Below are 115,343 nucleotides of genomic sequence, written 5' to 3'. Positions count from 1 at the left end.
ACGAAAGCGGAAATGGCAGAGCGGTTGTACGAGGAGTTGGGCCTGAACAAACGCGAAGCCAAGGAGATGGTGGAAGCTTTTTTCGATGAGATCAGAGGCGCACTCAGCCATAATGAGCAAGTGAAGTTGTCGGGTTTCGGTAACTTCGATCTGCGCGACAAGAAACAGCGGCCGGGACGGAACCCGAAAACCGGGGAAGAAATCCCGATCAGTGCACGCCGCGTTGTTACGTTTCGCCCGGGGCAAAAACTCAAGCAGAAAGTAGAAGCGTATGCTGGAACCCAGTCATAATAACGAGCTTCCCGCCATTCCGGGAAAACGCTATTTTACGATAGGTGAGGTGGCGGATCTGTGCGCGGTAAAAGCACACGTCCTGCGCTATTGGGAGCAGGAATTTCCTCAGTTGTCGCCGGTCAAGCGCCGGGGCAACCGCCGTTATTATCAGCGGGCAGACGTGATCACCATCCGCCAGATTCGCAGCCTGCTCTATGATCAGGGATACACCATCGGTGGCGCCAAGCAGAAGCTGAGCAGTCACGAGGTAAAAGACGACACCTCCCAGTACAAACAACTGATCCGCCAGATGATCACCGAGCTGGAAGAGGTGCTCGAAGTTCTGAATGCGCCGGTGAAATAGAGTTCGGTCGGGCCTGAAAAACCGGGACGGTGTTCGTTGCCCCGGTTTTTTTATGTCCGCAGGGTTACTGTTTCTTGCAGGTCTTGATGCCCGGCAGTGAGTATTGGTCTGCTACCTGAGACTTGCCGGGAGCAGTTCTGTCAGCTTTACTGGCCAGGGAGCAGGGGTTAAATCCACGCCGGGGCCGGGCAATCCCGGAGGGCGGGGAGGGCCTCCAGGGCGCGGGCGTGCTGGTTTTCGTCTGCCCGGGGAATTCGGTTACGGGTCAGAAAGCCAGCATCTGAATCCAGTCGTGATTTCCATGGAATGTGTCTGTGAATTTGATCGGGATCAACGAATGTGAATGAGTGGCCTGTTAATTCAGTTCCGTTTCAGGCTGGGCGGATAGGGTAATGGTTCAGGACAGGAGGGGGTATGCCGGACACGGTCAATAACTTGCTGGTCAACTATTGGGCTACTGGTTTTTTTGTGATCACTGCCTTGGGTTTGTGTGCCTTTATGGCAGGCGTTTCCCACCTGCTTGGCGGGCGCAGCCATGGCGTCAGTAAAACCATCCCGTTCGAGTCCGGTATTGTCGGTGTCGGTGACGCCCGCCAGCGGTTTTCGGTCAAGTTTTATCTGGTCGCGATGCTCTTTGTGATCTTTGATATTGAGGCGGTGTTTCTGTTTGCCTGGGCGGTTGTGATTCCGGAAACGGGCTGGAGCGGATTCTGGGGCGCGGCGGTTTTCATACTGATACTGCTTGCCGGCCTGCTCTACGACAGCCGCTCAGGGGCTCTGGAGTGGGCTCCCGAGGGTTCTCAGGGGTACAGGGAGGACTGAATCAGATTGGTTCCCGGACGTTGATCACCGCCAGCAAACCTTTATGGAGACCCGCCATGCCTTACAGATTGACACGAGTCGACGAAGAGCCGGAATCCAGCGGCCGTTATCCGCTGGGGCGCCAGTCATCGGAGGAATACGTCAAAAGCCAGCTGGAACGCAACGTGTTCACCGGCAAACTGAGTGACGTCCTCAACTCGGCGGTGAACTGGGGGCGCAAGAACTCCTTGTGGCCCTATAACTTCGGCCTGTCCTGCTGCTACGTGGAAATGACCACCGCATTTACCTCGCCCCATGACATTGCACGCTTCGGATCGGAGGTGATTCGTGCCTCACCGAGGCAGGCCGACTTCATGGTGATCGCGGGGACCTGTTTCATCAAAATGGCGCCGGTCATCCAGCAGCTTTACGACCAGATGCTGGAGCCCAAGTGGGTCATTTCCATGGGTTCCTGTGCCAACTCCGGTGGTATGTATGACATCTATTCGGTGGTTCAGGGGGTCGACAAGTTCCTGCCCGTGGATGTCTATGTGGCGGGCTGTCCGCCTCGGCCCGAGGCTTTCCTGCAGGCACTTCGCCTGCTGCAGGACTCGATTCAGGAGGAGCGGCGGCCGCTGTCCTGGGTTGTGGGAGATCAAGGAGTTTACAAGGCCGAGATGGGGTCCCAGCGGGCGCAGAAACGGGACCGGCGAATCCAGGCCACCGAACTGAGGACGCCGGACAAACTCTGAGCGTCGATTACCGATTCGTCCGACCGTGACAGGAGATTAGTCAGCATCATGACCACAGACGCTCTCGATACCAACGCACTGGCCCAGTCCGGCATTGATCGCGCCCTCGGGCTGCTGGACGGATTCCGGGAGCACATCGAGCACGTTCAGCCCACCCTGACCGGGATGCCGGTGCTGTGGGTGCGGCGTGAGCGGGTGGTGGAGATACTGCGCCACCTGAAGGCACCGCCGGCGTCTTTTTCCATGCTCTACGATCTCTCGGCCGTGGACGAACGGCTTCGTGCACACCGGGACGGGTTGCCGGCCGCGGATTTTACTGTCTTCTATCATCTGCTGTCGGTGGATCGCAATGAAGACCTGATCATCAAGGTGGCGCTGACCAGTGGCGACCTGAACCTGCCCACCGTGACCCCGGTGTTCGCCAATGCCAACTGGTATGAGCGGGAAATCTGGGATTTGTTCGGCATTACCGCTACCGGGCATCCCCATCTGCAACGGCTGCTCATGCCTCCCACCTGGCATGGCCACCCATTACGCAAGGACTACCCCGCGCGGGCTACGGAATTCGATCCCTACACCCTGACGGTGGACGGGCAGCAGGCGGAGCAGGAGGCGCTGAAATTTGAACCGGAAGCCTGGGGTATGCAGCGTGAGCGGGATGGCAGCGAGTTTATGTTCCTCAACCTGGGCCCTAATCATCCCTCTGCCCACGGTGCATTCCGGATAGTCCTTCAACTGGACGGCGAAGAGATCATCGACTGCGTGCCGGATATTGGCTATCACCACCGGGGCGCGGAAAAGATGGCTGAGCGCCAGACCTGGCACAGCTTCATTCCCTATACCGACCGCATCGACTACACCGGCGGTGTGATGAACAACCTTCCCTATGTACTGGCGGTTGAGAAGCTGGCGGGTATCGAGGTGCCTGACCGGGTCAAGACGGTCCGGGTGATGATGGCGGAGATATTCCGCATCACCAGCCATCTGCTGTTCCTGGGTACCTACCTGCAGGACCTGGGCGCCATGTCGCCGGTGTTCTACAGCTTCACCGACCGCCAGCGGGCCTATAAGGTGATCGAGGGCATTACCGGTTTTCGCATGCATCCGGCCTGGTACCGGATCGGCGGCCTTGCGCAGGACCTGCCCGGGGGCTGGCAGCAACTGGTGCAGGAGTTCCTTGACTGGATGCCGCCGCGGCTGCGGGAGTATGAGCTGGCCATGATGAAAAATGCCCTGGTGCGGGATCGGACCCGGCATGTGGCTGCTTTCACCACCACCGAGGCCCTGGAATGGGGCGTGACCGGTCCCAACCTGCGGGCCACCGGCTGCAACTTCGATCTGCGCAAGCAGCGGCCCTATTCCGGCTATGAGAACTTCGACTTCGAGGTGCCCCTGGGGCAGAACGGAGACGTTTTCGACCGTGGCCAACTGCGCATTGAGGAAATGCGGCAGAGCCTGCGCATTATTCAGCAATGCGTGGACCATATGCCCGCGGGCGACTACAAGGCGGATCATCCATTGACCACCCCGCCACCCAGGGAGCGGATGTTGCAGCACATCGAAACGCTGATCACCCACTTTCTGCAGGTGTCCTGGGGCCCGGTTCTGAAACCCGGTGAATCCCTGCAAATGGTGGAGGCCACCAAGGGCATTAACAGTTATTACCTGACCAGTGACGGCAATAACATGAGCTACCGAACCCGCATCCGGACGCCGAGCTTTCCGCACCTGCAGCAGATACCGTCCCTGATGCGTGGGGGCTTTGTGCCGGACCTGATCGCCCACCTGGGCAGTATCGATTTCGTAATGGCAGACGTGGATCGCTGATGATGGCAACAACTCCGCACACAACCGACCTGATCGGCAGTGACCGTTTTGAACTGCACCCGGATGACGAAGCCGAGATTCTCCGGGAAAAGCAACACTATGAACAGCCCCAGGCCGCGTGTATCGAGGCGCTGAAAATTGTCCAGCGTCGACATGGCTGGGTTCCTGACGGTGCCATATTGGCCATCGGGCGGCTGCTGGGCCTGGGGTTTGCTTCGGTGGAGGGGGTGGCTACCTTCTACAGTCTTATTTTCCGCCAGCCGGTCGGGCGTCATGTGATTTTGGTCTGCGACAGCAGTTCCTGCTTCCTGGACGGGTATGAAACGCTGAAACAGGCCCTGGTGGAGCAACTGGGGGTGGACTATGGCGCCACCACCGCCGATGGCCGCTTCACGCTGTTGCCCGTGTGTTGTCTCGGCGCCTGTGACGGTGCTCCGGCGCTGATGATTGACGGCGAAACCTTCGGGCCGGTCACACCGGAGGATCTGCCCGACCTTCTGGAGGGCTACCAATGAGCCGATCCATCTCAGGTCGAGGCTACTCGCTGCGCTATCACAGCCGGATACGGCAACCCAATGCGGAGCGTCAACCCGAAACCCACCCGCTGACCTGGAGGCTGAGGGACGACGGCGAGGTGGTCTGGCTTGGCGAATACCTGGATAAGGATGGTTATCAGTCGGTCCGCCGGGCATTGGCCGAGAGCGATCCCCAGGGCATCATCGCCCTTGTCAAAGACGCCAATGTGCGTGGCCGGGGCGGCGCCGGTTTTTCCGCCGGTGTCAAGTGGAGCCTGACGCTGCAGGGGGGTGACATGCCCCGGGGCTACCTGATCTGTAATGCTGATGAAATGGAGCCGGGCACCTTCAAGGACCGGTTGCTGATGGAGCAGCAACCCCATCTGCTGATTGAGGGGATGATCCTCGGAGCCCGGGCCAATAATGCCCGGCAAGGCTATATTTTTCTGCGGGGTGAATACGTGGAGGCCGCCCGGGTGCTGAACCGGGCCATTGACGAGGCCCGCGAAGCCGGCTGGCTGGGGCCGGATATCGATGGCAGCGGGTTCGATTTCGACATCGCGGTGCATACGGGGGCGGGGCGCTACATCTGCGGCGAAGAAACGGCTCTGATCAATGCGCTGGAGGGGAAACGCGCCAACCCCAGGGCGAAGCCGCCGTTCCCCGGCCAGTCCGGAGCCTGGGGCAGGCCCACGGTGGTCAACAACGTCGAGACCCTGTGCAACATACCCGCCGTGATTCTCCATGGCGCTGACTGGTATCGGAACCTGTCCGGTAGCCGTACCGGCGACGGCGGCACCAAGCTTTATGGCGTGTCGGGGCCGGTTGCGGAGCCGGGCCTTTGGGAGTTGCCCATGGGCGTCACCGGAGCCGAGCTCCTCGACCGGGCCGGGGGGCTGCGGGAAGACCGCCGGCTCAAGGCGTGGCTGCCCGGGGGCACCAGTACCGGCTTTCTGTTGCCAGAGCACCTGGAACTGCCCCTGGACTTTGACACCATCGCCAATGTCGGCAGCCGGCTGGGCACCGGCCTGATGACGGTGGTCCCCGAGGACCGGAGCATGGTGTCGCTGATGCGCAACCTGGAGGAGTTCTTCGCCCGGGAATCCTGCGGCTGGTGCACTCCGTGCCGTGATGGTCTGCCCTGGGTGGTGAAGCTGCTCCGGGACCTGGAAAAGGGGCAGGGGCAGGCCGGCGACATCGAAATGCTCGACAAGTTGGCGGCGGATTGTGGTCCGGGGCTGACCTTCTGCGCTCTTGCCCCTGGTGCCGCCATGCCGCTGGAAACGGCGTTGCAGCACTTCCGACAGGAGTTTGAGCAGGGCATTGGCAAGGTAAGCGGCGACACCCGAGGCGATCCGGACTGGGTCGCAGCGAGCACGCCGGCAAGCAGCCGTTAGTTTCAACAGTCACTTTTAACAAACACTGATCGCACTTTCTAGGTGAAGGCAGAAGCAAGCATGGCGACGATTCACGTGGACGGAAAAACCTACGAGGTCAAAGGGGCGCACAACCTGCTCCAGGCCTGCCTGTCACTGGGCCTGGATATTCCCTATTTCTGCTGGCATCCGGCCATGGGAAGTGTGGGCGCCTGTCGGCAGTGTGCCGTGCGCCAGTACAAGGACAAGGACGACAACAAGGGCGTGCTGGTCATGTCCTGCATGACCCCGGCGGCAGACCAGACCCGAATCGATATTGATGACGAGGAAGCCCGGGCTTTCCGTGCCAGTGTGGTGGAGTGGCTGATGATCAATCACCCCCACGACTGCCCGGTATGCGAGGAGGGCGGCCATTGTCACCTGCAGGACATGACCGTAATGACCGGCCATGACCGCCGCCGCTACCGGTTCAACAAGCGTACTCGCCGCAACCAGTACCTGGGGCCGTTCATTGCCCACGAAATGAACCGTTGCATTACCTGCTACCGTTGCGTGCGCTTTTACAATGACTACGCCGGTGGCACCGATCTGGGCGCCTTTGGTTCCCGGGACAACATCTACTTCGGACGTTACGCCGAAGGCACACTGGAAAGCCCGTTCTCCGGCAATCTCACCGAAGTCTGCCCTACTGGCGTGTTCACCGACCAGAGTCATTCTGATCATTACACCCGAAAGTGGGATTTGCAGTATGCACCCGGCATCTGCCACCAGTGCGCGGTCGGTTGCAACACCAGCCCCGGAGAACGCTACGGTGAGATTCGCCGCATCGAAAACCGCTACCATGGTGAGGTTAACAGCTACTTCCTCTGTGACCGCGGTCGGTTTGGTTACGGTTACGTCAACCGCTCTGACCGCCCACGGGTTCCGGAATGGATCGAACGGCCGGGGCAGGAGGCAGTGGCGCTGGGCGTGGACTCGGCCCTGGAGCGTATTACCGGCGCCCTTCGTCAGGCCCGGCGCATTATCGGCATCGGATCGCCCCGGGCCAGCCTGGAAAGCAATCATCAACTGTTGGCCATGGTGGGGCCGGAAAACTTTTCCACCGGGATAGAGTCCCGGGAGCAGGCCTGCCTGGCCATAATGAACCGGCTGCAGGAAACGTCGGGACTGCCCACCCCGACACCCCGGGAAATAGAACGCCACGATGCCATTCTGGTGTTGGGTGAGGACCCGGTCCAGAGTGCCGCGCGCCTGGGGCTGAGTCTGCGTCAGGCGGTGCTGTCACGGCGGGAAGAACTGGCTGAAAAGATCGGCGTGCCTGTCTGGAATGCGGAGGCCGTTAAGACCCTGGGGCAGGATCGGTACTACCCGCTGCACATTGTCTGGCCTGCGCCCACGGAACTGGACAGCGTCGCTGTCGCGCGCCATGCCCTGGCGCCGGACGATATCGCCCGGCTCGGTTTTGCGGTGGCTCATGCCATCGACCCGTCGGCGCCCCCGGTGCACGGTCTAGACCCGGCCAGCCAGGAGCGGGCCGGCGAAATTGCCGCCAGTCTGATAAAAGCAGAGCGACCGCTGGTTGTCAGTGGTGGCTCCCTCGTCAGCGAGGCCATCCTGGAAGCCGCCGGTGCGGTCGCCCGGGCCCTGTCCAGCCGGGCAGCGCAGGGTGGGCTGGTGTTGATCCGGCGGGAGGCCAACAGTACTGGGCTATCGCTCATGGGTGGCCAGACCCTGGACTGGGCATTGGATGAACTGAGTGAGGGCCAGGCCGATGCGGTAGTGGTTCTGGAGAACGACCTGTATCAACGTCTGCCCGCCGACCGGGTGGAACAGGCCCTGGCCCGTGCGAACACCCGCGTGGTGCTGGATCACCAGCGGACGAGAACCTCGGAGGGGGCGGGCTTCATACTGCCTGCCGCCAGTTTCGCGGAGGCGAGCGGAACCCTGGTAAACCTGGAGGGGCGCGCCCAGCGTTTCTTCCGGGTGTTCGAACCGGCCTACCTGCGCCCGGAGACACGAATTCACGAGAGTTGGCGCTGGTTGCATGCCCTGTCCGCCGGACTGCGGGGGGAAGCCCCCGGAGACATCAGCCTGGATATGGCCATCCGGGCCTGTGCCGAGGCCCATCCAGGCCTGGCCGGGATTGTGGAGGCTGCGCCCGGCTCCGATTATCGTATAGAGGGCCTGCGGCTGGCCCGTGAGCCCCAGCGTTACAGCGGCCGCACCGCCATGCGAGCCAACCTCGATGTAAATGAGCCCCGCCCTCCACAGGATACCGATACGCCCTTCGCGTACTCCATGGAAGGCTACAGCGGATCTGACCGGCCCCGGCAGCAGATACCTTTCGCCTGGGCGCCGGGCTGGAATTCCCCTCAGGCCTGGAACAAGTTCACCGATGAAGTCGGCGGCCACCTGCGCGGGGGGGACCCGGGCGTGAGACTGATTCGGCCTCAGCCCGGCCATCGCGAATACCCCGCCCCGGTCTCTAATGATGGTGCCACTGATAGTAGCGGGCTGCGGGCCCTGGTGTTGCCGCGCGTGTTCGGGGGGGAGGAGACGTCTGCCCTGGCTGAACCTATCCGGCAGCGCATGACCGCGCCGGTGGTCATGCTGGCCCACCCGGACGCCGAGGCGCTGGGCGTACGTGACGGCGACAGCCTGACGCTGCTTGGTGTGCGCGAGGGCGACAGCCTGATGCTGTTTGGTGGCCCGGTCGTCACGGTATCAGAGCGGGAAGACTGGCCCCCCGGCTGGGCTGGCCTGCCCGCGGGACTGTTGCCCGGCCTGGGGCAGGGCGCGACACTCACTTTAGGAAAACCCTCGGGAGGTGAGTCATGAGCTGGTGGACTCCGCAACTGGCAGCCACTCTCTGGGCCATGTTCCAGGCGCTGGTGATCCTGCTTGTCGTGGTCGTGGTGGGAGGGGCACTGACCGTGGTGGAACGTCGGCTGCTTGGCCTCTGGCAGGATCGTTATGGTCCTAACCGGGTGGGGCCATTCGGCACTCTTCAACTGATTGCCGATATGCTGAAGATTTTTTTCAAGGAAGACTGGACTCCACCCTTTGCCAGCCGCGGCCTGTTTATGCTGGCACCCAACATTGCCTTCGCGTCCCTGCTGCTGGCTTTCGTGATTATCCCCATAACACCCGGGTGGGGGGTGGCGGACATGCACATCGGACTGCTGTTCTTTCTGGCGCTGGCCGGCGTCAATGTCTACGCGGTGTTAATCGGTGGCTGGGCCAGTGGCAATAAGTATGCCTTGCTGGGCGCATTGCGGGCCTCGGCGCAGACCCTGTCCTACGAAGTGTTCATGGGACTGTCGCTCATGGGTGTCGTGGCCATGGCCGGCTCCTTCAACCTGCGTGATATCGTTGCGGCCCAGGAAGGCCTGTGGTTCGTGATCCCCCAGTTCCTGGGTTTCGTCACTTTTCTGATCGCCGGCATCGCCGTGACACACCGCCATCCCTTCGACCAGCCGGAGGCGGAACAGGAACTGGCGGATGGTTACCATGTCGAGTACTCCGGTATGAAGTTCGGCATGTTTTTCATTGGTGAATACGTGGGCATGGTGCTGGTTTCGGCGCTGATCGTGACGCTGTTTTTCGGTGGCTGGCAGGGCCCCTGGCTGCCACCTGTGGTGTGGTTTGCCCTCAAGACCAGCTTCTTCCTGATGCTGTTCATTCTGCTCCGGGCATCGCTGCCACGACCCAGGTATGACCGGGTAATGAGCTTTGGCTGGCGGGTGTGTCTGCCGCTGACCCTGGTCAACCTGCTGGCGACCGGGGCGGTATTACTGCTGACCGGCTCATAGGGAGGAAAGATGCGTAAAAACAAAGTGTTGTCCGTGTTCTGGCTGATACCGGCCAGTTGGTCACTGCTGCGTACCATGGGCATGGTATTCATGCACGGCTTCCGCAAGCGCGAAACCGTGAATTATCCGGAAGAGGAGGTCTATCTGCCTCCCCGGTACCGGGGCCGCATCATACTCACCCGGGATCCGGACGGCGAAGAACGATGCGTGGCGTGCAACCTGTGCGCGGTGGCCTGCCCGGTGGCCTGTATTTCCCTGCAGAAAGGTGAAAAAGACGACGGCCGCTGGTACCCGGAGTTCTTCCGTATCAACTTTTCGCGCTGCATTTTCTGTGGCATGTGTGAAGAGGCCTGCCCCACCTCCGCCATCCAACTGACACCGGATTTCGAGATGGGTGAATACCAGCGCCAGCAACTGGTATACGAGAAGGAAGACCTGCTGATCAATGGCCCCGGCAAGGACCACGACTACCACTTTTACAAGGTTGCCGGCATGGCTATCGCCGGCAAGGACAAAGGCGAGGCGCTGAATGAGGATGCCCCGGAAGATGTCCGTACGCTTTTACCCTGACCCAAAAAGGAAGCACTGATGGAACTGGGATTCTACCTTAGCGGCCTCGTGGCGGTGTTGGCCACGGTTGGTCTCATCACCGGCTCCAGTCCGGTGCATGCGGTGGTGTACCTGATTGTTTCGCTGATCGCGGTCGCCCTGGTGTTCTTCGCCCTGGGCGCGCCCTTTGCGGGTGCGCTTGAGATTATCGTCTATGCCGGCGCCATCATGGTGCTGTTCGTGTTCGTGATAATGATGCTCAATCTGCGTCCAGAGGCGAAACGGGATTCCCCGTGGCGACGTCCGGGTTACTGGCTTGGGCCGTCGCTGCTGGCCCTGGTATTGCTGGTGGCAGTGGTGGCGCTCATCGACGGCGGACACGCAGGCATGACCATTGACGGTGAGCTGATAACCGCCCGGGACATCGGTCTCACCTTGTTCGGCCCCTGGCTGATCGTGGTGGAACTGGCGGCCATTCTGCTGCTGGCGGCGCTGGTAACGGCTTCCCACGTGGGCCGGCGCATCAAACCCCGAGGCAATCGCAACCGTGGAGGCACGCAATGACTGGTATCCCGATGGAGCATGGCCTGATCCTGGCCGCCATTCTGTTCAGCCTGGGACTGGCCGGGTTGATGCTGAGGCGCAGTATGCTGTTCGTCCTGATGAGCCTGGAAGTAATGCTCAATGCCGCCGCGCTGGCCTTTGTGGTGGGCAGCACCGCCTGGAATCAGTCGGACGGGCAGGCCATGTTCCTGCTGGTGATCACCCTGGCAGCCGCCGAGGCCAGCATCGGCCTGGCGCTGATGATACAGATGTACCAGCGCTTCCGTTCACTTGAGCTGCATGAAGTCAGCAGGATGCGTGGATGATGATGGCTGCAACGTTACTCTCATTTCTGTTGCCCCTGGCCGGTGCGGTTGTTCTTGCCTTTTCCGGCGGCCGGCTGGGGCCGCGAGCCAGCACGGCCATTGGTGTGGGCAGTGTGGGGCTGGCCGCGCTGGCCACCGGCTGGGCGCTGCTGGCGTTCTCCGGCGATAGCCAGGGCTTCACGCTCTGGACCTGGGTTTCCGTGGGAGAGTTTCAGCCAACCGTGGGGCTGGCGGTTGACGGTCTCTCGCTGGTCATGATGTCGATCATCACCGGCGTGGGTTTCCTGATTCACCTGTTCGCTGCCTGGTACATGGTGGGCGAGGCTGGCGTAACCCGCTTCTATGCCTGGATGAATCTGTTTGTGTTCAGCATGCTGGTGTTGGTGCTGGCCGATAACCTGCTGTTGCTGTTCCTCGGCTGGGAAGGCGTCGGTCTCTGCAGCTACGGGCTTATCGGCTACTACTACCAGAATGAGACCAGTGGGCGGGCGGCGTTCAAGGCGTTTATCGTCACCCGCATAGGCGACGTGTTCCTCGCCCTGGGGCTGTTCCTGATTTTCGTGGAACTGGGCACCCTTGATATTGGATTGGTGCTGGAGCAGGCTCCACGGGTCTGGGCTGAGGGCAGTGTCACGGCCAATCTTGCGGCCTTGCTGGTCCTTGGCGGCGCCCTCGGCAAGTCTGCGCAGGTACCGCTGCACACCTGGCTGCCGGACGCCATGGCAGGCCCCACCCCGGTGTCGGCCCTGATCCACGCGGCGACCATGGTGACCGCCGGGGTTTATCTGATCGCCCGCCTGAACGGGCTGTTCCTGCAGGCACCGGCTGTCATGTTGCTGGTGGGCATCATCGGTGCAGTGTCGCTACTGCTGGCGGCCTTCGCGGCCCTGGCCCAGACCGACATCAAGCGTGTGCTGGCCTACTCCACCATGAGTCAGATTGGCTATATGTTCCTGGCCCTGGGGGTTGGGGCCTTTGACGCCGCGATTTTTCACCTGATGATTCATGCCTTCTTCAAGGCGTTGCTGTTCCTTTCAGCCGGAGCTGTCATCATCAGTTGTCACCATGAGCAGGATATGGGCCGATTGGGGGGGCTCTGGCGTAAACTGCCGGTCGCCTACGGAGGTTTTCTGGTGGGGGGCGCCGCGCTGGTGGCGTTGCCTTGGGTAACCGCTGGCTTCTTCAGCAAGGACGAGATTCTTTGGCAGGCCATGGCCTCGGGCCATTCCGGATTGTTCGCAGCGGGCCTGATCGGAGCAGTGCTTACTGGCCTTTACACAGTGCGGCTTATCCTGGGTATTTTTCATGGCGAGCCCGGGAGTGATCATGCACGCCATCCCCGGCCCGGCACCAGCCCTCTCACTCATCACCTGCCTTTGGCCACTCTGGCCGTGCTCTCAACCTTCATCGGTGCCTGGCTGTATCCGGGGCTTGATGAGCTGTTTCCGGCGCCGCCCGGTGACGCCACAACTGCCGGCTACACCCTGTTTCAGTTCCTGGCCATCGGAGCGGCACTCTCTGGCCTCGCTCTGGCCGGCTGGCTGTTCCTGGCGCGGCGCCGGTGGCTTGACGAACAGGTCCGTCGCGGCCTGGGGGCGCAACTCTGGACCCTGTTCAACCGGGCATGGGGCTTCGATGCCCTGTTCGACCGGACACTGGTCCGGCCCTGGCAGGGGCTGGTACGTGTGCTGCGTTTCGACTTCATTAACCTGGGTATGAACCTGCCGGCCCTGCTTGCCCGCGTTGGCAACGCCGGCCTGGTAAAGACCCAGAACGGCCAGATACGGACCTACGCCAGAATGATGGTGTTCGGTGCCACGATCATACTGGTTGGCCTGGCACTGACTCAGGGAGGTGGCGCATGATTCTGTTCTGGCTGATTCTGATTCCCTTCCTCGGTGGCTTACTATGCTGGCAGGCGGAGCGCTGGGGCGAACAGGCGCCGCGCTGGATTGCCCTGGGCACCATGCTGTTCGTGCTGGTGGCCAGCATAGTGCTTTGGTCAGGCGGCGATTTCAGCGCCCTCGGCGCCGGAGAAAGGCCGTGGCTGCTGGAGTGGCGGATACCCTGGATTCCTCGTTTTGGTATTGAGGTTCATCTGGCCCTGGACGGCTTGTCGCTGATTTTGATTGGCTTGACCGGCTTTCTCGGAACGCTGGCGGTACTTTGCTCATGGAAAGAAATAGTCGAGCGGGTCGGCTTTTTTCATCTGAACCTGCTGTTTGTCCTGGGCGGCGTGGTGGGTGTTTTTCTGGCGCTGGATCTGTTCCTGTTTTTCCTGTTCTGGGAGTTGATGCTGGTGCCCATGTATTTTCTGATCGCCCTCTGGGGGCACAGTGGCTCGCCGGGGCAAACCCGGATTCGAGCGGCCATCCGCTTCTTCATCTACACCCAGGCCAGCGGTCTGCTGATGCTGGTGGCGATCCTTGCGCTGGTTTTCCTGCACTATGCCAGCTCCGGAGAGATAACCTTCAGCTATGAAGCACTGCTGAACGCGGATTTGCCCGATAACGTGTCCTTCTGGATTATGCTCGGGTTTTTTGTCGCCTTTGCGGTGAAGCTTCCCGTGGTGCCTTTTCATGGCTGGCTGCCGGATGCGCACGCCCAGGCGCCCACCGCCGGCAGCGTGGACCTTGCCGGCATTCTGCTGAAAACGGCCGCCTACGGCATACTGCGCTTTGCAATTCCGCTGTTCCCGGAGCAGTCACAGGCCTTTGCGCCGGTGGCCATGGCTTTGGGGGTTGTTGGCATCATCTACGGCGCGGTGCTGGCCTGCGGCCAGCAGGACATAAAGCGGCTGATTGCCTACGCCAGTATATCCCATATGGGGTTCATACTGATTGCGCTTTACTCCGGTTCGGAGCTGGCGATTCAGGGGGCGATCATTATTATGGTGGCCCACGCGTTCTCAAGCTCCGCTCTCTTTATCCTCAGCGGCCAGGTCTATGAACGTATTCACACCCGGGATATGCGTCGCATGGGCGGGTTGTGGGGCCGGATACCGACATTGCCCGGATTTACTCTGTTTTTCATGGCGGCCTCCCTGGGGATGCCCGCCACAGCCAATTTCATAGGAGAGTTCATGGTGCTGTTCGGTACTTTCCGCAGTGCTCCGGTCGTAGTGGTCATCGCCAGCGCCGGGCTGGTGCTGGCGGCGATCTATTCGCTGCTGATGATGCAGCGGGTGCATTTCGGGCCCGAACAGCATCCGGGGCGGCTCGCCGGCCCGGATGTGCGGGAATACAGCATGATGCTGGCCTTGCTTGGACTCACTCTGGCGGTGGGCCTTAACCCGCAACCCCTGCTTGAGATGACCGTCTCAATGGTGCAGCCGGTGGCGGAGTTGTTTGTGGCCGGCCCGGCCCGGGCAGGAGGGATGAACTGATGCTGACCCTGAGCGATCTCGTAGGGCTGTTGCCTCTGCTTATCGTTGCCACTACAGCCCTGTTGGTGATGCTGGGAGTCGCCTGGCAGCGTCATCACGGTGGTACGGCGGCCGTAACCGTCACTGGCCTGGTCCTGGCCCTGGCGAGCCTGCCGCTGGCCTCGGCTGCCTCCTCGACGCCGCCGCTGATGGCCCTGGACGGCCTTGCCCTCATGGGCAGCGTGCTTGTGCTGGTGAGCGGCCTGTTTGTCGCCGCTCTGAGTCAGGGGTACCTGGCCGGCTACCAGGGGCCGAAGGAAGAGTTTTACCTGCTGTTGCTTTGCGCGGTGACGGGTGCCCTGGGCCTGGTGGCCAGCAACCATCTGGCGATTCTGTTCATCAGCCTGGAGTTGCTGTCAATGCCTTTGTACGGCATGGTGGCATACAGTTTCCGGACAGAAAGGTCCCTGGAGGCGGGGATCAAATATCTCATATTGTCCGCCGCCGCCACCGCTTTTTTGCTGTTCGGCATGGCGCTGATCTATGCCCGCACCGGCCAACTTGAGCTGGCTGCTCTTGCCGCGGGGCTGGCCGGCAGTCCGGACCCCTGGATGCTGGGCGGTGCCGTTCTGATCCTTGTGGGTCTGGGGTTCAAGTTATCCGTCATGCCCTTTCATCAGTGGACACCGGACGTATATCAGGGAGGTCTGGCCCCGGCGGCCACCGTGCTGGCCACGGTGAGTAAGCTGGCGGTGTTTCTGGTACTGCTGCGGCTGGTGCTGGTGGCGCCGGTGTTCAAGAGTGAGTGGCTCCTTATCCTGATCAGTCTGCTGGCCCTCCTTAGTATGTTGGGTGGCAACCTGCTGGCCCTCTTCCAGTCTAACCTGAAGCGACTGCTGGGCTATTCCTCCATAGCCCACATGGGTTACCTGCTGGTGGCCGTTATAGTGGGCGGTCCCCTGGCGGTGGAAACCACCGGTGTTTACCTGTTCACCTACCTTGTTGCCACAATGGGGGCGTTTGGCGTGATTATGCACGTCTCCAGCCCCTTCAGTGGCGAGGATGCCGCCGGGCTGCACCATTACAGGGGGCTGTTCTGGCACAGTCCCTGGCTGGCGGCACTAATGACTCTGAGCATGTTGTCCCTGGCCGGTATTCCGCTGACCGCCGGGTTCATTGGCAAGTTCTATATCATTGCCCTGGGTGTGGAGGGCAGCCGGTGGTGGCTCGTTGGGGGGATCGTTATTGGTAGTGTTGTCGGGCTGTTCTACTACCTGCGGGTGATCGTCACTCTGTATCTGCGTGAACCTGGCATACAGAAAAACGTTACCGAGGTCGGCCATGGGCGGATGGGCGAGCTTGCCCTTCTGATTATTGCCGCCTCCATACTTCTGCTGGGCATTTACCCGGCGCCGGTGATTGACTGGGTGGCCGGTCTTACCTGGGCGGCCTGAGCGCCCGAAACAGAGCTTCCTCCGGAGAATTGTCCCGCGCCCGGTGAGAGGTGACGGGGCTTTGTTGCTCCGGGAGTCTGCGTGATTTCTGCCGCGCAGACTCCCAGGGCAGGAGGATAGCACCGGATTTTTCAGGTTGATTCTTATTTTCAGTGTCAGTTCAGTTTTGGGTGGTTAACTGTGGCCGCAAGGTTGAAGAATCGGAGAGATCCTTCTTCAGCTCACTGACGAGGAGGTGAAATGAATACGAATTTTTGCAAAGTGACTGCGATCTTCTCCAGTCTGGACCTGAAGAAAGTAGAGGAGGCCCTGATCGAGGCAGGTTTTTCCGCCATGACGGTGTCCAGAACGCATGGCCGTGGCAGATATAAAAACTACTACGCAAAAGACACCATGGCTGACTCTGTTCGCGTGGAGGTATTCGTGAAAGCGGAGCAGGCGGACAACGTCGTTAACACCATCGCCCGAACGGTACACAAGGGGCTCGACAGCGACGGAATCATAGCTGTTCTACCGGTGGAAGACCTGCTGCACATCCGTGACTTTAAGGAGGCCGAGTGATCGGGCGCCACGGTGTTGTATGTCCTTGCGGCAAGGTGATGAGAAGGCGAGAGCGGACATGATGGATGGCAATGAGACTGAGACTGGGGCTGGCGCCGGAACCGGAGCCACCATGTTATCTGGCCGAAATGGCACGGTTGAAATTGCCGGTGCCGGGCCGGCCGGGCTGGCGGCCGCCATCACACTGGCGCGCGCCGGACGCGCGGTGGTTGTGCATGAGGCCCGGGCCGAGGTGGGGCACCGCTTCAAACGGGACCTGCAGGGTCTGGAGAACTGGACCACGCAGCAGGATGCCCTGATGGTGTTGCAGGAGCTTGGAATTACTACCGACTTCAAACGAGTTGCATGCCGCCGGGGTACCGCCTTCGATGCCTGGGATTCCCCGTACGCCATTGAGAGCGTTGAGCCGCTGTTCTATCTGGTGGAGCGTGGCTCCGGGCCAGACACATTGGACACGGCGTTGTTGAGACAGGCCAGGGATCTTGGCGTGCAGGTGCATTTCAAAAGCCGGCTGCGGCATGCCCGGGGCCCGGCCATCCTGGCGACCGGACCAAAGGCCGCCGATGCCATCGCGGTCGGCTATCATTTCGATACAACCATGCCGGACGGTTTCTGGGCAATTTGTGATGACAACCTTGCCCCGAAAGGGTATGCCTATCTGTTGGTAATGGGTGGCAAGGGAACGGTAAAAAGTTGCATGTTTACTGGTTTCAGGGATGAAGCAAAGTATGTGGAGCGTACCGTCAGTGCGTTCCAGAGGCTGGCCGGCATGGAGATGATGAATCCCCGGCCCCACGGCGGTGTTGGGAACTTCCGGATTCCTGCAACCGCACTGTCCGGGGCGCACCCGGTAGCGGGCGAGCAGGCCGGCTTCCAGGATACGTTGTGGGGCTTCGGGATGCGTGCGGCCATCACCTCCGGTGTGCTGGCAGCGCGCAGTCTGCTGCATGGTGACGACTACAACCGGCTCTGGCGAGAATCCCTGAAGCGTCCGATGGCGGCGGCGTTGGTGAACCGCGCATTTTATGGGCTGCTGGGTAACCGCGGTTATCGCTGGTGCATGCGCCGCCAGGAAAACCATCTGGATGCGCGCGAGTTCTTGCGCCGTCTCTACCGGCCCACACTTGCCAGACGTTTGCTGGCGCCGTTGGCGGGTTTGCATTTGCGGAGCCAGCGCGAGGATATAGGCTGCAATCATGTCGATTGCAGCTGTGTCTGGTGTCGCCATGGCCGGGAGCCGCATACATAATGACAACCGTCGGCAAGGGCTCCGGAGTTGAGTAATGAATGAGTCGATCAGTCATAGTGGAGCATGGGGCATCGCGATTATTGTGATCGTACTGATATCCTGGTTCTTCTACCGCTATTTTGCACCGAAGAACTGGCGCGAGTGGGCGGGCGCCGGGGCAGTCCAGGCCTTTATTATCGCCCTCTATGCCGAGATGTACGGTTTTCCGCTCACCATTTATCTGTTGGTGCGTTTTTTCGGGCTCGACAGTGAGTACGTCAGTGCAAGTCTCTGGTCCACACTGGTCGGGCTGGGTGAGACCGGCATGTTCGTCTCGATGCTGCTTGGCTACGCAATTGCATTTCTCGGCGTGGGCCTGTTCATCCAGGGGTGGCGCCAGGTGTACCGGGCGCGCAAGGAAGACAGGCTGGTCACCGATGGCCTTTATGCCTACGTTCGACACCCTCAGTACACTGGCTTGTTCATCGCCTTGTTCGGCGAGGGTGTGGTGCACTGGCCAACATTGTTCTCGATCAGCTTGTTTCCGGTAATCGTGCTCGTCTACGTCTGGCTGGCGTATCGCGAGGAAGAACAGGTGGTCGCCAGGTTCGGCGATGCTTATCGGACCTATCAACGCCAAGTGCCCATGTTTATCCCCCGCTGGGGGCAGTGGCGGCGGCTTGCGAATGCGTCGCAGGACCGCTCAGATCGCGGCGATTTGAAATGACGGTTTCTGGCAGCGCTCCTTGCATGCAAGGCACGGATTTTGCGAGACTGTTTTCGGTATTGCCTGTTTGTTACGGTCGCCGGGGAGGTTGTCGGCGAGAGCTATCCTGGCTTCAGCACCACCCCCGAAACGCATGGTTGCGTGAAATGGAGAATACAGCATGAGTGCTCTGGAGCAATACAGCCTGCTGCTGGGTCTGGTGATTGGCACCGGTGGCGTCGTCCTGAGCCTGTACGGCCTTGCCCGCGCGATGGGTCCGACACGTCGGGAGCCGGGTAAAGATGTGCCGGCAAGCTCTGGTGTGCTGTCGCGGAATCCGGTGTGGGGGCGCTATCACGCCCGCTACTACGGTTACGCATTGCTGTTTCTGGCCTTTGATATGGAGATGGCGTTCATGTACCCCTGGGCAGTCGCGTACAAAGAGGTAGGTCTGGTTGCCCTGCTTGATATGGGCGTGTTTCTTGCCATTCTCTTTCTCGGCTTGCTCTACGGATGGAGCCAGGGGGCTCTGAGGCGTCAATGACTTCTGATTCGGTAATGGCCATCACGGGTGCGCGGCAGCGACAGGAACGGTCCGCAATACTGCAGAAGTGGGTCTCCCGGGCCCTCGCGCGTAACCTGAGTTGTCTGGTTGTGCCGGGTCCGGAAGTGGCCCTGGCGCACGGTCTGGATGTGATAGCGGCAGGCCTGCGCATCACCGCCACGCCCCGCGATGCAGGTGTGCTGCTGATTGTCGGGCAGTTATCAGGGAAAATGAGCGAGGCTGCGGCGGTGCTCTACGCGCAGATGCCCCGGCCACGCGCCATTCTCGTGATGGGCGGGCAGGCACCGTCATCTTTGCCGAACGCCGATGTTTCCGCAGGTCTTTCTCAAGAGGAACTGACCAGCGCGGTTGACTGGCTGAAGCGCGCAGTGGCTGAGGGCGCCTTTGCAGCCTCACCCGAGGATTTCGACGCCTCTGTCCTGCATGCCAGGATCGAGTATGTCTGCCCCATGCATCCGGAAGTTGTCCAGGACGAGCCGGGCAGTTGCCCCAAGTGCGGCATGGATCTGGTCGCCCGCGAGGCCGGGGAGTCAACGCCTGAGCACGGGCACGATCATGAACACCATCACGATCAGGAGCGCCAGCACCATGATCACGAACAGATCCATGATCACAGGCATCATCAGGACCATAGGCACGATCACAGTCACCAACACCAACACCAACACCAACACCAACAGGGTCAGCCTCAGGAGCGGGCCGGTACTGAATATACCTGCCCCATGCACCCGGAAGTTGTCCGGGATGAGCCGGGCAGTTGTCCCAGGTGCGGCATGGATCTGGTAGCCCGTGAGAGTGTGGAACCGGCCCCCGCGCACGGCCATGATCACGAGCACCAGCATCACGAACACCATCACGAACACCACCACGAACACCACCACGGTGGAGCCGACGGCCACTCAGCGCACGATCACTCCGGACACGATCATGCCGGACACGATCACTCCGGACATGATCATGCAGGTCAGGGCCACGCGGGGCACGATCATGGTGCCATGGGGTTCATGTCCATGATCGAAGTGACCAAGGACCTTCCGCGTAGCGCCGACGGCCTGGCGATGGACTGGCTCGAGGTACCCTTCGGTCCAGTCTTCCCTGGCTTGCCAGGTGGTCTGAAGTTGACGCTGACGCTGGACGGTGATGGGGTGACTGAGGGGCAGGCGACATCCCTGGTGGGCATAGCCACCGAAGGTGAAGAGATGGATGTCGATACCTTCATCGAGCACCTGTCGGCTTCAACGCCACTGGCACCCGTGAGCTACCGTCTGTTAGCCTGCCTGGCCATCGAACAGGCGACCGGCCTGGAAGAGAATGCAGCGATCACCCGGGCCCGGGCCAGCGCTCTTGAGCGTGAGCGCATTGCCAGTCATCTGGGTTGGCTGGCCCAACTGGGGCGTCAGCTCGGCTTCGCCTGGCTGACGCACCGTGCTTCGACCCTGCAACTTAAAATCCAGTACGCCAGTCAGGAACGGCTGGCTGAGCTGGAGCCGGCGCTGCGGGCATTGGCTACCCGTCTCGGGAGAACACCCCTGCTCAAGTCGCGACTGAAAGGCACCGGGGTACTGCCAGCGGGTTCTTCTGGCCTGCGTGGTCCCGTGGCGCGCGCTGCTGACGAAGCCAGGGATGCCTGGGCGCGCCTGTGGCAGCGCCTGGCCGAAATCACGGCGAGCCTTGATGTCATCAAGGCGGGCGGGGAGCCGGAGCTACCCTCCCTGCGAACCGTCGGCCATGCATCCGGGGCCGGTGAGGCAGCCGTGGAAACCCCGCGCGGCGTGGCTCAGCTGAGTCTGGCACTGGAACACGGCCAGGTGAAATCCTACAGGCTGGACACCGCCTGCAGTCACCATATCGGCCTGGTCGCAAAGCTTGTCGAGGGTCGGGAGCTGGGCGACGCGCTGTTGGCGGTCGGATCACTTGACCTGTCGCCCTGGGAGGTGATCTCGTGAACATCGCCATCGTGCTGCTTGCGTTGCTTGGCAGCGTCTGGCTGCTCGCCGTGATCGAGAGCTGGGCGACAACTGGCCGTCTGCGTCCGACCGCGCCCCTGCTCAGCGGCCTGGCGCACCTCGGCCGTGAATCCATGGTACCCCGTACGCCGGACCGGGTCTTTTTCGAGACCGCTCCGGTGCTGCTCCTGGTTGTCGCGGTGCTTGGCGCGGCGGTGCTGCCGCTGGCGCCGACTCTGGTGATTGCGAATCTGGCCACCGGTGCGCTGTTCATCAACGCGGCGCTTGCCTATGTGCTGGTCGCGCTGATCATGGGCGGTTGGGGCCCGAATGGCGCCTACGCCATGATCGGTGGCTGGCGCTTCCTTGGCCAGCTCATCGCCTACGCCATGCTCATCGTCATGCCCCTCACAGCGGTGGCCATGCGCGCCGAGTCCCTGGTGACCACCGTGATTGTTGACTCCCAGGACGGCTTGTGGAACATGGTCTATCAACCCCTTGGTTTCGTGCTGTTTTTCATTGCCGCCATGGCGCTGGCGTTCCGTGCGCCTTTCGACCTGCCCACCGCAGAGGGGGAATTGGGCGGGGGCGTGGATGCGGAATACACCGGCGTGCGCCTGGCGGTACTGCGCCTGGCCCGGCTGACGCTGCTGGTCACGCTGGCTTCCGCGATCACGGTGTTCTACCTCGGCGGCTGGCACGGGCCGCTGCTGCCGCCCTGGGCCTGGAGCCTGATCAAGACGTTGGCCGTAGCCGTGTCGATGCTCCTGGCCGGTCGCTATCTGCCGCGCATCCGTGAGGCGGATTTGATGAGGTGGTGCTGGACCCTGGGGATTCCGCTGGCACTGCTCAATATCGTTGTTGTCGGTTTACTGGTTCTGGTGGTTCCATAATGTATGCTCAGGCTTTTTTTGTTGCCGTTTTCGGCCTGGCCGCCATTGGTTTCGGCGTGGTGGTGTTTCGTACATCCTCCATGGTTCGTTCCGCGCTGGCGCTGTTGTTTTCGCAAACTGCCGTCGGCTGCATGTTCCTGGCCATGCAGACTGAATTCCTGGGCGTGCTGCAGATCATGATGATGGCCACGGAGATGAGCATCATGGCTATCTTCATGGTGATGTTCATGATGGATCCAGGCGGGCTTGGCGGGATGGAAATGACCCACCAGAAGCGCTTTTCGATGGGCGCCGGGGCGGTTGCGGCCGGCGCCGCGATTGCGGTTGCACTTCTGGCCGACTGGGGGCCGGTGACGGTCCAGGCGCCGGGCGCGGCGGAGCAGACACGGGCCCTGGGCATCGAGTTGCTGGGGCGTTCCATGCTGATCTTCGAAACCGCCGGCGTCACGATCCTGACCTCAATGATCGCGGCCACGGCGGTGGCGATACGGGTACACAACTTGTCCGGTAACGACGACAAGGAAACCAAGGAGGCTTCGGAATGATGACAGTCCTGATCCTGGCGCTTGTGACCGGTGCAATCCTGTTCGGCGTTGGTGTCTATGGTGCACTGTCCCAGACCAATCTGGTCATGATCATGATGGGAGTGGAACTGATTCTTTCCGGGGCGCTGGTGAATCTGGTGGCCTTCTGGCGTTTTCTGCACCCCGAGAGCTACTCCGGCCAGATGTTTGGGTTGGTGGTGATGACGGTCATGGCGGTTGAAATGGCGGTCGGTTTCGGCGTTGCGGTTGCACGTTTCCGGGCCAAGGGCTCGGTAGAAATGGAGGAAGCCGGGGACCTGAAAGGATGAGTGCTGTGCTTATGCCGATATTGCCGCCGCTGATCGCCGCCCTGGCTGTGTTGGTACTGCGCCGGGGCGGGCCTGCGCTGGCCCTGGCCGGCGCAGCGCTCAGCCTGGCAGGAAGTCTCTGGCTCCTGGCCCGGGTCGCCGGCGGTCAGGCCGAAACCCTGCTTCTGCCCGGCCTGCCGGGAATGCCGCTTCGACTGGTCGCCGAGCCCCTGACGGCGCTGCTGGCGGTGGCAGTGGCTACCGTGGGTACGTTCGTGCTGGCCCATGCCGTCGGTTATATGAAGCGGGAGTCCGGCCTGTGCCGCTTCTACGCCCTGATGTCCCTGTTCCTGGCCGCCATGCAGGCGCTGGTGCTGGCCGGCGACTGGGTTCTGCTGCTGGCGGCCTGGGAATTGATCGGTGTGTGCAGTTATCTGCTGATTGGCTTCTGGTTCCAGCGGCCCGAGGCCGCGGACGCCGCTGGTCGCGCCTTCCTCTGTACCCGTAGCGCCGATCTGGGTCTGTATGCGGCGGTATTCATACTTATCGGGTGGGCAGGTACCAGCGAGATCGCCGCCTCCCTGGAGGCCGGTGGCAGTGCATCGACCGTCGCCGGGCTTTTGTTGCTGCTGGCGGCCATGGGCAAGTCTGCCCAGGTCCCCTTGCAGGACTGGCTTATGCGTGCCATGGCGGGACCAACACCGGTTTCGGCGCTGCTGCACTCGGCTACTCTGGTGGCGGCGGGCGCTATCCTGCTGATCCGTTCGGCCCCGCTGCTGAGCCCCGAGGTGTTGCTCGCCGTCGGACTTGTCGGCGGCGTTACCACGGTGGCAGCCGGGGTTATTGCACTTGCCGAGCGTGATCTCAAACGCCTGCTCGCGGCGTCCACGGCCAGTCAATATGGCCTGATGCTGGTCGCGGTCGGCGCCGGGGTTCCGCTGGCTGCCCTGTTGCATTTGCTCGCCCATGCCGCCATTAAAAGTACCCTGTTTCTTGCCGCTGGCGACTTCCAGCATGCCCGCGAGGGTACCGGTTTCGATCAGTTGAAGGGCGTTGGCCGCGCCAGGCCCTGGACGTTTGCCGGCTTTGCGCTGGCGGCGCTGGCGCTGGCCGGTATCCCGCCACTGAGCGGATTTTTCTCCAAGGATGCGATAATCGCCGCTGCCTTGTCCACGCCGGGCGCCGCCTGGCTCGGTTCTCTGGCGCTGGCGGGCACCCTGCTGACCGGTGCCTACATGGCGCGGTCGTTGCGTCTGCTGTGGCAAGGCTCGGGTGAAACCCGGGCGGTTTCTGGCAGTGCCTGGATGCGTGCGGGCATTTGGGGGTTGGTGGTCCCGGCCACCACCCTTGGCCTGGCCTTCGGCCCCATCGAGGTAATGCTTGGTCTGCCTGGCCCTGAAGCTGAAGGCGCTGTGGTCGTGGTGCTTGGGCTCATTGCGGCGGTAATCGGCCTGGCGTTGGGCTGGCTGGTGCCGGCTCCCCGCCTGCTTGGACCGGTCTATCCATGGGCAGGGCGTGGACTTGCCATTGGCGGCGGGCTTACGGTCTGGGTCGGGAGACCTGCAATGGCCGTTGCGCGAGGCTGTGAGTGGCTGGAGGGTCGCCTGTATACCGCCGTCCTCAATGTCGGCCGGGCCGGGCTCGCCCTGGCGCGGCTGGCGCGTGCCAGCGACGAGCGCCGTATCGATGGCCTGATCTTCGCCCTGGTGGCGGGCATGCGGGCCTTGGGGGGGCACGCCCGCGCACTGCAAAGTGGTCTGATCCATCGTGAGCTGGCCGTCAGTGTCGCGGTTACGGCCGCGGGGCTGGTCGTGCTGTTTGTGATCTTGTTTCGTTTCTAGTTTCTAGCTGCGTTTCCAGTTGCTACCAGTCTCTAAAGGGAATCCGATATTCATGCTACCATTCGTATCCATCACCTTGTTCCTGCCCCTGGCCGGCGCCGCCCTGATCCTGGCCCTGCCACGACCGACCGCAAGGACTGTGCACGGCATTGGCATCGCCACCGCCTCCCTGACACTGGCTTTCGCCGTTGCCATGTGGTTGCGGGGTGTCGACGGCCAGGGCTTTTCACAGGTCGAGGAGCTGCAGTGGATTCCGGCAATTGGTGCCGCTTACCGGGTGGGGGTTGACGGCATAAGCCTGCCGCTGGTGTTGCTGAGCGCCGTGCTTTTCCTGGTCGCGTTTATCTACGCTTCGTCGCTTCGCGAGCGACCGCGCGCCTATGTGGCCCTGGCGCTGCTTCTGGAGACCGCGGCAATCGGTACCTTTACCGCTCTCGATGGGATTTTGTTCTACGTCTTCTTCGAAGTTTCCCTGGTGTCGATGTACTTCATGATCGCCGACTGGGGACACGAGGACCGGCAGCGTGCAGCCGTGATGTTCTTTATTTATACGCTGCTGGGCAGCCTGCCGCTGTTGCTCGCGATCCTGGGGCTTTACCTGGGCAGTCCTGAACCGACCTTCGACATGCGGGCCTGGATCGAGAATCCGCCACTGGAAGGGGCGGCGGCCATGTGGGCATTGGTCGCTATGCTGATCACCTTTGCGGTAAAGATCCCCGCAGTGCCGCTGCATACCTGGTTGCCTGCCGCTCACGTCCAGGCGCCGACCGTTGGCAGTGTCATCCTGGCGGGCATCATGCTGAAGTTCGGCACCTATGGGCTGGTGCGCTTCGCCCTGCAAATGACCCCCGAGGCTTTTCGTGAAGCCGGAGTCGTTGTTCTGATCCTGGGTGTTGTCAGCGCGCTCTACGGGGCTTTTGCCGCCCTGGCACAGACGGATCTTAAGCGCCTGGTTGCCTATACCTCAATCAACCATATGGGCTATGTGATCGTCGGCGTTGCGGTGGCCGCACTGACTTTGGACCCAACGATACGTGCCGTCGCGCTGGATGGGGCCGTGTTGCAGATGTTCAGTCACGGTCTGGTCACCGGCGCCCTGTTCTTGTTGGTGGGTATGATTCAGGACCGCGCCCATACCCGCGAAATGGGCGAGTTTGGCGGCCTGCTCAAGACGGTCCCGATGCTTGGCTGGTCATTTATATTGGCAGCTTTTGCGTCCCTGGGCCTGCCCGGGCTGGCGCACTTTCCGGCAGAGTTCCAGATATTTCTCGCCACTTTGAGTGACGCGCCGGTAGCGATTATTGTGATTCTGGGTATTGCCATTATCGCCGGCGTCTTCCTCAAGGCATTGCGCGAAACCTTTCTGGGCGAGCCCCGGCAACGCTGGCAGGCTATGCCGGACCTGAGTACGCGGGAATGGCTCGCCGTGGCGCCACTGCTGGTGCTCACCGTGGCCACCGGCGTGGCGCCGTCCTGGGTGCTGGACATTATTCACCGGACCACATCGGCACTGGTGCTGTAATGGGGCGTGATCTTGCGTTATTAACTCCGGAAATTGTCGCGCTGTTGACGGCGGTCGGCGCGCTGGTCGCGGAAATGCTGCGCAGGCCGCGAATTGCGCTAATGGTTGCCGTCATCGGCCTGCTCGCGGCCACGGGACTGACCTTGCGCCTGATTGGCACGGACACAACGGTGTTCGGCGGCAGCTTCCGGATCGACGAACTCAGTGTCTGGGCCAAGCTCATTCTGCTGCCGGCCACCGTGCTCTCCATGCTGCTGGCGCAAGTGGATGTGCGAGGTACCGCGCGCGAGGGTACGGTCTACAGCCTGCTGTGCTTTGCCACCCTCGGCGCCCTGGTTCTGGCCGGCGCGGGCGATACGATGTTCCTGGTATTGGGCACATTGTTGACCGGCCTGGCCACCTTTGCCCTGGTTGCCTATCCGGACACCGACCCGGCCACCGAAGCCGCCATGAAATTCTTCGTGTTCGCCTCGGTCACCGGTGCAATCATGATTTTCGGCCTGAGCTACTGGTTCGGCGCGGCCGGCTCCACCTTGCTTGCTGATCTGCCGGGCATGGATACCATGCCGATGGCCGTCATCATCGGTTTTGTGGCGGTCGTTATTGGCCTTGGCTACAAGGCATCTCTGGTTCCGTTTCATTTCTGGGCACCAGACGCTTACGAGGGCGGGCCGCTCTCGGTAGCGGCCTATCTGTCCGTAGTGCCCAAGATCGGCGCCCTGTTCGCACTCGCCCAGGTAGTTCGCGACCTGCCCCCGGAAAGCGGTTGGGCTGCCGCTATCGCGGGTCTGGCCGTTCTGACCATGACCTATGGCTATCTCGCGGCGCTGGTGCAGGATAATGTCATCCGGTTGCTGGCCTATTCTTCGATTGCCCAGTCCGGCTACTTTCTGCTGGGCATCGTCGCGGTGGGCTCAAGCAAACTCGCGCTGACATCCGTTATCCTGTTCGCCGCCGCCTACGCCGCCATGAATCTGGGCGCTTTTGCCGTTACCGGGGCAGCCGGCCGTGTGCTGGACGCTTTCCGTGGGCTGGGCCGGGCAAAGCCAGTGACTGGAATCGCGATGGTGATTTTCCTGCTGTCGCTGATCGGTATTCCGCCACTTGCCGGCTTCGTTGGGAAGTTCCTGCTTTTCGCCGCCGCCATTGATGTCCAGTTCACCTGGCTGGCGGTGGTGGCGATTGCCAACAGTGTGCTTTCACTGGCGGTATATCTGCGCATCGTCATACCCATGTACCAGCAGGCGGAGACGGAATTCTCCCCGCTGGGCGGAGGTCTTGGCACGGTGGTAATGACAACCCTTGCCGCCACACTGTTCATTGGCCTGGCGGCCCAGTTCTTTCTCGCGGGACTGGTGGGGTGGCCATCCTAGTGCCCCCCACGGCGACGCTGGCAATCGTGCCGGCCATGAGCACTCCGCTGGCCTCCATTTTCGGCAGTGGCTTTTTGGTCATCATACCGGTACTGGCCAGCAGTGTGGGGCCGTATTCCTTGTGGGCGATGCTGGCGGTGGCTTTTGTCGCTTTTCACACCGGTGCCGTTGTGCGCCATAACATTCTGTGTGCCGAACCGGTGCTGGCGGCGGGCAGTAAACGTGTGACACTCACTCTCGAACGGCTGTCGGATGTGGCGCTGGTGTTGGCCTATATCGTGTCCGTGTGCCTGTATATTCATATCCTGAGCGCCTTCGTGCTCGGGGCCTTGGATCTGGATTCGGGCTTCAACAAGAGCCTGCTTACCACACTGGTGATCGGCGTGATCACCGCAATTGGCATCATGGGTGGCTTGAGGCCGTTGGAGCGGATGGAGCGGTGGGCTCTGTATGTGACCATCCTGGTGCTCGCGGTGCTGCTGGTCGCCTTCGCCCTGCGTGATGTCAGCGACTTTCTGGACACCGGGCGTTTGGCACTGCCATCCTTGCCGCAACGTTCCGGCTGGGAAATGGTGACCATGGTGGCCGGTACCCTGATCGTGGTGCAGGGCTTCGAAACGCCACGTTATCTCGGCCGGAGTTTTGATACCTGGACGCGGATCCACGCCTCGCGCTGGTCGCAATACGTATCTCTCACGGTCTACGTGGTGTTCGTTGCCGTGGTCTTGCCCTTGGTGACAATTCTGGACGGGCAATACGCAGACAACAGCCTGATCCAGCTGGCTGCCTCGGTCTCGGTACTGCTTTCGGTGCCGCTTATCCTCGCCGCCGGCCTGTCACAGTTTTCCGCTGCCGTGGCGGACACCCTGGCCGCCGCGGCAAACCTGGAAGAAGTGACGCGGCGGCGTCTCACCCAGCGTTGGGGTTACCTGCTGGTAGGCGGTGCGGCCATGGCGCTGGCCTGGTCGGGTTCCACCTTTACGGTGATCGCGCTGGCATCACGCGCCTTCGCTCTCTACTACCTGTTGCAATGTCTGGTGGCCCTGACGGTGTGCCGCAACCGGCGTGAGCGAGTACGTTTCTTCCTGGTTGCACTGGCACTCATTTTTGTCCTCCTTTTTGCGGTGCCGGCCGGTTGATTCAATCATCAGAAAAATGAAGAGGTCGGGGCCTTCGGCCCGTAGGCACAGGAGAGATGGGGAATCAGGTTTCGAGTACTCGCTCAAGTTCCAGCACGGCTTGGGTATGACTTGCTACGCTCATTCTGGAAAGGTTTTGCAGTTTCCAGCGCACGGCTGGCAAGTGTTCGATGTCTGTGACATCGAGTAGAGACCAATCGGGAGTGCCGTGCTTGAATGTGAGTAGGAACTTTCGGTCCCTCTCTGTCAGTGAGGAGTTAATCAGTTCGATAAGGTTACCCCGAGTTTCTTCTAAATCACGGAGGGAAACTTCTTCTTGCGCCATGCTTCGAAATTCGCCCTCATACAATCCGGAAATGTCCTTGAGCCGCGGACGCAGCAACTCTGATATAGGCCGGTTGTGGCTAATCAGGTAGACCAGTAGGGCTTGCCTCAGGTTATGATCAAATCCTTCAGTATCCAGTAATAGTTTGACGTCAAACAAATCCCTGGGATGTTGCCGGTCAAGAGCTGCGCATATCTTTCCAGCGAAGAGATCTGCGAAATGGACGACTTGAATTTCGGCGTATCCGAAATCCTCTTCCACGCCTTCATTGACGGCCATTACAGCTGATGGATAAACCGTTCCTCGCAATACTGGTGAAAGCTCGATTTTAATCTGGGCATTGCCGGTGCTTACAGTGAGGCGCAATGCATCCTGTTTTACTTGAAACGACTCCACAACTTTGGCGCCCCCTATTCCTGACCGAATGGAGTCGGCTAGTTCTGAAAGGGTCTGACGGATCGTGTCCAGCGCCTCCTTGCGTTCCATCATAGGAAGGAAGACCAGATCAATGTCCACGGAGAGTCGGGGGAAATTTCGAACAAACAAGTTGATGGCAGTGCCACCCTTGAGAGCGAAGCATTGGTACTCGGCCACGAAGGGTATGAGTCGCAGTAATAATTTAACCTGTTGGGTGTATTGCTCTCGTTTATCCATGTTCATCGTCCTCGTGCATCCCTTTTGGGACTGTTATAGCCCATCGAGTGCTAAGCCTGCCTTGCTCGGCTAAGACCCTCTTGCCGGATCCGAGGTCATATGCGCTGGGGTCAAGGCGTTTAAACCAGGCATGGTCGTTTCGCTCAGCCAGCCAAAGAAATAGTCTTTTTACTTTGATGCTTCGGCAGGATCGCAGGAGAACATCGATCTTTCGTGGTGATAGATTCGATAGTCCCTGCATTAGCGCATCAGCATGCTCAAAGCTGACTGCTGAGGGCACGTTGACCAGAACCTCCAAAAAGGCTTTCTCTGGACATGAATACGTTACTGGAGGGAGCTTATCCAGCCAGTGATATTCCCGAGTAAACCTGGCATCTGTCATTACTGATTCGCACCAGAGTCGGACTGTGCTGTGATGCTCAAGGTGGACGTCGATAGGGATTCTCCCAAGCCATCCGGGTAGCGGAGATCCGGAATAGAGTTGGATCCGAGTCTCTGCGCTCACTGACAAAAAATGAGTTAAGCCGGCGAGGTCCAAAGCAGCTAATCCGCCAACATGGATGGGCTTCTCTGACATTCTTTGGAGCGATGCGACAATTCCCGGCCAGTTTATGGATTGGCCATATAGGGTGTACACACCTGTTGCCAAGGGGATCAATGTCTGGCTACGTATTGCATTGTCCAGGAAATGCAGACTTAGTCCCTGGTGGCGCAACCACTGCTTGGTGGCCACCATGGAAAGGGGGAGCAGATCTTGAAGTTTCTTGCGGGCTTCTTTGTTGAGCATGGTTTACTAATTCCCGATTGCACGGCAATTATTGACGTAAATTTCATGCTACCGAAACTATTTTAATATTCAATGTTTATTGAAAAAGAAATCCACGCCGATTATTGACGTGAAATATTGAATAGGTAAACCGCATGGTGATACCTGGTCTCATCATAGGGTCTGGACACCGGCGCTAAATGAAGGCGTCTCAGATTCGCCTTAATCAGAAGATATGAATGGATAGGTCTGGTGACGGGGTCCAGTTTCGGTGTAGCAACTGGAAGGGTTGTTTTCCAGAAACAACAAAGCCCGGATCTTTCGATGCCGGGCCAAGTTTCTGATAAATCTGGTCGGGACGGTAGGATTTGAACCTACGACCCCTTGCACCCCATGCAAGTGCGCTACCAAGCTGCGCTACGCCCCGATTCGCTGTTGGCCAGAGAAGAAAACTTAAGAGTATTCTCAGTGGCTTAGCGAGAGCGAAGTCTACACGAGCCCATGGGAAAAATAAACAGCCCCGGGCGATTTTGATGTTCAATTATTAGCGCAGCTTGGTTTCCCGGAGTTTCAGGATGAAGTCGGGTGGTTCAAAGGTATCGGGGCGGGCGAATTCCCAGTACTTGTCGAACACGGTCAGGCCGGTTTTGCCTTCCAGCAGGGCTCCGGGTTCGAGGAAAGGGAAGAGATCCAAATAGGAACTAACCTCGGTTTTGGAGACCCGCCGTACGATGTGTTCGGGACCAAGTTCTGAGGGGTGCCGGAGGCCGGACGCTTCCAGCAGGTTCTGGAGGGCATCCAGGGTATTCTTGTGGTAGTTGTAGACCCGCTGGCTCTTGTGCTTCACATCAAGCTTGTTGCTGCGCCTGGGGTCCTGGGTGGCAACGCCGCTGGGGCAGCGCCCGGTGTGGCAATTGAGTGCCTGGATACAGCCCAGGGAAAACATGTAGCCCCGTGCCGCGTTGCACCAGTCGGCGCCGAGGGCGAGGGTGCGGGCAATATTGAACGCGGAGGTGATTTTGCCCGCCGCACCAATGGCAATGTCGTCCCGAAGGTTTGTGCCCACAAGGGTGTTGTGGACCAGCAGCAGGGCCTCTGTCATGGGCGTTCCCAGCCGGTTAATGAACTCCAGAGGCGCTGCGCCGGTTCCACCTTCGCCGCCATCGACCACGATAAAATCCGGCTTTCGGCCGGTCTCCAGCATGGCTTTGACGATGGCGAACCATTCCCACGGGTGCCCGATGGCCAGCTTGAATCCCACGGGTTTTCCGCCCGACAACTCCCGCAAGTGGTCAATGAATTCCAGCAACCCCACGGGCGTTGAGAAGGCGGAGTGGCTGGCCGGGGATACACAGTCTTCGCCGACCGCCACGCCGCGGGCTTCCGCAATTTCCGGAGTTACCTTGGCGCCGGGAAGAATGCCTCCGTGACCGGGTTTCGCGCCCTGAGATAGTTTGACCTCTATCATTTTAACCTGTTCCAGGGAGGCACTTTCCCGAAACATATCCTCATTGAATGAGCCGTCTTTGTGGCGACATCCGAAATAGCTGGAGCCGATCTCCCAGACCAGATCGCCGCCGGGTTGCCGGTGGTATCGGGAAATGGAGCCTTCGCCGGTATCGTGGTAGAAGCCTCCCATTCTGGCGCCGGTGTTCAGGCTGAGGATGGCGTTGGCCGAAAGTGAGCCGAAACTCATGGCAGAGATGTTGAACACGCTGGCGCTGTAGGGTTTCTCACAGTTTTTTCCGATCAGGATCCGGAAGTCGCTGTCGGCCAGGCGGGTTGGGGCGAGGGAATGGTTCATCCATTCAAAGCCCTCGTTGTACATGCCCAATTGTGATCCGAAGGGGCGTTTATCGAGAACGTTTTTGGCCCGCTGGTAGACTACCGAGCGCTGTTCCCGGGAGAAGGGGCGTTCTTCGGTATCCGACTGAATAAAATATTGCCGGATTTCCGGGCCAGCGGCCTCAAGCAGGTACCTGAAGTTAGCCATGATCGGGTAGTTCCGGCTGACCGTGTGTTTGCGCTGCAATAGATCGTAAGTTCCAAGAGTGGCGAAAGCTCCGAATACAATTGGGAATATGTAACCGGCATCAAGAATCAAAGCCACAACCAGGGAGCCGACCAGGCCGGCAATGCTCAGGGCATAGACGGTATAGCGAAGCGGGAAGGTTTTGGTTTTTTCCATGTATTCCTCAGTAAATCCGCGAAATTCGGGCTTTAGAATCGGTACTAGAGTATACCGGTACGTTCACTGATCTCGAATCGATTGAAGTGAGGTCTCGCTGGCTGGGCCACTACGTTGGTCTATGCTTAAGGCCGATGCGGCATCATTCCGCTGCTTTGATGTTTTGAGTTCAAAGCATTACCATGACACGCTTGTTACGTTTGAATTCCGATTCTGAATAAAAGACTTATCAACTCAGGAGGCGCCAAAACGTGGGCGACGTAGTTAAAGACGAATATCAGACGGATTACGTGGCTGGCCAGGACAATATCACTCCGTTCGGGCTGGATCTCCACGCGCCGGTATTCCCGATCACGGCGATACTGGTCGTTGTGTTTGTGATAGGTACCCTGATGTTCCCCGGCCAGGCCAAAGAACTTCTGGACGGTGCAAAATGGGACATTATCGCGACTTTTGACTGGTTTTTCCTGATCAGCGCCAACATTTTTGTGGTGGTGTGCCTGGCGTTGATCGTGATGCCCGTTGGAAAGATCCGCCTGGGTGGCATGGATGCAAAGCCAGAGTTCTCCACGCTGTCCTGGTTTTCCATGCTGTTTGCCGCGGGTATGGGTATCGGTCTGATGTTCTGGGCGGTGGCCGAGCCTGTGGCCTACTACACGGGCTGGTATGAGACCCCGTTCAACGTTGAAGCCAACTCCCCGGAAGCCGCGAATCTGGCCATGGGGGCTACCATGTACCACTGGGGGCTTCACCCTTGGGCTATTTACGCCGTTGTAGCGCTTTCCCTGGCGTTCTTTTCGTTCAACAAGAACATGCCTCTGACCATTCGTTCGGCTTTCTTCCCTCTTCTTAAAGACAGGGTCTGGGGCTGGCCGGGACACATCATTGATATCCTGGCCGTTGTTGCGACTATCTTTGGCCTGGCCACATCCCTTGGTTTCGGTGCCCAGCAAGCCGCTGCAGGGTTCGACTATCTGTTCGATACCGGAGGCGGCATCAACGTTCAGATGGCAATCATCGTCGGTGTCACGGCTCTTGCCCTGATTTCCGTGCTTCGTGGTCTTGACGGCGGCGTGAAGGTACTGAGTAACATCAACATGGGCCTTGCGGGCATTCTGCTGTTCTTCATCATCTTCGCCGGCCCGACCATGACCGTGCTGGAAACCCTGTGGGTAACCTCCTCAAGCTACGTTGGCAATGTGCTGCCGCTGAGCAACCCGTTCGGCCGTGAAGACGAAGCCTGGTTCCAGGGCTGGACCGTCTTCTACTGGGCATGGTGGATTTCCTGGTCACCGTTCGTGGGTATGTTCATTGCCCGGGTGTCCAGAGGGCGCACGGTGCGTGAGTTTGTAACTGCGGTTCTGATCGTACCGACGGTGATTACCGCAGTCTGGATGAGCGCCTTCGGTGGTTCCGCCCTGGAGCAGATCCAGCAGGGAATTGGTGCCCTGGCCGAGAATGGCCTGACCGATGTATCACTGGCCATGTTCCAGATGTTCGCCAATCTGCCGCTGACCGGAATTATCTCGTTCGTGGGTATCGTTCTGGTACTGGTGTTTTTCGTGACATCGTCTGACTCCGGTTCGCTGGTCATCGACAGCATCACCGCCGGTGGCAAGACTGACGCTCCTACTGCCCAGCGTGTCTTTTGGGTTGTGGCGGAAGGCGCCATTGCGGCCGCTCTGATCTTCGGAGGCGGTGAAGATGCGCTTGGCGCCATTCAGGCAACCGCGATCAGTGCGGGCCTGCCATTCACCGCGATCCTGCTGGTCATGACCTGGGGTCTGCTGAAGGGTCTGAGCCATGAGCGCAAGCTTCTGATTGCCAGAGGCGAGCTCACCTGAGCATGCTCTGAAACTGAAAAGACCGGGGTTTCGGCCCCGGTTTTTTTCGCCTGGATGAAGGGTTCAGAGACTGGCAAAGCTCTCCATGGCGTGACTGGCCCGCTCTCTGGGAGTAAAATGTGGCCGCTTGAGGCCCTCAATTGCCCGAAGGCGAGGCAACAGGCCACGGCCGTTCGCCATCTGAATTGCCAATCCCGGCCGGGCGTTGAGTTCGAGTAACAACGGGCCCTTATTGGCATCGACAACCAGATCAACACCCATGTAGCCCAGCCCTGTTGCTTCGTAGCAACGAGAGGCCATTTCGAGCATCTCGTCCCAGGCCTCAATGTTGATATTTTCCAGCGCCAGGCCCGTGTCCGGGTGGAGGGTAATCGGGCGGTTGAACTGAACGGCATTCAGGCTTCTTCCGGACCCAATATCAAGGCCAACGCCCACAGCGCCCTGGTGCAGGTTGGCCTTGCCGTCTGATGCGGTCGTGGCCAGTCTGAGCATGGCCATCACCGGATAACCCTGGAAAACGATAATCCGGATATCCGGCACACCCTGGTGAGAATATTTGGCGAGAGAGGGCGCTGATTCCACCAGGCTTTCGACAATGGCAACATCCGGTGTGCCGGCGAGGGAATAGAGGCCGGCGAGGATATTGGTGAGATGGCGCTCGAGAAAGCGAGAGTCCACCCGGGAGCCGGAGGCCTTGATGTATTCCTCGCCGTCGCGCCCGGTGATGACAGTGATGCCTTTGCCGCCAGACCCTTTCGCCGGTTTGATGGCAAAGCCTGCAAGCCCCTGGGCCATTTCCCGGAACCGGGAGATTTCATGTTGCTGGCGAACAACCTGCAACAGTGTGGGGGTTTTGACGCCGTACTCGGCAACCACCAACTTGGTTTTCAGTTTGTTGTCTACCAAAGGATAGGAGTTGCGCTCATTGTACCGGGCTATGTAATCCACATTGCGCCGGTTCATGTTAAGCATACCCAGCCGTTTAAGCGCTCGAGGTGAAATCCAGTCCATGTCAGTCGTAAATCTTCATTGGCGTGAAGCGTTTGAGCTCGCTCAGCTTGTAACCGGTGTACTGGCCCATCAGCAGGATCAGCCCGAGGATAACCAGGTGCAATTCCGGAAAGTTGAAGGTGAGGTGGCCGGCAAGAGGGGCGCTCATAAGCAGGTAGGCGACGATGGCCACGAACAGGCTGCCGGCACCCTGAATGATGACTTCATGGGCACCCTCCTCCTCCCAGAGGATAGACATGCGTTCAATGGTCCAGGCAATAATCACCATCGGGAAAAAAGTGACTGTCATCCCGGTGTTGAAACCCATCTGATAGCCGATGATGCTCAGCCCGGCGGTTATGAAAATCACCAGGATGATCAGTGCGGATATCCGGGAGACCAGCAGCAGGTTCAGGCTGGACAGGTAGCCCCGCATTAACAGGCCAATGGCGACCACGGACAAAAATGCAATCAGGCCGGGGATGAGCGTCGTCTGTACGAAGGCCACGGCAATCAGAACGGGCATAAAGGTGCCAGACGTGCGAATGCCAATCACAATCCGCATGAAGGCCACCGTGAGCGCTCCCAGGGGTAACAGCAGAAGCATCCGGAACATGCTCTGTTCTTCAATGGGCAGTTCGTAAAAACTCAGGAATCCCAGGCCATTGGATGCCGACTGCATGCTGGCGAGTTGCAGGGCCGGGACGGTTTGGCGGAGCATGGAGAAGCTCACTTCAGAGTTTTCTCCGCCCACAACGTCAAGCAGCGAGGCTGAACCCTGGCGCCACAGCAGCAGGTCCTCAGGCACACCCTGTTCGGCGGTTTTTGGGTTGAGGGTGAGCCATTGCTTACCGTTGTAGATCTGCAGGTATGGCATCAGCTGTTGCCGGCGCCGGGCGTCTTCAAGCCTTAACCCGTCGGCAATTCTGGCCGCGATGCCGGCGTGGTTGAGCATGTCGACCAGTAGGTCCAGATAGTTTTCTTCCGCGATCAGCAGTGTGGTGTTCTGTGTACGGGTGTCCGGTTGCATCAGCCGGATGAGCTCCCGGGTCATGCTTTCCGGCGTGCTGGAGCGGGCCTTTGCCTGGTCCAGAATTTCCTCCACCGCTGTTGCCTGGGGTTCCTCCCAGAATACTTTTCCGGCCTTGGGCTCCCGGCCGGGAAACTCCGGCTGAGCCGTGGGGTCCGGGAAAAACTGCGCTTTGAAATACAGAGTCTGCGGCCCGGATGCTTCGCGCTTGCTCCACTCCGCACGGCGGCTGCCGGAGCTGTCGATGATGGAGAAGCCATAGCCAGGCGACGCTGCCTGTTCGGTCAGAATCCGGAAACCCGGTGGTTGCTCCGGAATATTGAGGCTCGCAAGCACGGGGCCATTACCGGCATCGAAATCGATTCTTGCCTCAACCATCCAGACCGGTCGCTGTTCGCCGGTGAGCCATGGGATACCAAGTTCCATGTGCCTCCAGACGGCAAGCGAAACGCCAGCGGCGATCAGCAGAAAGACGGCGATGTAAAATGGCAGGCGCGAGCGGGCGGTCACGATCCGCTCCCGTTGCTGTTGCGGAGTGATTCGGGTAATTCGGTCGCATACTCCTTGCCGACGTCGATCAGCATGACGTCGCGCAGGATATTCCGCCCGATAAGAACTTCGTAGGTCAGATTCGTTCGGTCCGCGAGGGTGAACTCGGCCACCTGCTGGTGGTCGCCAATAGAGAACTGCAGCTCAACCACAACTCTTCGTTCTGCCTCTTCCGCGCTGGCCTGTATGACACGGACCCGGCGGGAAATCTCTTTCTCGAGGGTGACGAATTCCTCGGTACCCGGAACCGGAATATCAAAGCGTACCCAGTTGCTGCCATCACGTTCAAAGCGCGTGATGTTCCTGGCGTCAATGGACGAGGTTTCCGCCCCACTGTCGATGCGGGCCTTGTAGATCAGTCCTGGCCCCGCGAGATAGAAGTTTTCTACTTCACCAACAATGACTTTACCCTTGAGGCGGTCCGTGCGGCTCTTCGAAATGTCTGCAGCCGGGCACGCCGTCTGCGCGGGTACGGGAGGGCATTCGGGCCTTTCCACCTGGGTGGCGATGGCATTCAGAAGGGTGTCGGTAGCCGCGCGGTTCTGTTCAATCACCTGCTGGTGTCGGACGGCAGCATTGTTCTCCATGGTAATCAGGGTTGCACGCTGGATTTTAACGGACCCCCCGAGCTCATCCAGATCGGTCTTGGGCACCATGAAATAACGGTCTGCCGAGCAGCCCGTGAGCAGGAGGAGCCCTGCAAGAGCAGTAATGGGAAGTTTCGGCAGACCAGCCCGGAAATGTTTGAAAGCCATGAAAAACCCCTGAGCCGGCAGCCTGCCACGCCCGGAACCAGGCAGCTGTGACGGTCTGTGCATGTAAATCCAAGTAAAGACGGAGGGGGAGTATACAACATCCGGACTGTGTGGTTGATTTACAGATGGTTAAGGGCGAGCGGTGTTCACCGCCACAGCAGATGTCCCTCACCCAGCACCGTCTCCGACCGGAGATATTCCTGAATGACCGGCGAACAATTCAGATAGAAAAGCAGCAGCTCCCGTTGCACGTCCTGATCCTGAATCCGCGCGGCAAAGCTGACCAGTTCCCGGATTCCCTCATCGCTGTCATTTTGGTTTGAGGGCATTCCAAAACTCTTGCCATAGCGGGATTCTAGTACACTGGTCAGGCGTTCGAGGTGAAACTCACCGGTGTGAGTGATGTGGGGCAGGATTCCGGGCTCATCCACGCTGCCAGAAGGGCCGTTGCCAGAAAAACTCCCGCGGCTCTCTTGCGTGGAGCAGTCCGCCTGCAGAAAATCCGCCCCCAGTTTTCGCCACCATTCTTTCAGCATGATCGGTTGTCCGTTTCTGATCTGGTTCCTGTCTCCAGTTCCTCTCCGGTGTGCGATTAATAAAAGGAAATAACCGCGCAGGCAGAGACTGTTTTACCCTTTTAGACGATATTACGATGGGCGTCCAGAGATGGATCCCAGAGCTTCGCAATATTGCTAAACCGTCGTGGTCCTCTTTTGGGCAGCCATTCCGGGTGGCGGCGTCTCGGGCAAAAGGTTCCTGTCCTGAGGTAGACTGTCTTGCAGTTTCGACACCGGTGGTCGTTTGATCGACCCGTGATTTTCAAGGGGAGTGCTGTGCAGTGCCTGAAGCCATCACGGAATTGATGTTGTCCCGGACTGATCTGATGGCCGGGTTGATGGTTGTGTTTTTCATTTCAGCAATTGTGCTGGCAGGCTTGCTGGCGAAATCCACAGCCGCAAGGCGGGAGGTTGCCCGGGACGCCGGTGAACTGAAAGCGGTCAAAGCTGTTCTCGAAAAGCAATTGAATGCGACCGAACACGATCAGGCCCTGGGTGCTCAGCGCGCCGAACAGCTTGAATATGCTGTGGCTGAACAGCGAGAAAAGAATGCACGCATGGAGCGCGATATGGAGCGTTGGCGGCAGCGGGCCACGGGCCTTGAAAACCGGGTGGCGGCGCTGGAATCGGACCTGGAAGGGCGAAAGCAGAGAATCGGGCAGTTGGAAGGTGAGCGCCAGAGCTTGCACACCAAGGCAGATAATCTGACCCGGGAACTAGGAGAGGCCCGTGTTGCCCTTCGGGAGCAGGAGGTAACGCTCGACAAGGAACGCCGGTCAACCACCGAGAAACTTGAACTGCTGGAGCGTAACCGCGACGCTTTGAAGCAGGAGTTCGAAAACCTCGCCAACAAGATTTTCGAGCAAAAAAGCGAACGGTTCAGCCAGCAGACCCGCACCAGTCTCGACACCTTGCTGAATCCGTTCCGGGACCAGCTTCAGGACTTCCGGAAGCGAGTGGAGGATGTTTACACCACGGAAACCCGGGACCGCCAGGCCCTGCGCAGTGAGATCAAATCACTGCAGGACCTGAACCGCCAGATTACCGAGGAAGCATCCAACCTTACCCGGGCCCTCAAAGGCGACAAAAAAATCCAGGGCAACTGGGGTGAGTTGATCCTGGAGCGGGTACTGGAAAAGTCCGGTTTGAGGAAGGGTGTTGAATACGATACCCAGGGCAGCTACCGGGACAGTGATAATCAGCTCTACCGGCCGGATGTCATCGTTCACCTGCCGGACAGCCGGAACCTGATCATCGATTCCAAGGTCTCGCTGGTGGCCTATCAACAGTGGGTGACGGAGGATGAGGATTCCGAGGTGAAGGAACAGGCACTCAAACAGCATGTTGAGGCCGTGAGAAATCACATCCGTACCCTCAGTGAAAAAGACTACAGTCAGCTCCACGGCCTGCATTCGCCGGATTTCGTGCTGCTGTTCATGCCCATTGAACCGGCGTTTGTGGCAGCATTCCAGCAGGACGAGAACCTTTTCGCAGAAGCCTTTGAGCGAAAGATTATTGTGGTAACACCCACCACATTACTGGCAACACTGAGAACCATTGAAAACATCTGGCGGTACGAGCGCCAGAGCCAGAATGCCAGGCGCATTGCCGAGCGGGCCGGCGCGGTGTATGACAAACTACGGGTGTTTGTGGAGGCAATGGAGCGGCTGGGCAGCCAACTGCATACCGCCCAGGGAACCTACGATTCGGCCATGAATAACCTGACCCGGGGCCGTGGTAATCTGATTTCCCAGGCGAATCGCTTTGTTGAGCTTGGCGTTCGGGTTAAAAAGGAATTGCCGAAAGCGATCATGGACCAGGCCGAAGTGGACGGCGGAGAGGAATCCGAAATCGCTGATGACAATGATCTGCCTGGTACTGAAGAGCAGACGATTGGTGCAGACAACCAGCAGGAGTAAATGCCATGGCAGTATCGTTTGGAACAGGTCGCCGGTTGGCGTGTGGAGCCATCCTTGCCTCTGTGCTTCTGGCCGGACAGGCGCTGGCGCTGGCGCCAGAGCACGAAACCCGCAGGCTCATGCTGGCAACGGAAGAAGCCGTGGTGGCGGAGAAATGGGGTGAGGCCGCCGAGTACCTGAACCGGTTGCAGCAACTGGAAGGGGAAAAACCGGTCGATTATTACTTTTTCCGTGGCCGGGTGATGTTGCAGTCATTCCATCTCAACGAGGCCCAGTCGGCCCTGGAGACCTATGTGACCCGCGCCGGTGCCAAGGGTGCCCATTATCAGGAGTCCCTGAAGCTGATTACCGATATTGAAAAGGCGAGAAAGGAAAGTGCCCTTGCACCTCAGGGCGCCGGTGAGCCGGAGAGGGTTGCGGTAATCGAGCCGGCAGGGGACAGCCGGGTAGCATCCCTGCGAAAGCTCTACCTTGCGGATTCGGACCGGGAGGCGCTCACCCTGCACATCAACAGCCTGCTGGAGCTTTCCGGCTGGCGGCGTGATCAGACGGTGGTCAGGCTTGACCGGCCGGCTGAGGTGGAATATCGCCTGAGCAGCCAGGGTAGCGAAATCCAGATTCAGGAAATCAGGCGTGGTGACGACGGGCGGGTCAGGCGAAGCACCGAGCCGATGTCGGTTTTTGGCATAAATCCGAGAGTGGAATGGCGCTGTGAACCAGCGACCTCAACCTGCTGGGTATACGACCCCAGGGATGGTTCCCGGCTGTTCCAGCTTGCCTTGAACCGGGATCAGGCTCAGGAGATTGCAGACACTCTGGGGCACCTTATCCGTACCGTTCAGGCACCATCGGATTCCTGATTCAGCCCGACAGGTTACCGCGCTCACCCTCCCGGTAGGCGCCCGGCGTTACCCCGGTCCACTTCTTGAAGGCCCGGTGGAAGGTTGAGGGCTCGGTGAATCCGACCTTGGCGGCGATGTCGTTAATGGGCGGCTCCTGCCGGCTCAGGTAGTAAATCGCCATGTCCCGGCGCAACAGATCCTTGATCTCCTGGAACGAGGTATTTTCCTGCTTCAGCCGGCGCCGGAGCGTCTGCGGGCTGGTGTGCAGCTCTGCGGCGATCCACTCAAAGTCCGGCAGCGGTTTTGCGAAATCCCGGCCAATAAGCGCCCGGATTCGTCCGGTAAAGGTGTTGCTCTCATCCGGCCGGGACAACAGATCCGCCGGAGAGGTTTTCAGGAACTGCTGCATCTCCGGCTTGTCCCGGATCACCGGAGCGGACAGGAAGCGCTTGTCAAAGGTGAGGGCGGTCTTGTCGGAGTCGAACGCCAGGGGGCAGTGGAAAATGTGCCGGTACTCGTCCCCATGCGCCGGCCGCGGATAATCAAACTCGGCCTTCTCCAGCTCAATCGGTTGCCCGATCAGCCAGCTGCCGAGCCGATGCCAGATCACCAGGATGCTCTCCCGCAGAAAAAAACTGGGATCGTGGATTTCGCCCTCCATCCGGGTAACCAACTGCGCATTGTCCTCACCGATTTCCAGTTCCATCGCTACCATGGGCTCAAACAGACGGGAAAACCGGAAGGCTTGCCGGTACACCGATTTCAGGTTGAGGCAATCAATTACCAGTGCGCACATGGTGGCAAAGGTGCCTGTTCGGGCACGCCTTGGGCCAAGCCCCATGAATTCGTCGCCCATCCGGTTCCAGAGCACCTGCATCAGATGGCTGAACTGATCGCTGCTTACCCTGGCCATCTCAATGCGCAGCAGATCCGGTGAGATACCGGCTTCCCGGAGCATTTCACGGGTATCAAAACCAAGCGTTTCGGCTCCCACCAGGGCGGCCTGAACAAAGTGCCTTGAAACCGTCAGATCGGACATCACGCTCGCCATTCCATGAAAACGAGACCCATCATAAAACCCCCGTGGAACAATGCAACCGAAGCCGGATCAACCGGATGGAAGAAACCGCCAATTGGAATGACCGAAGCAGTAGTTGGCCTCACCGGCAAAACCGGGCAGCATGATGGGGATAACAACGGGTGGAGAAACCACTCTCACAACAAAAGGAGATCATCATGGCCGGTCCACTGACCTCACTCAAAGTCCTCGACTTCAGCACTTTATTGCCTGGCCCCTATGCCACCATGTTGCTGGCGGATATGGGCGCGGATGTGTTGCGTGTCGAGGCGCCGGACAGGGTGGACCTGATCCGGGTAATGCCTCCCCATGATGCTGGCGTGAGCACCGCCCACGGCTTTTTGAACCGTGGCAAGAACTCACTGGCGCTTAACCTGAAGGAAGAGGGCAGTGCAGACAAGGTGTTGGCGCTGGTAAAAGACTATGACATCGTTATCGAGCAATTCCGGCCAGGGGTGATGGACCGCCTTGGCATCGGTTACGAAGCGCTCAAAGCCGTCAACCCGAGCCTCATTTACTGCTCTATCACCGGCTATGGCCAGACCGGCCCGTACAAGGACCGCGCGGGCCATGACATCAATTATCTTTCCCTGGCCGGTGTCAGCAGCCACTGTGGCCGAGCAGACAGCGGTCCGCCCCCAATGGGAATACAGATTGCCGATGTTGCCGGCGGCTCTCACCACGCGGTGATGGGCATTCTGGCGGCGGTGATACATCGGCAGCAAACCGGAGAGGGGCAGTTCGTTGATGTCAGCATGACCGATGCCGCCTTTGCCCTGAATGCCATGTCCGGCGCCGCCTGCCTGGCGGGTGGACAAGAGCAGAAACCGGAGAGCTCACTGCTCAATGGTGGCTCCTTCTACGATTATTACCAAACCAGTGACGGCCGCTGGCTATCGGTCGGCAGCCTGGAACCCCAGTTCTCCGCACGCCTGTGCGACACCCTGGGGATCCCGGACATGAAAAGCGATGCCCTGAGCCAGAAACCCGAACATCGGCAACGGCTCAAAGCCGCCCTGAAAGAAAGGATTGCCTCAAAAACCCTGGCCGAGTGGCAGGAGGTTTTTGCCGGTCAGGATGCCTGCGTGGAGCCGGTTCTGACAATCTCCGAGGCCGCTGAGCATCCGCAGCTTAAGGCCAGGGAGATGGTGATTGGTGTGGACCGGGGTGACGGCACCCAACAGAGGCAGATCGGGTTTCCCATCAAGTTTGAGAAAACGCCTTCTACAACGTCCCGGATTGGGAAAATGCTTGGGGCTGATAACGATGAGTTTCTTTAGAAGAAAATAGCGTGAATTAGTGTTCAGTTTTATCTGCTTGAATAAGGAGAGCTCTGCTAGTTTTATAAATGTCACCGGTGACGGTGAAACCGTAGTGAACAAATATAAGGAAGACACTATGAACCTCAGGAAAACCCCGAGTGGCAGATATGCCCTAAGTCTCACGGTGGCGCTGCTTGGCAGCACCTTGCTGGCGGGCTGTTTTGATAGTGACAACGATTCGTCTGGCCCCTCACAGGCTAAGGTGGATCCCAATCTTTTTCCGTCGGGTGGTCAGCTAGAGGCGACCATTCGTCGAACTACGGGCGGCGTTCCTCACATCGTCGCTGACGACCTGAAATCCGCGGCTTTCGGACATGGCTATGCGCAAGCGCAGGACAACGTTTGTATGCTGGCTGAGGCGGTTGTAAAGGCCCGAAGCGAGAGAGCGAAGTATTTTGGGCCGGGGCCGGACGTTCAGTTTGCGCCTGGAGCCAGCGTTGGGCTAAACATCATTAATGACTTTAGTTACAAGGCTCAACAAATATACGCTGGCGCTGAGGCCGAGTTCCCCAATCTGAGCCCGGAGAGCCGTGCGCTGATTGAAGGCTTTACAGAGGGTTATAACCGCTACGTAAATGAAACTGATGTCTCTCAGTTCCCTGCAGAATGTGCAAATCAGGACTGGGTTAAACCGATAACGCCGGTTGATCTGCTGGCTCATTATCGCATTGTTGGTCAGTACGCTAGCGGTGCGCTGTTCGCCACAGGGGCGGTTTTCCTCGCAGTTCCTCCTGGGGAGAGTCCGGCACCGACACCGGTAAGTTCGGTGACCAATGTTGACGAGGTCAATCAGCTTCTCAAGAACGTTGTGGCAACTGCAGAGGCTGGCGCAAAATCACAGACCAATTTCGCGGATATGGGTCTCGCCAGTAACGCGTGGGGTATTGGTAGTGAGTTGACCGAGCAGGGCCGTGGCGCACTCTTGGCAAACCCACACTTTCCTTACACAGGGCATCGTCGGCTGTATGAAGTTCAGATGACCGTTCCGGGATACCTTAACGTCCACGGCGCTGGGCTGCTCGGGACCGCGATTCCTTTGATCAATTTCAATGAGAATCTTGCCTGGTCTCACACAGTTACGACCAGTCGTCGCTTTACTTGGTATGAGCTGGTTTTGAAGGATGGAGATAACCTGACCTACGTGAAAGACGGGGTTGAAAAGCCAATTACCACAGAGACTTACCAGATTGAGGTCAACATGGGGCCTCAGACGGTAACGCTTGAAAGAACTTTTTACTTCTCTGAATACGGTCCCATGATTGCGGCCAACGCCGTAAGCAATCAGCTGCCAGCATGGGGACAAAATGGGGCTCTGAACAGTTCTTCACTGGTCGCGCACACCTATCGCGACGCCAATGCCAACACGGGCGGTCTTTTGGATACCTGGTTGAGCATGAGCCGGGCCAGTAATCTCGAGGAATTCCAGGCTGTCTTCCAGAACTGCGGCTCAACCCTATGGACCAACACCACCTATGCGGATGACCAGGGTAACGCTTTCTACATCGACAGCAGTTCGGTCCCGAACCTCTCCGAGAAAGCCATTGCGCTCGTGAATTTCAGGCGGGCAGGCAGCGCGGCATATGCTGGTCTCTTTGACCAGGGCGTTACCTTGCTCGATGGCAGACTCTCCCAGGAGGACTGGGTGGAGACCGCCTGTGGTCCTTTGGTGCCTTATGACCAGAAGCCAAAACTGGTTAGATCGGATTGGGTGCAGAACTCCAATAGCAGCTACTGGTCAACCAATCCTGATGAGTTCCTGACTGGGTTCTCACCTTTATTCGGCGAGGAAAAGGCGCCCATCAATCCCCGTACCCGCCTGGGTATCAAAATGCTGCAGAATATTATGGATCCGGGTTTCCCAGATGCGCCGCTGCCAGCGGGGCAGGACGGCAAATTCAATGCTGAGGAGCTCATCGGTGTGATCTGGAACAATCGCGCCTGGTATGCAGAGCAGTTCCTGCCGGAGCTTCTACAGCGCTGCACTGTGATCGGTAGCACCCCTGTGAACAGCATTGATCTCTCAACCTGGTGCCAGACTTTGAGCAACTGGGATGGTCTCTATAACCGGGATAGCGTCGGTGCCCATATCTTCCGCGTATTCATGGCTAATTATCGCAACGATCTGGACTCAGATCTGACGACGCCTTTCAGCCCGGCTGATCCCGTAGGCACACCGGCTGATCCATCCGAAGAGAACGCCGGAACAGAGACCGATACCATGCTTCTCGCACTTGCCAATGGTGTGTCCGCTTTGCAATCTCAAGGAATTCAGCCGACTGATGCTTTGGGCGCTCTGCAGTATTACCGTGCTTCCGGTGGTATAGCGCCTGGCTCCGGTGGAACGCCTGTATTCCAGACGCAGCCAATTCCCTGGCACGGCGGTGATGGCAACATTGATGGGGCCTTCAACGCGATCGGTGTTGTGACGGATCCGTTCCTAGAGGACACCCGATTCCCGCGAATCGCACCGTCTACTATTGCGAACACCGCAGGCTTATCCGATGGCTCTGACGGCATTGACGGTTGGCTAATGGCTAGGGGTACCAGCTGGCACTTCGGGCTGGAGTTTACGGACAATGGTCCGCAGGCCTATGGCCTGGTGAGTTATTCTCAGTCCACAGACGCCATGTCGCCTTATTTCAGCGATCAGAGCCAGCAGTATTCCGACAAGGACTACCGTCAGCTTTTCTTCACTGAAGCAGACATTCAGGCGAATCTGGTGCCGCAAGGTGAAACCGTAATTTCAACCCAATAAGCTGGAACCAAAGAAGCGCCGTGCCCCTCATTGAGGGCGCGGCGCTTTTTTGTGGGTGCTGAATATCTCGAAGGGGGCGCGGGCTATGCATCTGGGGACATCAGTTTAAAAAAGGAGCCTTTGGGTGGCTCATGTGGCGATAGGTCTACCAGCACCGTGAGTGTTCGCCAGTCCGCCCTTGCTGTCGGGGTGCTGGTGGGGAGGATCTTGCCTTGGTGGATCGGTGAACGTGCAACCTCGTGGCAATGCGTCCACATTTCAGATGGGAAAGTTGTGCAAAAAAAAAGCCCTGGCTTAGCCAGGGCTTGGAGATGTCAGCGACCCGTTTATGGAGCCTGCTGTTCATCCTGATCAAGTGCACTCTCAATGGTGGTGCTGCTACCCAAAGAGGCGCCGATTGCCGGTACTGAGGAGCCTGGAACAGGCTGGCCACTCAAGGCTTGCGCAGTTTGAGTGATCATTGCGCTGAAGGCAATGCTCGTGTCGGATGCTCCACCGGGGCAAGCGGATGCAGGAGCGATAGGGGCAACGAAGGTGCCATGGTTTGCGTCAGAGCAAGGATTTGTACCGTCGAAGAAGCTGGCAACCGGCATTGCGCCACCTGTCGGCGTATCGGTGTCAATGATGCCCAGGCCTTCCGAACCGTCGGACAACATGGTGCCACCTGCACCAAGGTCAAGCAGTGCCATCAGGGGCTCGGTGCCAGTCAGCGGTGCCGAGAAAGCAGGGCTCAACGGATTGACGTTGGCTTCGTTGGGAACCGTGGTGTCGCCAACAACTTCTGTGACCAAGAGGTTGGTCGTAGAAGCGCCAAGTCCTTTGGCAAAGTTCACTGGATCGCCAGCGTCAGAGATAGATTGGAAGACGTAGAAGAAGCTCTCGAAGTCAGAGGCTCCCTGCGTCACACCGGCGTTAGCCAACCCGCCAAGCACTTGACCGGAGAATGCCGGCGAGTTCTCGATCAGGCGAGTAACCTGACCGCTGGTGTTGTGCAGAACAACCGAGTTCAGCGTCGGGAATGTAAAGTTCGAAAGAGGAAGTCCGGCCTGCGCATAAGTGCCGTTGAGAGTGATATTCAACGTCGCGTCGTTTGCCAGAGAGGCAAAGACAGTTCCGGAAATGCCACCGAGGGAGTGACCAATGAAGTTAACCGGAACTCCAGCCAGGTCTCCCTGGGTGCCGGGATTCCCGTCGATGTCCATGGTCTGGATTGACGCTGCGACGTTCAGCAGATCAACAACGCCTTGGCGAAGGTTGTCTCGGCTGTTCATCATGTTGAGCGGGTTGATGAACAGGCTGCCGGAGGAGATGTCGGCCAGATCGGCAGGCACCGGCTGCAGCGACTCGTTGGCGGTGTAACCGAAGTGGCGTTCACCAATGTAGTCGGCGTTGATGAGCGCATTGAGTTGGGCCTCCAACGGGCTGCCAGCAACTCCTGGCGCCTGTAGCAGCTGGTTCACTGCCGCTGTCAGAGTGGTCTCGTCCAGTTCAGTAAGTCCAGGTACTGTCCCCGGTGCTGCGCCAGCTAGGCCATGGAGAGGCTGATCAATTGCGACCACCGCCTGGCAGGAACTTTGCGCAAGAAGTATTGCAGGGAGCATCGCTACACTGCGATCTACCGTAATGCCGTGCTGAAAGATGGTTACGCCGTTAGGCTTGGTAGCATCGACGCAGGTTTGGGGCCGGGAATCGGTTGACGGATTAAATATGACAACCGGAACGGTAATGTCCGCGTTTTTCTGCGGGAACGGGAAATAACCGTTCACGTTCAGAGTACCGTCGATATCCCGGAGGAAGCTGAATATGGGGTCACCCGGTCTCAGGCTTTCGTTCAGGTCTGCTTCCAGGCTGGTGCTGCCGCCCCAGATGCCGGTCACGATGCCGGCGCCAGTTTCACCGGGCAGGCTCTGGAAGTAGGGCAAGGTGATGGCCCCTTGATGTACCTGCACCTGAGTCGCCGCCTGTGCGATGCTGTTGGAAGCATCAAGTCCCTGGATTGTAGCCAGGTTGGCTGCTTCCGACTTGGGAAAGAAGAAGGACGGACGCGGGACCGGCAAATGAAGCGTATCTCCGACTTCCTGTCCAATAGCATTGCCGATAGCAGTTGGGTTTGCAACCTGTTGCGACGCGCCAAGAGCGGCAATCGCATTCAGCTGCTGTGCTGTCAGACTGCTCGGGTCAACCGATCCACCCTGGAGGCCCGCCGCCAGGACCTGGAGTTCACCCAGTGTTGTAGTCAACTGAGAAAAGTTTTGAGTCGGATAGTTGTCACGAACTGCCTTCAAAGCAGCTGTAAAGCCAACTTTCTGACCAAGAGCAGGTCCGAAAGCCACCGGCGCCATCATAGCCCGAAGAACGTCGGTATCAGAGTTAGTCGTGAACGTGTAAGCCAGAGCTGACTCAGAGCCTGTCTGCATCTGAGCAAGGAATCCATTCGCCAGCTGGTCAGCAGTTTGCAAAATGGTTTTCACGTTGCCAAGTGCAGGGTTGCCCAGTACGCCATCCGCGAGCGCTACATCCTGAACTGAGCGCTCAATGGGCTTGCCGTTTGCGCCCTGAACATCGTCAGTGACAACGACAAGGTATTTCTGACCTTCCGTCAGTGGTTCAAGGGGTACGACACGAACGGCATTATTTACGCCACCATCAACGCTCACAACATCAGCCCGGAAATTCGGCTGTTCAAGTCCGAGTCCCTGGCCAAAAGGGTTGCTTGCAACAATACTGGAGGGATTGGTGTTTGGCAGAGCTTCCGGTGCAGATGCGACAGCAGGCCCGACGTTGAGCGGAAGCACAAACACCGTCGCGTTCGCCATCACGGTTGCCGGATTAAGCTCCCCGTCAAACTTCAGAGTGAAAGCACCCGAAGTGGAGAAGCCAGAGAGGTCATTGACCGCGGCATCAGCAGGTGAAGTACCAGTAGAGAGTCCTGTGAAATCATAGTTGGCGCTTTGGGTGGCGCCCAGCAACAGGATAAGGTCCGCGTTGATCGGGAATTTTGGCTCGGCCGCGATCGGGTTCGGATCATAAATCGGGCGCACGATTGATCTATCAATCGTCGTGTCTTGAATTCGGTAATCCGGATTAGCATTCGCCCCTGTCTCGCCGCTCTCAAAGCAGCCTGTAAGTCCAAGGGAAGACGCCACGGCAAGACTTATTAGAGTTTTCTTGAACATGGGTGGAACCTTTTCCTGTTGTTGTGTCGTTATGTTCGGCAGCTGACGGGGCCGGTCTGATCCGGTAAGCCCGTTGTCAGTGGCCTGTTCTGCTTAAACGGTTGTTCTGAAATTGTAGCCAGCGCTGTAAGCCAATTTCTGTATCTATGACTATAGCGACAGTATGGCAAGTGTTGATCAGCCAAAAGTGTGATTCTGGTGGTTTGAATCCTCCCCGCGCGGCTGGAGTTCGGCCTTTGTGAAAAATAGTTGCCGGTTAACGGTTTGTCGAGCTTTGGTACCGGTAGCTTTGTGGTTTTTCCACGAATGGCTTCGCCATCTGTCGAATCACTCGTCAAACCGATTTTCTGGTAAACTCTCGCCTCCCGATTTCCGATGACACAACATAACGATATCAAGCTGATGAGGCGCCTATGACCACCGTAATCCGCCAGGACGACCTGATTGAAAGCGTAGCGGACGCGCTGCAGTTCATTTCCTACTACCACCCGAAAGATTTTATCCAGGGCGTCTATGAGGCCTACCAGAAGGAAGAATCCCAGGCGGCCAGGGATGCCATGGCCCAGATCCTGATCAATTCACGTATGTGTGCCCAGGGTCACCGGCCGCTGTGCCAGGACACCGGTATTGTCACCGTATTCGTGAACATCGGAATGAACGTGCAGTGGGATTGCGAACTGCCGCTGGATGAGGTGATCAACGAAGGCGTGCGCCGGGCGTACACGCATCCGGATAATGTGCTGCGGGCTTCGATCCTGGCGGATCCGGATGGCAAGCGCCAGAACACCGGTGATAACACGCCGGCCATCATCCACTATAAGATGGTGCCGGGCGATAAGGTTGAGGTACATGTTGCCGCTAAAGGCGGCGGTTCCGAGGCGAAATCCAAGTTCGCCATGCTGAATCCGTCGGATTCCGTCGTGGACTGGGTGCTCAAGATGGTGCCGCAAATGGGCGCTGGCTGGTGCCCGCCGGGCATGCTGGGTATTGGTATCGGTGGCACCGCGGAGAAAGCCATGGAAATGGCAAAAGAATCTTTGCTGGACCCGATCGATATTCACGATCTGCAAGAGCGCGGCGCGTCCAGCCGTGCAGAAGAGCTGCGCCTGGAGCTGTTCGATAAGGTCAATGAGTTGGGCATTGGTGCCCAGGGCCTCGGCGGTCTGACCACGGTTCTGGATGTGAAGGTGAAGGACTACCCGACCCACGCTGCCAACAAGCCCGTGGCTATCATTCCGAACTGTGCGGCGACCCGCCATGCTCACTTTACCCTGGATGGTACCGGCCCCTCCCTGCAGACCCCCCCGAGCCTGGACGACTGGCCGGAAATCACCTGGGAAGTGGGTGAAAACGTTCGCCGCGTGAATCTGGATACCGTAACACCGGAAGATGTGAAGGACTGGCAGCCGGGTGAAACCGTTCTGCTGTCCGGCAAGATGCTGACCGGCCGCGACGCTGCCCACAAGAAGATGGTGGACATGATCGCAAAAGGCGAGGAGCTGCCGGTGGATCTGAAGGGCCGTTTCATCTACTACGTGGGCCCGGTTGATCCGGTGCGCGAAGAAGTCGTTGGTCCCGCCGGCCCGACCACTGCAACCCGTATGGACAAGTTCACCCACACCATGCTCGAGAAAACCGGCCTGACCGGCATGATCGGTAAGGCCGAGCGCGGCCAGGTAGCCATCGACGCCATCAAGGAATTCGGTGCGGTTTACCTGATGGCCGTGGGCGGTTCCGCCTACCTGGTGTCGAAGGCGATCAAGCACGCCGAAGTGGTTGCCTTCCCGGAACTGGGTATGGAAGCGATTTACGAGTTTGAAGTAGAAGATATGCCTGTCACGGTAGCGGTAGACTCACGTGGTTCTTCGGTGCACCAGACCGGCCCGGCTGAATGGCACGAGAAGATTATCGCAGCCAAGGCAGTCTGAAAAACTGAAAATGGGGTCAGATGAAAATGGGGTCAGATGAACTTTTCATCTGACCCCATTTTCATCTGACCCCGTCTTTATCCTCGGTCAGCTGGAACAGCTGATATTCAGATGCTTGCCCCAGTCTGGCGGCAAGGCAGCGTAAGCCTCGTTTTCCGGCTGCTCATCGAAGGGGCGCTCCAGAACCTTGAGCAGCGCCTTCATTGGTTCATAATCCCCGTTCTGTGCTTCCAGGATAATCTGCTGGGCCAGATAGTTTCTCAGCACATACTTTGGATTCACCCCGCGCATGGCGTACTCTCGTTCATCGTGGGCGCGGGTCTCGCTCTTGAGTCGCTCTTCATAGCGCTCCAGCCACTGGTCCGCTACGCTGCGATCCATGAACAGATCCCTGACTGGTGCGTGGCCTTTAGCATATAGGTTGGATAGCGCCCGGAAGAACGCGGTGTAATCCACGTGATGCTCATGCAGCATGCTGAAGGTGTCCATGATCAGGCTCAGGTCTCCCTCATCTTCGATTGCCAGGCCCAGTTTGTCGCGCATGTTCTGCAGGAACCGTTCGTTGTAGGCGGTTTCGTAGCGCCGTAGCCCACGGCGAACGTCATCCTCATCCATAACGGGCAACAGAGCCCTTGCCAGGTACTGGCAATTATCAAAGCCCACCTGGGGCTGGCGGTTGTAGGCGTATCGCCCGGCCTGGTCGGTGTGGTTGGAAATGTAGCCAGCATCGAAATCGTCGAGGAACGCATAGGGGCCGTAATCGAAAGTGTCGCCGATGATCGACATATTATCGCTGTTCATCACGCCATGACAGAAGCCAACAGCCTGCCAGTCTGCAATCATCCGGGCGGTGCGCTCCACCACCTCCCCGAACCAGCGGGTGTGGCGTTCGTCATTCGGCAGGCTGATCAAATGGGGAAAGTACAGCGAGATGACGTGTTCGAGCAGGGTTTTGACCGTTTCCGGTCCTTCATGATGGGCCGCGAACTCGAAATGGCCGAAGCGGATATGGCTCTGGGCCACCCGAACCAGCGCTGCGGCGGTCTCGATGGATTCCCGGCGAACCGGGTCTCTGGCGCTTACCATAAAAAGAGCTCGGGTGGTGGGGATGCCCAGGCCATGCATGGCCTCACTGCAGAGGTATTCGCGGATGGTGGAGCGCAGAACGGCCCGGCCGTCGCCGAATCGGGAATAGGGGGTCATGCCTGCGCCTTTCAGGTGCCAGTCCCAGCGGCGACCGTCCGGCCCCACGGTTTCCCATAGCAGGAGGCCCCGGCCGTCGCCCAGCTCAGGGTTGTAAACGCCGAACTGGTGGCCGGTGTATTTCATTGCCACCGGGTCCATGCCCTCAAGCAACTCTGTACCTGCGCCCACGCCGGTCCAGTCGGATTCGGACGTGGCATGGAAGCCCATCTGCCCAGCCAGCGTGTGGTTGAAGCACACCATCTTTGCGCCGCTCAGGGGTGAGGGTTGAACTCTTGTATAAAAGCTGTCCGGGAGTTCCAGGTAGCGATGTTCCACACGAAAACCGTTGCCACTCATAAAATGCCTATACTTCCATTGGTATGAATTCTGCTGCCCTGTTTCTTAAACCATCTGTCAAAACCGGGAAAACCAACGTGTCTGACCGATTGCTCGAACAAACCATCAACGCCCTGATTCACCAGGAGGGCCTGCCCGAGACCTACGCCCAGACCGTGGAACAGACCATTTTGCCACTGGCGGACCATATCCTGGCGCTCCATGATACGGAAAAACGCCCGGTAGTGGCGGGCATTCACGGAGCCCAGGGCACCGGCAAGTCTACGCTGACCCTGTTTCTGCGGGAGATTCTGTCCCTGTACCGGAACCGCCCCACCGCCAGCTTTTCCCTTGATGACATCTACCTTACCAGAGCTGAGCGCCAGGACCTTGCCGAACGGGTTCATCCTCTGTTCAAAACCCGCGGGGTGCCGGGCACCCACGATGTTGTACTCGGCCAAAGAGTGTTGGGCCAGCTTCGCTCTGCGGGGCCTTGTGACACTACCCGGATTCCTTCCTTCGACAAATCCAGGGATGATCGGGTTCCAACCGGTGACTGGCCCGCCTTCCCGGGCCGGGCGGAGATAATCCTGATTGAAGGCTGGTGTCTGGATGCCCGGCCCGAGGATGAGGGAGCACTAAGGTCTCCGATCAATCGACTGGAGGCGGAGGAGGACCCGAAGGGAACCTGGCGGACCTATGTCAATGAGCAGCTGAAAGGCGGGTACCGTGAGTTTTTCGGCCAGATCGATTGCCTGGTGATGCTGAAAGCCCCGTCTATGGAGTGTGTTCTGGAATGGCGCTGTCTCCAGGAGCAGAAGTTGGCCCGGAAAACCCATGGCGCACCAGAAGGGGGCGAGCCTGGCACTTGCGCACAAGGCTTGCGCATTATGAATGACGACGAAGTCGCCCGATTCGTCATGCATTACGAACGGGTTACCCGGGCCTGCCTTGCTGAAATGCCGGGCCGGGCTGATGTTCTGATCAATGTGGCCGAGGATCACTCCCTTGGCCTTCCGCAGTTCCGCGCAGATTAACGGAGACCCACCATGGCCAGACCCCGTTTGCTTATTTTTTCCGACCTGGACGGTACCCTGCTTGATCACGACGATTATCGCTGGCAGCCGGCTGGCCCCGCGCTGGCAAAGCTCCGGGCGGCGGGGATTCCGCTGGTGCTCAATTCCAGCAAAACCCTTCCGGAAATACGGGCGTTGCGGGAGGAGCTCGGAAATACCGACCCCTTTATTGTCGAAAACGGTGCAGCGGTCATTATTCCCCCTCACACCTTCGGCAATACCGTTGAGAAAGTGGTGAATTTTGGTGCAACCCGGGACCGGGTGCTCGAAGTTCTTGGAGCCCAACGGACAGCGGGTGCGCAGTTTCGGGGCTTCGATGACATGTCTGCCGAAGAGCTGGCCGGTGAAACGGGTCTCGATCCGGCCGCGGCAGAGCGGGCGAAACAGCGCCTGGGTACCGAGCCATTAATCTGGCAGGGCACAGACGAGGGGCTGGCGGAATTCGAAGCGGCCCTGGCGGCGGAAAATCTCCGGCTGGTGCCGGGTGGGCGCTTTCTCCACGCCATGGGTATTTTCGATAAAGCCGATGGGGCCCGTTTCTTGCTGGGCAAATACCGGGAGTGTTACGGCGAGCAGCAGCTGGTGGCCATCGCCCTCGGCGACAGCCCCAACGATCAGCGAATGCTCGAATCTGCGGACATACCGGTGGTGATCCGGGGCGTAAAGAGCGAAGAGGTGCAGTTACCTTCGGCAAAGCACGCCATGCGCTCCCTCAAGCCCGGCCCCGAAGGCTGGAATGAGTGTGTGCTCAATCTCCTGTTTGAGTACGGGTACTGACCTGTTTGAGTACGGGAATAAAGAAGGAGAGCCGCCATGGGCGACTTTTACCAGAATGGCATTATCACCACCCTCCATAACCTGGTTCGCCGCCCGGTGGAGGACCTCGAAGCGGAGTTGATGAACTTCCGCAAATCCCGCCCCATGTCCCTGGCGCTGCCGTCGCTCTATTCCGAGCTGGAAGGCCCGGCCCTGAAAAACATCGTGCAGGAACTTGGCAAGGTGTCCTATCTGGATCAGGTTGTTATCGGCCTGGACCGGGCGAACGAGGAGCAATATCGCCATGCCCTCGAGTATTTCTCTGAGTTGCCCCAGAACTTCAAAGTGTTGTGGAACGACGGGCCGCGACTGAGGGCCATTGATCTCCAGCTTCGTGAGCAAAATCTGGCACCGACGGAAATGGGCAAGGGACGAAATGTCTGGTACTGCTTCGGCTATGTGCTGGCGTCTGGGGTGAGTAAATCGGTTGCGCTGCACGATTGCGACATCCTGACCTATTCCAGGGACCTGGTGGCGCGGCTGATATACCCGGTGGCGAACCCGGGCTTCAACTATATGTTCTGCAAAGGCTATTACGCCCGGGTGGCCGATAGCAAAATGAACGGTCGGGTCAGCCGCCTGTTGGTGACACCACTGATCCGGGCCCTGAAAAAGGTGTGCGGCCCCAACGATTTTCTGGATTACCTGGACAGTTACCGCTATCCCCTGGCCGGTGAATTCTCGTTCCGTACCGACGTGATCAACGATCTGCGCATCCCCAGCGACTGGGGCCTGGAGATCGGAGTGCTTTCGGAAATGAAGCGCAACTACGCTACCAACCGTCTGTGCCAGGTGGACATCGCCGATGTGTACGATCACAAACATCAGGAACTGTCCCCCGAGGATGCCAGCAGGGGGCTCTCAAAAATGAGCATGGACATCGCCAAGGCCCTGTTCCGCAAGCTGGCGACCAACGGCGAGATTTTCTCCAACGAGAAATTTCGCACCATCAAGGCCACCTATTTCCGGATCGCCCTGGATTTTGTCGAAACCTACCAGAACGACGCCATAATCAACGGCCTGACCTTTGACCGGCACAAGGAAGAGAAAGCCGTGGAGCTGTTCGCCCAGAATGTGATGCGGGCCGGCGCCTATTTTCTGGATAACCCCATGGATACCCCCTTCATTCCCAGCTGGAACCGGGTAACCAGCGCCCTCCCGGATATCAAGGAACAGTTGCTGGAGGCGGTCGAGCTGGATAACGAGGAATTCCGGCCATGAACCAGCCCCTGAAAGCCAAGCTGGTGGCCATGCTGGACGTGGTCTACCCGGAACTGGATTGCGATTTCCTTTCGGAACAGCTGCTGATTACCATGGGTCTGGCGGCCAACCAGCCGCCGCCCCCGGCCCATCAGAACAACTGGGATGAATCGGATGTGGTGCTGATCACCTATGCCGATACGGTGCAGCAGCCAGGGGAGAAGCCTCTGGTCACTTTGCACCGGTTCCTCAGTGACTGCCTGGCTGATAGCCTGTCGTCCGTCCATATCCTGCCGTTTTTCCCCTACAGCTCAGACGATGGTTTCTCGGTGATGGATTACCTGGCTGTCAACGAATCCCATGGAACCTGGGAAGACATCGAGCGCATTGCCCGGGATTACAAGTTGATGGCGGATCTGGTGATCAACCACATGTCGGCACGCAGCCGCTGGTTTGAGAATTTCCGCAAACGGGTGGATCCAGGCAAGGACTATTTCTTTGAGGGCAATCCCCGGGATGATCTGAGTGCCGTGGTGAGGCCCCGCACCTCACCACTGCTGAATCCGGTGCAGACCGATGATGGTGAGCGGTACGTCTGGTGTACCTTCAGTGAGGATCAGGTCGATCTGAACTTTGCCAACCCGAAGGTGTTGATGGAGTTTGTCGCGATCATTCGGCACTATCTGGAGCGGGGCATTATCCTGTTCCGGCTGGATGCAGTGGCTTTCCTGTGGAAAGAGCCGGGCACGCCCAGCATCCACCTCAGGCAGACCCATGAGTTGATCAAGATCCTGCGCCTTCTGATCGAGCATCACAGTCCGGATGCCGTGGTTATTACCGAGACCAACGTACCTAACCGCGAAAATCTGACCTACTTTGGCAACGCCAACGAAGCCCATGTTATCTATAATTTTTCCCTGCCACCGCTGCTGATCAATACCCTGGTGACCGGAGACTGCAAGCACCTGAAAACCTGGCTGATGAGTATGCCGCCGGCGCAAATGGGCACCACCTACCTGAACTTCATCGCCTCCCACGACGGCATCGGCATGCGCCCGACCGATGGCCTGCTGACCGATGAGGAAAAGCAGCGGCTGATCAATACCATGGATTCCTTCGGAGGCAAGGTGTCCTATCGCCGTACGGCCGATGGCCGGGATCAGCCTTACGAAATCAACATTGCGCTCTACGATGCCCTGAGGGGAACCGCGGAATCCGGTGCGGATCACTGGCAGTTGCAGCGCTTTATCTGTGCTCACACCATTATGCTGGCGCTGGAGGGTATCCCTGCCTTCTACATCCACAGCCTGCTGGCCACCGAAAATGATCTGGAGAGAGTGGAACACACCGGTCGCCTGCGTTCCATCAACCGCAGCCAATGGCAGCTGGATGATCTGGAACGCAAACTTGCAGACCCGCTGAGCCATCACAGCAAAGCCTTCCACGAGCTGACGCGGCTGATCGCCATTCGCCGTAAACAGTCGGCGTTCCATCCCAATGCCACCCAGTTCACTCTGCACCTGGGCCTGCAGCTGTTTGGCTTCTGGCGCCAGAGCATGCGGCGGGATCAGTCTATCTTCTGCATTCACAACATCAGCGATGAGGTTCAGCCGGTGGCTTTGAGTGATATCAATCTCATAGGAACCGATCACTGGCAGGACCTGATCTCGGGTATGAAGATCGATGACCTGTCCGGCTCGATCACACTCAAGCCCTATCAAAGCGTCTGGTTGTCGAACCGGGAGTAGGGCAGAATGCGCCCATGCCCGGACACACAGCAACGAACCGACCCCGAATACTTCTGCTTTCGGCCTGCGGTGCAGGCAGCCACCGGCGCTGGCCCCGGATAGGGTTCTGTTCAACAGCGACGGGAACCGATGCAGCTTTCTTGAGCAGGCCCAGGCTTTCCTGGATAAGCTGCCTGATGGTGTGCCTGAAGGCCTGATCCGCACTATTGATGAAAAATCCGGGGTGCTTTCCGTACCAGTTGACGACAGCCTGTTTGCAGATGATCGCCGTGGCATTGATCGCCAGTGCCCGCATCTGGTGTGGAACCATCGCTGGGAATATGACAAGGGGCCGGACCGGCTTGCTTTTCCGGAATACATTCCCCGGAATCAGCTCTACCCAAGCCATGCGGGCGAGCCAGAAGCCGAGGCTTTGGCTGCGGCTGATCGGCTTGCCAAGCTGTTGGCAAATCCTCCATTGCCCAGTTGCCCGGGTGGGTGGCGGGTTTCGTCGCTTTCCGCTCGCTATGGCAATATCATTCGTGCAACGTTTGAAAAACATGGGGTATCCTGAGCGGATATGAGCAAGGCCGAGGCATCAGACATGACCAAAGCAATCAAGATAACGGGGGAAAGTCTTAGTTGGGAGCCCTGGGAAGGGCCAGGCGAGCCGTCGGCAGACCACGTTGAGATCGAAGTGGTCTGGACAGCAATCAACCGGGCGGACCTTATGCAGCGGGCAGGAGTCTATCCGCCTCCGCCAGGGGCGTCAGACATTCTTGGCCTGGAGGTGAGTGGCCGGATCGCCTCGGTTGGCGCGGGTGCTACCCGCTTCCGGCCCGGGGATGAAGTGTGTGCCTTGCTGACGGGTGGGGGCTACGCCACCCGCGTGGTTGTACCGGAAGTTCAGGTGTTGCCGGTACCCAGGGGCCTGTCGCTTGAAAAAGCCGCGGCGATTCCGGAAGTCTTTGCCACCGCCTGGCTGAATCTCTATCACGAAGCAGCGCTGAAACCCGGTGAACGGGTGCTTCTGCACGCCGGAGCCAGCGGTCTCGGTACTGCTGTTATCCAACTGGCCACGGCATTTGGCAACCCGGTGTTCGCAACTGCCGGCGATGATGCCAAGCTGGAGGTCTGCCGGAAGCTCGGAGCCAGTGGTGTCTGGAACCGGAAAGCGGGTTCCTTTGTTGAAGCGGTTAAGAGCTGGGGTGGGGTAGATATGGTGCTGGACCCGGTCGGCGGCAGTTACATTGCGGACGACCAGAAGGTGCTGAATGTTGACGGCCGCATTGTGCTGATCGGACTGATGGGCGGGCGAATGGCCGAAGTGGATCTGGGACTGATGCTGATCAAACGCCAGCGCCTGATTGGCTCCACACTCCGCTCGCGCACGGTCAGGGACAAGGGCGCGGTGATGCAGGCCCTCTACCGGAACGTCTGGCCATTGCTCGCTGCAGGCCAGATTGAACCTCTGATTGATAGTGCATGGCCGATTGAGCAGGTGGAAGACGCAATGGCCTACGTTGCCGACAACAGGAACACCGGGAAGGTGCTCCTGAAAATATCGGATTAATCAGGCAGGCCCTTGCGTTTCAAGGCAGGCAGTCAGTCTGCGATATGGACCAGTTGCTTGCCGAAGTTCCGACCCTTGAGCATGCCCTTGAAGGCTTCAATGGTATTTTCCAGGCCTTCGGCAACCGTCTCGCGGTACTTCAGCTCACCGGAAGCAACCCGTGAGGCCAGAATATCCGTGATTTCCTGATGCTGGTCCTGCCACTCGGTCACCAGGAAAAAGCGGTGCTCAGGCGCGGGATCAAGGGCTCCAAGCACGTGGAACGGGGTCTCCACGCTGGCCATATCCTTTGCGTTGTACGCAGAAACAAAATCCGCATATAGGCACCCGGGCATGCCGGCAACGCCCAGATACGCCTGCAGGGGCACGTTGTCGCGCTCCTGAATTTTGTACACCATCGGTGCATTCGCAGGGAAAGTAACGTACTCCTGCCAGCCGGAATAGCAGGTGACCAGGTCGCCGACCTTCAATTCGTCTGAGCGGGATTCAACGATCCGTGCAACACACTCGCCGACAATAGGCTCGTCAATGCCGATGGGGTCCATATAACCTTTGGCATCGTTCATTCTGGGGCGCATGTAAGGGTCCAGCGAAAGCCAGAGCACCTGGGCAACCACCTCGCCCTCGTTGGGGGAACGGACAGGGCGCTCTTCCAGCACCAGATCGCCTTGCTGAATCTCACCCTGTGGGCGCTGCCTGAGCACAACGGCTCGGTTGGTATATTCGCTCACGTGATTCTCCGGTTGCGTAATGAAACCAGATTAGGGTGCATTCGAATGCATGGCCGGTCAACCTCTCATCTTTCCTACCCGCGACCAGCCCCGGGGTTTCATTCTGCGGCTGGATGGCTATAATCGGGATCCGGCTCAGGACGAGCTGGAAAACCTATTGCTCTTCAGGGAACGAAGATATGCCCCAAGCAAGTGGATTGCAGTTCACCGCCCGTGTTGGCGGTCTCCCCTCCGATTTATTTTCCGTGGTTGGCTTCGCACTGACCGAGCGCCTTTCCGAGGTGTGTCAGGGTCGTCTTGAGCTGGCTAGTATCGACCCATCCATTCGGGCCGCAGAGATTCTGGAGCAACCGGTTGATCTCGTTATCTGGCAGGACAGCATGCCTCTTCGGCGGTTTACCGGGGTGGTCAACGAATTCGTTCGTGGTGATGCCGGCCACCGGAGGACTCGCTATGAGCTGACGATCCAGCCGCCTCTCTGGCGTCTGGGGCTGATGCACAACAGCCGGATTTTCCAGACCCAGGGTACCGATGCGATCATGCGGACTCTGCTTGAAGAACGCGGCATTATCGATTCGGTCTTCGATCTGAAGCGCTCCCCGCAGCAACGGGAGTACTGTGTCCAGCATCGAGAAAGCGACCTTGCCTTTCTGGTACGGCTCGCGGCCGAGGAGGGCTGGCATTATCGCTATGAACACGGGAGCGTGGACTCAGACACACAGCCGGCGCTTGTAATCGCCGACCATCATGGCGATGCGCCGAAGCTGGAGCCGGCAGAATATAACGCCAAAGCCGGCGGCAGCACCCGGCGACCCTCGGTTTGCCGGTTCCGTTATGAAGAGCGAGTGCGGGTCGCTTCCGTGGCCATGAAGGATTACACCTTCCGGAATCCTGCCTATGCCCTGATGCATGACCAAACCAGCGGCGATCTGAAACACCGGGAGGACTATCAGCACTACGATTACCCCGGTCGCTTCAAGGCCGATGCCAGCGGCCAGCCTTTTACCGAAGCGAGACTTCAGTCCCTGCGCAAGGATGCCAGTACGGCATCCGGTGAGAGCAATCGCCCGGACTTCAGCGCCGGCGCCAAGGTTGAACTGAAGGAGCACGACAGCGATGGCCCGAACCGGGAATGGCTGCTGACCGCAGTCACCCACACCGGTACCCAGCCCCAGGCCCTGGAAGAGGAGGGCGGCAGCGAACCCACCACGTACCACAACCAGTTTAATGCCATACCTGCCGATCTGACCTGGATACCGCAGACGCCCCACCGCCCCCTGATGGACGGCCCGCAAATCGCGATTGTCACCGGCCCGGAAGGCGAGGAGATCCACTGCGACGAATATGGTCGGGTGAAAGTGCGGTTTCCTTGGGATCGATACAGCAGGAACGACGAACACAGCAGCGCCTGGCTCCGAGTCAGTCAGGGTTGGGCCGGCGGCCAGTATGGTTTCATGGCCTTGCCACGAATCGGCCACGAAGTGATTGTTTCTTTTCTGGACGGCGACCCGGACCAGCCCATCATCACCGGCCGAACCCACCACATCACCAACACGCCACCCTATGGGCTGCCGGAACACAAAACCCGCACCACCCTGAAAACAAAAACCCACAAGGGCGAAGGAAGTAATGAGTTGCGGTTTGAGGATGAGGCGGACCAGGAACAGATCTACATCCACGCTCAGAAAGACCTGGACCTGCTCACCGAGAATAACCGCACGGAGGTGATTCGGAACGACGGCCAGCTGACCGTCGAGAACAACCGATTCAGTCACATCGAGGGTGATGATCACTGCACGGTAGACGGAGAAAATCGCGAATCCGTCGGTGGCGACTGCAGCCAGAATATCGGTGGCACCTTCCACCAGAAATCGTCCCTGGGTACGTTTAGCGAAGCTGGCACAGAAGTTCACCACAAGGCGGGCGCCAAAGTGGTGCTGGAAGCTGGCGCTGAAATCACTATTTCGGCGGGTGGCAGTTTGCTAAAGCTGGACCCGAGTGGCGTGACGCTGGCAGGGCCGGGGGTGAAGATTAATTCTGGTGGTTCGCCGGGAAGTGGTTCGGGGCAAAGTGTGGTGTTGGCGGAAATGCCGCAGGTTATTGAGGGGGATCGGCCCCGCGAGCCTGGGCAGGAGACATTGGCGGAAGTTGGACAACGGAAGAACGCTCCGGCAATCAATGTGGAGTCCCAGCTTGCGGCACTCAGGAACGGGAGTGCTACCTGCCCGGTTTGTGAGGAGCAGAACTCATGAATCAGGATTGCTGGCCCTTGTCGGAGTCGCCGTTTACCCATGTTCACTGGCCTGACCATCACCCGGTTGGGCTTGTCCTGGATGGTGTCGCTATCCCGGGGCTCGGTGAACAGATATACCAGTGGGCCGGTGGGCAGCCCGCTAATGCAGAGAGTCTGTATGCGTCCACCCGATGGGAGGCCGTTTCGGAACTATCCCCCTGGCTTGTATGGCTCGGCGGGCCGGAAGATCCGGTGCTGAAAGGGTTCCTGGAGCAGGGGGCCGAGCAAGAGCAGGGGTATCTGCTGGTTTCAGCCACAGACCGTGCGACCTGTATCCGCTGGATGCGGTCCCACCTGCAGGTAGAAGTGGCGTCGGGTTGTGAAGAACTGGTGCGCATTTCTCATCCGGCGCTGGCCAGGCCGGTGATCGGGGGCAACCTGCCCCGATTCCCTATCAGGGCCGTGGATCGGCTGATTGTTCCGGATCGTATCAGCGGACAGTGGCATCTTGTCGAGCCTCCGGCCGTTCAGCCAGACAGCACAGGTGACACGCCCGGAAAAATGATGGCCTCAGCGGACCTGAAGGGTGCTTTCGAAGCCTTCAATCGGCGCAAAGGTGCACTGCAGATATGGAACAACCTGGAGGAGGCGGTGCGCAACGAGTTGGGTGGCCCGGCTTTGAGGGACGCCTACCCCGCACTTGCGAGCATACTGGAAGAGGCACTTGGCAGCGGGTGCAACAACCTGCGTGAGGTGATGCAATTCCTGTTCGCAACATTGCCACGACAAGCCGATAGAAATGCCGTGACGGAAACGGCATCCCCATTGGATCAAGGATGAACAATGACACGGATACAACGCCCCACTGACGACCGGACAAGCAGCGATCTTTTATGCTGGGAACAGCCTGGCACCCCCATTGATGAGCCCGCGTCATGCCCGCTGCTGAAAACCGTACACCTGCTGCCCATCCGGTATGGCCGGGTGGAAGTTGCGCCTGCCGATACAGACCCCGGATACCCTTACTCACTGACCTCACGCCCCCTTGGCTACCGCCTCCTGAGGCATGGCTACCTTTATGTACTGGACGCGGATACCGGGGAGCTCCACGAGTACCTGCATGAAAACGGTGAACTGACGGGCCACAACGACGGTAAGCTGGAGTACCCGGTATCCCATACGCTGTACGTTGCCTTCTCGGAACTGGCATGGACTGCCCGCAAGAAAGCACAGGTATTGGACGACTCACAAGAACGTGATGCGCTGCTGCAGAAAATCGATCTGGCCAGTGCCTCGCCACTGAGCGGCGGTGAATACCTGCTTACCCCGGACCAGGCCAGGGAATGGGTGGCCGAATTTGCCGAGGACTACACACCGGAAACTCCCGAAGGGGCCCACCCGCGGGAAGGTGAATCCTACCACTGGGAGAACCAGCCCTATTACCACAAGAGCCGGTTCGGCAAGCTGATCAAGCAGCAGTCCATCGACGATGTTTCCAATTGCCTCTGTCTCGTTGTGAGGGATGACGTGGGCGTTATGCTGGATCTGGCCCAGCATCAGGATGATGTGGTGGGCTGGATTGAAAGCTGGACAAGTGAGGGAGACGACGAACGAGACTATTTCCTTGGCACACTGATTGAATCCATGACTCTGCTGGACGAACGGGGCTTGGATGCCATGGTGGCCAATTCGGACCACCCCGCCATAGCCTCTATGCGGCAGGACCTGGAAGCCATGCCGGAAAGCGACCGTTCAAACACGCAGTCCGCATTGCTGACAGCATTGAGACAACTTGAGGATGAAGCGAGACCCGGCCCCAATGATGCATCGCTTCCCCCTGACGTTAAATCAAGGGTTGAAGAGATCCGGAGTACCGCCAATCGAACCAACGCCTACGGCATCCTTCCCAAAATGCAGAGAGCGGTGGACGAGTGGTACCTGCGGCAAGCCATGGAAGGGGCCAGGCCGGATTTTGTGAACTCCCACATAGAAGGCATTGTCGCCTTGGAGAAGGAGCACCGTGATAACCTGAAGGCGATTCTGGAGGGGCGTGGTTTCGGCCATCGCGGGATCAACGACCTGATCGACCGTGAGGCCATGGACCAGTACATGGCCGGCCAGCGTGCGAAGCTGGCCCGCTGGCAGTCACTGCTGACGGATATAACCAGTGATCGTATTCAACTGCTGACAGACAACCGCTATCACCAGGCCGCGTGGTATTTTGACCCGGAAGACGAAGTGCAGATCGAGGCGGCCCTGGATCTGGAATACGCTTGCCGGAAAGACATCTGCCGTTCCGACGAGGCAAGTGATGGCGTGCTGGAGTGGCTGGAACAGAACCCCCAATACAGCCGCCCCCTGTTCCAGACCCTGCCAAGGAATGACCGCTCCGAAGACGGTGAGCTGGCCAAGACCTATTTGGCGGTTGGCTCCGCTGGCTACGCCGTGGTTACCAGGGCGGCGGATTGGATCCAACGGGTAAAAGCGGCAGAGCAGGGCAAGCTTCCGGATTATTCCCACTACTCGGAGCAAATCCAACAGAAAGCAGAGGGGGTGGGGGACACCCTCGCCCCGGCTATTACCCGGGCCAAGGGGCGTGCTGTTGGGGAGCTCTACAAGGCCATCGACAGCCAGACCCTGCCGGAGCTGGATGACCTCTTCCGGGACCTGCCGTACTTTTTCAAGCGGCGCATGCTGGACGCCATAGACCAGGGCAAGGCGGAATTCCGCTTTGCTTCTGCAAGCGAGTTGGCGACCTTCCGGGACAACCTCAGGCAGATGCTGCAGCTGGATCAACGGATGAAACAGCTCCAGAACCAACACGATGTTGCCAAATCCACCCATGGCCATCGTTCCGAAAAAGCCCAGGGATTGGTGGCTGAATTCAAGGCCACCCGCGAAGAGCATCGTGAAATCGGTAAACGCGTGGCCGCTGCCCTCAGCCCGGTTGAGGAAACCGACACAGGTCTGAAACTGGAACCGGCCACCACTGGCCGTGCCGGCATAACGTTGGTTCCGCCGCCATTGGCCCAGCAGGAAGTTGGACGACTGGTCGGGCATTTCCGGCAGGGCTTGGCCTCGGCTCCCCGGGTGAACCTGATGGGGGATGGGCTTGGGGTTTTGGTATTTGGAGTGCAGTTGGCTATTTTTGGAAATGCGTTGGGCGAGCTTTTTTCAACGGATAACAAGCAGAGGAATCTGCAAGATAACCTGAAACGTTTGGGTGAGAGTTTTGGGGCCACCTCAGCGGCAGGTTTTCTGGCTGGCCAGGGCATCATGGACACCGCCTATGGGGCCAGGGCAAAGGCCCTAGCCGATGCTTGGCAGCGCACCGCTATAACTGGTGTGCATATCCGGATGGGCAAGTTGCACGTTAGGCTTGGTGGTCCTGCCTATTTGTTTGGAGCGGTCAGCGCCGGAATAAGTGCCTATAAGCATCGGGAAAACTGGCTGAGAGCGGTCCAGACCGGCAATCCCGAAGCTCAAGCCGGTGCACTCCTGGGTATGATGGGCAGTGGTGGTCTGGCGGGTATCAATGCTTACGGGGTTTACCGGACTGGTCAGTCGTTTATTCAGGCACTTGCCGCACGAGGAGCGGAAAACAGGGCCATGGCGTGGGCTACTGCCGGCCGGACCTTGTCCGGTCTGTTTGCTCGCCTGAACGTGGCGGGGCTGGTGTTCACGGTTTTTGAGTTGGGCGGTACCTGGCTGTATAACCGGCACAACCTGAGCGAGCAGGATAAATGGCTGCAAACCACGCCTTGGTCACGGGAGCCCGAGCAGGTCCACAATGGCTCGCTTGACCACTATGTAGAGGCTTTTGCCCGGATTGGCAACAGTGTCACCCTAGACGAAGTGCCCGGCGAGGATGAAGAGCCTTCCAGGTTTCGGTTAAACTGCCCAGGTTTGCCGGCGGACGGCCTAGTAGAGCCCCCGGAAGGCAACGCGCCCCACCGCCTATCTATTGCCGCATGGCGCATCCAGCCGGGGCGAAGGGGAATGTTCTCCCGCCAACCGGAAACCTGGGTACCCTGTACCGGTGCCATCCTGGGTAGCCTGGAGCAGTCGGTCGATGCCGGTCACCTGCAACTGGCCTTCAGGCCACCGTCCCATGAGAAGACTCAGCATGGCCTCCGCACCCGGGATCTGGGCTTGATGGTCAAGCTGGAAACATTGCAGGCAGATGGGGCCTATACCGGTGCCGTTTATATGCTGAAGGTGACTCCGGATAGTCAGTATCCCCTGACGCCCGTGCAGGACGCACCGAAAGCTGAGATTACCTGGTGGCGACTCCGCCAGCCACTCATAGTGACGGATGGACTTTAATGGACCCCAAGAGTGCCCAGTCAGAACAGCCGCCCCGAGCCGGGCGTTCCGAGCCCTTTCCGAGTGGCCGGCTGACCTTTCTAGCCCCCAAACCCCTGCCAACGGGCTTGCCGCCAGTGGATCATGGCCATGCGGTGGGGGAAGTGAATAATAGCTACTTGGATTTTGGAGCGGGGGCGACCTCGGTGTTCGGTTGGCAGTCCACGCTGGGGATACCGTTTTTTTGCTTTTTGCTTGGTGCTTTCTTTTTTCCTTTCGTTGTTTTTCTTGGAGGGTTTACTTTTGGTAATGGCTGGGAGGATGCTCTTTGGGGGTGGCGAGTAACCTTTGATTTTGCCTTCTGGGTTGCTGTTTGGGGAGGGCTCTTTGGGTTTTTCATGCTCTCACTTCCACGCTGGCAGGCTTACGGCAAAATAAAGAACGTGGCCCCCACCCGCTTCAACCGCCAACGCCGCGAAGTGTGTTTCGTGCCGGAGGGGCAGAAAGAGCCGATCTTTGTCCCCTGGGAAGAGCTGGTCGCCTGGGTGACGGAAGCCCAGGGCGTGACCGAATATGGCGTGCAACGCCAGTACGGCTTTGGCATTGGCTTCTATCACCCGGACACGGGCGAGAAATACACCCTGGAATTCCAGACTTATGGCCAGCCCCAGGCCATCAGCAACTGGGAGGCCATCCGGGCGTACATGGAGTACGAAGTCCATACCTTGAAAGAAATCCAGGATCCATTGGAACTTCAGGGCCCGGACGATCCACCCTGGGAGGGCGTCCATGTCTTCCGCAATGCCCGCAAACGCCTTCATGAGGAATACCGGGAAGGCAAGCGGGGGATGCTCTACCTGACTGGCTGGTACCTGTACCACCTGATCACTTTCTGGACCCTCCCGAACCGGTTGGTGGAGTGGGAGGTCAAAAAGATCAAACGCATGAGTCGTAAGTCGCTACCCAAGTCCATGGCGGAGTGGTCTGAATCGATTCCGGAAGACCAATGGGCCAAACCCAGCGAGGAACTAAAGCGCCAAAGCAAGCGGGTGCTGGAACTGCAAAAAGCAAATCCGCAAAGGCCAATGACTGAAATCTTTGCCCAGGTTGGCGAGGAGTTTGAGGGCAAGGTCTCAATGACTGCGTAAGCTGGCGCTGATCGTCCAGCAATGGGGTATCCTATACCGGTTGAGGCTGGTGCATGGTCAATCTGAAATCAGATTGATAATTCAAGCCTCTCTTGTTGCATGATGCAACATTTGTGGTAGCCTGTAATAATCAGTTGGCCATGCCACAGGAGGTCCCCATGACAACCGCTGTCCGTCTCGACGACACCCTGGTCCGCCATGCCGCAGCAGAAGGCGCGGTTCACCGGCGTTCAACGCCCAAGCAGATTGAGTATTGGGCCGAGATAGGGCGCGCCGTTGCCGGTGAGGTGAGTGCCGAGGATCTGATGGCTATTATCCAGGGTATTCGCCAGGTGAGGGTTGAGCCAGTGGTGGCTGAGTCGGTTACCAGTGATGATCTGTGGGCTGAAGTGGATCAGTCCCGTGAAAGTGGCGAATTGAGCCGGTCCATTGCCCGGGGACGCACGGTGTATCAGGCGTCTGGCGAGAAACCCGGCTACCTGGAGGCCATATATCCGGATGGCAGCAGGGAAGTTGGTCAGTTTCGCAACGGGCGTTTTGAGGCACTGAGTGGCCGTGACAACGCAGCCTGAACTCTGGCTGCTGGTTGGCGGTAACGGTGCCGGCAAGACAACCTTCTATGAGCGTTTTCTGGCCCGGCGGAAGATTCCCCTGGTGAATGCCGATAACATTGCCCGCAGCGTCTGGCCGGATGCGCCTGAGAAACACAGTTATGAGGCGGCGCTGATCGCGGAGCGGGAACGGTTTCGGTTGCTTGAGGAGCGTCAGGGTTTCTGCTTCGAGACCGTCTTCTCCCATCCGTCGAAGGTGGACTTCGTTGGGGCTGCCAAAGCGGCAGGGTTTCGCATTCGGTTGTTCTATTTCCACCTGGAACCGGCATCATTGAATAAGGCCCGGGTGGCCTCCCGAGTTAACTCCGGAGGGCACAATGTACCGGAGACCAAGACAGAGGCGCGAATTCCAAGAACCCTGGCGAACCTTCGCCAATGCATAGGCCTGGCGGATGAACTATACTTGGTCGATAACACCAGCCTCGATCAACCCTACCTGCGCGTCGCGGTCTGGGAGGCGGGGCATTGGCGTTCGTGTCAGGAAGTCTTGCCGCAGTGGGCAAAGGATCTGATCGATACCTGATGGACCACGAGGAGTCTGTGCGGCAGAAATCGTGCAGACTCCTAGGGCCAGGTGTCGGGCACCACGAATAGCCGGTCGGTTTCCTGCCAGAGACCAGTGGTTGAATCTTTCTCAAGGTTGGCGAACAGCAGAGGAATGGCGTGGCGCTCGATTGCGTGCAGCGCAGCGAGTACCTCTTCTGTTTCGGGCGCCTCGCTCTGGCGCCAGCACCCAATCCAGTGTGGCTTGTTCAGTACCACCCAGCCGGCAACATCCGAGTTTTTGATCTGTGAGCGATAGCGCCACCGCCCGCGCAGGTGACTGGCCGGCACATAATGTGGAGTGGCAACTTCCTGATCGGCGGGATAGAAAAGGTACCCGGGCATGAAGATTCGTGGCGTCACCGGCTCCGTAATTCCGGCCTCATCCAGTAAGGTTCTGGCCTCCGGCAGTTGAGTTCGCTGGCTTTGCTGGCGCAGCATCCGGTCGGTTTTCAGGTCGAGCCTGTCCCTGGCGTTAGGTCCGTACCACAGGGTGTTCCCATTCGGCTCGGGCACGCCCAGGTAATATTTGATGGCAATTTCGTGGTGCTCTATCCGGTCATCAGTACGATTGTGGACCACAAAATCCAGCTCTCCGATGGTTCGTCCGTTCGACTGTATTTGCCGGTTCTGCAGAATAATGTCCCAGCCAAGCAGGTCCTCCAGCAATATCCGGTACAGTCGCTCGAAATAAAAGCCCAGTCGCTTCTGGGGCGCTTCTCTCAGTAGCGCAGGTGCCGCACCGGGGTTGCTATCCCATGCCCCGAGTTTGCTGTCCAAGGCTTCGCAGAGGTATCGGGCTGGCTCAAAGGTCAGTGGCGAGTGCAGCAGTTGAGGCGCCCGGCACAGCCAGGCGAGGTGCCGGATTGCCGGTGTATTCAGCTCCGAGAGGTGATTGTCCGCTGTTTTTGCATCCATGGGGCCAGAATACCGTAAACTGTCTCCATAGTAAGATGATGAATTCGCGATCAATCCTGTTCCGAAGGAGGCGCCATGCAATATCTACACACCATGATCCGGGTGAGTAACCTGGACGAGACCCTTCATTTCTTCTGCGACCTGCTGGGAATGATTGAAATCAGCCGGAAAAGCAGCGATAAGGGCCGATTCACCCTGGTGTTCCTGGCCGCTCCCGAAGACGAGGCCCGGGCCCGTGAGGACAAGGCGCCAATGATCGAGCTCACCTACAACTGGGATCCGGAGGCGTACACCGGTGGGCGGAACTTCGGTCACCTCGCTTATCGTGTTGATGATATTTACGCACTGTGTGAGCACCTGAGGGCCAATGGCGTCACCATCAACAGGCCGCCGCGGGATGGTTACATGGCCTTTATCCGCACGCCGGACGACATTTCCATAGAATTGCTTCAAAAAGGCGAGGCGTTACCGCCGAAAGAGCCCTGGGCCAGCATGGAAAACACCGGTATCTGGTAAGGGGTGAGATCCCGGTACAGGTCGCCAGCCGTCTGAAAGTGTTATAATGGCGCTTCAAAAAACAGCTTTTGCATCTGGATGCTGCATCAAGAACAGGGAGATGTTTGATGGAAGATTGGCAAGGATGCCTGGCCCCCCAGTGCCAGACCGCTTTGTTACGAGCCCGGGACAGCGTTGAACGCCGCGGTGGCTCGGTGATTACCGTTGAAGACTACCTACTTGCCTTGCTGGATTCTGCGCCCGTCATAACCCACTTCCTGCGCGGTTGCGGCGTGGATATGGACGAACTCATCCGCACTATCCAGTGCGAACAACCCATTGTAACGGAGGTCGGCGGCGAAGGGCAGCTATCTTCCCAGCTTATGTACTGGTTTGCAGCGGCCCGGGAAGTCAGTGAGGCGCCATGGCTGGGATGGTCGCAACTCCTGGAGACCCTGGTTCGCCGCGCCGAGCGGCTGCAGGAAAAGGCTTACGTGGCTGTCCTTGAGCTGGTCGCCCGCTGGCCAGACCAGACCGGGGATCGGGACCCTCCACCTATTGATGAGCGTCAAAGAGCGCCAGTGGTGGTTACGGATTCCGCGTGGATTGAGCTTGCCGAAGATGTGGCGGTCAGTCTGGAAACCTCGCCCTCAGCTATGGTTTGGGTGCGTGGTGAGCGTGGTTCCGGCAAAACTGCCTGGCTGCAGACGCTTCTGTCAGCTCTGGAACAGGATTGTGTCGAGCTGGACCTGAGGCGCGAAGCGGAGATCATGGCCAGTGACTTGCCGGCCCTTCCGGAGCCAGGAGATATTGGACATTCCCCGGGCGATCATCCTCGCTGGCCGGTTCTCGTGCTCGACAACATCGCTCCCGCCGATCTGGTTGCCCTGATGGAATTGCCCGATGGCCTGGCGCCCACCCTGATTCTTCAATGGGCAGGGCCGATTCTGCTACTTGGTCCGGATGAGTGTGACAATAGCCATGGGGTGCCGATGCTGCAGCATCGCCTTGGCCGAACTCTTGACACCTATGAGATGCCGGTTTCAAGCGTGGTTCAGCGCCAGGCGATTCTGATCGCCCATCAGGCGGCCATCGAAAAACAGTGGAGTGTGCAGATTCCGGGGGCAGTGATTTGCTTTGTCTCTTCCCGGCACACCCGGTGTGTCAGCACGCCGGGTGGAATGTTGCAGTGGCTGGAACGGGCCGCCGCCCGGCTGAACCTGTTTGCTCGCAGAGGGCCGACGGATGCGGTAGCGCTCGCGGGGCAGGCAGATACCCTGCGGCGTCAGTCTCTGGTGGCACTGGCGCGGAAAGAATCGGTTGAAGGCATCGAGACTTCGCTGGGTGACATCCAACTCCAGCGTGTGGCTGCAGAAGTGGCCTGGCATGAGCGCAAGGCGCTTGGCACGCTTCGTCAGCTCTGTATTGAGGATTTGCGCCGGGAACTGGAACGCTGGGTTGCAGCGCGGCGTGAGCCGGTTCACTATGTGCTCCATCGTGAACAGCAGGATGGAGATTCAGCGGGTGCAGGACCTGGAAATTTATATTCGTGATCTGAAGTCGGGTGCGGTTTCGCGATGGCTTGAACGCCACCTCGACGAATTAAGACTGGACGACAGTGAGGTTACGGGCGTGGTCAGGGGTTCAGCCCGTTATCAAGGCGAGTTGCTTCTGATAGCCCTGTATCCGGAGGCTTTTGGTAAGCGCTTTACGTCACTGGTTATTGAAGGTGAGCGTCTTCCCTGGAGCTGCGATCTGGACTGCGCCCGCAGTGCCTGGCGGGCCATGGATACCGAGATTCGTTGCAGCCCGGGAGACTGGAAAGAAGGCGAGCCGGTTGAGGAAGAAAAGTGGTGGCGCCTGGACCACCGGGGTGAACAACAGGTCGTCTGGAACTGAAAGAGGCAGCCCGCGGGCTGCCTCTTTCAGTGGACTGTGATTCAGTCACTCAGGATGGAAACGTTATCGGCTTGCAGCCCCTTGTCGGCTTCCACAACATTAAAGCGAACCAGTTGTCCCTGGCGGAGAACACGGCGGCCGCGACCACGGATAGCACGGAAGTGAACGAAAATCTCATCGCCACTGTCACGCACGATAAAGCCAAAGCCTTTCTTGACATTAAACCACTTGACGGTGCCTTCTTCATTACCCTCAGGGCTGTTCTCGTCGTAGCCGTCGTCTTCGTCCTCATCGTAGTTCTGGCTTGATGCACGGCTGTCAGGCCGGGAACTGCTGCGCTGGCTGGCCGGTTGTTTGGCTGAGAGCGCAATGGCCAGGAAGCCCGCAATGCCGAAAAGAACAAGGGCAATAAGGTAAGCGGCGATGCCACGGGTGCTTCCCAGTGCTTCTACAAATTCGCCGACGGCAATAAGGCGAAGAGGCTCGGGGGTGAACGACAGCAACAGGGCAAGTACCAAAGGTGCGGGAATGGCGATCAGGAGAGCAACAAGGATCGCTTTGGATGGATTACGCATTGAGTGAAATTTCTCCATTCTTGTAACGCTAACGATAAAAACCGGATATCGGGTAAAATCGGGAATCCGGCCGGTGAAAACCGTCAGTTCCCCGGAAAACGGGAGCGCTGGCGGGCAAAGGCGGCATGATACCAGATTATCCCGAGCGCTGACCAAGCAACGGGGTAACCAGTGTCATCTATCACATTCTTCAGAGATCCACCCAGGGGAGTACCAATACCCAATGAGCCAGAACGATCTGGAAATCCGACTGGACGAGCTGGAAACACGGCTGGCGTTTCAGGATGACGTTATCAACACCCTGAGTGAGCAGGTGGCCAGGCAGGAAATGGACATTCGGGAGTTGTGGGAGGCTAAGCGTTTGTTGCACAAACAACTGAAGGATGTATCCCCGTCCGATATCAAATCGGAACAGGACGAAACCCCTCCGCCTCACTACTGAAAATGGGGTCAGATGAAATTTTCATCTGACCCCATTTTCATCTGACCCCAAGTTCACGCTCTACGCCAGAAGCTCGATCAGAATCTGCTCGTAAATCTCTGACAGGGTATTGAGATCCTGGGCCTTCACGCACTCGTCCACTTTATGAATGGTGGCGTTGATGGGGCCAAGTTCGACCACCTGTGCTCCGGTCGGTGCAATGAAGCGGCCATCTGATGTGCCGCCTGAGGTCGAAAGTTCGGTTTCCCGTCCGGTAACCGAACGAATGGCATCCTGGCTGGCGGAAACCAGTGCGCCCTTGTCGGTCAGGAAGGGCCGCCCGCTCAGGTGCCACCGCAGGTCGTACTTCAGGTTGTGGCGGTCCAGAATTGCGACTACCCGCTCCTCCAGGCTTTCTGCGGTATTTTCGGTGCAGTAGCGGAAGTTGAAGTGCACCAGGCATTCTCCGGGGATGATGTTACTGCCGGTGCCGGCTTCCAGTTTGGTGATCTGGAAGGTGGTCGGCGGGAAGTAATCGTTGCCGTTGTCCCAGAACTCGTTCACCAGTGCATCCAGCGCCGGGGCGACCGAATGGACCGGGTTCTCGGCCATATGCGGATAAGCCACGTGGCCCTGCACGCCGCGAACCGTCAGGTATCCATGGAGAGAGCCCCGGCGTCCATTCTTGATCACGTCGCCCACTTCATGAGTGCTGGACGGTTCGCCAATCAGGCACCAGTCGATCTTCTCGTTCCTGGCTTCAAGGGTTTCCACCACTTTCACGGTGCCGTGCAGGGCGGGGCCTTCTTCATCACTGGTGATCAGCAGGGCAATCGAGCCCCGATGATCCGGGTATTTCGCGACAAACCGCTCACAGGCAGTGATGAACGCAGCGAGGCTGCCTTTCATATCGGCAGCGCCCCGGCCGTAGAGGTAACCGTTCTTGATGACCGGATCGAAGGGCGGGTGAGCCCAGTTCTTCTCCGGCCCGGTTGGCACCACGTCGGTATGCCCGGCAAAGGCGAGCACCGGGCCTTCGGAGCCCTTGCGGGCCCAGAGGTTATCGGTATCGCCAAAACGCAGGTTCTCTCCGGCAAAGCCCAGAGGTGCCAGCCGTGACATCATCAGTTCCTGGCAGCCGGCATCGTCCGGGGTGACGGATCGCCGGCTGATTAAGTCGGCGGCAAGATCGAGTGTCGGAGAATCAGTTGTTTGCATGCAGCTCTTCATTCAGCTCGATGGCGGACTTGTTGGTTTTGCACTCCACCGCGCCGGTCTGGCTGTTACGACGGAACAGCAGGTCGGTCTGGTTGGCCAGATCCCGGGCCTTGATCACTTCCACCAGCTCGTTGTTGTCGTCCAGAAGGGCAACCTTCGTGCCCGCAGTGATGTACAGCCCGGCTTCAACCTTGCAACGGTCGCCCAGCGGGATGCCGATGCCGGCGTTGGCGCCGATCAGGCAGTTCTCGCCAACGGCAATGATGATGTTGCCACCGCCTGAGAGAGTGCCCATGGTGGAGCAGCCGCCGCCCAGATCCGAGCCCCTGCCAACCATAACGCCGGCGGAAATACGGCCTTCAATCATGCTGGTGCCTTCGGTACCGGCATTGAAGTTGATGAAGCCTTCATGCATGACCGTGGTGCCTTCACCCACATAGGCGCCCAGACGGACACGGGCGGTATCGGCGATACGCACGCCTTTGGGCACCACGTAGTCGGTCATTTGCGGGAACTTGTCTACCGATTTCACCTCCAGGGTACGGCCTTCCAGGCGAGCCTGTAGCTGGCGGTCTGACAACTCGTTCAGATCGATAGCGCCTTCGTTGGTCCAGGCCAGGTTCGGCAGCAGACCGAAAATACCGTCCAGCTTTACACCGTGCGGTTTTGCCAGGCGGTGGGAGATCAGGTGCAGCTTCAGGTAAACCTCAGGCGTGCTTGAGGCGGTGACATCGGTTTCCAGGATAGTGACCGCCACCGGGCCCTTGCTGTTGGCAGCTTTTCCCGCCAGGGCTGCCTGGTCGGTCTCGCCAACCTGGCGCAGAGCATTGGCAAGCTGGCTGAGTTGTTCGGCAGTGGCGTTGATCGCCTGGTTGCCACCCTGGTAGCCCATTGCATTGCGAATGACTTCCATGAGGGTGTTGTCAGGTGTCATGACCGGCTTCTGGTAAAAGACTTCCAGCCATTCGCCCTGGTTGTTCTGGGTGCCGATACCGATACCGAATGCAAAACTCATCAGGTGGTTGCTCCTGTTCTGAATATGGGGTCAGAAGAACGCTTTCTTCTGACCCCGGAGTTAAATTTTGACGTGGAATTCAGGCTGGCCATGAAGCCCATTCGTCTGCATTGAAGCCCGTGGACACATTCCCGCCCCGTTCGACGACGGGGCGCTTAATGATGGATGGATTCTCCAGCATGATCTCGTGGGCGCTCTGGGCGCTAATGGTATCACGAACCTCCTCGGGAAGTTTGCGCCAGGTGGTTCCGCGACGGTTCAGCAGGGTCTCCCAGCCAACGGCCTGTTCCCAGCGGGATAGCACCTCGCCGTCCAGTCCGTCCTTTTTGAAATCGTGGAATTCGTAGTCAACGCCATTCTCATCCAGCCATTTGCGGGCTTTCTTGACCGTATCGCAGTTCTTGATACCGTAGAGTTTCATTGTGGAACCTCGAAAAAGGGGTTGAGCATGGGGTCAGATGAAACTTTCATCTGACCCCTTTTTCATCTGACCCCATGTTCGTCCCCGGCGGGAGAGGGCCAGGGAGAGGAGCGATCAGTTGGCCTTCACAAATTCAACAATCCGTCGCGCCGCCTCAAGGCATTCTTCAAGCGGCGCCACCAATGCCAGTCGCACCCGGTTTTCGCCCGGATTATGGCCGTCCACGGTCCGGGACAGGTATCGGCCCGGCAGCACGTGTACATTCTGCTGGGCTGAAAGTTCCCGGGCGAAGGTTTCATCATCCATCGGGGTAACCGGCCATAGATAGAAACCGGCATCCGGGAAATCCACGTCCAGCACTTCGCGCAGGATGGGAACCACCGCCTCGAACTTGGCGCGATAGGCCGCGCGGTTTTCCCGCACATGGTCTTCGTCGTTCCAGGCGGCAATGCTGGCCAGTTGGTTGTGGGCCGGCATCGCACAACCATGGTAGGTGCGATACTTCAGGTAGCCTTCGAGAATCCGGGCGTCACCGGCAACAAACCCGGACCGCAGCCCCGGCAGGTTGCTGCGCTTGGACAGGCTGTGGAATACCACGCATCGGGTGTAATCATCGCGGCCAATGGCGGCGCAGGTTTGAAGGAGTCCTTCGGGGGGAATGCCTTCGTCCGGGTAGAGCTCGGAGTAGCACTCGTCTGAGGCTATAATAAAGTCGTATTTGTCCGCCAGGGAAATGACCTTGGTCAGTGTTTCCCTGGGAATAACCGCTCCACTCGGATTGCCCGGCGAGCATAGGAAAAGCACCTGGCAGGCCTGCCAGGTGGATTCGGGCACCGAGCCGAAATCCGGAACGAAGCCGTTGGAGCCGTCGCAGGGCAGGTAAGCGGGTGTGGCGCCTGCCAGGAAGGCGGCTCCTTCGTACACCTGGTAAAACGGATTCGGGCTCACCACCGTGGCCGGCTTGCTGGTGTCCACGACCGCCTGGACCAGGGAGAAGATGGCCTCCCGGGTTCCATTTACCGGCACGATATGGCGGGCCGGGCTCAGGCTGCCGGGTGCCAGGCTGAATCGGCGGGTTGCCCATCGGCTGATGGCTTCGCGGAGTTCGTCCGTGCCCCGGGTGGTCGGGTAATTGGCAAGCTTGTCGAGATTGTTCGCAATGATCTGCTTAACGAAGTCTGGCGACGGATGTTTGGGTTCACCAATACCGAGCGAAATCGGCCGGAGATGGTCGGGCGCGGTGATGCCGGCCTTGAGTCTGGCCAGTTTTTCGAACGGGTAGGGGTGGAGTCTGTCCAGATTCGGATTCATTGAATGTCGTCCAGCATTTTACAGAGGTCTTGCTGCAGGGCCCGGCACATGGCCGGGTCCCGGATAGGTTCGCCCTGCTCGTCGGTGACGAAGAATACGTCCTCAACCCGCTCGCCCAGGGTGGCAATCTTGGCGTTGCTAAGGCGAACGCGGTGCTCCAGCAATACCTGGCCAATCCGTGCCAGAAGGCCGGGGCGGTCAGGTGTGATCACTTCCATGACGGTGCGCTGGTTGATGGTGTCGTTGGAAAACGTCACTTCGGTCGGGAAGGCGAAATGCTTCAGTTGCCGTGGCGTGCGCCGGTGGATGATGTCGGGATAGTCCTCGGGGTCGTCGAGTTCTTCGATCAGTCTCAGCCGCACCCGTTCCTTACGGGCCGGGTCAATACCCAGTGGCTGGCCCTTTTCGTCCAGAACCACGTAGGAGCTGATGGAGTAGGGGCCTTCGCTGGAGCTGATCCGGGCATCCACGATGTTCAGATTGAGTTGTTCCAGCACCGCCGTGGTCGCGGCAAACAGGGTCACCCGGTCCTTCATGTAAATGATGATTTGGGAATAGCCGTCGGTGGGGCCGCCCCGGGTGTCGCGAATCAGTACCAGCGGGTCCGGGTTGTCGCCATGGCGGATGATGGCGGCGGTTTGCCAGGCGATATCCACAGTGGAATCCTGGAGGAAGTAGTCCTCGTCCACTGTGTCCCAGATGGCATCAATCTGCTCGTCGGTCATGTTCTGGGCGTGCAGGATCTCCCGGGCTTCGGACTGGGTGGCACGCACCCACTCCTGCCGGTCGATGGGGGTTTCCGTTCCCCGGCGCAAGGCCCGTTTTGTCTCGATATACAGCTGGCGCAGGAGGGAAGCGCGCCAGGTATTCCAGAGCTTGGGGTTAGTGGCGCTGATGTCGCACACAGTCAGTATGTACAGGTAATCCAGATGTGCCTGGCTTGGCACTGCCCTGGCAAAACCGTGGATAATGTCCGGGTCCGAGATGTCCTTGCGCTGAGCGGTCATGGACATCAGCAGATGGTTCTCTACCAGCCAGGAAATCAACTGGGTATCCCGCTCGCTGAGGTGATGCCGTTTGCAGAAGGTTTCGGCATCCATGGCGCCCAGTTCTGAGTGGTCACCACCCCGGCCTTTGGCGACATCGTGATAGATGCCCGCGATATAAAGGGTTTCCAGCTTTGGCAGCCGGTGGATCAGGCGGGAGGCGAGGGGGTATTCGGTCCGGGCGTCGGCGCCGCTCAGCCGGACCATGTTGCGGATTACCCGCAGGGTGTGGGCATCCACCGTGTAAATGTGGAAAAGGTCATGCTGCATCTGGCCAATTATCTGGCCAAATTCCGGCAGGTAGCGGCCAAGCACGTTGTACTTTTTCATGGCAGAGAGGGTCTGGTCCAGCGCGTGGGGGGTTCTCAATAACTCCATGAACAGCGTGGTTACCGCCAGATCGGAACGGAAGGCGTCATCAATCAGGTGTCGGTGCGCTCGCAGTGAGCGAATCGTGGTGGCCCGGATGCCCTTGATCCCGGGGTGCTGCGCCATCAGCACGAAGATTTCCATGATGGCATAAGGCGCGTAGGCAAAGACCTGATTGTTGACGGCTTCTATATAGTTGTTGCGAATCTGGAAGCGTTTGTTGATCGGCTGGATCGCATCCTCCGAAGCGCTGCCGAGGATCGCTTCGTCGTAATACTGCAGAATCACATCGGCCAGCTCGGCGAGGGCGAGAACGGTCCGGTAGTAGGACTGCATCATCAATTCCACGCCGAGGCGTTTGCCTTCATCCTTGTAGCCAAGCATCTGGGCCAGGGCCCGCTGGTGATCAAACAGAAGCCGGTTCTCATTCCTGTCCGCCAGAAGCTGAAGGCCGTAACGCAGCTGCCACAGGAAGGTTTCACCCTGGAACAGGACCAGGTGCTCTTCTTCGGTGAGGATGCTGAAGCGGGTGAGGTCAGCTAGGCTCTGCAGGCCGAAATGCCGCTTGGTAATCCAGCCGATGGTCTGGATATCACGAAGGGCGCCCGGCGAACCTTTCACGTTGGGCTCAAGGTTGTACTCGGTATCGCCGTATTTGTGATGCCGCTGCTGCTGCTCTTCCCGTTTGGCAATAAAGTAGTTGCGGTCGGTACTGACATCATCGGAATACACCTGTTCGCTGAGCCCCCTGCGCAGCTCATCCGGCCCCGCAATCGTGCGGGTCTCAAGCAGATTGGTCAGGATGGTGACATCTTCGCGGGCGGCGGCTTTGCTTTCCTCGATACTGCGAACGCTGTGGCCGATATCGAGCCTCAGGTCCCAGAGCAGCGTAACGAAGGCGCCGAGGTCCTCATGCCAGCGGTCTTCAATGCCATTCCGGGTGAGGATTAACAGATCGATGTCGGAGTGGGGGTGAAGCTCGCCCCGGCCATAGCCGCCCACGGCAATCAGGGCGATATCCGGTGAGCTGGAAAAGGGGTAACGGTTCCAGATCAGTCTGAGAACGGTATCGACCGAATCGGCCCTGGAATGGACCAGAGCGCGGACATCGGCGCCCTGTCTGAAGGCCTCGGCATCGGCGCTGTACCTCCCCTTCAAAAGCTCCCGGGCCGCCTTCACCGGGGAGGGGTCGTTACTGATGCGTGATTCCAGCTCGCTTTGGTCCACTTAGAAGGACTCTTCTGATCGCTTGGTGAGAACCTCGTGGCCGTCCGCGGTCACAAGGATGGTGTGTTCCCACTGGGCAGACAGCTTGTGGTCCTTGGTGACCACGGTCCATCCGTCTGGCAGCAGCCTGGTCTGGTACTTGCCCTGATTGATCATCGGCTCAATGGTGAAGGTCATGCCTTCCTGTAGCTCCATGCCGGTGCCGGGTTTTCCGTAGTGCATCACTTGTGGTTCCTCATGGAATACCGCGCCGATGCCATGGCCACAGTAGTCACGTACCACCGAGTAACGATGTTTCTCGGCATGCTGCTGGATAACGTTACCGATATCGCCTAGGCGGGTTCCCGGCCTTACCAGCTCAATACCTTTATATAGGCACTCCTGGGTTATCTGGATCAGGCGCTCGGTACCCGGTTTCGGATTGCCGACGATCCACATCTTGCTGGTGTCGCCGTGGTAGCCCTCCTTTATTACGGTCACATCAATGTTCAGGATGTCCCCGTCCTTGAGAATTTTCTTCTCGGAAGGAATGCCGTGGCAGATGACATGGTTGACCGAGGTGCAGATGGATTTCGGAAACCCCTTGTAGTTGAGCGGGGCCGGGATGGCCTTCTGCTCGTTCACAATGTAATCGTGGCAAATCCGGTCGAGCTCTTCGGTGGTTACGCCAGGCTTGACGTGTTCACCGATCATCTCGAGAACTTCGGCCGCCAGGCGGCCTGCGACGCGCATCTTTTCGATTTCTTCCGGGGTCTTGATCGATACCTGCATTGGGCTTCCCGTTGATTTGTATCAAACCGGCATTTTAAGGGGCCTGATGCCCGGGTACAAGGAAGTGGGCTCTCAAAAATAATGGCGTTTGTCGGCCCGTTTGTGGTATAAACGCGCCCGCCGGAAACGAATCCGGCAAATTCACACACGTGTCGGCACGTTATCCCAGGGTGCCTGCTCCTGCTTTATCTTTATAAAGGGGCCAGGTTGGGGTAATCGGATACGTGGAGGACTAACCCGAAGCTAAAAAGGTAACGATCATGGCTCAGGTAAATATGCGTGACCTGCTCAAGGCAGGTGCTCACTTCGGTCACCAGACCCGCTACTGGAACCCGAAAATGTCGAAGTTCATCTTCGGCGCCCGTAACAAGATTCATATCATCAACCTTGAGCAGACTGTTCCTGCCATGAACGATGCGCTGAAGTTCGTTCAGCAACTGGCAGAGAACAAGAACAAGATCCTGTTCGTCGGTACCAAGCGTGCCGCGGCCAAGATCATCAAGGAGGAAGCCGAGCGTGCCGGTCAGCCGTTCGTTAATCACCGCTGGCTCGGTGGCATGCTGACCAACTACAAGACCATTCGTCAGTCTATCCGTCGCTACCGTGATCTGGAAGCCCAGAGCAAGGACGGCACATTCGACAAGCTGACCAAGAAAGAAGCTCTGGACCGTACCCGTGAAATGGACCGCCTTGAGCGTTCTATTGGTGGTATCAAGGACATGGGTGGCCTGCCGGACGCCATGTTTGTGATCGATGTTGACCACGAGCGCATCGCTATCAAGGAAGCCAACAAGCTGGGCATCCCTGTTATCGGCGTTGTGGATACCAACAGCGATCCGGACGGTGTTGATTACGTCATTCCGGGCAACGATGACGCCATCCGCGCTATCCAGATTTACGTGCAGGCCGTGGCCAACACCTGTATCGAAGCCGCCCAGGCAGGCGGTGCCGGAGCTGACGAGTTTATTGAAATCAGCGAAGATGCCGAAGGCGCTGCTCCCGCCGCTGAGTGACGCTTTGCCTTCACCTTGTAAGATGTCAGGTATGCCCGGGATTGCTTCGGGCATACCTCCCCACCGAATTCGGAACAGTTGAGAGGATTGAACATGGCTGCAATTACCGCTGCAATGGTCAAAGAGCTGCGTGAGCGTACCGGCCTTGGCATGATGGAGTGCAAGAAAGCACTCGTGGAAGCTGAAGGCAGTGTTGACGCTGCAATCGAAGAGCTGCGTAAGTCTTCCGGCCTGAAGGCTGCCAAGAAAGCCGGCCGCACCGCCGCTGAAGGCGTGTCTCTGATCAAGATCTCTGACGACAACACCGTTGCTTGCATTCTGGAAGTTAACTCAGAAACAGACTTCGTTGCCCGTGACGACAACTTCGTCAACTTCGCCAACGATGTTCTGAATGTCGCTTTCGAAAAAGGCGAAACTGACGTTGCCAGGCTGATGGATGGCGATCTGGAAGCCAAGCGTGAAGCGCTGGTTCAGAAGATCGGTGAGAACATCACCGTGCGTCGCATCGTTAAGGTTGAAGGTCCGGTTGTTGGTGGCTATGTCCACAGCAACAACAAGATTGCTTCCGTTGTTGCGCTGACGGCCGGTGATCCGGAAGTGGCCCGCGACGTCGCCATGCACGCTGCGGCCGTTAACCCGCGGGTTGGCAAACCGGAAGACATGCCTGCCGATGAGCTCGAGAAAGAGAAAGACGTCATCAAGGCCCAGCCGGATATGGAAGGCAAGCCTGCCGAAATCGTCGAGAAGATGATGGGTGGCCGCATCAAGAAGTTCCTCAAGGAAAACAGCCTTGTTGAGCAGCCTTTCGTTAAAAACCCGGACCAGACCGTGGGTGAACTGATCAAGTCCGCCGGTGGCGAACTGGTCGGCTTTGTTCGCCTGGAAGTGGGTGAAGGCATTGAGAAGGAAGAGGTGGACTTTGCTGCCGAGGTTGCTGCCGCAGCCGGCACAGGCAAGGCCTGATCCTTCGTTTGGTGCAGCAGGCATTCCGCCGCTGTATCACCTGAGTCTGCCACGTTAGCCGGGTATTCCCGGCTAACGTGGCGGGCTTGTATCTGAGATACCCCTTTTTGTGAGGAGTATGTCAGATACAAGCCTGCAACGGGTATCACGCCGGATAGCAGCCAACAGACGAAAAGGGGATCCTCATGCCGACATCATCGAAAACCCAGCCCAGATACAAGCGTGTTCTGCTCAAGCTCAGTGGCGAGGCCCTGATGGGGGAGCATGATTTCGGTATTGATCCCAAAGTTCTTGATCGCATGGCCCTGGAAATCGGCGCGCTGATTGGCATTGGCGTCCAGGTTGGTCTCGTGATTGGCGGTGGCAACCTGTTCCGCGGTGCAGCCCTGAATGCCGCCGGCATGGATCGGGTCACCGGTGACCACATGGGTATGCTGGCCACCGTCATGAATGGCCTCGCCATGCGTGATGCCCTAGAGCGTTCCAATATCCGGACCCGCGTAATGTCCGCAATCCCCATGAGCGGGATTGTCGAGCACTATGACCGCCGTCGGGCGGTGCGGGACCTGAAGGACGGAGATGTGGTGATCTTCTGCGCCGGCACCGGCAACCCCTTCTTCACCACGGATTCCGCCGCCTGCCTGCGTGGTATCGAAATTGAGGCCGATGCGGTACTCAAGGCCACCAAGGTGGATGGCGTATACTCCGCTGATCCGCATCTGGATAGCAGTGCTGAGAAATACGACCACCTCACCTACGATGAGGTGCTGGACAAAAAACTGGGCGTGATGGATCTGACGGCCATCTGCCTTGCACGGGATCACGGCATGCCGCTACGGGTATTCGACATGAACCGTTCAGGCGCGCTGATTCGCATCGTAACCGGCGAAAGAGAAGGTACACTGATCGAATAACCTGACTGTCCGGGTCTCTTCGATCCGCGCCTTCCAAAGGGACCAGGTTACTGAATGACATGACGAACGAAGTGAGGATGCTGAAGTGATTAACGACATCAAAGCAGAAGCCGAAAAGAAAATGAAGAAGAGCCTGGAGTCTCTGCACTCGGCGTTTAACAAGATCCGTACCGGCCGGGCCCACCCGTCCATCCTGGACAGCGTCATGGTGAATTACTATGGCCAGGAGACGCCGCTCAAGCAGGTGGCAAGTGTCAATGTCGAGGATAACCGGACCCTGACCGTCTCCCCCTGGGAGAAAAACCTGATGCCGACCATCGAGAAGGCCATCATGAGCTCTGATCTTGGCCTCAACCCGGCCACCAGCGGCGACATCATTCGCATTCCGATGCCTATGCTGACCGAAGAAACCCGCAAGGAAATGGTCAAGCAGGCGAAAGCCGACGCCGAGCACGGTCGTGTGTCTGTGCGCAACGCTCGCCGTGACGCCAACAGCATGATCAAGGAGCTGTTGAAGGAAAAGGAAATCACCGAAGACGACGAGCGCAAGGGCGAGGAAGAGATCCAGAAGCTGACTGATCGCTATATTGCCGAAGTCGAGAAAATGCTCAAGGCCAAAGAAGAGGACCTGATGGCGGTTTAACCGCCCGGGTTCACTTGCAAGCGAATTGAAAGGCTGGTGCAACCTTGCGCGCCGGCCGCACAGGGGTTTTCATGACGGGAACTGTATCCGCGGAGATTCCGGTGTCGGCAGACAGCCGGCCCCGGCATGTGGCCATTATCATGGATGGTAACAACCGGTGGGCCAAGGCCCGCCGGCTCAAGGGGGTAGCCGGCCATAAGGCCGGGGTGGATGCAGTCAGGGCGGTGGTGGGAGCCTGCGCACGCGAAGGTGTGGAAGTGCTCACCCTGTTCGCCTTCTCCAGTGAAAACTGGCGTCGTCCCAGGGATGAAGTTTCCGCACTGATGAAGCTGTTCCTGTTTGCCCTGGAACGGGAAGTCCGCAAGCTCCATCGCAATGACATTCGCCTCAGAATCATCGGCGACCGTTCCGCCTTCAGTCCGGCCTTGCATAAGCACATGGCGGCGGCAGAAGAACTGACCCGCTATAATTCCCGTATGACACTGGTGATAGCCGCCAATTACGGTGGCCACTGGGATATCACGCAGGCGACGCGCCAGGTTGCCGAGCGGGTGCGGGCAGGACAGCTGGCGCCTTCGGATATCACCGATGACCTTGTTCAGCAGCACCTCAGTATTGGTGATCTGCCGATGCCGGATCTGATGATCCGGACAGCGGGTGAACAGCGGATCAGTAATTTCATGTTGTGGCAGCTGGCTTACACAGAGCTTTACTTCTCACCGGTGTACTGGCCTGATTTCCGGGAAGAGGAAATGCGCAAGGCCCTTCAGGCCTATGCCGGTCGCCAGCGTCGTTTTGGCCAGACGGATGATCAGATCACGGCCAAGACCCCACAACAATAACGAACGATAGCGACGTTAACTGTGTTAAAAACCCGAATTATCACCGCACTGATCCTCGCCCCCATTGCCATTGGCGGGATTTTCTTCCTCCCGCCCCTGGGTTTCGCGCTCTTTACCGGGGCCATCATTACCGTGGGTGCCTGGGAGTGGGCGAATATGTCCGGCATTGAGAATCCTCCGGGCCGTGTGGCGTACGCTTTGGTGACTGCTGCCATTCTTTATGGTTTGCTGAACGCTCCTGTTGTTGCGGTGCTCTGGCTGGCGCTCGCCTGGTGGTTTATCTGTTTCCTGCTGGTTCGCAGCTACCCTGGTGGCTCAGAAAAATGGGGCAGCCTGCCTGCACGAGCGGTTATGGGGTTGTTTGTTCTGGTGCCCGCGTGGGTCGGATTGAACCATTTACGTATCGGCGGCTTCCAGTTTGGTGACAGTACCAATAACCTTCTCCTTATCCTGTATGTGTTGTGTGTGGTCTGGGTTGCGGATATCGGTGCCTACTTCGCAGGGCGGGCATTTGGCAAGGCCAAGCTGGCGCCCCGGGTCAGTCCGGGGAAGTCCTGGGCGGGTGTTTGGGGCGGCCTGGTCGCGGTGGGGGCTTTCGCTCTGGTAGTCAGCTTCCTGGCCTCGGCAGGGGCGGGCCAGACATTGCTTCTTATGATTGCCAGTCTGGCCACAGGTCTGGTTTCGGTGTTAGGCGACCTGCTGGAAAGCATGTTCAAGCGGCACCGCGGCATCAAGGACAGTAGCCAGTTGCTGCCCGGCCATGGAGGCATCATGGACCGGATTGACAGCCTGACGGCCGCTATTCCGGTATTTGCGCTGATTATTACCCAACTTGGTTGGCTGACAGCCGGGCACTGGTGACTATGCTAACCCGTCATATCAGTGTATTGGGGGCTACGGGCTCCATTGGTCTGAGCACCCTGGATGTCATTCGCCGGCACCCTGACCGGTTCTCGGTCTATGCGTTAACCGCCAGTACCCGTGCCGACGAACTCGCCGTGTTGTGCCGCGAATTCCACCCCAGGGTTGCCGTTATGGCCGATCCCGAAGCTGCCGCTACGCTCTCGGAGTTACTGGCCGATTTGCCAGGCACTGAGGTGCTCGCTGGCCTCGGCGGGCTTTGCGAGGTGGCTTCGGCCCCGGCCGTTGATACTGTGATGGCTGCGATTGTCGGCGCTGCGGGGCTGTCGCCGACACTCTCGGCGGTGCGGGCAGGCAAGCGGGTATTGCTCGCCAACAAAGAAGCCCTGGTGATGTCCGGCAAGCTGTTTATGGATGCCGTGGCAGGGGCAGGGGCGGAACTCCTGCCCATTGACTCTGAACACAACGCTATTTTTCAGTGTATGCCGGCGGACAAGATCCGGGACCCTGCCGGTGCCGGCATCACCCGGATCCTGCTGACGGCGTCCGGTGGCCCTTTTCGGGAGCATTCCGCTGGCGATCTTCGGGCGGTGACACCGGCCCAGGCCTGTGCCCACCCGAACTGGTCCATGGGGCAGAAGATTTCCGTTGATTCCGCGACATTGATGAACAAGGGCCTGGAGCTGATAGAAGCCTGCTGGCTGTTCAATACAACGCCCCAGAAGGTGGAGGTGCACGTTCACCCCGAGAGCATTATTCACTCCATGGTAGAGTATGCAGATGGTTCTGTGCTCGCCCAGCTTGGCAGCCCGGATATGAGAACCCCCATTGCCAATGGCCTGGCCTGGCCGGAGCGTATTGATGCGGGCGTCGCGCAGCTGGATCTGTTTGCCATCGGCCGTTTTCATTTCGAGCGTCCGGACCTGGTTCGCTTCCCCTGCCTTCGCCTGGCTGCGGAAGCCTTCGAGGCCGGAGGCACAGCTCCGGCGGTATTGAACGCAGCAAATGAAGTGGCGGTTGCCGCGTTTCTTGAAGGTAACCTTTGTTTTGCCGATATCCCCGTTATTATAGAGCGCACGCTGGTTGCTACCGCGGTTGAACCAGCTGACAGTTTTGAGGTTATCTTCGCCAAGGACACCGAAGCACGGGCCCGGGCATGGGAACAGATTAAGCTGTTAACTGTCTGACACTCGCAGCGGTTTGCTGCCAGGCTGAAGCCATCAATCAGGAACGCTATGCAGATTATTGAATCCGTCCTCGCACTTGCGCTGACCCTGGGCATCCTTGTGACCCTGCATGAATACGGTCATTTCTGGGTTGCCCGCCGTTGCGGCGTGAAAGTGCTCCGTTTCTCCGTTGGTTTCGGAAAGCCGCTGTATTCCTGGTACGACAGGCACGGCACCGAATTCGCCATAGCCGCCATTCCACTTGGCGGTTATGTCAAAATGCTGGATGAACGGGAAGGGCCGGTACCCGAGGAACTGAAACACCAGGCCTTTACTTCCAAGCCGCCGTCGCAGCGTATTGCCATTGCAGCGGCGGGTCCGCTGGCTAACTTTATTTTTGCGATTTTCGCCTACTGGCTGCTGAGCGTGGTCGGAGTTACCTACGTTGCCCCCATTGTCGGGCAGGTGGCCGATGGGAGTGCGGCAGCGCGCGTTGGCTTGCAGGAAGGCATGGAAATTCATTCCGTGGATGGCCATCGGGTCAACTCCTGGCGGGATGTCAACATGCGTATCCTGGAGCGAACCGGTGAGCAGGGCCTGATTTCCATGGAGGTGTCTGACGGCGGTGCCCGGGGCACGGTCAGCGGAGAGCTTGCTGGCTGGGGCCTGAGCGACGATACTCCGAATCCGCTGGCGGAATTTGGCATCACACCCTGGCGCCCTGCGGTTCCGGCAGTGCTGGGCCAGATTTCCGAGGGTGGCCGGGCCCAGGTGGCCGGCCTGCTAACCGGGGATCGCGTGGTTGCCGTTAACGGAGAGCCCGTCAGTAGCTGGTTTGATTTGGTCGAGTTCATCCGCAACGCCCCTGAACAGACGTTACAGGTAACCGTGAAACGCAATGGCACGGAACGCCCAATCCGCGTTACGCCGGAAGCGAAAAGCGAAGAGGGCGGTGGAACAATTGGCTTTATTGGCGCCGGCGTTGAAGCCATCTCCTGGCCTGATGACGTGCTGCGCGAAGTCAGCTATGGTCCGTTTGCCGCGGTTCCCGTTGCTTTCAGTGAAACCTGGGCCGACACCCGGCTGACCCTCGTGGCCATAAAGAAAATGATCACCGGCCTGCTGTCGCCCACCAACCTCAGCGGGCCAATTACGATTGCCAGGGTTGCTGAAGCCAGTGTCAGCTCCGGATTTGAAGATTTCGTGCGTTTTCTCGCCTATCTCAGCGTGAGTCTCGGCATCCTGAACCTTCTGCCGGTGCCGGTGCTTGATGGTGGTCATATTGTCTACTACACCATCGAAGTTCTCCGCGGAAAGCCGCTCTCCGAGCAGGCCCAGGCGGTCGGATTACGAATTGGTATGGCAATGATTCTCACATTAATGGTGTTTGCTCTTTACAACGACCTGATGCGGTTGTGAGAATTGCGAACTTCTTACGCGCATTAACCAGGCGAAATATTTGAATGAGACGTTCTCTTCTAGGTGTAGCCGTTGGCCTCGCTGTGGCCCTGTCTGGCTTGAAGCCAGCACTTGCAGACCAGTTCACAGTTGCGGATATCGAGGTAGAGGGTCTGCAGAGGGTTTCTGCGGGTACCGTTTTTTCTGCGTTCCCTGTGAACATCGGTGAGCGGGTTGACGAGACCGAGCTGGCCGATGCCATCAGGTCACTGTTCCGGACCGGGTTGTTTACGGACATTGAGGCTAGCCGCGATGGTGGTGTTCTCATCGTGACGGTTCGCGAACGACCTTCCATCAGCAATATCGAGATCGAAGGCAACAAGAACATTGAAACAGAGATGTTGATGGATGCCCTGGCAGGTGCCGGTCTCCAGGAAGGCCAGGTTTTCCGGCGCGCGACCCTCGAGCGTCTTGAGCTGGAGATTCTGCGGTCTTACATCGCCCAGGGGCGTTACAACGCCCGGGTGAAGGCAACGGCGGAAGAACTTCCACAGAATCGTGTTGCAATTCGCCTGGATATAAATGAAGGCTCTGTGGCGGCGATACGCCACATCAATCTGATCGGCAACGAAGACTTCAGCGACGATGAGTTGCGTGAGCTGTTTGAGTTGCAGACCACAAGCTGGTGGAACTCAATCACCAATTCCGACAAGTATGCGCGAGAGCGGCTCAGCGGTGACCTGGAATCCCTGCGCTCATTCTATCTGGACCGCGGTTACCTGGATTTCAATGTGGAATCCAGTCAGGTTTCCATCTCGCCGGACAAGCAGAAGGTTTTCATCGCCATCGCTCTGAACGAGGGGCCCCAGTACACCATCTCAGAGATAAACCTGCGCGGAGAGCTCATTGTGGACGAGGAAGAGTTGCGCTCGCTGATTCCGGTCACGGAGGGCGATGTGTTCTCCCGCTCCCGCATGACAGCCATATCCGAAGCCCTGGCATTCCGGCTCGGCAGGGAGGGCTACGCCTTCGCCAACGTCAATGCCATTCCCGAGCCGGGTGAAGACAACACAGCCGCCGTCACCTTCTTTGTTGAACCAGGCAAGCGAGCCTATGTGCGACGGGTCAATTTCGAGGGTAACGTATCGACTCGTGACGACGTTCTCCGCCAGGAAATGACACAGATGGAAGGGGGCGTGGCTTCTTCGGATCGTATCGAGTTTTCCAGGACCAGACTGGAGCGTCTCGGCTTTTTCCAGGCGGTGAACGTTGACACGGTGCCGGTTCCGGGCGCCGACGACCTGGTTGACGTAAATTACTCGGTGGAAGAGCAGGCAACGGGCAGCCTTTCTGCCTCCGTCGGTTTTTCCCAGAATACCGGTATCATTCTTGGTGCCAATGTGTCTGAGAACAACTTTTTCGGTACCGGCAAACGAGTCTCATTTGGTGTCAACGTGAGCAACTATGTCAAAAGCGCAAACTTTTCTTACCTGGATCCGTATTTCACAGTTGACGGCGTGAGTCGCGGTTTCAGTCTGTCCGCGCGCCAAACGAACTATGAGGATCAATATATATCCGCTTTCCTTCTGGACGAATACAGCGGACGAGTCAACTTTGGCTACCCCATAGACAACATTACTCGGCTGAACTTCGGAACTGGCATTACTCAGTCAAATCTGAAAGAGGGTCGTTATACTTCCAAAGAAGTCAGCCAGTTTATTGATGAAGAGGGGGCCACATTCAATAACCTCTTTGTATTTGGCAACTGGCGCAGAAGTACCCTGAACCGGGGAGTGTTGCCCAGTGATGGCTACAGCCAGTCGCTCTCACTTGACCTGGCGGTTCCGGGCAGTGACCTGACCTTCTACAAACTGTCCCAAAAGACCGATTTTTACTACCCAATAACGGATAACAATCGCTGGGTATTCCGTACCAGGCTGGAGCTTGGGTATGGTGATGGTTATGGAAATCGTACCAGGATGCCCTTTTATGAGAATTTCTATACAGGGGGCTACGGTTCTGTTCGCGGGTATCGGATAAATTCCCTCGGCCTGAGGGCGACGAATAACGTCAACGACACGACACGCCCCGATCCTTTTGGTGGCAACCTGCTAACTGAAGGTAGTGTTGAGCTTATTTTCCCGACACCCTTTGCCACCGACTCCCGCTCCATGAGAACGTCATTGTTCTTTGATGCCGGCCAGGTGTTTGATACTGATCGCGGCTTTGGCCCTTCACTGGGAGAGCTCAGGATGTCAGCCGGTATTGGTTTTCAATGGATCACTGCTGTCGGCCCGCTGGCCTTCAGCCTGGCGCAACCGATCAATGCCCAGCCGGAGGATTATACTCAGGTCTTCCAGTTCTCACTGGGGCAGACCTTCTGACGCATGAATAATAACTGTCGAACGAAAACCAGGAGAAAACCAATGTCCCGATTCATGTTGATATTCACTGCCGTGATTATGGCATTTTCATTCCCGGCCATGGCGGAAAGCCGCATCGGTGTGGTCGATCTGAGGCAGGCAATGTTCTCCTCAAATGATGCCAAGGCCTTCAGCGAATCGCTCCAGAAGGATTTTGCCGCCGATGAAGCCAAGGTCCGCGAGGCACAGGAAGAGGCGCACCAGCTCAAGGATCGCCTCGAAAAAGACGGTGCCATGATGAACGAGACCGAACGTAACCAGCTTGCCGGTGAGTTCCAGGAAAAAGTGAAAGAATTCAACTTCCTCAAGCAGCGGCTTGATACCGCTGTCAATCAGCGCAAGCAGGCGTTCCTGGAAGGGGCTCGCCCGGAAGTGGACGCGGCGGTCAAAGAACTTCTTGAGGAAAATGAGCTCGACCTGATTCTGCCGAGCGAAGCGGTCATTTATGTGAAGCCGGAAATGAACCTGACATCTCAGCTTCTGGAAAAACTGAATCGTTAATCCGTGGCGGGCACCCGGGTGCCCTGAAAGTTGCTTGGGAGCACGCAATGACAGATAGGTCTTACTGCCTGGGGGAGATTGCCAGCGCCCTGGGTGCAGAGCTGCGGGGCGATCCTGATGTGCGGGTTTCGAGTTTGGCAACATTGCAGGCAGCCGGGCCTGGCCAGATCAGCTTTCTGGCAAATCCGTGTTACGGAAAATACCTGACGGATACACGAGCTTCGGCCGTTATTGCTTCGCCGGCCTCGGCAGCGGATGCTCCGACCAACGTCCTGTTACTGGACAACCCCTACCTCGGATACGCTCGTCTGAGTCATTGGTTTGACCCCGCTCCGATTGCTTCGCCTGGCATTCATCCGACCGCTGTTGTAGATCCGTCCGTCACCCTCGCTGACGATGTCTGTATCGGCCCCAATGTCGTTGTGGAGGCCGGCGTCGAGATTGGTGGGAAAGTGGTTGTTGGCGCCGGCTCGGTTATTGGCGCCCGAACCACAATCGGGGCGCAGACGGTGATACGGCCTAGGGTGACTCTGGCCCATGATGTGCTGATTGGAAGGCGCTGCCACATCCTCAGTGGTGCCGTTATCGGCTCCGACGGTTTTGGTTTCGCCAATGAAAAGGGCGTGTGGCATCGAATTGCGCAACTCGGCCGTGTTGTTCTCGGCGATGACGTGGAGGTGGGTGCCAACACCACCATTGACCGGGGTGCCCTCGACGACACCGTCATTGGTAATGGTGTGAAACTCGACAACCTGATTCAGATTGCCCACAACGTCTGCATTGGTGATCACAGCGCCATGGCCGCTATGGTGGGGATTGCCGGTAGTACCCGAATTGGCAGGCATTGTGTGTTTGGCGGCGCGTCCGGAGTGGCGGGCCACCTTGAGATTGGTGATCAGGTTCACCTGACGGGCATGACACTGGTGACCGGTGATATCCGGGAGCCGGGCGTGTACTCTTCCGGAACCAGCGCGGACAGCAACCGTCAGTGGCGCAAGAACGCTGTACGTTTTCGCCAGCTTGATGCCTTGGCGCGACGGGTAAAAGAACTGGAAAAAAAATCAGAGGGCCGAGGCCAATCAACATGATGAACACCAAAGAAATACTGGAATACCTGCCGCACCGATACCCGTTTTTGCTGGTTGATCGGGTAACGGAGGTCGAAAAGGGAAAGTCGATCAAGGGCTACAAGAATCTTTCGTTTAACGAGGAGTTTTTCCAGGGCCATTTCCCGAACAACCCGATCATGCCGGGTGTTCTGATCATTGAAGCCATGGCCCAGCTTTCAGGCATTCTCGGTTTTGTGACCGTGGGCCGGAAACCCTCTGATGGCGTGGTACAATACTTGGCTGGGTCCAGCAAGGCGCGCTGGAAACGCCCCGTTTTGCCGGGAGACCAACTCTGTATGGAGTCGGAACTCATCTCCGGTAAACGGGGTATCTACAAATTCGAGTGTCGCGCGCTGGTCAACGGTGAAGTCGTGTGCGTGGCCGAGATTCTGACCGCTGAGAGAGAAGTTTGATGGCGACAAATGACTGGTCGGGTGTCCATCCGCAGGCGATTGTAGATCCGTCAGCCAGGCTCGGGGATAACGTTACTGTTGGCCCCTGGAGCTACATTGGCCCGGACGTGGAAATCGGAGACGGTACCGAGATCCTTTCCCATGTGGTGGTCAAGGGCCCTGCCGTTATCGGTCGCAACAACCGTATTTTCCAGTTTTCGAGCATTGGCGAAGAGTGCCAGGACAAGAAGTACGCGGGCGAGCCTACAACTCTGGTGATCGGTGACAACAATGTCATCCGCGAGAACTGTACCATCCACCGGGGCACCGTCCAGGACCGTGGCGAAACCCGGATTGGCAGCGGCAACCTGCTGATGGCTTATGTGCATGTGGCCCACGACTGCGTCGTGGGTGACAACACCATCCTGGCTAATTGCGCGACCCTTGCGGGCCATGTATCAATAGGCGATTATGCGATTCTGGGTGGTGGCACCATGGTGCACCAGTTCTGCCACATTGGCATTCACAGCATGGCTGCGGGCGGCAGTATCGTACTGAAAGACATGCCCGCATACGTGATGGCCAGCGGCCAGTCCGCCCGGCCCCATGGCATGAACTTCGAAGGCCTGAAACGCCGCGGGTTCAGCAAGGAAGTGTTGCTGGTGCTGCGCCGGGCCTACAAGATTATTTACCGCCAGGGCCTGACTACCGAGCAGGCCGTGGCAGAGCTGGAAAAAGCCTATTCCGATGTGGCCGAAGTGCGGCCTCTCATAGACTCCCTGCGTGGAGCAGACCGCGGCATCATCCGCTAACCCGGCGGGAGCCAGTCGGTGACGGACCATCCTTCAAGCGCGATCATCAGTGAGCGTAGTATCACCTTCGGAATTATTGCCGGTGAGGCGTCGGGAGACATTCTCGGTGCCGGCCTGGTCCGTTCTCTCCGGTATCGTTACCCCAATGCCCGTTTTGTGGGGATCGGCGGTGAGGAAATGGTCGCCGAAGGCTTCCATTCCCTGGTGCCAATGGAGCGCCTGTCGGTGATGGGCCTGGTGGAAGTGCTGGGCAGAATCCGCGAGCTGTTCAGCATCCGCACTCGGTTGCTCGATTATTTTTTTACCACTCCACCGGATGTGGTCATCGGCATTGATTCCCCGGATTTCACCCTGGCCATCGAACGACGCTGCCGGGAAGCGGGCATACTCTCCGTGCATTATGTGAGTCCCTCGGTGTGGGCCTGGCGCCAGAAGCGGATCTTAAAGATCGCCAAATCCGTTAATCTCATGCTCACCCTGTTTCCCTTCGAAGCCCGGTTCTACGAAGAGCACCAGGTTCCGGTCGCTTTCGTGGGCCATCCCCTGGCTGATCGCATTCCCATGGAGCCGGATACCCTGAAGTTGAGGGGGTCCCTTGGTCTTGAAGCGAATGCGCCGGTTCTGGCGGTTCTGCCCGGCAGTCGGGCAGGGGAGGTGGAGCGCCTTGGCACCCTGTTTCTGGAGGCTTCCCGCTGGATTCAGGAAAAGTGTCCGGATCTTCAGCTGGTGATTCCCTGTGTGAACCGGGATCGCGAGAAGCAGGTCCGGGACCTGGTGGATGCGCTGGATGTGAAACTGCCGGTCACCATTGTCCGGGGTCGCTCCCGGGATGTGATGGCCGCTTCCGATGTGGTTCTGCTCGCTTCCGGCACCGCTACCCTGGAAGCCATGCTGTTGAAAAAGCCCATGGTAGTGGGTTACCGCCTGAGCGGACTCAGCTACGCTTTGCTCTCCAGGCTGGTCAAGGTGCCCTACGTGGCGCTGCCCAACCTGCTGGCCAGGCGCCAATTGGTGCCTGAGCTGCTCCAGGGCGACGCTACTGCCGAAAGCCTTGGTGCCGCTGTGCTCCGGAGCCTGGAGAACAGCGAAGAACGGGCCCGGCTCAAGGAAGCGTTCACTAAATTGCACCACACCCTGAAGCGGGGTGCAGACGAGAAAGCTGCCCAGGCCATCTCGGAACTGGTGGAAAGAGGGGCAAGCTGATGCCCAAGGCACCCTTGCCGCCATTTGTATGTCGCTACACCGGCTCGCTCCTGGCCGGTGTAGACGAAGTAGGTCGAGGCCCGCTGATCGGCGCAGTCGTCACTGCTGCCGTAATTCTGGACCCGGAACGGCCCATTGCTGGCCTGGCCGACTCCAAGAAACTCACTGAAAAGCGCCGAAATGCCCTCTACGAGGAAATCCTCAAGCATGCTCAAGCCTGGGGCGTCGGCCGGTGTGAGGCCCGTGAGATTGATAGGTTGAACATCTACCAGGCCACCATGCTGGCGATGGAGCGGGCCGTTTCCGGCCTCGTTATTGCGCCGGAGTACGTGCTGGTAGACGGCAATCGCTGCCCCCAGTGGCACTGGCCCTCGGAGCCCGTGATCAAGGGCGATAGCCGCGTAGAGGCAATCAGCGCTGCCTCCATCATTGCCAAGGTAACCCGTGACCGCGAGATGGAAGCGCTGGAAACCCGATTTCCCGGCTTCGGCCTGGCACAGCACAAGGGCTACCCAACCCCGGCCCACCTGGAAGCACTGCGCCGCCTCGGCGCAACCCCCGAACACCGTCGTTCCTTCCGACCGGTTCAGGAGGTTATTGACGACGTGGGTCTCTGCCAGCACAGCGTGCCGACGGAATCGGGAGAACTCCAATACCGCACTGATCTTTTTGAAGATATCGGTTGACAACGCCAGATCGAATCCTTAGTATACGCGCACGTTGATCTGGGCTAACCCGGTAAACAGCCAGTTTTGATGCGGGGTGGAGCAGTCTGGTGGCTCGTCGGGCTCCCAATCCCGAGGAAGCCGAAGGGAGTCATCGACCTTCGGCTTATGAGCCCGACCAACAGGCGGGCTCTGAAGACCAGAATGATGAAAAGTTTGATGCGGGGTGGAGCAGTCTGGTAGCTCGTCGGGCTCATAACCCGAAGGTCGTTGGTTCGAATCCAGCCCCCGCTACCATCTTAGAGAAAGGCAGATCAGTTAGTTACTGGTCTGCCTTTTTTGCTTGTCCGGCAGAAAGTTTCCCATTCCGGACTTGGCTGAGATCAAGGCCCGATCCGGTTCGCTCCAATAATTCAGGTTGAACTCAGGTGACTGTGGTTTGCTTATACTGATGGTGATGCGTGCCCGCACCGGAGATCACACAATGGTAGCCGGGTGCACTTGCAGATTGAGGAGGGTTTATATGGAATGGTTGGCGGAAAACTGGTTCTGGGTGGTTATTGGCATCCTGTTCGTGGCCATGCATATGTTCGGGCACGGAGGGCATGGTGGCCACGGCGGGGGCGGGCACGGCGGACATGGCGCGCCGGACAAACCGGACAAGCCGGACAGCGACCGGGACAGGCCTTCGGGCCATCAGCATTGACGGGGGGTAGAGCATGCTTAATACAAGACTGGTTGCCTGGGCGCTGGGGCTTTTCACAGCGGTCACCTTCATCGTCTGCGTTATCTACGGACTGGTGACACCCCAAAGCGTGCACATGCACACATTCCTTGAGCAGGTACTGCCGGCATTCAAGTGGCTGACCTGGTGGGGATTCCTGCTAGGCTTGGTTGAGAGTTTTCTATACGGCGCCTATGCGGGGCTGGTGTTCTGCCCGATCTACAACTGGCTTTATCGCCGCTTCAACGCCCGGCGGGAGGCAAAATGATTGAGCCTCCCGCCGACGTGACACCGCTCATAGACCTTCTTGCCGAGCGGGGCACCGGGCCGACACGTACGCGGCGGCCCGTCTACGAGGACCTCCTGCCGCCCTGCAACCAGGCCTGCCCGGCTGGCGAGAACATCCAGGGTTGGCTCGAGCAGGTGCGCTCGGGCCGCTACCGTGAAGCCTGGCTCACTCTTACCCGGGACAACCCCTTTCCGGCGATCCACGGGCGGGTCTGCTATCACCCGTGCGAAACCCGATGCAACCGCGGCGCACTCGACAGCGCGGTCTCCATTCACGCCGTTGAGCGGTTTCTGGGCGACCTTGCCACACAGGAAGGCTGGCAACTGCCAGTCGAGGCGCCGGCCTCGGGCAAGTGCGTTCTGGTGGTTGGCGCGGGACCGAGTGGACTCTCGGCCGCCTATCACCTCGCGCGGCTGGGGCATGCCGTGGAGATCCGCGACGCCGGTTCGCAGCCCGGCGGCATGCTGCACTTCGGCATTCCCGCCTATAGGCTGCCGCGCGAGGTGCTCATGCAGGAGGTGCGGCGGATTGTGGCGATGGGCGTCAAGATTGTCCTCGGTCACAAGGTTGAGGACCTGCTTGCGGAGCAGACGTCGGGTGGCTTCGATGCGGCGTTCGTCGCCATCGGTGCGCATGCCTCGAAACATGTTGACATTCCGGCGCGCGATGCTGCCCGTGTGCTCGATGCCGTCACACTCCTGCGTGAGGTTGGTGCCGGCGGGCAGTTGCAGCTCGGCCGGCGAGTGGTGGTTTATGGCGGCGGCAACACGGCGATGGACGCCGCGCGCACAGCGAAGCGCCTGGGTGCCGAGGAGGCAGTAATTGTCTACCACCGCGACCGGGCGCACATGCCTGCCCATGCTTTTGAGGCGGACGAGGCGCTTGAGGAGGGCGTCAGGATTCAATGGCTCACCAGCATCAAGGAAATCGCCGGGCCATCGCTGCGCGTTGAGCGCATGGAGCTGGATCCGGACGGGCGGCCGCAACCGACCGGCCAGTTTGAGACGCTCGAAGCAGACGCGGTCGTGCTGGCCCTTGGGCAACAGAGCGATAGTGGCTTCCTCCGCAAGATCCCGGGGGTCGAATTCCAGCCCGACGGCACGGTCGTGGTTGCGGAAAACATGATGACCGCTCACCCCGGAATTTTCGCCGGCGGCGACCTGGTGCCGGGCGAACGGAGTGTGACGGCCGCGGTCGGGCACGGCAAGAAAGCGGCACGGCACATTGATGCCTGGCTGCACGGGGGCAGCTTTCAGCCCCCCGAGAAACACCGGCTCGCCACGTTCGACATGCTGAACCTGCCAATCTACAGCGACGCCGAACCGAAGGCGCAGCAGGTGCTACCAGTCGAGGCCCGTGCCGGCAATTTCACCGAGGTACTGTCAGGGCTGGGCAGCACCGAGGCTCGCTATGAGGCACAACGATGCCTTTCCTGCGGCAACTGTTTCGAGTGCGATCAGTGTTACGCTGCCTGCCCTGAGCAGGCGATCGAGAAGCTGGGGCCGGGCCGGCGCTATCGCTTTCTTTATGATCGGTGCACTGGCTGTGAGGTGTGCTACGAGACCTGCCCAACCCACGCGATCAGCATAATTCCCGAACCGGTCCGGGAGGATGACAAGTAATGAACCACGAAACCGACAGACTCCGGACCGAGACCCTGGACGGCAACAGCGCGGTTGCCCGCGTTGCCTATCGCACTAACGAAGTGTGTGCGATTTATCCCATCACCCCTGCCTCGTCCATGGCGGAGCTGGCGGACGAGTGGGCGGCCCGGGGGATGACCAACCTTTGGGGCAGCGTTCCTGTGGTGCAGGAAATGCAGAGCGAGGGCGGTGCCGCCGGCGCTGTTCACGGCGCGCTGCAGTCGGGTGCCATGACGACCACCTTCACGGCCTCCCAGGGGCTGATGCTGATGCTGCCGAACATGTACAAGATCGCGGGCGAGCTGACCCCGACCGTATTTCATGTGGCGGCCCGCGCACTGGCGACCTCCGCGCTGTCGATCTTTGGTGACCATTCCGATGTCATGGCCGCCCGCGGGACCGGTTTTGCGCTGCTGTCCTCCGGCTCGGTGCAGGAGGCCCACGACATGGCGCTGGTTACGCAGGCGGCAACGCTCGAGGCGCGGGTTCCCTTCCTGCATTTCTTTGACGGCTTCCGGACCTCGCACGAAGTGAACAACCTGAGTCTGGTGTCTGATGAGCACATCCGGGCAATGATCCGCGAAGACCTTGTGCGCGCACACCGGGCGCGCGCCCTGACGCCGGAACATCCGGTGGTGCGTGGCACGTCCCATAATCCCGACACCTTTTTCCAGGCGCGCGAGGCCTGTAATCCCTACTATGCGCGAGTGCCGGAGATCGTGCAGGCCAGTATGGATCGCTTTGCTGCGCTCACCGGCCGAGCCTACCGCCTGTTCGAGTATGAGGGGGCACCCGACGCCGAGCGGGTCATAGTACTGATGGGGTCGGCGGCGGAAACCGCGCGCGAGACCTCTGATTTCCTGGGGCGTGCCGGGGAGAGGGTGGGCGTGCTGCAGGTGCGGCTCTACCGTCCGTTCGCGGTCGGGCACTTCCTCGCAGCCTTGCCCGAGACCTGCCGTGCCATCGCGGTGCTGGACAGGAGCAAGGAGCCGGGGGCGCCCGGCGAGCCACTCTATCTTGATGTGGTCGCGGCCCTGGCCCGGGCGGTCACCGACGGCACGCGCGCAGTCCTGCCGCGGGTGATCGGCGGGCGCTACGGCCTGGGTTCAAAGAACTTCAACCCGGCCCAGGTCAAGGCCGTGTTTGACGAGCTGAAGCTGCCTGAACCGAAGAACGGCTTCACGGTCGGCATTGAGGACGATGTTGCTCACACCAGCCTGCCGGTAGACGCCGCATTCTCGCTTGAGCGCGACGACGTGGTACGCGCGCTCTTCTATGGCCTGGGTGCCGACGGCACAGTCGGTGCCAACAAAAACAGCGTGAAAATCCTCGCCGCGGAGCCTGGGCGCTACGCCCAGGGGTATTTCGTTTACGATTCGCACAAATCGGGCGCACAGACTGTCTCACACTTGCGTTTTGGAAAACAGCCGATCCGCGCTCCGTACCTGATCGAATCGGCCAACTTCATCGCCTGCCACCAGGCAGGTTTTCTTGATCGCATCGATGTGCTGCGGCTGGCCGCCGAAGGCGGAACCTTCCTGCTCAACACACCCCATGGACCGGACTCGGTATGGAACAGCCTGCCGCGATCACTGCAACGGCAGATTCTGGACAGGAAGCTGCGCTTTTATGTGATCGACGCCTCGAAAGTCGCGCGCGATGCCGGTCTGGGCGGGCGTATCAACACCGTGCTGCAAACCTGTTTTTTCGCCATCTCAGGGGTGCTGCCCCGTGACGAGGCGATACAACGGATCAAGCAGTCGATCGAGAAAAGCTATGGCGTCAAGGGCGCCGACGTGGTGCGAAAGAATTTCGCGGCCGTGGACCAGACGCTGGCGCAGTTGTTCGAAGTGGCCGTTCCGGGCGCGGCGACCAGTCTGTTCGACCGGCCACCGGTCGTGCCGGACCGGGCGCCGCCATTCGTGCATGAAGTCACCGCCATGATGATGCTCGGCCTGGGCGACGAGCTCCGCGTCGGTCAGTTGCCCGCCGACGGCACCTTCCCGTCCGGCACCGCGGCGTTCGAGAAGCGCAACATTTCCGATGATGTGGCGGTGTGGGAGCCGGACTTGTGCATTCAGTGCGGCCAGTGCGGCTTTGCCTGCCCGCACAGCGTGATCCGGTCGAAGTACTATGGCCAGAGCGAGCTGGACGGTGCGCCGGCTGACTTCAAGTCGGCACCGGTCAATTCACGCGGCAATCCCGATGTCCGCTTCTCGCTGGAGGTCTACGTCGAAGACTGCACGGGCTGCGGTATCTGTGTCGAGGTCTGCCCGGCGCACAGCCCGCTCAACCCCGGGGTGAAGGCAATCAACCTTGGGCCCAAGGCGCCGATCCTCGAAAGCTCGCGCGAAAGCATCGCCTTCTTTGAGGCGCTGCCGGTGAATGACCGCGCGCGCATCGATTTCGCCAACGTCCGTGGTGTTCAGTTTCTGCAGCCGCTGTTCGAGTTCTCCGGCGCCTGCGGCGGCTGCGGCGAGACACCCTACCTCAAACTCCTGTCGCAACTCTTCGGCGACCGCCTGCAGATCGCCAATGCCACCGGCTGTTCGTCGATCTACGGTGGCAACCTGCCGGTCACGCCCTGGACCAGGGACGAGGGCGGACGGGGGCCGGCCTGGTCGAACTCCCTGTTTGAAGACAACGCCGAGTTCGGGCTGGGATTCCGTCTTGCCGCCGATCAGCACCTCGAGCTGGCGAGAACGTTGTTGCGCCGGTTGGCGCCGAAAGTGGGTGAGGAACTCGCCCGTTCGATCCTCGATGCGCCGCAACTGCGCGAATCCGAGCTCCGCGCCCAGCGCAGCCGTATCGAAGAGCTGAAGCGCACGCTTGCCACTCTGGATGACGAAACCGCCGCCGACCTGTCATCGGTTGTCGACCATCTTCTGCGCCGCAGTGTCTGGATCGTTGGCGGCGACGGCTGGGCTTATGATATCGGTTTCGGCGGACTCGATCAGGTGCTGGCGAGTGGTCGCGACGTCAACGTGCTGGTGCTGGACACCGAGGTTTACTCCAATACCGGCGGCCAGGCGTCCAAGGCGACGCCGCTCGGCGCGGTCGCCAAGTTTGCCGCCGGCGGCAAGCGCGTGGCCCGCAAGGATCTGGCATTACAGGCAATCGCCTACGGCGACGTCTATGTCGCGCAGGTGGCGATGGGCGCCAATCCTCAGCACACGCTACTTGCCTTCCGCGAGGCCGAGGCCTGGCCTGGCCCGTCGTTGATCATCGCGTACAGCCACTGCATCGCGCACGGCTTTGATCTGCGCCACGGTATGCAGCAGCAGGATCTGGCGACCGCGAGCGGCTACTGGCCGCTGTTCCGTTTCAACCCGGCCATGCACACCATTGGCGAACGGCCATTCCGGCTCGACTCACCACGACCGACAATCCCGTTCAAGGCGTACGCCTACAACGAATTGCGCTACCGGGCGCTTGCCCATACGGATCCGGACGCGGCCGAGGCGCTGCTGGCCAAGGCACAGCAGGTCGTGACCGAGAAATATCGGCAGTACGAGGAACTGGCCAGTCGCGGTAGCCAGTGTTTCCATCCGGTCATCGACGAGCCCGGTGTGACACAAGGGTGACATAACGGTGACACAACGGTCGTGAATACTTGCATTCTGGAACAGGGATAACCCAAAGATGGAGAATGGCCTATGGACTTGACGACCCATTACATGGGGCTGCGCCTGCGCAATCCGCTGGTCGCTTCGGCATCACCGCTGAATGGCGATCTCGACCAGCTCTGCCGGCTTGAAAATGCCGGTGCCGGCGCCGTCGTGCTGCCGTCGATCTTCGAGGAGCAGATTCTCGCGGAGCGGGATGAGTTTGAACATCGCACCGAAGGGACGGCGGACGGATGCGCCGAGGCACTGAGCTTTTTTCCGGGCCACGGTGGCTGCGGCTTTGGGCCGGAGCGTTATCTCGACATGGTGCGCCGAGCCAAGGAGGCGCTCGGCATCCCGGTGATTGCCAGTCTGAACTGTGTCTCGCAGTCCGGCTGGGTCGACTATGCGCGCGGGCTGCAGGACGCCGGCGCCGATGCGATAGAGCTCAATATCTACTTTGTCCCGACCGATCTGGCGATGGCAGGTCGCGACGTCGAGCAGCGCCATCTCGACATCCTGGCGGCGGTGAAGGGGGCGGTTACGATCCCGGTTGCGGTCAAGATCGGCCCCTGCTTCAGTGCGCCGGGGGCGATGGCCCGGGCGCTCGCCGAGGCCGGTGCGGACGCATTGGTACTGTTCAACCGGATCTACCCACCCGACATCGATGTCGCGACGCTACGGCTGTCGCTGGATCTTGAGCTCAGCACGCCGGCGGAGATGCGGCTGCCACTGTTGTGGGTTGCCGTGCTCCATGGACGTATTCCGGCGGCCCTGGCTGCCAGCACCGGGGTGGAGTCGGCGGAAGATGTGTTCAAATATCTGCTGGCCGGTGCGGACGTGGTCATGACCACCGCCGCCTTGCTGCGCCACGGCCCCGAACATATGCGGACTCTCATCGACGGCTTGACCGCCTTGCTGTCCGCACGCGGCATTGACTCGCTCGGCGATATCCGTGGCCGCATGAGTCAGTTGCACCTGAAGGACGCAATGGCCTTCGAACGGGCTGCTTACAGGCACATGTTGCAAAGTTACAGGATCCCCCACAAATATGCCGCAGGAGGCAAACCATGAAGACCAGCACACTGGAAGTCGGCGGTCTGTTATCGGCACTGAGTGCCCAGGGCGTGGAGAAGCAGTTGTTGAGGTTGCCTGGCGTCAAGAAAGCCGAGGTCAACTATGTGGCCGGCAGCGCGACGGTCACTTACGATGAGGTCAAGGTCGATCTTGAGGCCATCAAGGCCCGGATACACGAGTGCGGCTATCACTGTTCCGGAGAACAGTTACCCAGGCATATATGCGACCGGCGGGACCAGTCGGGTGAGGCGGGGGATAAGGCGGTGCGTGGCCATGCCCATACCTCCCATGCTGCCGCCGCCCACGACAATGGGGCCCACCCTGCTGAACACGGCCAGCATACCGGCGCCAAGGACGAGATGGCCGAAGAGATGGGTCACGGCGGAGGCATGGGCATGCAGGCGATGGTGCGCGACATGCGCAACCGTTTCTGGGTTTGCCTGATCTTCACCATACCGATTTTTATTTATTCCCCCATGGGCGGGCTGTTCGACCCGCCGGCGCCGCCCTTCGGGCTGCGGCTTGACCTCTGGCTGTTAATTCTCGCAAGCATCGCGGTGCTCTGGCCAAGCTGGCCATTCTTTGTTGCCGCCTGGCGCGCGCTGAAAAATGGCGTGCTCAACATGGCGGTGCTGGTGGTGCTGTCGGTGGGCACCGGCTACCTGTTCAGCATCGGTTCCACGCTCTTTTTCCCGGGTGTGCAATTTTTCGAGGCGGTGGCGGTGCTGCTGGTGTTCATCCTGCTTGGCCACTGGCTGGAGATGCGCGCCCGCGCCGGGGCCTCGGACGCCATCCGGTCGTTGATGGACCTGGCACCACCCAAGGCGACGGTGCTGCGTGATGGCCAGGAACAGGAGATTCCCACGGCCGAGGTATTGAAGGACGACATCGTCGTGATCCGCCCCGGCAACAAGATCCCGGTGGACGGCGAGGTACTGGAGGGCGAGTCCCAGGTGGATGAGTCCATGCTCACCGGCGAGTCCATGCCAGTGGAGAAGAAACCTGGCGATACGGTGATCGGTGCCACCATCAACAAGAGTGGCAGCTTCAGGTATCGCGCCACCAAGGTGGGTTCCGATACGGCCCTGGCGCAGATTGTCAAGCTGGTGCAGGAGGCGCAGAATTCCAAGGCGCCGGCACAGCTGCTGGCGGACAAGGCCTCCCAGTGGTTGGTGGTGATCGCCATTGTAGTTGGCCTGCTCACCTTCGCCGTCTGGTTCTGGTTGCTCGGCCAGACGCTGCTATTCGCCGTGACCCTGACCATCACTGTGTTCGTCATCGCCTGCCCGGACGCCCTGGGTCTTGCCACGCCCATGGCGGTGATGGTAGGCACCGGCCTGGGCGCCAAGAACGGCATTCTGTTCAAGAACGCCTCGGCACTTGAGGATGCCACCCGGCTGGATATCGTGGTGTTCGACAAGACCGGCACCCTGACCCTGGGCGAGCCCCAGGTGGTCGAAGTCGTCGTGGCGGCGGACAGCACCGAGGAGGCGCTCCTCGCTCTGGCTGGAACCGTGGAGCAGGGTTCGGACCACCCCCTGGCCCAGGCCATTCAGAGGCGGGCCGAAGGATTGCAACTCGAACCGCTGACCGGCTTCACCAACATCGAGGGCAAGGGTGCCCGGGCCGAGGTTGGCGGCAAGACCGTCCTGCTCGGCAACCGCCGGCTGATGGACGAAGAAACGGTCGATATGGCGAGCCTGAAGGACGAGGCGGCTCGTCTTCAGAGTGCGGGGCAAACCGCGGTGCATGTCGCCCGGGATGGGAAACTGGTCGGCCTCATTGCCATTGCCGATGCGCCGAGACCCACCGCTGCGGCGATGGTCAGGAAGATGCGGGAACGCGGCGTGGAGGTGGCCATGCTCACCGGCGACAACCAGGCCACCGCCGAGCGCATCGCCGGGGAGTTGGGCATCGGCACGGTGATCGCCGATGTACTGCCGGGGCAAAAGGCGGACAAAATCAAGGAACTCCAGGCTCAGGGCAAGAAGGTTGGCATGGTGGGCGACGGCGTCAATGACGCCCCGGCACTGACCCAGGCGGAGGTGGGTTTTGCCATCGGCGCCGGCACCGACGTGGCCATGGAAAGTGCCGATGTGGTGTTGATGAAGAGCGATCCCTACGACGTGCTCGGGGCCATTGAGCTGTCGCGCGCCACCCTGCGCAAGATGCACCAGAACCTGTTCTGGGCCGTGGCCTACAATGTTGTCGCCTTCCCGGCGGCGGCGGGCGTATTCTATCCACTGGTGCTGAGTCCCACGGTGGCGGCGATCGCCATGTCCGGCAGCTCGGCACTGGTGGCGGTGAATGCCCTGCTGCTCAAGCGCACGCGGCTGGAGGGCATCCGCACGTTCCGGTCCGGCTCCGCCTCGGCAAGTACTGAAAGTGCTGCAACTATGACAAGTTTTGAGGGGAATCCGGGGTGAGCTCCGGGGCTCTGTCGCGCCTGCAGCTCATCGCAGGCCTGACGACGCTCGCAGCAATGCTGCTTGCGCTGCTGATCGACAATTCGCCCGCGCAAGCCTGGTATGACATTATCCACCATTTACCGGTGTCCTTGCGCGTCGGTGAGTTTGCCATCGACAAGCCCATCATCCTCTGGATCAATGATGGGCTGATGGTGTTTTTTTTCCTGCTCATTGCCCTGGAGCTGAAACGCGAGGTGCTGGAAGGACAACTGGCGACACCCAAGGCGATTGCCACACCCGGTTTCGCCGCCCTCGGCGGCATGGCTGTCCCGGCGCTGATCTATACAGTGTTCAACGCCGGCGATCCGGAGGCCATGCGCGGCTGGGCGATTCCCGCCGCTACCGACGCGGTGCTGGCGTTGACCGTGCTCGTGCTGCTTGGCCCACGTGTGCCGGTCTCGCTCAAGGTGTTCCTGACAGCGGTGGCGATCTTCGATGACCTGGGGGCAATCGTCATCATCGCGTTGTTCTATACCGAGCAGCTCGCCACAACATCGCTGGTGCTGGCGGCCCTGGGGATTGCGGCCCTGGTGGCGCTCAATGTCTTCAAGGTCACCCGTACCGGGGCTTACGTCGTCGTGGGTGTGTTTCTCTGGGTCGCCGTGCTCAAGTCCGGTGTTCATGCGACGCTGGCCGGGGTGGCCATAGGCCTGGCGATTCCCATGCGGGCCAGGCAGGGCGGCCGCTCTTTCTCGCCGCTGAAAGATGCGGAACAGGCGCTTCAGCCGTGGGTGGCGCTCGGCGTGGTACCCATCTTCGCGTTCTTCAACTCCGGCATTGTGCTGACGCTGGCGAGTGCAGCCACGCTGGCCTCTCCGACGTCGCTGGGGATCTTGCTAGGGCTGTTCGTCGGGAAACCGCTGGGTATCTTTGGCTTCACCTGGCTTTCGGTGCGGCTAGGGGTGGCAAGACTTCCAGAGTCGGTGAGCTGGGGTCAGCTCGCCGGCGTGGCCATGGTCGCCGGCATCGGCTTCACCATGAGCCTGTTCATCGCCGGCCTCGCCTTCCCCGATCCGGAGGCGTTTCGCAGCGCCCGTCTCAGTGTGATTGCGGGCTCGCTGCTGTCGGCGGTCGCCGGCGTGGTGGTCCTGATGAAGGCCACGCACCCACGGTTTAATCCCCCGGAGCACAGCTGACTCCGGCGGGCGCAGGCCCCGGCCTAAAAAGGAAGGAGACCCAATGAATAATGAAACCCCTGTCAGCCAGCCGCTATACGGCCTGTTGCATACGGATGTCGAGGGATTCGATGTTCTGGCCGAGATGGCCCTTGATATGCGTTCGTCGTGGAATCATGCCACCGACCGGGTGTGGCGACAGCTGGACCCCGACCTCTGGGAGTTGACCAAGAACCCTTGGGTTGTCCTGCAGACGGTCTCGCGGGAGAAGCTCGAGGGTGTTCTGGCCGATCCCGTTTTCCGCAAAAAAACCGAGGATCTGGTGCAAAGCCGGCGAGATGCTTCTCAGGCGCCGGCGTGGTTTCAGCAAACCTATCCGCACTCGTCTTTGACCTGTGTTGCCTATTTCAGCATGGAGTTCATGCTGGGTGAGGCGTTGCCCATTTACTCCGGCGGGCTGGGCAATGTGGCCGGTGATCAGCTCAAGGCCGCCAGCGATCTGGGCGTTCCGGTGATCGGCGTGGGGCTGCTTTATCAACAAGGTTATTTTCGCCAACTGATCGACCGGGACGGCGCGCAACAGGCCCTCTACCCGTTTAACGATCCGGGCCAGTTGCCGATTACGCCGTTGCGCCGTCCCGACGGGGAGTGGTTGCGGATACAGCTCGACCTGCCCGTGCACGCGATCTGGTTGCGTGCCTGGCAGGTTCAGGTCGGCCGGGTGAAGCTTTATCTCCTGGACAGTAATGATGCGGCGAACTACCCGCCGTACCGCGGAATAACCAGTGAACTGTATGGCGGGGCGCCACATCAGCGCCTGATGCAGGAAGTGATTCTCGGAGTCGGCGGCTGGCGGCTGCTCGCCGCGCTCGGCATCGAACCGGAAGTCTGTCATCTGAACGAAGGGCATGCGGCACTCGCCGTGCTGGAGCGCGCGCGCAGTTTCATGCAGCAGACCGGGCAGCCCTTTGATGTCGCACTGGCCGCCACGCGCGCGGGTAATCTTTTCACCACCCACACGGCGGTGGCCGCCGGCTTCGACCGTTTCGCACCGGGCCTCATCGAACACTGTCTGGGTGGATACGCAAGCAACCAGCTCGGTATTACGCTCCAGGATTTGCTGGCGCTGGGTCGCCGGAATCCGGACGATCCGGCCGAGGATTTCAATATGGCGTATCTGGCGATCCGTGGCAGCGGAGCGGTGAATGGCGTGAGCCACCTGCATGGCAAGGTGAGCCGGCACCTGTTTGCGCCGCTGTTTCCACGCTGGCCGGTGGATGAGGTGCCAGTCGCACACGTGACTAACGGCGTTCATATGCCGACCTGGGATTCGGCGGCGGCGGATGACCTTTGGACCCGGGCTTGTGGCAAGGATCGCTGGCTGGGGACGACGGAAGCCCATGAGCAGCACATTCGCGCCCTCTCAGATGCCAGTCTGTGGCAATTTCGCCAGGCCGGCAGCAGGGCCGTGGTTGAATATGTCCGTGATCGATTATCCCGGGAGCTGGCCGCCTCCGGCGAGGCGCCCGAGGCCGCTGATGCTGCGAAACAGCTGTTTGATCCCGGCGTACTGACGCTGGGCTTCGCCCGTCGCTTCGCCACCTATAAGAGGCCGAACCTGCTGCTGCATGATCCGGAGCGCCTGTTGCGCCTGCTGACTGACCCCGAACGCCCGGTGCAGCTCATTATGGCCGGCAAGGCCCATCCGCAGGACCGGGAAGGCCAGGCCCTGATCCAGCAGTGGATGCATTTCATCCGGCGGCCCGAGGTACGCTCCCGGGTGATCTTCCTCAGCGACTATGACATGCACTTGGCGGAGCACCTGGTGCAGGGTGTGGACGTCTGGCTCAATACGCCTCGCCGGCCCTGGGAGGCCAGTGGCACCAGTGGGATGAAGGTACTTGTCAATGGTGGTATCAATCTGTCGGAACTGGACGGCTGGTGGGCCGAAGCCTACACGCCCGATGTGGGGTGGGCACTGGGGGACGGCCAGGAACATGGCGACGATCCGGCCCGGGATGTGGCTGAAGCCAATGCGCTTTACGACCTGCTCGAACGCGAAGTGATCCCCGAGTTCTATACTCGTGATGAACAGGGTATTCCTGCCGCCTGGGTGAACCGGATGCGCGAGAGCATGGCGCGGTTGACGCCGCGCTTTTCCACCAATCGTACGGTGCGTGAATACACCGAGCAACACTACCTTCCGGCCGCCGCTGCCTACACTGAGCGTGCGGCTGGCAAAGGCGTAATCGGCGTGGAGTTGGTGGAATGGCGCCGCGCGCTCGACCAAAAATGGGCCGCGATACGCTTCGGCGACGTGAAGGTCGAGCCTGAGGGCGAGCAACACGCCTTTGAGGTTCAGGTGTACCTCGATGACCTTGATCCGAAGGCTGTTCGGGTTGAGCTGTATGCCGATGGCACCGACGGTGGCGTACCCGAACGGGTGGAAATGCTGCGCGTAGGGCAACCGGCGAACGGGAAAAGCCGTTACACCTATCGCGCAGGTGTGCCCACGGCCCGCCCGGCGACGGACTATACGGCGCGGCTTATACCGTATCACGATGGCGTGGCGGCTCCTCTGGAAGCTGCTCACATCCTGTGGCAGCGGTGAGGGCGGGGCGTTCGGGTAGGGGGTAGACGCTCAGGAAAGATGGAATCGAATATGGCGAGGGAATACACGTTTTCATGGCCGGTGCGCCGGCTTGCGCTTCTGGGGCTGGCGGGAGTTGCAGTGTTCGGGACGTCAATTATTGCCCTGCACCTGACCGGCAGCGGGGTCGGCTGGACGGACGATTATGTCAGCGACCTGGCTAACCAGCCGTTCGGCTGGCTGTTCATGGTCGGCGGGTTTGCTCACGGCGGGGGCAATCTGGCGCTGGCCCTGGGCCTGCGTGGCGCGCTGCGTCCGGGGCGGTGGCGAACCTGGGCAGTAACGCTGTTGGGCCTGGCCTCGGTTGGTATTCTGCTGGTGGCGTTGTTTCCCGTCGAGGCACCTGGTCAGGCGCCAAGTGTGTCCGGGCAGTTACACCGGGCGGCTGCCAGCACGGCGTTTGCACTGGAACTCGCCGCGCTGTTCGTGTTTTCGGCGGCCTTTCGCCGTCAGCGCGTCTGGCGCCGCCGGCGTGCCGTCTCGCTGGCGCTGTCGGCGATCGCGGCGACGGCGCTGACAGTGTTCGTGATTGCCATTCAGCTGGATATCGCGCCGGGCCTGGCCGAGCGTGTCGCACTGGCGGTTTTCCTGGTCTGGGAAGTCTGGGCTGGTGTGCAAATCATCCGGCCGCAACAAAAGCTGAGCCTGCCCGCATAGGGCTGTGACCTGAAGCACTTCCATCCCTTATTCTCGTGGAGGACCTGATCTTGAAACAATCCATACAAACCGAACAAGCCGGTGTCGAGACGTGTCCGCTGGCGGCGGACGAACTCCGCCGGATGGATGCCTACTGGCGTGCGACCAACTACCTCTCGGTGGGGCAGATCTACCTGCGTGACAACCCACTGCTTACCGAGCCGCTGACCCTGGCGCACGTCAAGGCACGCTTATTGGGACACTGGGGTACCACGCCCGGGCTCAACTTCATTTACGTGCACCTGAACCGGATGATCAGAGCGCTGGATCTGAGCGTCATTTACATCACAGGCCCCGGGCACGGCGGGCCGGGCCTGGTTGCCAACACCTGGCTGGAAGGCAGCTACAGTGAGGCCTATCCGAATATTCCGCAGAACGCCGCCGGCATGCAGCGGCTGTTCAGGCAGTTCTCGTTTCCCGGCGGCGTGCCTAGCCACGTGGCGCCAGAAACTCCGGGCTCCATCCACGAAGGCGGCGAGCTCGGTTACTCCCTGTCCCATGCCTATGGTGCGGTGTTCGATAACCCGGATCTCATCGCCGCCTGCGTGGTGGGTGACGGCGAGGCCGAGACCGGACCACTTGCCACCGCCTGGCATTCAAATAAATTTCTCAACCCCGCGCAGGACGGCGCGGTACTGCCAATCCTGCACCTGAACGGCTACAAGATAGCCAATCCCAGCGTGCTGGCGCGCATTCCCCGCGAGGAGCTGGAGAGCCTGTTCATCGGCTACGGCTACCGGCCTTATTTCGTCGAGGGCGACGAGCCCGCACAGATGCACCAGCGTATGGCGGCGACCTTGGGCACGGTGATCGGCGAGATCCGGGCCATCCAGAACGAAGCCCGGGCCAAGGGTGCGGTCCAGCGCCCGCGCTGGCCGATGATCATCCTCCGTACGCCCAAGGGCTGGACCGGACCGAAGGAAGTCGATGGCCGGAAAACGGAAGGGTATTGGCGTTCGCATCAGGTGCCTTTCGCCGAGCTGGTGGGCAAGCCGGAGCACCTCAAACTACTTGAGGACTGGATGAAGAGCTATCGTCCCGAGGAGCTGTTCGACGCAAACGGCGCCCTGCAACCGGAGCTGGCGGCACTGGCACCAAGCGGCGACCGGCGCATGGGCGCCAACCCCCATGCCAACGGCGGACTGCTGCTCAGGGACCTGCAACTGCCCGGCTTCCGCGAATATGCCGTTGCGGTGGCCAGCCCCGGCACGGAACAGGCGGAATCGACCCGGATCATGGGCGGCTACCTGCGCGATGTCATGCAACTGAACACGGAGACGCGGAACTTCCGCGTTATGGGTCCGGACGAGACCAACTCCAACCGCCTTGGTTCGCTGTTCGAGGTGACCGACCGTGCCTGGATGGCCGAGACCCTGCCGGAAGACGATCACCTGGCGCCGGACGGCCGGGTCATGGAGATCCTCTCCGAGCACACCTGCCAGGGCTGGCTGGAAGGGTATCTGCTGACCGGCAGGCACGGGCTGTTTTCCTGCTATGAGGCATTTATCCACATCATCGACTCGATGTTCAACCAGCATGCCAAATGGCTCAAGGTTACCAGTAAGGAGATCCCCTGGCGCCGCCCCATCGCCTCGCTCAATTATCTGCTGACTTCGCATGTCTGGCGCCAGGACCACAACGGTTTCTCGCACCAGGACCCCGGCTTTATCGATCACGTGGTGAACAAGAAGGCCGACGTTATCCGTGTCTATCTGCCGCCTGATGCCAACACCCTGCTGTGCGTGACCGACTGCTGCCTGCGCTCGCGCAATCTCGTTAATGTGATCGTGGCCGGCAAGCAGCCTCAGCCCCAGTGGCTTGGTATGGATGCCGCCATCAAGCACTGCAGCGCAGGCATCGGCATCTGGGAGTGGGCCGGTAACGACCAGGGCTGCGAGCCGGATGTGGTGATGGCCTGTGCCGGCGACGTGCCGACCCTGGAGGTCCTGGCGGCGGTGGATATTTTGCGCCGCCACCTGCCCGAGCTCCGGGTGCGCGTGATCAACGTGGTGGATCTCATGACCCTGCAGGACCAGGCGGAGCACCCGAACGGGCTGTCACACAGGGACTTCGACACCCTGTTCACGACCGATAAACCGATCATCTTCGCCTATCACGGTTACCCCTGGCTGATCCACCGCCTGACCTACCGGCGCACCAATCACAAGAACCTTCACGTGCGAGGCTACAAGGAGGAAGGCACCACCACCACGCCGTTCGACATGGTGGTGCGCAACGACATGGACCGTTTCCATCTGGTGGCGGATGTCATTGATCGGGTTCCGCACCTGGGGTCACGGGCGGCCTATCTCAAGCAGTGGTTGCGCGACCGGCTGATCGAGCACCAGCATTACATCACCGAGTATGGCGTGGATATGCCGGAAGTCACGCAATGGCAATGGGGGCAACCGCACACCAACTGATGAGAGGTCTGGCGCTCGCAGTCCGGATTTTCATTCCGCTGTGGGAGATGTGGCCGGGGCTGTCAGCCGGCTACAGGCGGCCGGAACGGGAGATGCCAACCAGCAGGCGCAGTGTCACCCAGAAAGCGAGCCCCAATGCGATGAGGGACGGCAGCGGCATGCCAGCCAGCTGAAACCCGGATTCCAGCGTGGCCAGCAGCGCGCCCGCGATGTACAGGCCCAGCGCCAGCAGCGCCAGGCTCACGCGATTGCTGCTGCGGTCCAGGTGTTGTTCCAGGTCCTGGAGTCCCCGGTGCCGTATCTGGACTTCCAGGCCCTGCTGTCGCGCCTGGCGCAGCCACTTGCCCAGCGTGTCGGGCAGGTCTTGCAGGGCAATGCCGGCTTCGTGGGTGAGGCGCGCCTTGCCAGTGGCCGCGCGTTCCTCGAACGCAGTCCTGGCGATGGATTCGGCCTGGCCCGCGAGCCCGTCGAGCAGGTTGAATCCGGGGTCCAGGCTGCGCACCGTTGTCTCCATCAGGAACAGGGTGCGCATCAGGACCATCTGGTTGCGCGGGAAGCGCACGTCGCGGCCGTGGCCCAGGCGTGCGATGCGCATGAAGGCCACGGCGAACGACCAGTCCTTCAGCGGCAGGCGGGCATAATCCTCCAGCACTCTGCCCAGGCCAGCGCGATAGACCCTGAGATCGATATCCCCGGCCAGTACTCCCATATCCAGGTAGGCATCCAGCAGCCAGTCAGCATCCTGGTGGATGAAGGCCTGCGCGAAGGACGCCAGGTTACGGCGTGACTCGGGGTCCAGGTAACCCACCAGGCCGAAATCGTGAAAGCAGATGCGGCCGTCCTCCATGATGAACAGGTTGCCGGGATGGGGGTCGCCGTGAAACAGACCCAGCACGAAGAACTGGTGCAGATAGGCTGAAACCAGTGCCTGGGCCAGCGCAGGCCCTTGTTCGCCGAGACTGGCGCTGTCCACGCGCTGTCCTCCGCTGCGCGCCTGAACCAGTACCGAGTCAGTCGACAGATCTGTGAACACCAGGGGTATGTATATTGTCGGCGAGTCCCGGAAAGCGTCGCCGAAGCGCTGCATGGAGCGCGCCTCTTCGCGGAAGTCCATTTCCCTCCGCAAATCCTGTTCAGCCTCGTCGATAACGTCCAGTAGCTGGTAGCGGCTCAGAAACGGCAGCATCCGTGACAGGCCGCGGATCGTCAGGCGCAGCAGGCGTATATCCTGCGTCACCTGACGGCGGATATCCGGTCGGCGGACCTTGACCACTACCTCGGTGCCATCCTTGAGGCGAGCGCCGTGCACCTGGGCAATGGAGGCCGCAGCCAGCGGCGTCTCATCGAAGGTGGCGAACAACTCGCCGGGTGGGGCACCCAACGCGCGGGTGATCTCGGCGACGGCGATATGGCCCGGAAAGGGTGCAACGTGATCCTGCAGGCTCTCCAGGGCCGCGACGTACTCATCCGGCAGCAGGTCCCGGCGCAGGCCTACGCCCTGGCCGAGCTTGACAAAGGTCGTGCCCAGGCGTTCGAGCACCCGGCTCAGGCGCCGCGCGGGGTGTTCGGCGGGGCGCAGCAGATGCAGTCGTACCAGCAACCACCAGGTTGCAAACGCCCACAGCGCAACGCTGATCTGGAAGAATCTGAAAATCACCATATATTCATCCTCACTTATTCCTTCCGAGCATAACGGCGCCCTGAAGCCGATGTCCAGGTTGCAATAATGTTTGCCAGCCAGGCTCTGGTTGAATGCCGGGTGACCTTATCAAGATGATCTTCGGTTGCCGTTGATTGCCCTGATAAGAGTCAGCACCTGAAGAAAGCCGATACCAGGGCCGCATTTCCATTCACGGATATTTCGGGTGTGTGCAGTCAACAAGGTTCGTTATGTTCGTGATAACGCCACCTGCATCACGTTGATACCTCCTGCGCGGAACATGCCGGCACAGCTGGCCAGGTAGAACCGCCACTTGCGCACGAACATTTCGCTGTACCCCAACGCCCGTATCGCCGGTATCTGTTCGTCGACGTTCGCCAGCCATTTTTCCAGCGTAATGGCATAATCCCGCCCGAACTCGAACACATCGTTCACCACCAGGCGGTTATCGGCGGCAACAGCTTCAAAGCGCTCTCTGGAGGGCAGCATGCCACCGGGGAAAATATGTTCCCGCAAAAAGTCGTTACCGGAGCGATACCGCTCAAATCGCTCCTCGGCAATGGTGATGGTCTGTATCAGTGCCTTGCCGCCAGGTCTCAGATAGTCGTGCACATCCTTCATGTAAGTAGGCCAATACGACTCGCCAACGTGTTCAAACATGCCGATTGATACCACGTAATCAAAGGGTCCCGACAGTTCCCGGTAGTCCTGCAAACGAACTTCGGTATTTTCTTCCAATCCGGCGGAGGCCAGTCGCTGGCGGGCGTAGTCTGCCTGTTCGCTTGACAGGGTCGCCCCGGTCACACGGCACCCGTGCTTGGCGGCCATTTCCATAAAACCGCCCCAGCCGCAGCCTATTTCCAGGATGTGGCTTCCCGGTTCCGGGGCCAATCGCTGAAGGATCCGTTCATACTTCGCTTTCTGGGCCTCGTAAAGCGAAAGGGACGCGTCGCCACCAAACAGGGCGCAGGAGTACGTCATGCTCCTGTCCAGCCAGAGCTGATAAAAGTCATTGCCTAAATCATAGTGTTCACGGACATTTTCACGGCTGCGTTTCACTGTATTGGAAAACAGCCGATGCTTGCACCAGTGCCATAACCTGAGCCACACGCTGGTGTGCAGGGCCCGGTCAAAAACGACGATGTTCACTGTGGCAAGGCGCATCAGGGCAAGCAAGTCGGGTGTCGACCATTTGCCTGCCATGTAGTCTTCTCCGAATCCCACATCACCACGGGTGATAAGGTGATCAATGACATCCCACTGCAGTAATGTCATTTCCGCATGCGCACCGCCCTGTTTTCCTTCATGGCGCGTGGTCTCTCCATTTGGCCATGTCAGCGACAGCGAACCGAACTGAAGAGATTTCAACGCCTGCCGAAAAAGATTGAGGTGAATAACACCCGCTTTCCCCGCGGGCTTTTCCCGGGGTCCGAGGTGCTGGCTTTCCGATAAAGATTCTCTGTTCATGCCTTTTTATCCTCATGCTGTTGCCAGCAAGTACCGGTGGGTTCAGAAGTAGGTAAACTGTAACTATTCAGCTGCCTCCCCGTAAAAAGCCCTGTTAGCCCCGTTCCGGTGCCGACATAAAAGCCGGCTCACGCCCGGTAAACAGCTGCGTCAATACCTCGGAGGCACCCAGGTTCTGTTTCCGCGCCGTGGACAGAAGACTGCGCACACG

Annotated in this window: 95 protein-coding genes and 2 tRNA genes (1 of these 97 running past the window's edge); 75 read left to right on the top strand and 22 right to left on the bottom strand. The window is 59.3% G+C overall.

The annotated features are described in order from the left end of the window. The 27 genes from ihfA to QPL96_RS00355 form a co-directional block, all read left to right on the top strand. On the top strand, positions 1–291 hold the 3' portion of the coding sequence (ihfA, locus tag QPL96_RS00485; RefSeq protein ID WP_007151838.1) for an integration host factor subunit alpha. The gene continues 12 nt to the left of window position 1, outside the view; the window shows 291 of its 303 coding nt (coding positions 13–303); its start codon lies off the left edge, out of view; the stop codon is at positions 289–291. Then, positions 272–637, top strand: coding sequence for a MerR family transcriptional regulator (locus QPL96_RS00480; protein WP_303284872.1), 366 nt, complete (start codon positions 272–274; stop codon positions 635–637). The genes ihfA and QPL96_RS00480 overlap by 20 nt, the downstream gene beginning before the upstream one ends. 414 nt (positions 638–1,051) lie before the next feature. Beyond that, complete coding sequence (ndhC, locus tag QPL96_RS00475) at positions 1,052–1,459, top strand: NADH-quinone oxidoreductase subunit A (protein ID WP_303284871.1); 408 nt, start codon at positions 1,052–1,054, stop codon at positions 1,457–1,459. Positions 1,460–1,515: 56 nt separating this feature from the next. Further along, positions 1,516–2,190 carry an NADH-quinone oxidoreductase subunit B gene (locus QPL96_RS00470; RefSeq protein ID WP_303284870.1) on the top strand — a complete coding sequence of 225 codons (675 nt, stop codon included), beginning with the start codon at positions 1,516–1,518 and terminating at the stop codon, positions 2,188–2,190. 48 nt (positions 2,191–2,238) lie between these two features. After that, complete coding sequence (gene nuoC, locus QPL96_RS00465) at positions 2,239–4,017, top strand: NADH-quinone oxidoreductase subunit C/D (protein WP_303284869.1); 1,779 nt, start codon at positions 2,239–2,241, stop codon at positions 4,015–4,017. Continuing rightward, positions 4,017–4,532, top strand: a complete 516-nt coding sequence (gene nuoE / locus QPL96_RS00460; protein WP_303284868.1) for an NADH-quinone oxidoreductase subunit NuoE — start codon at positions 4,017–4,019, stop codon at positions 4,530–4,532. The genes nuoC and nuoE overlap by 1 nt, the downstream gene beginning before the upstream one ends. After that, complete coding sequence (gene nuoF / locus QPL96_RS00455) at positions 4,529–5,929, top strand: NADH-quinone oxidoreductase subunit NuoF (protein ID WP_303284867.1); 1,401 nt, start codon at positions 4,529–4,531, stop codon at positions 5,927–5,929. The genes nuoE and nuoF overlap by 4 nt, the downstream gene beginning before the upstream one ends. A gap of 60 nt (positions 5,930–5,989) precedes the next feature. Then, positions 5,990–8,746 carry an NADH-quinone oxidoreductase subunit NuoG gene (nuoG, locus tag QPL96_RS00450; RefSeq protein WP_303284866.1) on the top strand — a complete coding sequence of 919 codons (2,757 nt, stop codon included), beginning with the start codon at positions 5,990–5,992 and terminating at the stop codon, positions 8,744–8,746. Further along, positions 8,743–9,720, top strand: a complete 978-nt coding sequence (gene nuoH, locus QPL96_RS00445) for an NADH-quinone oxidoreductase subunit NuoH (RefSeq protein ID WP_303284864.1) — start codon at positions 8,743–8,745, stop codon at positions 9,718–9,720. The genes nuoG and nuoH overlap by 4 nt, the downstream gene beginning before the upstream one ends. 9 nt (positions 9,721–9,729) lie before the next feature. Further along, positions 9,730–10,290 carry an NADH-quinone oxidoreductase subunit NuoI gene (nuoI, locus tag QPL96_RS00440; protein WP_303284862.1) on the top strand — a complete coding sequence of 187 codons (561 nt, stop codon included), beginning with the start codon at positions 9,730–9,732 and terminating at the stop codon, positions 10,288–10,290. Between the two features lie 18 nt (positions 10,291–10,308). After that, the gene (gene nuoJ / locus QPL96_RS00435; protein WP_303284861.1) at positions 10,309–10,833 is read left to right on the top strand and encodes an NADH-quinone oxidoreductase subunit J; all 525 of its coding nucleotides are present in this window, start codon (positions 10,309–10,311) and stop codon (positions 10,831–10,833) included. Next, the gene (nuoK, locus tag QPL96_RS00430; protein WP_303284860.1) at positions 10,830–11,138 is read left to right on the top strand and encodes an NADH-quinone oxidoreductase subunit NuoK; all 309 of its coding nucleotides are present in this window, start codon (positions 10,830–10,832) and stop codon (positions 11,136–11,138) included. Before nuoJ ends, nuoK (QPL96_RS00430) begins: the two co-directional genes overlap by 4 nt. Then, positions 11,135–13,003, top strand: coding sequence for an NADH-quinone oxidoreductase subunit L (gene nuoL / locus QPL96_RS00425; protein WP_303284859.1), 1,869 nt, complete (start codon positions 11,135–11,137; stop codon positions 13,001–13,003). The genes nuoK (QPL96_RS00430) and nuoL overlap by 4 nt, the downstream gene beginning before the upstream one ends. Beyond that, the gene (gene nuoM, locus QPL96_RS00420; protein WP_303284858.1) at positions 13,000–14,523 is read left to right on the top strand and encodes an NADH-quinone oxidoreductase subunit M; all 1,524 of its coding nucleotides are present in this window, start codon (positions 13,000–13,002) and stop codon (positions 14,521–14,523) included. Before nuoL ends, nuoM begins: the two co-directional genes overlap by 4 nt. Further along, complete coding sequence (gene nuoN / locus QPL96_RS00415; RefSeq protein WP_303284857.1) at positions 14,523–15,956, top strand: NADH-quinone oxidoreductase subunit NuoN; 1,434 nt, start codon at positions 14,523–14,525, stop codon at positions 15,954–15,956. The genes nuoM and nuoN overlap by 1 nt, the downstream gene beginning before the upstream one ends. Before the next feature lie 240 nt (positions 15,957–16,196). Then, positions 16,197–16,517, top strand: coding sequence for a P-II family nitrogen regulator (locus QPL96_RS00410; protein WP_303284855.1), 321 nt, complete (start codon positions 16,197–16,199; stop codon positions 16,515–16,517). A 112-nt stretch (positions 16,518–16,629) separates the two neighbouring features. Beyond that, positions 16,630–17,766, top strand: a complete 1,137-nt coding sequence (locus QPL96_RS00405) for an NAD(P)/FAD-dependent oxidoreductase (RefSeq protein ID WP_303284854.1) — start codon at positions 16,630–16,632, stop codon at positions 17,764–17,766. Between the two features lie 34 nt (positions 17,767–17,800). After that, positions 17,801–18,472 carry an isoprenylcysteine carboxylmethyltransferase family protein gene (locus QPL96_RS00400; protein ID WP_303284853.1) on the top strand — a complete coding sequence of 224 codons (672 nt, stop codon included), beginning with the start codon at positions 17,801–17,803 and terminating at the stop codon, positions 18,470–18,472. A 160-nt stretch (positions 18,473–18,632) separates the two neighbouring features. Then, on the top strand, positions 18,633–18,995 hold the full coding sequence (locus QPL96_RS00395) for an NADH-quinone oxidoreductase subunit A (RefSeq protein ID WP_303284852.1): 363 nt from the start codon (positions 18,633–18,635) through the stop codon (positions 18,993–18,995). After that, the gene (locus tag QPL96_RS00390) at positions 18,992–20,962 is read left to right on the top strand and encodes a heavy metal-binding domain-containing protein (protein WP_303284851.1); all 1,971 of its coding nucleotides are present in this window, start codon (positions 18,992–18,994) and stop codon (positions 20,960–20,962) included. The genes QPL96_RS00395 and QPL96_RS00390 overlap by 4 nt, the downstream gene beginning before the upstream one ends. A 50-nt stretch (positions 20,963–21,012) precedes the next feature. Then, entirely contained in the window at positions 21,013–21,855 is an 843-nt protein-coding gene (locus tag QPL96_RS00385) for a complex I subunit 1 family protein (RefSeq protein ID WP_303284849.1), read from the top strand. Continuing rightward, entirely contained in the window at positions 21,855–22,400 is a 546-nt protein-coding gene (locus QPL96_RS00380) for an NADH-quinone oxidoreductase subunit J (RefSeq protein ID WP_303284847.1), read from the top strand. Before QPL96_RS00385 ends, QPL96_RS00380 begins: the two co-directional genes overlap by 1 nt. Continuing rightward, positions 22,397–22,708 carry an NADH-quinone oxidoreductase subunit NuoK gene (gene nuoK, locus QPL96_RS00375; RefSeq protein WP_303284845.1) on the top strand — a complete coding sequence of 104 codons (312 nt, stop codon included), beginning with the start codon at positions 22,397–22,399 and terminating at the stop codon, positions 22,706–22,708. Before QPL96_RS00380 ends, nuoK (QPL96_RS00375) begins: the two co-directional genes overlap by 4 nt. Further along, on the top strand, positions 22,705–24,528 hold the full coding sequence (locus tag QPL96_RS00370; RefSeq protein ID WP_303284844.1) for an NADH-quinone oxidoreductase subunit L: 1,824 nt from the start codon (positions 22,705–22,707) through the stop codon (positions 24,526–24,528). Before nuoK (QPL96_RS00375) ends, QPL96_RS00370 begins: the two co-directional genes overlap by 4 nt. Positions 24,529–24,580: 52 nt before the next feature. Further along, entirely contained in the window at positions 24,581–26,050 is a 1,470-nt protein-coding gene (locus QPL96_RS00365; RefSeq protein WP_303284843.1) for a NuoM family protein, read from the top strand. After that, positions 26,050–27,423 (top strand): NADH-quinone oxidoreductase subunit N, encoded by a 1,374-nt coding sequence (locus tag QPL96_RS00360; protein WP_303284842.1) that lies wholly within the window; start codon positions 26,050–26,052, stop codon positions 27,421–27,423. Before QPL96_RS00365 ends, QPL96_RS00360 begins: the two co-directional genes overlap by 1 nt. After that, on the top strand, positions 27,411–28,562 hold the full coding sequence (locus QPL96_RS00355; RefSeq protein WP_303284841.1) for a hypothetical protein: 1,152 nt from the start codon (positions 27,411–27,413) through the stop codon (positions 28,560–28,562). The genes QPL96_RS00360 and QPL96_RS00355 overlap by 13 nt, the downstream gene beginning before the upstream one ends. A 64-nt stretch (positions 28,563–28,626) precedes the next feature. Here the strand turns inward: QPL96_RS00355 and QPL96_RS00350 are convergent, their stop codons facing one another. The 4 genes from QPL96_RS00350 to QPL96_RS00335 all read right to left on the bottom strand — a co-directional run bounded on the left by QPL96_RS00350 (position 28,627) and on the right by QPL96_RS00335 (position 32,495). Then, positions 28,627–29,541 (bottom strand): nucleotidyl transferase AbiEii/AbiGii toxin family protein, encoded by a 915-nt coding sequence (locus tag QPL96_RS00350; protein ID WP_303284840.1) that lies wholly within the window; start codon positions 29,539–29,541, stop codon positions 28,627–28,629. Next, positions 29,534–30,328 (bottom strand): type IV toxin-antitoxin system AbiEi family antitoxin, encoded by a 795-nt coding sequence (locus QPL96_RS00345; RefSeq protein WP_303284838.1) that lies wholly within the window; start codon positions 30,326–30,328, stop codon positions 29,534–29,536. The genes QPL96_RS00350 and QPL96_RS00345 overlap by 8 nt, the downstream gene beginning before the upstream one ends. Before the next feature lie 329 nt (positions 30,329–30,657). Then, positions 30,658–30,734: transfer RNA gene (locus tag QPL96_RS00340), tRNA-Pro, on the bottom strand. 117 nt (positions 30,735–30,851) lie between these two features. Further along, positions 30,852–32,495: an FMN-binding glutamate synthase family protein gene (locus QPL96_RS00335; RefSeq protein WP_303284837.1), complete on the bottom strand. Its 1,644-nt coding sequence runs from the start codon at positions 32,493–32,495 to the stop codon at positions 30,852–30,854. 251 nt (positions 32,496–32,746) lie between these two features. On the opposite strand from QPL96_RS00335, the gene QPL96_RS00330 reads away from it, so the two are divergent. Next, positions 32,747–34,339 carry a BCCT family transporter gene (locus tag QPL96_RS00330; RefSeq protein ID WP_303284836.1) on the top strand — a complete coding sequence of 531 codons (1,593 nt, stop codon included), beginning with the start codon at positions 32,747–32,749 and terminating at the stop codon, positions 34,337–34,339. Between the two features lie 63 nt (positions 34,340–34,402). Here the strand turns inward: QPL96_RS00330 and QPL96_RS00325 are convergent, their stop codons facing one another. From QPL96_RS00325 to QPL96_RS00310, 4 genes are all read right to left on the bottom strand, one after another. Beyond that, positions 34,403–35,350: an alpha-L-glutamate ligase-like protein gene (locus QPL96_RS00325; RefSeq protein WP_303284835.1), complete on the bottom strand. Its 948-nt coding sequence runs from the start codon at positions 35,348–35,350 to the stop codon at positions 34,403–34,405. A gap of 1 nt (position 35,351) precedes the next feature. Next, positions 35,352–36,869, bottom strand: a complete 1,518-nt coding sequence (locus QPL96_RS00320) for an inactive transglutaminase family protein (RefSeq protein WP_303284834.1) — start codon at positions 36,867–36,869, stop codon at positions 35,352–35,354. Further along, on the bottom strand, positions 36,866–37,663 hold the full coding sequence (locus QPL96_RS00315) for a RimK/LysX family protein (protein ID WP_303284832.1): 798 nt from the start codon (positions 37,661–37,663) through the stop codon (positions 36,866–36,868). The genes QPL96_RS00320 and QPL96_RS00315 overlap by 4 nt, the downstream gene beginning before the upstream one ends. Positions 37,664–37,809: 146 nt before the next feature. Then, on the bottom strand, positions 37,810–38,199 hold the full coding sequence (locus QPL96_RS00310) for a hypothetical protein (protein WP_303284831.1): 390 nt from the start codon (positions 38,197–38,199) through the stop codon (positions 37,810–37,812). Between the two features lie 578 nt (positions 38,200–38,777). Here QPL96_RS00310 and rmuC point away from each other — a divergent pair. Continuing rightward, positions 38,778–40,139 (top strand): DNA recombination protein RmuC, encoded by a 1,362-nt coding sequence (gene rmuC, locus QPL96_RS00305; RefSeq protein WP_303285222.1) that lies wholly within the window; start codon positions 38,778–38,780, stop codon positions 40,137–40,139. A gap of 5 nt (positions 40,140–40,144) precedes the next feature. Then, positions 40,145–40,999 (top strand): hypothetical protein, encoded by an 855-nt coding sequence (locus tag QPL96_RS00300; RefSeq protein WP_303284830.1) that lies wholly within the window; start codon positions 40,145–40,147, stop codon positions 40,997–40,999. A 1-nt stretch (position 41,000) separates the two neighbouring features. Here QPL96_RS00300 and QPL96_RS00295 read toward each other — a convergent pair whose 3' ends face one another. Then, positions 41,001–42,020 (bottom strand): AraC family transcriptional regulator, encoded by a 1,020-nt coding sequence (locus tag QPL96_RS00295; protein WP_303284827.1) that lies wholly within the window; start codon positions 42,018–42,020, stop codon positions 41,001–41,003. A 197-nt stretch (positions 42,021–42,217) separates the two neighbouring features. Here QPL96_RS00295 and QPL96_RS00290 point away from each other — a divergent pair, with 197 nt between their 5' ends. Both QPL96_RS00290 and QPL96_RS00285 read left to right on the top strand, forming a co-directional pair. After that, positions 42,218–43,339, top strand: a complete 1,122-nt coding sequence (locus tag QPL96_RS00290; protein ID WP_303284825.1) for a CaiB/BaiF CoA-transferase family protein — start codon at positions 42,218–42,220, stop codon at positions 43,337–43,339. A gap of 94 nt (positions 43,340–43,433) precedes the next feature. Next, the gene (locus QPL96_RS00285; protein ID WP_303284824.1) at positions 43,434–46,136 is read left to right on the top strand and encodes a penicillin acylase family protein; all 2,703 of its coding nucleotides are present in this window, start codon (positions 43,434–43,436) and stop codon (positions 46,134–46,136) included. Positions 46,137–46,462: 326 nt separating this feature from the next. Here QPL96_RS00285 and QPL96_RS00280 read toward each other — a convergent pair whose 3' ends face one another. Then, entirely contained in the window at positions 46,463–49,312 is a 2,850-nt protein-coding gene (locus tag QPL96_RS00280; RefSeq protein ID WP_303284822.1) for an MECDP-synthase, read from the bottom strand. 413 nt (positions 49,313–49,725) lie between these two features. Between QPL96_RS00280 and QPL96_RS00275 the strand changes: the two genes are divergently transcribed. Further along, positions 49,726–51,240 carry a fumarate hydratase gene (locus QPL96_RS00275; protein WP_303284821.1) on the top strand — a complete coding sequence of 505 codons (1,515 nt, stop codon included), beginning with the start codon at positions 49,726–49,728 and terminating at the stop codon, positions 51,238–51,240. Between the two features lie 87 nt (positions 51,241–51,327). Here the strand turns inward: QPL96_RS00275 and QPL96_RS00270 are convergent, their stop codons facing one another. Then, a complete protein-coding gene (locus tag QPL96_RS00270; protein ID WP_303284820.1) occupies positions 51,328–52,782 on the bottom strand; it encodes a YdiU family protein in 1,455 nt (484 codons plus the stop codon). A gap of 77 nt (positions 52,783–52,859) precedes the next feature. Here QPL96_RS00270 and QPL96_RS00265 point away from each other — a divergent pair, with 77 nt between their 5' ends. From QPL96_RS00265 to QPL96_RS00240, 6 genes are read left to right on the top strand one after another with little or no spacing between them, the layout of a single operon-like run. Then, positions 52,860–53,798, top strand: coding sequence for a hypothetical protein (locus tag QPL96_RS00265; protein ID WP_303284819.1), 939 nt, complete (start codon positions 52,860–52,862; stop codon positions 53,796–53,798). Between the two features lie 12 nt (positions 53,799–53,810). Next, on the top strand, positions 53,811–54,614 hold the full coding sequence (locus tag QPL96_RS00260) for a mannosyl-3-phosphoglycerate phosphatase (RefSeq protein ID WP_303284818.1): 804 nt from the start codon (positions 53,811–53,813) through the stop codon (positions 54,612–54,614). A 36-nt stretch (positions 54,615–54,650) separates the two neighbouring features. After that, on the top strand, positions 54,651–55,874 hold the full coding sequence (locus QPL96_RS00255) for a glycosyl transferase (RefSeq protein WP_303284817.1): 1,224 nt from the start codon (positions 54,651–54,653) through the stop codon (positions 55,872–55,874). Beyond that, positions 55,871–57,601, top strand: a complete 1,731-nt coding sequence (locus tag QPL96_RS00250) for a sugar phosphorylase (RefSeq protein WP_303284816.1) — start codon at positions 55,871–55,873, stop codon at positions 57,599–57,601. Before QPL96_RS00255 ends, QPL96_RS00250 begins: the two co-directional genes overlap by 4 nt. Further along, positions 57,537–58,154, top strand: coding sequence for a DUF3524 domain-containing protein (locus QPL96_RS00245; protein WP_303284815.1), 618 nt, complete (start codon positions 57,537–57,539; stop codon positions 58,152–58,154). The genes QPL96_RS00250 and QPL96_RS00245 overlap by 65 nt, the downstream gene beginning before the upstream one ends. 30 nt (positions 58,155–58,184) lie before the next feature. Next, positions 58,185–59,153 (top strand): NAD(P)H-quinone oxidoreductase, encoded by a 969-nt coding sequence (locus QPL96_RS00240; protein WP_303284814.1) that lies wholly within the window; start codon positions 58,185–58,187, stop codon positions 59,151–59,153. Positions 59,154–59,185: 32 nt separating this feature from the next. On the opposite strand, the gene QPL96_RS00235 is transcribed toward QPL96_RS00240, so the two are convergent. Further along, the gene (locus tag QPL96_RS00235) at positions 59,186–59,884 is read right to left on the bottom strand and encodes a hypothetical protein (RefSeq protein ID WP_303284813.1); all 699 of its coding nucleotides are present in this window, start codon (positions 59,882–59,884) and stop codon (positions 59,186–59,188) included. A gap of 179 nt (positions 59,885–60,063) precedes the next feature. Here QPL96_RS00235 and QPL96_RS00230 point away from each other — a divergent pair, with 179 nt between their 5' ends. The 6 genes from QPL96_RS00230 (at position 60,064) to QPL96_RS00205 (ending at position 68,704) form a co-directional block, all read left to right on the top strand. Next, on the top strand, positions 60,064–62,136 hold the full coding sequence (locus tag QPL96_RS00230) for a type VI secretion system Vgr family protein (protein ID WP_303284811.1): 2,073 nt from the start codon (positions 60,064–60,066) through the stop codon (positions 62,134–62,136). Then, entirely contained in the window at positions 62,133–62,957 is an 825-nt protein-coding gene (locus QPL96_RS00225; protein ID WP_303284810.1) for a DUF4123 domain-containing protein, read from the top strand. The genes QPL96_RS00230 and QPL96_RS00225 overlap by 4 nt, the downstream gene beginning before the upstream one ends. A 3-nt stretch (positions 62,958–62,960) precedes the next feature. Then, entirely contained in the window at positions 62,961–66,443 is a 3,483-nt protein-coding gene (locus QPL96_RS00220; protein WP_303284809.1) for a toxin VasX, read from the top strand. 377 nt (positions 66,444–66,820) lie between these two features. Continuing rightward, a complete protein-coding gene (locus QPL96_RS00215) occupies positions 66,821–67,570 on the top strand; it encodes a hypothetical protein (protein WP_303284808.1) in 750 nt (249 codons plus the stop codon). A 158-nt stretch (positions 67,571–67,728) separates the two neighbouring features. Further along, positions 67,729–68,142 (top strand): hypothetical protein, encoded by a 414-nt coding sequence (locus tag QPL96_RS00210; protein WP_303284807.1) that lies wholly within the window; start codon positions 67,729–67,731, stop codon positions 68,140–68,142. Further along, positions 68,126–68,704: an AAA family ATPase gene (locus QPL96_RS00205; RefSeq protein WP_303284806.1), complete on the top strand. Its 579-nt coding sequence runs from the start codon at positions 68,126–68,128 to the stop codon at positions 68,702–68,704. The genes QPL96_RS00210 and QPL96_RS00205 overlap by 17 nt, the downstream gene beginning before the upstream one ends. 41 nt (positions 68,705–68,745) lie before the next feature. Here the strand turns inward: QPL96_RS00205 and QPL96_RS00200 are convergent, their stop codons facing one another. Continuing rightward, positions 68,746–69,642 carry a DUF1853 family protein gene (locus tag QPL96_RS00200; protein WP_303284805.1) on the bottom strand — a complete coding sequence of 299 codons (897 nt, stop codon included), beginning with the start codon at positions 69,640–69,642 and terminating at the stop codon, positions 68,746–68,748. A 75-nt stretch (positions 69,643–69,717) separates the two neighbouring features. On the opposite strand from QPL96_RS00200, the gene QPL96_RS00195 reads away from it, so the two are divergent. From QPL96_RS00195 to QPL96_RS00185, 3 genes are all read left to right on the top strand, one after another. Continuing rightward, positions 69,718–70,158: a VOC family protein gene (locus QPL96_RS00195; RefSeq protein WP_303284804.1), complete on the top strand. Its 441-nt coding sequence runs from the start codon at positions 69,718–69,720 to the stop codon at positions 70,156–70,158. 107 nt (positions 70,159–70,265) lie between these two features. Then, entirely contained in the window at positions 70,266–71,690 is a 1,425-nt protein-coding gene (locus tag QPL96_RS00190; RefSeq protein ID WP_303284803.1) for a hypothetical protein, read from the top strand. Next, positions 71,662–72,036: a hypothetical protein gene (locus tag QPL96_RS00185; protein ID WP_303284802.1), complete on the top strand. Its 375-nt coding sequence runs from the start codon at positions 71,662–71,664 to the stop codon at positions 72,034–72,036. The genes QPL96_RS00190 and QPL96_RS00185 overlap by 29 nt, the downstream gene beginning before the upstream one ends. Before the next feature lie 41 nt (positions 72,037–72,077). Here the strand turns inward: QPL96_RS00185 and QPL96_RS00180 are convergent, their stop codons facing one another. Continuing rightward, positions 72,078–72,611 (bottom strand): cold-shock protein, encoded by a 534-nt coding sequence (locus tag QPL96_RS00180; RefSeq protein WP_303284800.1) that lies wholly within the window; start codon positions 72,609–72,611, stop codon positions 72,078–72,080. A 223-nt stretch (positions 72,612–72,834) separates the two neighbouring features. Here QPL96_RS00180 and QPL96_RS00175 point away from each other — a divergent pair, with 223 nt between their 5' ends. Beyond that, on the top strand, positions 72,835–73,053 hold the full coding sequence (locus QPL96_RS00175) for a SlyX family protein (protein WP_303284798.1): 219 nt from the start codon (positions 72,835–72,837) through the stop codon (positions 73,051–73,053). Positions 73,054–73,113: 60 nt separating this feature from the next. Here QPL96_RS00175 and dapE read toward each other — a convergent pair whose 3' ends face one another. The 6 genes from dapE to map all read right to left on the bottom strand — a co-directional run bounded on the left by dapE (position 73,114) and on the right by map (position 80,410). Next, positions 73,114–74,250 carry a succinyl-diaminopimelate desuccinylase gene (dapE, locus tag QPL96_RS00170; protein WP_303284797.1) on the bottom strand — a complete coding sequence of 379 codons (1,137 nt, stop codon included), beginning with the start codon at positions 74,248–74,250 and terminating at the stop codon, positions 73,114–73,116. After that, positions 74,237–75,265, bottom strand: coding sequence for a 2,3,4,5-tetrahydropyridine-2,6-dicarboxylate N-succinyltransferase (gene dapD, locus QPL96_RS00165; RefSeq protein WP_303284796.1), 1,029 nt, complete (start codon positions 75,263–75,265; stop codon positions 74,237–74,239). Before dapD ends, dapE begins: the two co-directional genes overlap by 14 nt. A 79-nt stretch (positions 75,266–75,344) precedes the next feature. After that, the gene (locus QPL96_RS00160; RefSeq protein WP_303284795.1) at positions 75,345–75,686 is read right to left on the bottom strand and encodes an ArsC family reductase; all 342 of its coding nucleotides are present in this window, start codon (positions 75,684–75,686) and stop codon (positions 75,345–75,347) included. A 114-nt stretch (positions 75,687–75,800) separates the two neighbouring features. After that, on the bottom strand, positions 75,801–76,997 hold the full coding sequence (gene dapC / locus QPL96_RS00155) for a succinyldiaminopimelate transaminase (protein WP_303284794.1): 1,197 nt from the start codon (positions 76,995–76,997) through the stop codon (positions 75,801–75,803). Then, positions 76,994–79,639 carry a [protein-PII] uridylyltransferase gene (locus QPL96_RS00150; RefSeq protein ID WP_303284793.1) on the bottom strand — a complete coding sequence of 882 codons (2,646 nt, stop codon included), beginning with the start codon at positions 79,637–79,639 and terminating at the stop codon, positions 76,994–76,996. Before QPL96_RS00150 ends, dapC begins: the two co-directional genes overlap by 4 nt. Further along, positions 79,640–80,410 (bottom strand): type I methionyl aminopeptidase, encoded by a 771-nt coding sequence (gene map / locus QPL96_RS00145; RefSeq protein ID WP_303284792.1) that lies wholly within the window; start codon positions 80,408–80,410, stop codon positions 79,640–79,642. Positions 80,411–80,670: 260 nt separating this feature from the next. Between map and rpsB the strand changes: the two genes are divergently transcribed. From rpsB to QPL96_RS00015, 26 genes are all read left to right on the top strand, one after another. Further along, entirely contained in the window at positions 80,671–81,423 is a 753-nt protein-coding gene (gene rpsB, locus QPL96_RS00140) for a 30S ribosomal protein S2 (RefSeq protein WP_303284791.1), read from the top strand. 93 nt (positions 81,424–81,516) lie between these two features. Continuing rightward, entirely contained in the window at positions 81,517–82,386 is an 870-nt protein-coding gene (gene tsf / locus QPL96_RS00135) for a translation elongation factor Ts (RefSeq protein WP_303284790.1), read from the top strand. Positions 82,387–82,571: 185 nt separating this feature from the next. Then, positions 82,572–83,300, top strand: a complete 729-nt coding sequence (pyrH, locus tag QPL96_RS00130) for a UMP kinase (RefSeq protein ID WP_303284789.1) — start codon at positions 82,572–82,574, stop codon at positions 83,298–83,300. Positions 83,301–83,385: 85 nt separating this feature from the next. Beyond that, complete coding sequence (gene frr, locus QPL96_RS00125; RefSeq protein WP_117620069.1) at positions 83,386–83,943, top strand: ribosome recycling factor; 558 nt, start codon at positions 83,386–83,388, stop codon at positions 83,941–83,943. A gap of 71 nt (positions 83,944–84,014) precedes the next feature. Continuing rightward, on the top strand, positions 84,015–84,785 hold the full coding sequence (gene uppS / locus QPL96_RS00120) for a polyprenyl diphosphate synthase (protein WP_303284787.1): 771 nt from the start codon (positions 84,015–84,017) through the stop codon (positions 84,783–84,785). A gap of 21 nt (positions 84,786–84,806) precedes the next feature. Beyond that, the gene (locus QPL96_RS00115) at positions 84,807–85,646 is read left to right on the top strand and encodes a phosphatidate cytidylyltransferase (protein ID WP_303284785.1); all 840 of its coding nucleotides are present in this window, start codon (positions 84,807–84,809) and stop codon (positions 85,644–85,646) included. A 2-nt stretch (positions 85,647–85,648) separates the two neighbouring features. Next, positions 85,649–86,833 carry a 1-deoxy-D-xylulose-5-phosphate reductoisomerase gene (ispC, locus tag QPL96_RS00110; protein ID WP_303284784.1) on the top strand — a complete coding sequence of 395 codons (1,185 nt, stop codon included), beginning with the start codon at positions 85,649–85,651 and terminating at the stop codon, positions 86,831–86,833. 48 nt (positions 86,834–86,881) lie between these two features. Next, positions 86,882–88,231, top strand: coding sequence for an RIP metalloprotease RseP (gene rseP / locus QPL96_RS00105; protein ID WP_303284782.1), 1,350 nt, complete (start codon positions 86,882–86,884; stop codon positions 88,229–88,231). A 44-nt stretch (positions 88,232–88,275) separates the two neighbouring features. Next, the gene (gene bamA / locus QPL96_RS00100) at positions 88,276–90,594 is read left to right on the top strand and encodes an outer membrane protein assembly factor BamA (RefSeq protein ID WP_303284781.1); all 2,319 of its coding nucleotides are present in this window, start codon (positions 88,276–88,278) and stop codon (positions 90,592–90,594) included. A 42-nt stretch (positions 90,595–90,636) separates the two neighbouring features. Next, a complete protein-coding gene (locus QPL96_RS00095) occupies positions 90,637–91,134 on the top strand; it encodes an OmpH family outer membrane protein (RefSeq protein WP_303284780.1) in 498 nt (165 codons plus the stop codon). 47 nt (positions 91,135–91,181) lie between these two features. Further along, positions 91,182–92,222, top strand: a complete 1,041-nt coding sequence (gene lpxD / locus QPL96_RS00090) for a UDP-3-O-(3-hydroxymyristoyl)glucosamine N-acyltransferase (protein WP_303284778.1) — start codon at positions 91,182–91,184, stop codon at positions 92,220–92,222. Continuing rightward, complete coding sequence (fabZ, locus tag QPL96_RS00085) at positions 92,219–92,656, top strand: 3-hydroxyacyl-ACP dehydratase FabZ (RefSeq protein WP_303284776.1); 438 nt, start codon at positions 92,219–92,221, stop codon at positions 92,654–92,656. The genes lpxD and fabZ overlap by 4 nt, the downstream gene beginning before the upstream one ends. Further along, complete coding sequence (gene lpxA, locus QPL96_RS00080) at positions 92,656–93,447, top strand: acyl-ACP--UDP-N-acetylglucosamine O-acyltransferase (protein WP_303284775.1); 792 nt, start codon at positions 92,656–92,658, stop codon at positions 93,445–93,447. The genes fabZ and lpxA overlap by 1 nt, the downstream gene beginning before the upstream one ends. An 18-nt stretch (positions 93,448–93,465) precedes the next feature. Continuing rightward, the gene (gene lpxB / locus QPL96_RS00075; protein WP_303284774.1) at positions 93,466–94,650 is read left to right on the top strand and encodes a lipid-A-disaccharide synthase; all 1,185 of its coding nucleotides are present in this window, start codon (positions 93,466–93,468) and stop codon (positions 94,648–94,650) included. After that, positions 94,650–95,336: a ribonuclease HII gene (gene rnhB, locus QPL96_RS00070; RefSeq protein ID WP_303284773.1), complete on the top strand. Its 687-nt coding sequence runs from the start codon at positions 94,650–94,652 to the stop codon at positions 95,334–95,336. Before lpxB ends, rnhB begins: the two co-directional genes overlap by 1 nt. Positions 95,337–95,535: 199 nt before the next feature. After that, a tRNA-Met gene (locus tag QPL96_RS00065) sits at positions 95,536–95,612 on the top strand. A 226-nt stretch (positions 95,613–95,838) separates the two neighbouring features. Then, positions 95,839–96,021, top strand: a complete 183-nt coding sequence (locus QPL96_RS00060; protein WP_008177410.1) for a DUF2933 domain-containing protein — start codon at positions 95,839–95,841, stop codon at positions 96,019–96,021. Positions 96,022–96,034: 13 nt separating this feature from the next. Further along, positions 96,035–96,307: a DUF5676 family membrane protein gene (locus QPL96_RS00055; RefSeq protein WP_008177412.1), complete on the top strand. Its 273-nt coding sequence runs from the start codon at positions 96,035–96,037 to the stop codon at positions 96,305–96,307. Then, positions 96,304–97,950, top strand: coding sequence for an NAD(P)-binding protein (locus QPL96_RS00050; protein WP_303284771.1), 1,647 nt, complete (start codon positions 96,304–96,306; stop codon positions 97,948–97,950). The genes QPL96_RS00055 and QPL96_RS00050 overlap by 4 nt, the downstream gene beginning before the upstream one ends. Then, the gene (gene nifJ, locus QPL96_RS00045; protein WP_008177414.1) at positions 97,950–101,555 is read left to right on the top strand and encodes a pyruvate:ferredoxin (flavodoxin) oxidoreductase; all 3,606 of its coding nucleotides are present in this window, start codon (positions 97,950–97,952) and stop codon (positions 101,553–101,555) included. Before QPL96_RS00050 ends, nifJ begins: the two co-directional genes overlap by 1 nt. A 72-nt stretch (positions 101,556–101,627) precedes the next feature. Further along, on the top strand, positions 101,628–102,650 hold the full coding sequence (locus tag QPL96_RS00040) for a dihydroorotate dehydrogenase-like protein (RefSeq protein ID WP_008177418.1): 1,023 nt from the start codon (positions 101,628–101,630) through the stop codon (positions 102,648–102,650). Further along, positions 102,647–105,079, top strand: coding sequence for a cation-translocating P-type ATPase (locus QPL96_RS00035; protein ID WP_303284770.1), 2,433 nt, complete (start codon positions 102,647–102,649; stop codon positions 105,077–105,079). The genes QPL96_RS00040 and QPL96_RS00035 overlap by 4 nt, the downstream gene beginning before the upstream one ends. After that, entirely contained in the window at positions 105,076–106,257 is a 1,182-nt protein-coding gene (nhaA, locus tag QPL96_RS00030) for a Na+/H+ antiporter NhaA (RefSeq protein WP_303284769.1), read from the top strand. Before QPL96_RS00035 ends, nhaA begins: the two co-directional genes overlap by 4 nt. 43 nt (positions 106,258–106,300) lie before the next feature. After that, complete coding sequence (gene glgP, locus QPL96_RS00025) at positions 106,301–108,847, top strand: alpha-glucan family phosphorylase (RefSeq protein WP_303284768.1); 2,547 nt, start codon at positions 106,301–106,303, stop codon at positions 108,845–108,847. 51 nt (positions 108,848–108,898) lie between these two features. Beyond that, positions 108,899–109,543: a DUF998 domain-containing protein gene (locus tag QPL96_RS00020; RefSeq protein ID WP_303284767.1), complete on the top strand. Its 645-nt coding sequence runs from the start codon at positions 108,899–108,901 to the stop codon at positions 109,541–109,543. A 50-nt stretch (positions 109,544–109,593) separates the two neighbouring features. Beyond that, entirely contained in the window at positions 109,594–112,005 is a 2,412-nt protein-coding gene (locus QPL96_RS00015) for a phosphoketolase (protein WP_303284766.1), read from the top strand. A 70-nt stretch (positions 112,006–112,075) separates the two neighbouring features. On the opposite strand, the gene QPL96_RS00010 is transcribed toward QPL96_RS00015, so the two are convergent. Both QPL96_RS00010 and QPL96_RS00005 read right to left on the bottom strand, forming a co-directional pair. Beyond that, a complete protein-coding gene (locus tag QPL96_RS00010; RefSeq protein ID WP_303284765.1) occupies positions 112,076–113,665 on the bottom strand; it encodes an AarF/ABC1/UbiB kinase family protein in 1,590 nt (529 codons plus the stop codon). A 228-nt stretch (positions 113,666–113,893) separates the two neighbouring features. After that, positions 113,894–115,132: a cyclopropane-fatty-acyl-phospholipid synthase family protein gene (locus QPL96_RS00005; protein ID WP_303284763.1), complete on the bottom strand. Its 1,239-nt coding sequence runs from the start codon at positions 115,130–115,132 to the stop codon at positions 113,894–113,896. Positions 115,133–115,343 lie beyond the last annotated feature (211 nt).

Origin of the sequence: Marinobacter sp. SS8-8, from assembly GCF_030540945.1 — a bacterium.
Taxonomy (GTDB): Bacteria; Pseudomonadota; Gammaproteobacteria; order Pseudomonadales; family Oleiphilaceae; genus Marinobacter.
This window is presented reverse-complemented; position numbering and strand designations above follow the sequence as displayed.

What these genes read in the sequence shown, in the direction of transcription:
- QPL96_RS00480 (WP_303284872.1), top strand. Translation starts at nt 272, where the DNA reads ATGCTGGAACCCAGTCATAATAACGAGCTTCCCGCCATTCCGGGAAAA.
- ndhC (WP_303284871.1), top strand. Translation starts at nt 1,052, where the DNA reads ATGCCGGACACGGTCAATAACTTGCTGGTCAACTATTGGGCTACTGGT.
- QPL96_RS00470 (WP_303284870.1), top strand. Translation starts at nt 1,516, where the DNA reads ATGCCTTACAGATTGACACGAGTCGACGAAGAGCCGGAATCCAGCGGC.
- nuoC (WP_303284869.1), top strand. Translation starts at nt 2,239, where the DNA reads ATGACCACAGACGCTCTCGATACCAACGCACTGGCCCAGTCCGGCATT.
- nuoE (WP_303284868.1), top strand. Translation starts at nt 4,017, where the DNA reads ATGATGGCAACAACTCCGCACACAACCGACCTGATCGGCAGTGACCGT.
- nuoF (WP_303284867.1), top strand. Translation starts at nt 4,529, where the DNA reads ATGAGCCGATCCATCTCAGGTCGAGGCTACTCGCTGCGCTATCACAGC.
- nuoG (WP_303284866.1), top strand. Translation starts at nt 5,990, where the DNA reads ATGGCGACGATTCACGTGGACGGAAAAACCTACGAGGTCAAAGGGGCG.
- nuoH (WP_303284864.1), top strand. Translation starts at nt 8,743, where the DNA reads ATGAGCTGGTGGACTCCGCAACTGGCAGCCACTCTCTGGGCCATGTTC.
- nuoI (WP_303284862.1), top strand. Translation starts at nt 9,730, where the DNA reads ATGCGTAAAAACAAAGTGTTGTCCGTGTTCTGGCTGATACCGGCCAGT.
- nuoJ (WP_303284861.1), top strand. Translation starts at nt 10,309, where the DNA reads ATGGAACTGGGATTCTACCTTAGCGGCCTCGTGGCGGTGTTGGCCACG.
- nuoK (WP_303284860.1), top strand. Translation starts at nt 10,830, where the DNA reads ATGACTGGTATCCCGATGGAGCATGGCCTGATCCTGGCCGCCATTCTG.
- nuoL (WP_303284859.1), top strand. Translation starts at nt 11,135, where the DNA reads ATGATGATGGCTGCAACGTTACTCTCATTTCTGTTGCCCCTGGCCGGT.
- nuoM (WP_303284858.1), top strand. Translation starts at nt 13,000, where the DNA reads ATGATTCTGTTCTGGCTGATTCTGATTCCCTTCCTCGGTGGCTTACTA.
- nuoN (WP_303284857.1), top strand. Translation starts at nt 14,523, where the DNA reads ATGCTGACCCTGAGCGATCTCGTAGGGCTGTTGCCTCTGCTTATCGTT.
- QPL96_RS00410 (WP_303284855.1), top strand. Translation starts at nt 16,197, where the DNA reads ATGAATACGAATTTTTGCAAAGTGACTGCGATCTTCTCCAGTCTGGAC.
- QPL96_RS00405 (WP_303284854.1), top strand. Translation starts at nt 16,630, where the DNA reads ATGTTATCTGGCCGAAATGGCACGGTTGAAATTGCCGGTGCCGGGCCG.
- QPL96_RS00400 (WP_303284853.1), top strand. Translation starts at nt 17,801, where the DNA reads ATGAATGAGTCGATCAGTCATAGTGGAGCATGGGGCATCGCGATTATT.
- QPL96_RS00395 (WP_303284852.1), top strand. Translation starts at nt 18,633, where the DNA reads ATGAGTGCTCTGGAGCAATACAGCCTGCTGCTGGGTCTGGTGATTGGC.
- QPL96_RS00390 (WP_303284851.1), top strand. Translation starts at nt 18,992, where the DNA reads ATGACTTCTGATTCGGTAATGGCCATCACGGGTGCGCGGCAGCGACAG.
- QPL96_RS00380 (WP_303284847.1), top strand. Translation starts at nt 21,855, where the DNA reads ATGTATGCTCAGGCTTTTTTTGTTGCCGTTTTCGGCCTGGCCGCCATT.
- nuoK (WP_303284845.1), top strand. Translation starts at nt 22,397, where the DNA reads ATGATGACAGTCCTGATCCTGGCGCTTGTGACCGGTGCAATCCTGTTC.
- QPL96_RS00370 (WP_303284844.1), top strand. Translation starts at nt 22,705, where the DNA reads ATGAGTGCTGTGCTTATGCCGATATTGCCGCCGCTGATCGCCGCCCTG.
- QPL96_RS00365 (WP_303284843.1), top strand. Translation starts at nt 24,581, where the DNA reads ATGCTACCATTCGTATCCATCACCTTGTTCCTGCCCCTGGCCGGCGCC.
- QPL96_RS00360 (WP_303284842.1), top strand. Translation starts at nt 26,050, where the DNA reads ATGGGGCGTGATCTTGCGTTATTAACTCCGGAAATTGTCGCGCTGTTG.
- QPL96_RS00350 (WP_303284840.1), bottom strand. Translation starts at nt 29,541, where the DNA reads ATGGATAAACGAGAGCAATACACCCAACAGGTTAAATTATTACTGCGA.
- QPL96_RS00345 (WP_303284838.1), bottom strand. Translation starts at nt 30,328, where the DNA reads ATGCTCAACAAAGAAGCCCGCAAGAAACTTCAAGATCTGCTCCCCCTT.
- QPL96_RS00335 (WP_303284837.1), bottom strand. Translation starts at nt 32,495, where the DNA reads ATGGAAAAAACCAAAACCTTCCCGCTTCGCTATACCGTCTATGCCCTG.
- QPL96_RS00325 (WP_303284835.1), bottom strand. Translation starts at nt 35,350, where the DNA reads ATGGACTGGATTTCACCTCGAGCGCTTAAACGGCTGGGTATGCTTAAC.
- QPL96_RS00315 (WP_303284832.1), bottom strand. Translation starts at nt 37,663, where the DNA reads ATGGCTTTCAAACATTTCCGGGCTGGTCTGCCGAAACTTCCCATTACT.
- QPL96_RS00310 (WP_303284831.1), bottom strand. Translation starts at nt 38,199, where the DNA reads ATGCTGAAAGAATGGTGGCGAAAACTGGGGGCGGATTTTCTGCAGGCG.
- rmuC (WP_303285222.1), top strand. Translation starts at nt 38,778, where the DNA reads ATGGAGCGCGATATGGAGCGTTGGCGGCAGCGGGCCACGGGCCTTGAA.
- QPL96_RS00300 (WP_303284830.1), top strand. Translation starts at nt 40,145, where the DNA reads ATGGCAGTATCGTTTGGAACAGGTCGCCGGTTGGCGTGTGGAGCCATC.
- QPL96_RS00295 (WP_303284827.1), bottom strand. Translation starts at nt 42,020, where the DNA reads ATGTCCGATCTGACGGTTTCAAGGCACTTTGTTCAGGCCGCCCTGGTG.
- QPL96_RS00290 (WP_303284825.1), top strand. Translation starts at nt 42,218, where the DNA reads ATGGCCGGTCCACTGACCTCACTCAAAGTCCTCGACTTCAGCACTTTA.
- QPL96_RS00280 (WP_303284822.1), bottom strand. Translation starts at nt 49,312, where the DNA reads ATGTTCAAGAAAACTCTAATAAGTCTTGCCGTGGCGTCTTCCCTTGGA.
- QPL96_RS00275 (WP_303284821.1), top strand. Translation starts at nt 49,726, where the DNA reads ATGACCACCGTAATCCGCCAGGACGACCTGATTGAAAGCGTAGCGGAC.
- QPL96_RS00270 (WP_303284820.1), bottom strand. Translation starts at nt 52,782, where the DNA reads ATGAGTGGCAACGGTTTTCGTGTGGAACATCGCTACCTGGAACTCCCG.
- QPL96_RS00260 (WP_303284818.1), top strand. Translation starts at nt 53,811, where the DNA reads ATGGCCAGACCCCGTTTGCTTATTTTTTCCGACCTGGACGGTACCCTG.
- QPL96_RS00255 (WP_303284817.1), top strand. Translation starts at nt 54,651, where the DNA reads ATGGGCGACTTTTACCAGAATGGCATTATCACCACCCTCCATAACCTG.
- QPL96_RS00250 (WP_303284816.1), top strand. Translation starts at nt 55,871, where the DNA reads ATGAACCAGCCCCTGAAAGCCAAGCTGGTGGCCATGCTGGACGTGGTC.
- QPL96_RS00245 (WP_303284815.1), top strand. Translation starts at nt 57,537, where the DNA reads ATGACCTGTCCGGCTCGATCACACTCAAGCCCTATCAAAGCGTCTGGT.
- QPL96_RS00240 (WP_303284814.1), top strand. Translation starts at nt 58,185, where the DNA reads ATGACCAAAGCAATCAAGATAACGGGGGAAAGTCTTAGTTGGGAGCCC.
- QPL96_RS00230 (WP_303284811.1), top strand. Translation starts at nt 60,064, where the DNA reads ATGCCCCAAGCAAGTGGATTGCAGTTCACCGCCCGTGTTGGCGGTCTC.
- QPL96_RS00225 (WP_303284810.1), top strand. Translation starts at nt 62,133, where the DNA reads ATGAATCAGGATTGCTGGCCCTTGTCGGAGTCGCCGTTTACCCATGTT.
- QPL96_RS00220 (WP_303284809.1), top strand. Translation starts at nt 62,961, where the DNA reads ATGACACGGATACAACGCCCCACTGACGACCGGACAAGCAGCGATCTT.
- QPL96_RS00215 (WP_303284808.1), top strand. Translation starts at nt 66,821, where the DNA reads ATGCTCTCACTTCCACGCTGGCAGGCTTACGGCAAAATAAAGAACGTG.
- QPL96_RS00210 (WP_303284807.1), top strand. Translation starts at nt 67,729, where the DNA reads ATGACAACCGCTGTCCGTCTCGACGACACCCTGGTCCGCCATGCCGCA.
- QPL96_RS00200 (WP_303284805.1), bottom strand. Translation starts at nt 69,642, where the DNA reads ATGGATGCAAAAACAGCGGACAATCACCTCTCGGAGCTGAATACACCG.
- QPL96_RS00195 (WP_303284804.1), top strand. Translation starts at nt 69,718, where the DNA reads ATGCAATATCTACACACCATGATCCGGGTGAGTAACCTGGACGAGACC.
- QPL96_RS00190 (WP_303284803.1), top strand. Translation starts at nt 70,266, where the DNA reads ATGGAAGATTGGCAAGGATGCCTGGCCCCCCAGTGCCAGACCGCTTTG.
- QPL96_RS00180 (WP_303284800.1), bottom strand. Translation starts at nt 72,611, where the DNA reads ATGCGTAATCCATCCAAAGCGATCCTTGTTGCTCTCCTGATCGCCATT.
- QPL96_RS00175 (WP_303284798.1), top strand. Translation starts at nt 72,835, where the DNA reads ATGAGCCAGAACGATCTGGAAATCCGACTGGACGAGCTGGAAACACGG.
- dapE (WP_303284797.1), bottom strand. Translation starts at nt 74,250, where the DNA reads ATGCAAACAACTGATTCTCCGACACTCGATCTTGCCGCCGACTTAATC.
- dapD (WP_303284796.1), bottom strand. Translation starts at nt 75,265, where the DNA reads ATGAGTTTTGCATTCGGTATCGGTATCGGCACCCAGAACAACCAGGGC.
- QPL96_RS00160 (WP_303284795.1), bottom strand. Translation starts at nt 75,686, where the DNA reads ATGAAACTCTACGGTATCAAGAACTGCGATACGGTCAAGAAAGCCCGC.
- dapC (WP_303284794.1), bottom strand. Translation starts at nt 76,997, where the DNA reads ATGAATCCGAATCTGGACAGACTCCACCCCTACCCGTTCGAAAAACTG.
- map (WP_303284792.1), bottom strand. Translation starts at nt 80,410, where the DNA reads ATGCAGGTATCGATCAAGACCCCGGAAGAAATCGAAAAGATGCGCGTC.
- rpsB (WP_303284791.1), top strand. Translation starts at nt 80,671, where the DNA reads ATGGCTCAGGTAAATATGCGTGACCTGCTCAAGGCAGGTGCTCACTTC.
- tsf (WP_303284790.1), top strand. Translation starts at nt 81,517, where the DNA reads ATGGCTGCAATTACCGCTGCAATGGTCAAAGAGCTGCGTGAGCGTACC.
- pyrH (WP_303284789.1), top strand. Translation starts at nt 82,572, where the DNA reads ATGCCGACATCATCGAAAACCCAGCCCAGATACAAGCGTGTTCTGCTC.
- uppS (WP_303284787.1), top strand. Translation starts at nt 84,015, where the DNA reads ATGACGGGAACTGTATCCGCGGAGATTCCGGTGTCGGCAGACAGCCGG.
- ispC (WP_303284784.1), top strand. Translation starts at nt 85,649, where the DNA reads ATGCTAACCCGTCATATCAGTGTATTGGGGGCTACGGGCTCCATTGGT.
- rseP (WP_303284782.1), top strand. Translation starts at nt 86,882, where the DNA reads ATGCAGATTATTGAATCCGTCCTCGCACTTGCGCTGACCCTGGGCATC.
- bamA (WP_303284781.1), top strand. Translation starts at nt 88,276, where the DNA reads ATGAGACGTTCTCTTCTAGGTGTAGCCGTTGGCCTCGCTGTGGCCCTG.
- QPL96_RS00095 (WP_303284780.1), top strand. Translation starts at nt 90,637, where the DNA reads ATGTCCCGATTCATGTTGATATTCACTGCCGTGATTATGGCATTTTCA.
- lpxD (WP_303284778.1), top strand. Translation starts at nt 91,182, where the DNA reads ATGACAGATAGGTCTTACTGCCTGGGGGAGATTGCCAGCGCCCTGGGT.
- fabZ (WP_303284776.1), top strand. Translation starts at nt 92,219, where the DNA reads ATGATGAACACCAAAGAAATACTGGAATACCTGCCGCACCGATACCCG.
- lpxA (WP_303284775.1), top strand. Translation starts at nt 92,656, where the DNA reads ATGGCGACAAATGACTGGTCGGGTGTCCATCCGCAGGCGATTGTAGAT.
- rnhB (WP_303284773.1), top strand. Translation starts at nt 94,650, where the DNA reads ATGCCCAAGGCACCCTTGCCGCCATTTGTATGTCGCTACACCGGCTCG.
- QPL96_RS00060 (WP_008177410.1), top strand. Translation starts at nt 95,839, where the DNA reads ATGGAATGGTTGGCGGAAAACTGGTTCTGGGTGGTTATTGGCATCCTG.
- QPL96_RS00055 (WP_008177412.1), top strand. Translation starts at nt 96,035, where the DNA reads ATGCTTAATACAAGACTGGTTGCCTGGGCGCTGGGGCTTTTCACAGCG.
- QPL96_RS00050 (WP_303284771.1), top strand. Translation starts at nt 96,304, where the DNA reads ATGATTGAGCCTCCCGCCGACGTGACACCGCTCATAGACCTTCTTGCC.
- nifJ (WP_008177414.1), top strand. Translation starts at nt 97,950, where the DNA reads ATGAACCACGAAACCGACAGACTCCGGACCGAGACCCTGGACGGCAAC.
- QPL96_RS00040 (WP_008177418.1), top strand. Translation starts at nt 101,628, where the DNA reads ATGGACTTGACGACCCATTACATGGGGCTGCGCCTGCGCAATCCGCTG.
- QPL96_RS00035 (WP_303284770.1), top strand. Translation starts at nt 102,647, where the DNA reads ATGAAGACCAGCACACTGGAAGTCGGCGGTCTGTTATCGGCACTGAGT.
- glgP (WP_303284768.1), top strand. Translation starts at nt 106,301, where the DNA reads ATGAATAATGAAACCCCTGTCAGCCAGCCGCTATACGGCCTGTTGCAT.
- QPL96_RS00020 (WP_303284767.1), top strand. Translation starts at nt 108,899, where the DNA reads ATGGCGAGGGAATACACGTTTTCATGGCCGGTGCGCCGGCTTGCGCTT.
- QPL96_RS00010 (WP_303284765.1), bottom strand. Translation starts at nt 113,665, where the DNA reads ATGGTGATTTTCAGATTCTTCCAGATCAGCGTTGCGCTGTGGGCGTTT.
- QPL96_RS00005 (WP_303284763.1), bottom strand. Translation starts at nt 115,132, where the DNA reads ATGAACAGAGAATCTTTATCGGAAAGCCAGCACCTCGGACCCCGGGAA.